Here is a 100,630-nt window from a genome sequence, read left to right as displayed (position 1 = left end):
GGCATCTGATGCGATGCTCGCCACATCGGCATGGCCTCGAACACTCCCTCTCGTTCGGCCCTTCGCCTGCGGGACGGCTTCGCAGCCTTCCCACCGACTACTACGGCCTCGGCTGACTTCTCGCTCCGGCTCGACACCGTCGCCCTTTCGGGCACAAGGCGAGATCTCCCCAGGTAAGAACGCACTCCTTCACTGCACGGCCGCCGGATCTACGCCGCTTCCCCTTGATCACGAGAGCTTCGCGGTTTCTGGCCCGCTCGCCCTGGTCGGCAACGCCTTCTATCCGGTTCTTGTCCATCGGCCCGCAGCTTCGTTCCACGCTTCCTCCCCACAATCGGTCGCCCTCATGCAGTTGCGCTTCACTTCGCTCGTTGTGATCAACTCACGATGGGACTTTCACCCATAAGAGTGCACCCATGCTGGGCGCACCAAAGAAAAGCCCGGCCTCGCGAAGGAGGCCGGGCTCTGTCGTTTGCGACTAGCGCGCAGATCAGCCGCGGGTGCGCGAGCGGATCATGAAGCTGTCGTAGGTGTATTCGGCGACCTGCCACCAGAGATATTCGTCGGAGCGGTAGGCCTGCATGGCGTCGATCGACTTCTTGAAGTCGGGGTTCTTGGCCGAGATCTCGGCCCACAATTCGTTGGTCGCCTTGAGGCAGGCTTCCAGCACCTCGTTGGTGAAGGGTCGAAGCTGGGTGCCGCCGGCGACCAGACGCTTCAGCGCCCCCGGGTTCTGCATGTCGTAGCGCGCGGCCATCCAGCTGTTGGCGTTGGCCATCGCGTTGGTCAGGATCGCCTGGTAGTTCTTCGGCAGCTGGTTCCACTTTTCCAGATTGACGAAGGAATGCACCGTCGGGCCGCCCTCCCAGAAGCCGGGATAATAGTAGTACTTGGCGACCTTGGCGAAGCCGAGCTTCTCGTCATCGTAGGGGCCGACCCACTCGGCCGCGTCGATGGTGCCCTTTTCCAGCGCCGGATAGATGTCGCCACCGCCGAGCTGCTGTGGCACCACGCCGACCTTCTGGAGCACCTGGCCGGCGATGCCGCCGATGCGCATCTTGAGGCCCGAGAGATCGGCGACCGTCTTGATCTCCTTGCGGAACCAGCCGCCCATCTGCGTGCCGGTGTTGCCGCAGGGGAACCCGATCACGTTCGACTTCTTGAAGAACTCGTTGGCGAGCTCGTTGCCGCCGCCCTGGTAGAGCCAGGAATTCTGCTGACGCGCATTGAGGCCGAACGGCACCGACGCAAAGATCGAGAAGGTCGGATCCTTGCCGACATAGTAGTAGGAGACGGTGTGGCACATCTCGACCGTGCCGTTCGAGGTTGCGTCGAGCGCCTGGAGGGCTGGGACGACTTCGCCCGCGGCGAACACCTGGATCTGGAATTTGTTGTCGGTCATTTCGGCGACGTACTTCGCCACCTGCTCGCCGCCGCCATAGATGGTGTCGAGCGACTTCGGGAAGCTCGACGTCAGGCGCCACTTCACCTCGGGCGAGGACTGCGCGATCGCCGGCGAGGCCACCGCGGTCGCCGCCGCGCCTGCTGCCGACACTTTCAAGAAATCACGACGCTTCATCTTCAGGTCTCTCCTTGCTGGGGCGTTTCCCCTAGACTTCCTCTTTGCCGCCGCTCATTCCGGCGGGCGCGTTCTAGGCCGCGTCGAACCGAAGGGGGCTTGACTGCCGGGGGCCTTTAACACGGAAGTCCCGCTTGCGGAACGCGACATTGGCATGACAGTGCTCGACGAAAGTCGCATGTCTGCCCATGCGCCCGGCTCAGAGTGCGGCAATGACGCCCTTGAGCTGATCGCGGACCTGCCCCGCAATGGCGCGATAGATCGCCGCATGAGGCCCGCCCGGCTCGCTGTCGACCACGGGGTTACCAGCATCCGAGGTGGCGCGAATCGCCATGTGCAGGGGGATCTCGCCCAGGAACGGCACGCCGAGCTTCTCGGCCTCGTGCCGCGCTCCGCCATGGCCGAAGATGTCAGACTTCGTGCCGCAGTGCGGGCACTGGAAATAGCTCATGTTCTCGACGATGCCGAGCACGGGCACGTTGACCTTCCTGAACATCGCAAGCCCCCGCCGTGCATCGATCAGGGACAGATCCTGCGGAGTCGAGATGATGACGGCGCCCTTCAGCGGCACGTTCTGCGCCAGCGTGAGCTGGGCATCGCCGGTGCCGGGCGGCATGTCGACGACCAGCACGTCGAGCTCGCCCCATTCGACGTCACGCAACATCTGCGTCACCGCCGACATCACCATCGGGCCGCGCCAGATCATCGCGGTCTCTTCCTCGACCAGGAAGCCGATCGACATGATGGCGAGGCCGTAGCGCCTGAGCGGAATCATCTTGCGCGCGTCGTTCAGTGCCGGCTTTTCGCGCAGGCCGGTCAAGCGCGGCACCGAGGGGCCGTAGATGTCGGCATCGAGCAGCCCGACCCTGAGGCCGAGGTCGCGCAGGCCCAGCGCCAGATTGAGCGCGGTGGTCGACTTGCCGACGCCGCCCTTGCCCGAGGCCACCGCGATCACGGCAGCGACGCCCGGAATCTCGGATTGCCGCGCCATCGGCGAGGCGCCGCCCTGCGGCGGCTTGTGGGCATGCACCGGCTGCACGCCCGGCGTGCCGCGGCTCGGAGTTGGCGGCGGGGGCGGCGCGGCGCCGGCCTTGCGTTCGGCGGTCAGCGCCACCATCGCGGTGGTGACCCCCGGAATGGCGCGCACGGCGGCTTCAGCCTCGGCACGGACCGATTCCCAGGCCCGGGCCTCGGCGGCATCGACGTTGATCGAGAAGAAAACCTTGCCGTCGGACGCGCTGATCGCGCTCAGCACATTGGCATTGGTGAGCGCGACCCCGCGCGGCGATTTGATCCGGCTAAGGCTGTCCAAAACCTGTTGCTGCGTCACGCTCAAAGCGCATCTCCTGAATTCAAGATCTGCCCCATTAGAGCGGAAACGCCCAAAAGGCTACTGCCTGCCGATATCGTCAGCCATCTCGGCAGGCGCGGCCCCCTGCTCCTTGGCCGCCTCGTAATTGAGCTCGATCATCACCCCGTTGGGGTCGTGGACGAAGATCTGCCAGAGCTCGCCGCCGGGCACCTGGCGCGAGTCGAATTTCATGCCCTTGGCAGCGAGGCGCTGCTTCATGCCTTCAAAGCCACGGCTGGCGAAGGCGACATGGTGGACAACTCCGGAGTCCGGTTTTTGCGGCTCCGAGGTCGGTGAAATATCGACGAGATGCACCACCGGCTTGCCCTCGCTGTACATCCAGGCCCCCGGGAAAGCGAAATTCGGCCGGGCGCCTTTTTCCAGGCCCAGCACGTCCTCGTAGAAGCGGACCGTCTCGGCCAGCTTGCGGGTCCGGATGTTGAAATGATCGAGCACGCCAACGCTCACGCCCATGCTTTCGCTCCCTTTTTTGAAGTCCTTGGTCGTCCCGACATCCTAGCACAGGAGGCCGCCAAACGAAGCCGTTGCCCTCCCGGCGCAACGGTTTATGGTGCGCCTCCGATCCGCCTCGCAGCGGAACTTGAAGACCCCCGCTGGCGTCCCGCGCCCGGCAAGAACCGTAAAACCCAAACTACCGACAAGGTACCACACATGGCTAAAGTCGCTTTCCTCGGTCTCGGCGTGATGGGCTTCCCCATGGCCGGACACCTCGTCAAAAAAGGGGGCCATGAGGTCACCGTCTACAACCGCACCGCGGCCAAGGCGAAGGAGTGGGCGGACAAGTTCGGTGGCAACACAGCACCGACCCCGAAGGCCGCCGCCGAGGGGCAGGATTTCGTGATGTGCTGCGTTGGCAACGACAATGATTTGCGCGCGGTCACGATCGGCGCCGACGGCGCGTTTGCCGGCATGAAGAAGGGCGCGACCTTCGTCGATCACACCACCGCCTCGGCCGAGGTCGCCCGTGAGCTCGATGCGGCCGCGACCAAGACCGGTTTCAAGTTCATCGACGCGCCGGTCTCCGGCGGCCAGGCCGGCGCCGAGAACGGCGCGCTGACGGTGATGTGCGGCGGCGCGGCGGATGCCTATGCCGGCGCCGAGCCGGTCATCGCCGCCTATGCACGGATGTGCAAATTGCTAGGGCCTGCGGGCTCCGGCCAACTGACGAAAATGGTCAACCAGATCTGCATCGCCGGGCTCGTCCAGGGCCTCTCCGAGGGCATCCACTTTGCCAAGAAATCCGGTCTCGATGTCGCTTCGGTGATCGAGGTGATCTCCAAGGGTGCGGCACAGTCCTGGCAGATGGAGAACCGCTACAAGACCATGAACGAGGATAAGTACGATTTCGGTTTTGCGGTGGAATGGATGCGCAAGGATCTCTCGATCTGCATCGCCGAGGCCCGCCGCAACGGGGCCAACCTGCCGGTGACCGCGCTGGTCGACCAGTTCTATGCCGAGGTCGAGAAGATGGGCGGCAAGCGCTGGGACACGTCCAGCCTGCTCGCGCGCCTCGCACGCTGACATCTGAAGGATTGAAGCTGCCTTGCTGACCGCGATCGCCGCAATCTTCGTCCTGGCCTATGCGGCGATCGCGCTCGAGCATCCGCTCGGCGTTAACAAGAGCGCTTCGGCGCTGATCGGCGCTGGGCTGCTCTGGACCATCTACGCGATTTTGACGGGCGACCACGCGCTGATCGGCCGTCAGCTCGACGAATCCGTCGCCTCCACCGCGCAGATCGTGTTCTTTCTGATCGGCGCGATGACCATCGTCGAGGTGATCGATGCCCATGACGGCTTCGAAGTCATCACCTCCCGCATCGGCACGACCAGCCAGGTCAAGCTGATATGGCTGGTCGGATTCGTGGCGTTCTTCCTGAGCGCGATCCTCGACAATCTGACGACCACCATCGTCATGATCTCGCTGACTCAGCGGCTGATCGCGCGGCGCGAGGACCGGCTGCTGTTCGCATCCCTCATTGTCATCGCCGCCAACGCCGGCGGCGCATGGACCGTGATCGGCGACGTCACCACGACCATGCTGTGGATCGGCGGCCAGATCAGCCCGCTCAACATCATGAGCGCCGTGTTCCTGCCGTCGCTGCTCAACCTGCTGGTGCCGCTCGCATTCGTCAGCTTTTCGCTCAGGGGCAAGACCATCGCGCCGCCGATGAAGGACGACGGATTGCAGAGGGTCGCTCCGTTCGAGCGGAACGTGATGTTCTATCTCGGGCTCGGCGTGCTGATCGCGGTGCCCGTCTTCAAGACGGTCACACACCTGCCGCCCTTCATGGGCGTGCTGCTCGGGCTCGGCCTCGTGTGGCTGGTGGGCGAGATCGTTCATCGCGACAAGGACGAGCACGTGCGCAGTCCCCTGTCGCTCGCCAACGCGCTGACGCGGATCGACATGGGCTCGATTGTGTTCTTCCTCGGCATCCTGCTCGCGGTCGCCTGCCTCGAACATGCCGGCCTGCTGTCCATGCTGGCCAGATGGCTGGATGCGACCATCGGCCGCCAGGATATCATCGTCGTCGTGCTCGGCCTTCTCAGCGCCGTCATCGACAACGTGCCGCTGGTCGCCGCGACCATGGGCATGTACGACATCGCGCATTATCCGCCCGACAGCTTCCTCTGGGAGTTCATCGCCTATTGCGCGGGGACCGGCGGATCGATCCTGATCATCGGTTCGGCCGCTGGCGTTGCCGCCATGGGGCTCGAGCGCATCGAGTTCCTCTGGTACGCCCGTCGCATCGCAGTTCCGGCGCTCGCCGGATATCTGGCGGGGGCCGTGGTCTACGTGGCGCAGCAAGCGCTGCTGCAGTGAGCGGCGTGGACCGGATGCAAATTAACGCCCGGTTAACGTAATTCTTTAGCTCCTTAAGTCACCTCTTAAGGATTTCTTGCCAGAGATAGACAATGCAGAAAGCCCGTCTCGCGCGGGCAGGAATTGTTGTTGTTGTTCGATGAGTAAAGCCGCTGAAAAGCCCGAGGTTGTGCAGCTTCCGGCCGAGCCGGTGAGCGCGCCATCGGCGAGCAGTCGCCGAGCGGCGGCGCAGCGAGTGCGCGAGGCGCGCGACAAGTTAACGTCGACCAGCGGAACCCGGCCCGCCTTCGATGCAGAGTTGCTCCGTCAATATGCCCAGACAAGACTGTCGGCCTCCTATGTCGTGATGCTGCTGGTGGTGGCGACCGGCGTGCTGTTCGGGCTTTGGATGCAGCCGATCCCGGCCGCGGCCTGGACCGCAGGCATGCTCTGCATCCATGTCGCGATGACCCGCAGCTGCCGGCGTTTCCTGAGCGAGACGTCATCACCCACAGCGACGCGCGTATGGCGGACGCGCTTCGTCGTGCTCGACCTGCTCTATGGCCTGTGCTGGATGGCAATCTTGATCCATCCCGTGCTCGACACGGTCACGGAAACGCTGATGATGTTCCTGATGCTGCTGGTGATCGCAGTATCGAGCATGCTGGCGGCCAATCTGCCGATCGCAGCCCTTGCCGCCACCGCGCCGGTCGCGGTTGCGATGGCGCTCAGCTTTGCGATGACCGGCTCGCTGGACAATTACATCCTGGCGGCGCTGGCTCTCTCGGCCGAAGGCTATTTCGTATTGCTGGCGCACCAGCTGCACTCTTCGACCTTCGCCACGCTGGAGGCGCGCGCCGAGAAGGACGCACTCATCGGCGAACTCGAACAGGCCAAGGCGATCTCGGACGAGGCACGTCACCGGGCCGAAGCCGCCAACGTCGCCAAGTCGCGCTTCCTGGCGCAGATGAGCCACGAGCTGCGCACGCCACTCAACGCGATCCTCGGCTTCTCCGAGGTGATGAAGAGCGAGATTTTTGGTGCGCATGCGGTGCCCGTCTACAAGGAGTACTCCGGCGACATCCACAATTCCGGCGTACATCTGCTCAACCTCATCAACGAGATCCTGGATCTGTCGCGGATCGAAGCCGGCCGCTACGAGCTGAACGAGGAAGCGGTGTCGCTTGTCGGCATCGTCGCCGACTGCCATCATCTGATGAAGCTGCGCGCCTCCAGCCGCGGCATCACCATCCACGAAGTGTTCGAGCAGGGCATGCCGCGCCTGTGGGCCGACGAACGTGCAATCCGTCAGGTCGTGCTCAATCTGCTGTCCAACTCGATCAAGTTCACCCCGCAGGGCGGCGAGATCTGGCTCAAGGCCGGCTGGACCGCGTCGGGCGGGCAATATCTTTCCGTGAAGGATACCGGCTCCGGAATTCCCGAGGACGAGATCCACGTCGTGCTAGCCTCGTTCGGCCAGGGCTCCAACTCGATCAAATCGGCCGAGCAGGGTGCGGGCCTCGGCCTGCCCATCGCAAAGAACCTGATCGACCTGCATGGCGGCACGTTCACGCTGAAATCGAAGCTGCGGATCGGCACCGAGGTGATCGTCACCTTCCCGCCAGAACGCGTGATGAGCGCGCTGGCGCCGCTGTCGGAGGATGCGCCGCCGCTCCAGCCGGAGAGTTCCGCGATGCCCGACGAGAAGCGCCGGCCGCGCCACAAGCCAATCATGAGCGCAGGCACGGGCTCTTAAACAGATGCTTGCAGAAATGCCCGACGAACCCTCACTATGCCAAAATGAGCAAAGACACGCCGTGCGTCGCCGTCTGCATGATCGACCCCAAAACCAAGCTGTGCTTCGGCTGCGGCCGCACGCTGCCCGAGATCGCGCGCTGGCACGCCATGGACAGTGCGGAGCGGCTCACAGTGATGGCGATGCTGCCGGCACGCATGTCGGCAGCCGGATTGCAGCCGATCGCGGGATTGTCGAAGCGCGCCTGACCAGCGTGCGCGCGCGTGGAGGCGTGCGATGATTCGCTTCCTGCTCGTTCTCGTCATGCTCGCCTGCACCGCTGGTGCCGTCGTCGCCTATGGCGATCCCGACCAGATCGTACGCGCCAGCCACAGGGTCTCGCACATGTTCCGCGGACAGGCTGCATCACCCGCGCCCGCGGTGCAGATTCAGCGCGGCCAGGCCGGCGAGTTCGCGCTGCGCGCCAAGATCAACGGCGTTGTCGCACCGATGGTGATCGATACCGGCGCGACCTCGGTCGTCCTGACCTGGGAAACCGCGAGAGCGATCGGGCTGCCGCTGGAGATGCTCGAGTATGATGTCGACCTCGAGACCGCGGGCGGTCACACCAAGGCGGCCCGACTCACGCTCGACCGTCTCGCCGTCGGCCACCTCGTCGAGAAATCGGTGCCGGCGCTGGTCGTGCAGCGCGGACAGATGAAAACCAACCTGCTCGGCATGAGTTTCCTTGATCGCCTGGAGAGCTGGGGCGTGCGTTCCGACAAACTGATGCTCACCGGCTATCCGGAGCTTCAGGGCGGCCACCGCCGCTCGCGCACAGCGGTCGACTAGGAGCAAACGGACCCCGAATGCCTGTGACTAGGCAGCCGCCTCGGCCGGCGCGCATGTAGCAACGCGTGCGATCGCATCGCGCAGCACGCCTGTGTCTGCGCCCGGCTTCGTCCCTTGCTCGGCGAGATGGCGGCGGAAGGCGCGCGCGCCGGGCACGGCGTGGAACGCGCCGACGAAATGCCGTGTGATGGCGTGTAGCCGCGTTCCGCGCGCGAGCTGCTGCTCGATATAGGGCATCATCGCCTCGAGCACGTCCTGCATGGTCGCATGCGGCGCCGCCTCGCCGAAGATGTCGGCATCGACCGCGAGCAGCCGCCACGGCTCTTGATAGGCGGCGCGTCCGAGCATCACGCCGTCGACATGGGAAAGATGCGCCCTCGTCTCGTCGATGCCACCGATGCCGCCATTGATGATGACCGGCACATCCGGCATCGCGCGCTTGAGCCGGTAGACGCGGTCGTAGTCGAGCGGCGGGAGGTCGCGGTTCTCCTTCGGCGACAGACCGTTCAGCCAGGCCTTGCGGGCATGCACGATCAGCGCGTCGCAGCCGGACGCGACCACCGCTCGCGCGAGTGCATCGAGTGCCGGTTCCGGATCCTGGTCATCGATGCCGATGCGGCATTTCACCGTGACGGGAACGGCGACCGCGCGCTTCATCGCTTCGACACACGCCGCTACGAGCTGCGGCTCCGCCATCAGGCAGGCGCCAAAGCGGCCATCCTTCACGCGATCGGACGGGCAGCCGACATTGAGATTGATCTCGTCATAGCCGAAGTCCTGCCCGATCCGCGCGGCCTCTGCGAGCTGGCGTGGATCCGAGCCGCCAAGCTGAAGCGCAACCGGGTGCTCGAGCGCGTCGAACCCGAGCAACCGCTCCTGGTCGCCGCGAATGACCGCACCGGTGGTCAGCATCTCCGTATAGAGCAGCGCCCGACGGCTCAGATGACGGTGAAAGACCCGGCAATGCCGGTCGGTCCAATCCATCATGGGTGCAATGCAAAATCGATGCGATAACATATTGATGTTATTTCGCTTTATCATCTGATCCGGAATAGCTGATTTTTGGGCCGACTGAAGTTCAAAGCTGACTATTGGGGCATTTTCCTTTCATTTCAAGTTCTTAAGTCGATCGCCGGTTCGTCCCTTGATGGCGCCGCACTTTCTTCGGTACAGCATTGCAGTACCGAAGGAGTTCATGCAGTACCGCGCTAGTTTCAACCCTCCTTACCAATCCCGTGCAAAGTAACGGGCCGCTCTGGCGACGCCTAGCTAGGATAGAACAAGCGCCATCGTAGATTTGGCGGCGATAGAGCAAGGAAACCTGCAGACGGCGATCCCGAGGTTGGCGTTTGCGCAATCAGAACCGCAGACTTGCGAAAGCTTCGGCCCATATTGGGCTCGAAGAATGATCGTTGCCCTCCGAAGGCAAAGGTCACACGTTCGAATCGTGTCGGGTGCGCCAGATTTTCCTTATCTTCCAGCGGGGTATGTGCGCGCGTACTTGGGCTCGGGCTCTGCCTGATTCCAGCGAGCAAGCATTAATCAGGAGAATCGTCTCCGAGCGCAGAGAACTGACGATGTCGGTCGAAAGGTCGCCGACTTAAGAGCAACGATCGATTCCGTAAATACTGGATCTATCTGGCAGCCGGACGCGTGATACCTCATCCAATCTTCGCTTGAAACAGCTAAGGGGGCACTGGAGCGAACTCAGCTCGAAAGTCCACGATCGGACGAAAGCGATCGATATCGCGGAGACTCGAAAGGGGGCGCGTTTTCGGCGCCGCCTCGCTATCGGCATGATTGCTCGACATGCCGCGTAGCGCGGTCGCTCCTCCCCTCTGCAAATCGGCGCGAAACGACGTCCTTCAAATGTCACGACTTTCAGAAACTTGTCGTTCCGAACGGGGACCGCTTCACTACATGCTCCAGGCTATTCGCTCACACCGTAGAACTTCATCTGGTAGTCGTGGAACAGCCTGCTTCGACCTTCGGCACTCGTGCCCAAATATGGCGAGTCGTTCGTGGAGCGCGTCGACTTCTCGTCGAACGACAGATAGGTGCCGCTGTTGGCTCGGGTGCTCCGGGACCAGGTCGGCAAGGTGTCTCCGTTGGGGTCGCCGGTCTTGACGAAATTGACCCACATCGACGACGCCTGCTCCGCAAGTTCGAAGTCATAGGGACTCCACTGGCGTTGACCTGGATCATTGCGAAGGGAGTTGAAGGTGTACCAGAGGTCCGACGAATGCCATGCGCCATAGAACTCGCGATCACGTCCGGGCGGGGGGCGATCGAAGTAAAACACATACACCCTGCTGGCCGGATTTCTGGCGGTGAGGAGTGGACCCGCAATCCGGTTCTGCTCCAGCACCAGGTCCGCCTGGGCTTTGAGGTGCTGCCGGTAAGCATCGAGCTTAGTGGAGGCCGGGTAGAGCTTTTCAAACGAATACCTGGCATACAACTCTTCACCGAGAAGCTTTTTCCAATAGGCATGGAAGGCAGGAATTTCCATCACCTTGTCCGGCGCGCCGTCCAGGGCGGTCCTCTCGTCGGCGACCGTGCCAATGATGACGTCCACACCATTGAGCGCGCCCTCCTTCAACAGGTCAACCGAATCCCTGGTCAGGACGTTACCGTCGATAACTGCATACATGTTGCTCGTCACGCCGTACATCTCATCGGCCTTTGCCGGGTCTTTGTAAAACTCCTCGATCGGGAGCTTCCTCAGGTCGTCCTGAGTGCTGCCGGGGAAGTATTTCTGAAAGACCGGGCCGGCCGCGGCCATTTTGTCTTCGAGCGTCACATAGTTCGGCTTTCCCGGTTGCGCCATCACCGTGGGGCTACTGTGCATGATCGCGCGATGGAACAGACCCTTGGCCAGCGGCGTGGAAAGAAGAGTTCTGACGTTGCGCGATCCGGCCGACTGGCCGGCGATCGTCACATTGCCCGGGTCGCCGCCGAACGCGCCGATGTTCTTTTTCACCCACTTCAGTGCTTCCACCGCGTCGAGGACCGCAAAGTTTCCTGCTCCTTGGTCTTTCATTCCAGGCAGTGCGAGAAAACCCATGATGTTTAGTCGATAGGCTGCCGAGACAACAATGATGCCCTTGGCTGCCAGCTTTGCCACGTTGAACTCAACCTCGGAATTGTTGCCGTGGCGATTGCCGCCGCCATGGTAGTACAACATCACCGGTAACGAACCGGTGGCAGGTTTCGGGGGAACCCAGATGTTCAGGTAGAGGCAGTCCTCGCTGTCCTTCGGATTCCTGGATGGATCCCAATAATATTCGTTGAAGTAGAAGGTCCCTGGCGGATTCGCGCTGGCGAGCTGGTAGCACCGGTTCGGCCATGCGGTGCTTTCTCTCACCCCCGACCATGACACCACGGGCTGAGGCGCCTTCCAGCGGTTGTCGCCCACCGGCGGCGCGGCGAACGGCACCGCCTTGTAGACGGTGACCCCCGCGACGTCGGTGGGGATGCCTCGGATCTTGCCGCCTTCGACCGAAATAGATGGATCGGAAGTCTGGGCAACGGCAGACGAAAAAATCAGTCCTGCCAATCCCACAACGGAAATCATTTTGTGGAGCCTTATCATCCGCTTCCTTCCCTTCAAAGCTGCCGGCGTCATTCGGCCCCCGCTTGGGTGTAAGTGCGACATTCGGCACATCAACAATCGTCTAGACAACCTTGATCGACATGTCCGGCAGGCCCTCGAGCTTGCACAGCAGCACGTCGCCCTTCACAACGGGGCCGACATTCTCCGGCGTACCGGAATAGATGATGTCGCCGGCCCTCAGTTCGAAGGCTTCCGAGAGCTTTGCGATCTGCTCGGAAACGCTCCAGATCATCTTGCTGAGATCCGAGCTCTGCCGCACGGTCCCGTTCACTGCCAGCGAGATGGCGCCCTTCTCGAAATGGCCCGTCTTGCTGGCGGGATGAATCGGCCCGATCACCGCGGCATAGTCGAAGCTCTTGCCGATCTCCCAGGGCTTCTTCTCCGCGGCCATGCCGTTCTGGAGGTCGCGCCGGGTCATGTCGAGGCCGAGCGCATAGCCATAGACGTGATCGAGCGCCTTCTCGGCGGGGATGTTGGTGCCGCCGGATTTCAGCGCCGCAACGAGCTCGACCTCGTGATGATAATTCTTCGTCAGGGACGGATAGGGATGATCGGCGATCTCGCCGATCGCGACATTCTGGATCGCGTCGGTCGGCTTCTGAAAGAAGAACGGCGGCTCGCGGTTTGGATCCGAGCCGCGCTCGATCGCGTGCGCCGCGTAGTTGCGCCCAATGCAGTAGATGCGGCGGACCTGAAATACCTGGGTTTCGCCGACGATCGGGATCGTCACCATCGGCACCGGGAAGATCGACTTGGGCCCCGCTTGCGCGGCGGCTGGCGCCGTGTCGGTGATACCTGCCGCTGTGATTGCGGCTGCGGCGGTGAGCACATTGCGTCGTGACGTCTTTTTCATGATACCGTTCCACCAAGGAGTTGGTGCTCTCGTTGAGAGCAGTCATTCGAAAGGCCAAACAATCAATGGGCCAGCGGATCCGGCCGCATCTGCACTTTATAGACTTTGGGTGATGCCTCCTTGCCGCCCTCGCCATGGAAGCTCGCTCGTGTCCCCGTGGTGGTCCACAAGCCGCGACCTTTCCAGCCTGCATTGGGATCGTCGATACGGCCGTCGACATTCTTGGTGAAGAAACCGAGCGGATATGGATTGCGCAGATTCACGAACTGGCCGTTGACGAGAGCCAGCAGCGACTCGCTGCCGTTGGCGCTGGCGATCGGCACATTCGCGCCAAGCCCGAACGTGTTGTAGCGATCCACCCAGACATAGTAGGCGTGATTGGCGCTGCCGCCGGCATCGAGCCCTCTGAATTGCGGTCCCGGCATACGCCAGGATTTCCATCCCTCCGAACACTGCTTGCCTTCCGCGGTAGTCGGACCGTTGAGCGGGCCCTTGCAGAGCTTACGATCGAAGCTTGCGAGATGTCCGCTGGACAACACCGTCCACACCACGCCGTCGAGTCCGATGTCGAGACCGCGCGGACCAAACATGCCCTCCGGCGGCTGGTATACTTCGGCGAGCGCAGTGTTGGCCGGATCAGGCCCCGGCAGCACTCGGACGATGTAGCCAGGCTGGTCGATGCGCGAGAAGCCACGATCCATCGCCTGGCCCCAGACTGTGTCGTCGGCCGGGTTCGGCATGATGCCGTAGAAGGACGCGGCGATGCGCTTGTCCTTGGTTGGATCGAGCGGGTCCTTGTGCTCGACATAAGCGTCACGCTTGCCATTGCCATTGGTGTCGATGATCAGTGGGGTCCAGCCCTGCGATTTCACGGCATCGAGCGTCTCGCGATACTGCTTGGTGTTGAGCCAGCCGACGATGCCGCCGCCGAGGCCCGGACCGCCGGAGCTGGTCCACAGCGTCTGACTGGCATCATCGTCAAAGTAGAGGTGATGGGTCGTGAAGCAGGTGTTGATAAGGTCCCACTTGCCCGTTGCCGGATCGAAGCGTGAAAGCTGCCGCAACGAGGTTGCCTGCGGCGCGACCTTGGCCGACGGCAGGTCCGAGCCTTTGCAATAGTCCGGATTGGCCGGCGGGCGCAGGCGCGCGGTGAACCAGACCTTGCCCAGCTCGTCCATCATGACGTTATGGATGCTGGTATGGCCATCCCAGATCGGCTCGTCGTCCCAATAGGCCGACGGACCGCGCGGGGCATCTGTCGACGACGGCGTATTCGGATCGAGATAGGGATGCTTGATGGTGCCCGCGACATTCTTCACGGGGTCGAGCGTGGGCACGAGATCGGAGCTTTCCTCCGACGATCCGTAGATCAGGCCGTTGGCGTTGACGCGCGGGTTGCGCTTGTCGGTCGATATCGCATCGTGCTGGTAGCGCGTCGGCGCGGCCCAGTCCCACATGGTGTAAACAACATTGCGCTCGATGCCCTTCGGCCGTTCAGGCCTGTCGAACGGCAATTCACCGGCTGCGACGCGATCGGTCCATTTCGAAAAGAGGTCGTAGACCTTCTCTGGCCCCATGCTGGCGAGAACCGTGGCCATATATTCCTGAGCCTGGCCGGCCTGGGTGCGGACCGCCCATGCGGTGTGGGAATCATAACCGTCCGTGAACAGCTTTGGAATTTCGCGGATGCCCCGCGATCCCAGTGCGTGGCAGGACTGGCACATGTTCTTGACCGTATCGACCCATTGCGCCTGCGACTTCATGGTCTCTGGTATCTTGTTGCCCTTGTCGCCGGTGCCCGGAAATTCTTCGGGCTTCGGAATGTCGAGCATCGAATACCAATACATGCCCGGGTAGTTTTGCGCGTCCTGCTTCGACGTGGCCGCAACAGCCTTGAAATCCAGCACCTTGCCGGGACGGGCCTCCTGCTGGGACGTATCCTGAAGGCCATAGCCGCGTACCCAGACCTTGTAATAGGCGGCAGGGAGCTCGGGGATGACGAACCTGCCCTGATCGTCGGTCACAACCACCTTCGCGTACTTGGTCGGCAGGTCCCTGGTCTCGGCGATCACCCAGACGCCGGCTTCGGCGCCCCTGTCGCTGACCACCTGCCCACCGATGTCGTTGGCGGATATCTCGATCGTCGCCGCCGACGCGCCTCCGTGCAGCAACATGGTTGCGCCGATGCATCCGGCGAGGAACTCCTTGCCCGTCATGATTCTTCCCTTCTCTATGGTTTTTTCTGTTTATATTTTCGCAGCACTAGGCCGCAAAAGCCTGTCGTAGTCCCGCAATGTCGTCCAGCCGTTCCAGCTTCTCGATCTGTCCGATCAGTCTCTCCGTCTTGTCCGCTCCCAAGACCGGAAGAATCAGATCCCGCGCCTTCGCACTGACGGCCTCGGTGTTGAGCGGGTTCTCCTTCGTTCCCGGCGGATACTTTGTGAAGTGATCGATCTTCCTGCCATCGGCCAACGTCACCTCGACAACCGCGCCACGCGGCGCGGCCGGATCCATCAGCCCCTTGTCACCTGCCAGCGTGACCTTCGCGCGCTGCTCTAGAATCTTTGGATCGCGCGTCAGGGCAACATCATGGCTATCGTTGAACGACACAGCCCCCTTCACGAGCGCAACCGCCACGAGATGTTGGCAGTTGACGTCCGGCATTACGCTCTCGCCCACGATTCCCATCGCGTCGGTCGGGAGCTTGACAAGAATGCTGCGCACGTTGTCCGGCGTCAGACCATGCTGCTTGCGGAGCGACAGCATCGCATCCAGCGGCGACTGGATGGGATAGCCGACCGAAAAAGTCTTGATCGCGGTCTCCGTGACGTAGAAGCGGCTGCCGAGATCCCTCACCATCTCCTCGGGCTTTGGGTCGGTCGACAGCGCGATGAAGAGATTGTGGGTGCCGTCCAGCACGTCGTCAACACCCGTCAGTCCAGCCTTCACCATGTCGACAGCCATCACACCGTTGCGCGCGCCCATGCCGGCAAAATCGAACGCCTTCTCGATATGGTCCTTGTCCTTCACCCAGCTCCAGAGGCCAGAGACCTGCTGCGAAGAATAGGAGATCGCGTAACGCATTCTCTTCTCGTCGAGGCGCGCCAGCGATGCGGCCGCACCGAGGGCGCCGAATGTCGACGAGGTTCCTTCCGCGCTGCGATGTGAGCCGCGCACGAGATCCGGTCCCAAGGCCATCAGCAGACGACAGGTCAGGTCATAGCCGAGTGTGACGGCGCGAATGAATTCCTGGCCGCTGCGACGATCACGTTCGGCCAAGGCGAGCGCGGCAGGCACCACCGAGCATCCGGGGTGCGCCTTGGTGACAGGCTCGAAATCATCGGTCTCGTCGGCGTGGGCACACATGGCGTTGGCAAGCGCCGCGTTGACCGCGGTTGTCCGGAAGTCGGAGCCGACGACGGAGGCCTGGGCGTCGCCGCCGAGGCTTCGAACGTATGTCAACGCCATCTCGCCGGGCTTCATACGGGAGCCCGAGACCATCGCACCAAACGTATCGAGAATGCGATGCTTGCATTGGAGAACGACCTGCTCGGGAAGTTCCTGATCGCGGGCGGCAACCATGTAGCGGGCAAGCCGCTCGGTGACGCCGGGCCCCGCGGCCCAAGCTCTTCCGCATGTCGCCGTGACGGCCGCGGCCGTGGCCGCAGTTTGCAGGAAACGTCGGCGCGATGGCATGCTTCTCTTCTCCGGAGTCAAGCTGAGACTGACATTTTAGCGATTTCCGCTGCGTTCGGCAGACCTTCGACATTCCAGCAGGCATCCATGACGCGCCGGATCATCGCGGCAGGGATGATGCCGTCCGCGAGGTCGGAAAACTTCGTCTCAAGCTGTTTGTCGGTCATCGGCACCTCAACGCTGCCGATCGCATGCCCGATATAGCGGTTCAGCTTGCGCCCGTCCTTGAGCACGACGGTCAGATCAACCTGTTCCGGCTTGATACCGGCCGTGATCACCGGGCCCACCTTGCCGCGCAGCGCGACGATGGTCGGATCGGTCACGGCGCATCGCTGAACTGTTTCTCGCCGCCGGCGCCTTCGACGATCGCAGCCGCAACCGCATGGTAGATGCTGAACTTGCCTTCTAGCCCCTGCCGTGGCGTCTTCTTGCCGGTAAGCTCCAGCACCAGCGGATGAACCTTCACGTCGACCCGTTCGATCTGGTCGGCGGTCAGCTTGTTCTCGTTGCGGAGCTGGATTGCCGCATCGATCGCCGGATGCAACACGATCCCGCAGGCGAATGGCTTGTAGGTGTTGAGTGCGGCCTCATAGCGCTTGCCGAGATCGCCCAGGATCTCGTTGTAGTCCTGCTTGGTGCTGATCGTATTGGCCCAGCCACGCTTGGCCTCGATCATCGCGTCGGAAGAGGTGAAGTTCTTCGACGCCAGAATGGCCGCGAAGATGCCGCTGGAAGCTGCGCGACCCGGGTTGAAACTCTTATTCATCGAGCCGAAGGACTCCCGCAAACCAACCGGTTGGGACGCGGCCAGTGCGAGCGCCCAGGTCATCTGCTGCTCGTTCAGCTTCAACAGCTTGCCGACGGCGGCCGCCGAGCCGAATACGCCGGCCGTGCCGGTAATGTGCCAGCCGACATCGTAGTGGTTGGGATAGACGGCATTTCCGATCCTGCACTCGGTCTCGATGCCAAGCACGAGCGCGTTCAAGAATTCCTTGCCGGAGACCGGCTGCATTTCCGACAGGGCAAGGACGGCCGAGGCCACCGGGCCGGCGGGATGGATGATCGTCTTGTGTCGTCGTAGTCGAAGATGTGGCTCGACACGCCGTTGATGAAGGCCGCGTTCATGATGTCGAACCGCTCGCGCCGCCCGAACAGGGAGGCTTGCTGCGGTCCGGAGAACGGCCCGAGCGCCGCGACCGCGATATCGACCGTCTGGTGATGCGAGCCACCGATCGCGACGCCGACCCAGTTCAGAAGCGTGCGGACGCCCTCTTTCCGAACATTGGCGGGCAGATCGTCATAGCTCGCCGTGACGATATAATGTGCCAGCGCGCGAGTAACCTCCTTGGGTGGCGCGGCGGCAGTCGTCGCGGCCGGGGCTTGCGCGAAGGCGGCACCGGTGCCGACGGTCGCGAGCGGAAGCGCGGCCGCGGCCTGAAGCAGGGTTCTGCGATCAGTATGCATGAGAGGCCTCCTTGACCTTGATCGATACGAGTTGCGCGGCGAGACGGACCGCACTTTCCAACGCGCCGGTCTTGGCCACGCCCTGGCCCACGATGTCGAACGCAGTGCCGTGCGACGGCGTGGTGAAGACGGTTTCGAGACCCGCGGTGACGGTGACGCCGCGGTTGAAGCCGCGCAGCTTGGTCGCGATCTGGCCCTGGTCGTGATACATCGCGACCACGCTGTCGAACTCGCCGGCGAAGGCCCGGACATACACAGTATCGGCGGGATACGGTCCGGTGCAGGCGATCCCGGTCTTTGCAGCGGCTTCCACGGTCGGCCGGATCATTTCGATCTCGTCCCGACCGAACAGGCCGCCCTCGCCGGCATGCGGATTGAGCGCGGCCACCGCAATTCGTGGCTTGGCGACACCGGCCTTGCGCATCATCCGGTCGACCAGCTCGATCGCATCGGTGATGCTCGCCGGATTAATGCCGTCCAGCGCATCGCGCAGCGACTGATGCCCGGTGACGCGCGACATCCATTGTCCGTCCAGCACGTTCATCTCGGAAAAATACGTCTTGTGCCCGAGCAGGTACGCAAACATCTTGTGCTCGTCGGGAAACTTCCAGCCGCCGTCGAACATCGCGCGCTTGTTCAGAGGCGCGAAGGTGATCGCATCAACCTCGCCGTCCTTTGCGAAATCGATCGCGCGCGACAGCGTCTCGCCGGTCAACCGGCCGGACTCGGCGCTGGCCTTGCCGATCGGGAATTTGCCGGGATCGGTGTTGCCGAGATCGACGAGCTGCACCGTGCCGCGGCGCCATAAAGCGGCGTCTGGCGAGGCGATCCGCTCGACCTTCAGTTTCACCCCGGCCTGCACGATGCCCATTTCGAGCACGCGGGCGTCGCCGATGACGACGAGGCGCGCGGCGTCAGCGAGCCGGTCGTCGGAGAGAATGCGCGCGATCTGTTCGGGGCCGATGCCGGTGCAATCGCCCGGCGTCAGCGCGACGACCGGCAGTTCATTGGTGTTGATGGTCATTGATCCTTACTTCACCGTCTGGATTTGAGCGGTGGACTGAGCCCAGTCCTCCCGGTTGAATTCCCCATCCCACTTCGCGACGACGATGGCGGCCACGGCGTTACCGATGGTGTTGGTGATCGCGCGCGCCAGCGACATGAAGCGGTCGATTCCGAGCAGCAGCGCCAGCCCCTCCGCCGGCAGCCCCGCGGCGACCACGGTCGCGGCCAGCGCAGCGAACGCGCCGCCGGTGACGCCGGCCGCGCCCTTGCTGGTGAACAGCATCACCACGAACAGGCTCAGCTGCTGTGCGGCGGTCAGTTCGATGCCGTAGACTTGGGCGACGAAGATGGTGGAGAGCGGCAGCGTCAGCGCGACGCCATCGAGATTGAAAGAATAGCCAGAGGGAATGACAAGGCCGGCGACCGCACGTCCCACGCCCGCCTTCGGCAGCTTCTCCATCATGCCGGGGATCGCGGTTTCGGACGACGAGGTGCCGAGCACGACCAGAAGCTCAGTGCGCAGCAGGCGCAACAGGTCCATCAGGCGGATGCTGACCAGGCGACAGATCGTGCCGAGGATGACGAAGATGAAGAACGCCATCATCGCCCAGGCGGTGCCGACCAGTAGCGCCAGCGCGTAAAGCGTGGCGGCGCCGAACTTCGCCACCGTGAAGGCCATGGCGCCGAAGGCACCGATCGGGGCCAGCGCCACCACGACGTGGACGACGCTGAACACGAGCTCGGTCACCCGTTCCATGCCGGTCCGCAATGGCGCAGCCCTCTCGCCGAGCAGCAACAGGCCGATACCGCAGAGCAGCGCAAGCACAAGCACCTGGAGCACATCGCCGGCGGCGAATGCGCCGACGAAACTTTCCGGGATCATGTGCTGGATGTAGGCCGACAGCGAGCCGACATGCGCTTGCGAATAGCGGGTGACGGTCTCCGCCTGCTGCGCGGTCGCATGGGCCACGCCTGCGCCGGGCTCGGCCCAGCGCACCACGACGAAGCTGAACAGCAGGCAGAGCGTCGTCACCACTTCGAAATACACGAAGGCCTTGAGGCCGATGCGGCCCACCGCCTTCATGTCACCGACCTGCGCGATGCCGGTGACCACGACCAGGAAGATCAGCGGCGCGATCGTCATCTTGATCAGTGAGATGAAGCCGTCGGCGAGCGGCTTGAACTCGACGGCAATGGCTGGAAACATAGCGCCGAACAGGACGCCGAGCGCGGCGCCGGCGACCACCAGGACATATTGCTCGCGCCAGAACGGCTTGCGGCCGCCTTCGGTAACCGACCTCGAGATAGGCTCAGACAGCGGCGTTGCGGCGACCTGCAATTGCTTTCCTCCAACGGCATCGTCGCGCCATGCGTCGATGGCACTTTGTTCTTTTCTTGCGATCCCGTTTACATTGGACCAGTGACGTTTCAGGCGCTAATGCCGTATCGGAATGATTTGAGGACAAAACGTCATATGGACTTGATTTGGCTGGAGGATTTCCTTGCTGTCGCTGAGGGGGGCGGGTTCTCCCGCGCCGCCGCGCGCCGCCATGTCACCCAGCCGGCGTTAAGCCGTCGCATAAAGGCGCTGGAAGAATGGCTCGGTACACCGTTGTTCGAACGAAGCACTCATATCGTTACGCTGACTCCTGCCGGGCAAAGCTTTCGGCCCGTAGCGGAGGACGTGCTGCGCAGAGTGCTGAATGGCCGGGAAGAGGCATTGGAGGCGGCGCGACTGAAGGCGGAGACTATCCAGTTTGTGGCCACGCACGCGCTCTCGCAAACGTTTTTTCCGGATTGGATACGAAACGTCGATCAATTTGGGACTGATTCGGCTGTACAGCTAGTAGCCTCCAACTTTGCCGGCTGTGAGAAGCTGCTGCTGGAAGCCCAAGCGCATTTTCTGTTGACTCACTATCACCCCACGCTTGTCACACGACTTGATACGGATCGCTTTCAGCGAATCGAGTTGAATACCGACGTGCTGATTCCGATCAGCGCACCTGCATCGAAATTCACCGCGCAGCGCGGCCGTAGACGAAAACCGACACCTCGCTATCAATTACCAGGTTCTAGCAAGATACCGCTACCCTATCTTGCTTACCACCCGGGATCGGGTGTGGGACGAATCGTTAGTTCGTTCCTTGCTGCAAAGGAGCCTGTAGCAGTTCTGGTCCCGAGCTTCTCAGCGCCGGTCATGTTGCTGATCGACATGGCGCGTGAAGGCCGTGGCATCACTTGGGCACCCCACAGTCTCGTTCAGAGCGAAATTCAGAGCGGTCGGCTGATAAGAGCGGGGGGCGAAGAATGGGATATCGCAATCAGCATCTGTCTGTTTCGTTCCCGCGCGCGCTTAACCAACGCGGCTGAAATCTTTTGGAGCGCGATCAAGAAGTTTAAGGGCATCTATAATTAAGAGCGCGTGCTCTGAACGACTGCCTGCGCTCCAGAAGCTGCAGATCGGCTACCAGTTGTAGGCGCTAGGCCTGACCGAAGTCGATAGGGCTAAAAGCCGACGTTATCGGCTCCCTTGAGAAGAAGCATCTCGCGTGCCTCAGCCGGCGTCGCGATCTCCACAGAAAGCCGATCTAGAGCCGCTCGAATTGCTGTTACCTGTTCGGCATTGGATTTCGCAAGCCGTCCCCTGCCTATAAACAAGCTATCCTCTAAGCCCACACGAATATTGCCTCCCATCAAGGCAGCGGACGTTGCAAACGGAAGCTGATGACGACCAGTCGCCATCACCGACCATCGGCACTCATCTCCATAGAGCTTGTCGGCAATGCGCTTGCAATGTGCCAAATTCTCGAGGTCAGCACCCTGCCCGCCGAGGACTCCAAAGATGGTCTGCACGAAGAGCGGCGGCTGGACGAGCTTTCGATCGAGGAAATGAGCAAGCGTGTAGAGATGTCCGGTATCGTAGCACTCGAACTCGAACCGGGTGCCATGGCCCTTTCCGAGACGTTCAAGGATGGCCTCGATGTCGCCAAAGGTGTTGCGAAATATCCAGTTTCGGGAGCTCTCAAGATAGTCTCGCTCCCAGTCGAATTTGAACGCCGCGTACTTCTCGGCGGCCGGATACATTCCAAAATTCATTGACCCCATATTGAGCGAAGCGAGCTCCGGCGCCGCGCGCAAAGCCGCCGCTAGACGCTGGTCCAGTGACATTCCCTGCCCCCCGCCAGTCGTGATGTTAACGACCGCATCAATGGACTGCTTGATCCGAGGCAAGAACTGCATGAACACGTCCGGGTCAGCGGTGGGCCTGCCATCTATCGGGTCTCGCGCATGAAGATGCAGGATCGCCGCGCCGGCTTCGGCCGCTTCGATTGCCGATCGAGCAATTTCATCCGGCGTAATCGGAAGATGTTCACTCATCGTCGGTGTGTGTACCGATCCCGTTACCGCGCAACTGATAATGACCTTTTGCATCGCTGCCATCCTGCGCCAAGCCTAGCGAGCGGTCGTGCGGAGCTGCTGAAGAGCCCCGGCCCACATTTTGAGCTGATCAAGCATCGTGCGCGCGGACGTGGCATTGAGATCATTTGCCTTGAAGGCTGAATCGACGATTTGTGCCGGGACCATCGGGATGGCCACGCCCTCCGGAATTGGGACCATCTTGAGCGCGGAAATGGTCGACTTCACCGCCTGCACGGCGCGCGTGCCGCCGGATAGGCCGCCATAGCTCACGAATCCGGCAGGCGCAAAATTCCACTCGCGATAGACGAAGTTGAGCGCATTGAGCAGCGATGGCGGCGGGCCAAAATTGTACTCCGGCATGACGAAGACCAAGGAATCTGCCGATTTTACACTTTCCGACCAGCGCTTGGTGTGCGCATGCGCATAATTCCCTAGCGCGGGGTGGGCGGGCTCGTCAAAGATCGGCAGGTCGAACGTCGCGAGGTCAACGAGTTCCGGTTCGAACGCGCCATGTTCGACTGCGAAACGGTGAAACCAGTTTGCAACGAACGGACCAATCCGATTTGGCCGCGTACTCGCGATGATAACATTCAGCTTCATTTGGTATCCCCCGTGGTTCGCGAAGCTTCGCTCGTGAACAGTTCGTTGTCCGCGACCCGACATGTGAAATCCGGGCCGCTGTGTATGCCGCTTCGAGCGCGCTACGTTGCCTGCGCGCTACCAGTGCTCACCGACAATATCTTCTCCGGCGCATCGGCGAGATCTCCGCGCCAGGCCACGTGCAAATCCGGCCTCAGCAGAAGCAGGCGGGCGCCGTAGAGCGAGCGCAAGTCCGGCCGCCCATTCACAAGCACCATATCCAGAGGAAGCCGCAGATCGCGGCCGGCTTTCTCAAAAGCCGCGATGTGGGCCGGCTTGGCATCGAGCCCCAGCAAGGTCATCCCGAATCCGATGCGATCATGAACCGACACACCTGGCTGGAGCCATGCGTGCGGCAGCCGCGCGCCAGGTGCCGCGGTCGGCTGATAGAGACGACTGTCCGGATCCGGCAGGGAGCCCGCTTCATCGAAGCAGATCGGGGAGCCAACATACCGGTATCCGAGTTCGATGCCCTTTTGCTCGTGGCTGCGGCGTTGATATTGATCGACCGCCTGTGCAAGCCACTCCCAGGCCTGCAAGCCTTCCTTGGTCTTTTCGACCACCAAGGGAGAGTACAGGCTCCGCCAAGCCGCGCCACCTTCGGCGGCATATGCGGCGGCCTTGCAGTTGCGCACCGCTACGGGCTGCCGTTCGTCGTGATAGCTGTCGAGCAGCCTCGCTCCGCCCCAGCCGCGAAGCACCGCGGCCAGCTTCCAGGCAAGATTGTCCGCCTCGGCAATTCCGGTGTTCATCCCGAAGCCGCCGGTTGGGATATACTGGTGGACCGCATCCCCGACCATGAAGACACGGCCCTTGCTGTATCTGTCAGCGACGACGAGGTGCGGCGTCCATGCGCCTACGTAGAGCAGTTCGACGTCGAGATCGAGCCCCAGCGCCTCCCGCAGTTCGACGCGGGGATCAAGCTTGGAGACGTCTGTATCGGCCGCGATCTGAACGTGCAGAGACCATCGTTTGAGGTCATCCTGGGCCACCAGTGTGGCCTGACGCTTACCGGCCAAATAGTAATGGCGGAACGGCGGCAACCCAGCTTGCTCCAGCAATTTGGGGCAGCGGAAAAAGATCATGAACATCCGCGAAACTGCCGATCTTCCTGACAGGGGAATATCGAGCAGCCTGCGGACCGTGCTGTTGCCGCCGTCGCAGCCGACCAGATAGCTCGCACGCAGTTCTTCCGTTTGACCGTCGAACGTGCGGACGGTTGCGCGAACGTCATCCACCCCCTTCTGCAGCGCTATCAGTTCCTTGCCAAAGTGAACCGATACATGTTCGATGGCTTCAGCCTCCCGGCGCAACAGCGCTTCGAGATTGTATTGCGAGATACGTTCGTAGGGCTCGCGCGGCATGCTGCCGTCGAAACACTGAGCGATCTGCCACTGCATCTCGTTGATGGATGGATACGACAGCACCTTGTAGGGCTCCTCTCGCAGAGACGGCCCGACATAGACGTCGAATCTCGCATCAAGCGGCCAGCCAGTCTGCCGTATCTTGTCAGCTAGGCCCAGTCGTCCAAAGATCTCCATCGTCCGCGGATTCGAAAGATCCATCTTGGGAAGGATACCGCCCTTCTCCGCACGCTCGATCAGCATGCAGCGAATGCCAAGGCGACCGAGCGCGACGGCGAGCGTCAGCCCAACCGGCCCCGCACCAACAATTAGGACTTCGGTGTCTGTTTGCGTGGACGAAGGTGAATCCATTTCTTTTCCACCATTGATGGGTTCTGAGAGCGCGTGGCGTCACCCGCGGCGGGCCTCAGGGGCTGATGACCTCGCCGAATCGGACCCAGCTCTGGCCATCGAACCTGATCATCTGCATCTGTTCGAGCGGGTAATAATCCTTCGGCGATGTGTTGATGGAAATACCTGGCAGCAGCAGAGGCGCATGATAGTTCTTCAGATTGGCCGTCTGGGCCATGACGTTTTCACGGGAGAGGTCGTCTCCGCACTGGCGGAGCACCTGCTCCATCGTGGCCGCAATCGAGTAAACTTGGGCCACCGTTGCAATATCCGCCATCTCCGCGCTGAAATTGCTCTCGAAGAACGATTTGAAGGTTTTCACCTCGGGATCGTCGGCCCATGCGGGATCAGAAGGGTCCTTGATGAAGGTCGTCGAGACCAGTCCCTTGGATTGCTCGAGCCCGGCAACTGCAAGGACGCCCTGGACCGAGGTACCAGCGAGATTGACGACGTGAACGGGATTCCAGCCCATCGCGCTGACGCCGCGAATTGCCAGTGCGGCGAAGCGCGGAGTCGAGATATCAAGCAGCACATTGGCTCCCGATGCCTTCAGCGTCGCCAGCCGCGAGTCGATCGTCGGGTCCGTGACTTCATAAGACGCCTCTTTGACGATGATCGAATCTGCGGCAGCGCCGAGCCGCTCCCGGAAATGCTTGACGTAATCTTTGCCGTAATCGTCATTCTGCAAGAGGATACCGACTTTGGCATCTTTCAGCGTCCTGATGTAGTCGGCATAGATTTCGGCCTCGATCTTGTATGGTGGCGTCCATCCGATCGTCCACGGAAAGTGCTCCGGATCGCCCCATTTGGTCGCGCCGGTGATGACAAACAGCTGCGGGACCTTCTTGGCATTCAGGTATTTTTGGACCGCGGTGTTGGTTGCTGTCCCGACGGACCCAAACACGGCGAGAACCTCTTCGGATTCGACCAACTTGCGGGTCTGCTCCACCGTTTTGGGTGGACTATAGGCGTCGTCGAGCGAGATGAGCTTGATTTTGCGCCCATTAACCCCGCCCTGTTCGTTGAGCTTCCGGAAATAGGCGTCATGCGTCTTGCCGATCACACTCCAGGCGGATACCGGGCCGCTATAGGGAATCGTTTGACCGAGCTTGATCTCGGTATCGCTGACCCCCGGCCCGTATTTCGGTCCAGCCCCGGCGGGGATCGACGCGACCATTGCGATCAGGCCGGCGATGGCCGCGACGGCGAATGGACGTGACTCCCGGTTTGCGGAACGAGCGGGCGGCGCAAGGTACGGCGCTTTCGGCATGAGCATTCCCCCGTGTGGTTGTTTTGGTTTCGCGTTGTTGCGATCAAGTGCGCTCGGAGCGCCGCTGCATTTCCGCCTGCAGCCGTGTTGCGTGTTCCGGGTGCGGCGTGAGAATCTCGGCTTCCGATTCGCCTGCTTCCACGCGCATCGCGAGAACGTCCGGATCGAGCGTCACACCAATCGGATTGAGGTTGAAGGCGCGCGTTGACAGCCACGCGTTGAGCTTTTCAACGTCTGGAAAATTCTCGACGGATAGCTCGATGCTGTTGCCGTCGGGATCGTGATAGTACATCGACGTTGCGACGCCGTGATTGACGCACCAGTGCGGCTTGATTCCGAGCTTGCCGACGGCACGATATACCGCGACGACATCGGCAAGCCGCTCATAGTGAAATGCAATGTGGTGGATGTTCGAGTTTTCCGCTTTCGGCGCCTTCCCTTCCGGGACCTGCAGGATGGCCAGCCGGTCTTGCGCATCATCCCACGTCAGGAAATTGATGACGGGCGTCCGCATCACGACCGACATGCCGATTACGTTGCAGTACCAGTCGATCATCGCATCGACCTGCGCAGTCTTCAGCACGACATGCGCATATTCCTTGGGCCGCGGAACCTGGCGCGGCGGAAGAACGCGCGCGGTTTCGGTCTTCTTCAGCGCTTCCTCGATCATGCATCCACCTTTCTCGTCTATGTGCCGCCGGCATCGACGGCGGTGCGACCGCTACTCCGCGGCCACCGGGTTTGAGAGCGTACCGATTGTAGAAACCGTGACATCCACCCGATCTCCCGGGCGCAGCCAACGCTTCGTGAGCGCACCGATGCCCGCCGGCGATCCCGTGAGGATCACGTCACCAGGCCGCAAATGGAAAATCTTCGAGATGTAGGCGATCAGCTGACTGAAGCTGAAGATGAGATCGTCCATCGTGAGCTTCTGACGAAGTTCGCCATTGATGCGAGTTTCCAGAACAAGCCGGCTTGGATCCGGGACTTCATCCGATGTGACGATCCAAGGGCCGAAACTGCCGCTGGCTACGAAATTCTTGCCCGCGGTGACTTGGTTCGAATGTTGCTGAAAGTCGCGTACGCTACCCTCATTGTAGCAGGCATAGCCGCCGATGTGGGACAGAGCGTCCTGTTCGGAGATATTGCGCCCTTCCTTGCCGATCACGACGGCAATCTCACCTTCATAATCGAGTTGATGGGAAGTTCCCGGAATGATGATCGGCGTGCCGTGCCCGACATGGCTGTCGCTCGTGCGCGTAAACAGCCGCGGATATCTCGGGTAGTCGCCCGGCGTCCGCTTCATCAGCTCGGCGGTTTCCTCGAAATGACTCTTCGTATTGAGGCCGACTCCGACAATGAGCTGGGGGTCGAGAACGGGCGGCAGCAAGCGGACCGAGGCGAGATCGACCCGGGGCCACCGGTCGGCGAGTTCGTCAGCTTGACCGGGAGCAAGATTCAGGAGGCCCCTGATCGACCTGGGACAGCGATCGTCGCCATTGGCGACCAGGACGCCGTCTTGCGTGACGATCCCAAAGCCGGCCCGGCCCTTCAGTTCAAAACTCGCAAGCTTCATGAACAACTCCCTTAATCATATATGATCATATGATTTAGCTGGAGTCAACGCCACCCGGGCCTGTGCGACTGCCGTGACTCTGCTAGGGTGCGGATGCCTCGCCCCGGGGGCGCTTCACGCGGAATAGGAATCCGAAATGCTCGAAGATCCGACGCGCGGACGGCCGGTGCTTCCATTGACCGAGCAGATTTACGCCGCGTTGAAGAACGAAATTCTCGACGGCCTTTGGGTCGGCCGGGAGACCTTTCCCGGCGAAGATGAGGTCGCGAAGCGGTTCGGCGTCAGCGTCATAACCTCGCGGCGGGCGCTCGAGAAATTGACCGCTGAAGGCTTCATTGAACGCGGGCGCGGCCGGAAAGGGCGCGTCATCCGTGCGCCGAACAATGCGTTGGGAACTGCACCCGTCATTTTTCCAATGAGCGCCACGCCGTACAAGTACAAAGCTCTTTGGCGCGGAATCGATATCGCACCCGCCGAGGCATGCGACGCGTTTGGCCTGCCACATGGCTCCGAGCTCTGGCAGGTCAAACGGCTGCGCAGATACCAGGGCCGTCCCCACAGCGTGAGCTATAATGCCCAGCTCCCGGAACTCGGCCGACGCCACGCGCTGAAGGACCTCAATAATCTACCGATGAGCGACATACTCAGAATAGCCGGAGTTGCGCCAGCGGAGATGGTCAGGCGTGCCGGTGTGGCGAACCCTCCAGTCGACGTCGCAACAGCTCTTGGCGTCGCTTTGCATGCGCCGATGCTTACCTACACTTTTACGCTGCTCGACGCCGCAGGAAAGGCACTCGAGTGGGTTCGCATCTACTGCCACCCGAGCGAACCATCTCCTCCTGAGAGAATCGATGTGAGCACCGGGCAACTGATTATTGTCGCGCGCGGAGTTGTTTAAGCGAGGGCTCCTCTTCCCTTCCGCCATGAGACTTGCCATCGATGGAAATTCCCGCCTGCTGAAAAAGTCCTTTGTGGCCGACGAACGCATTTTTTAGGACCGCCGATGCCTTTCGCATTCGGCGACGTGAGGGACCGTATCGTTTTAGGCAATAGCGCCGCTACAGAGCGCTGCAGTGGTAGAGAAGTACAAAATCAACTTTCGCGCGGTTTTCGAGGCTGATCGATTTTCGACGTTTGCAACAGTATCTGGCACAAGCAGCCATTCCATAATCGTTCATTCCGCGAATTGAGCTCTGGCGACGATTGGCCTCAAGCATTTTGTTGAGACGAAAGCCGTAGAGAACCGTCCGCTCAACTTTTCAAATTCGGCTGGCCCAAGCAGCGAACGGTGACAACGACGGGCGCGATATTCGCAGCTCCTCGATAACGAGACAGAGCGCCGCCTTCGTTCGAAGGAGCACAATCGCGAAGATTAGCGTAGTACGCTGCGCTACGCGCGAGTGATCCAATGCACACCAAATTTCGACATCAATCGCCTGCGTACACCTGAAAACCAGATCGGTACTGCATTTGGTACTGCACGTGTGAAGGCGACTTTACTTAACTACTGATAGCGCTTCGTTTTTTGAAATGTCCCGGTCCAATCCATCAAGGGCGCCACAGCAAAGCGTCTGTCTAACATCTTGCTTTCATTCATTTTTGTAGTTCCGATCGGTCCAATCGATTTTTGGGCCGACAATTATTCCATGCGATAGAACTAGCGCATTTTCCTTTCTTTTCAACTGATTGAAGCAATCCCGGCTTCTCCAAATATTTTGTCTTCTTCGATCCGCCCTCGATCCAGTACTGCATCGCCGTACCGGCTGGGCCCGTGCAGTACCACGGCCTTGCGCGCCGCCGGCTACGACTTCGACCACTGCGACTGCGGTGGCATCGCACAAGCAAAAGCCGATCAAGTCAGAAGCAAAGTAGCGCTGCGCTTTGTCGGTGCCTAGGCCGCAACGCTCGGATCGTAATTTCGGCGGCCTCGTCGTATGAAAAGTTACACTCGGAGCGCACGATCGTACGGACCAAACGTCGTAGGTTCAAATCTCCGAGGCGCAACCACCGATACCGACACTCGGTCCAAGTTGCGATCTGAGTGATGCCCTGCGTCCCGAACGCAGTGTCTTCTAAGCTGTTGATTTTCTTGCTGTGACGAGCACTTCCGTCCCGTTTTGTTCTCGTTTGTTTCAGCCAATTCGTTGCGGCGTTCTGGAGCGAGAACGGTGAAGACCGCCGCGACCCCGGCCGCAATGAAGGTTCTGGATGAAACGATGCGGGATCATGAGCCCTCGAACGCTCGCCCCCTCTCGCATTGGCGTCACGATCTCCGAGTTTCCGTACCGATTAAGAGGGCACGCGCAACGCAGCCGGTCGCGCCGAAGGGGGCGGCCCCTACTTCAGGTGCAGTCGCATCAGGATATCGTGATTGTGATTGCCGAAACCGCGGCCGAAGATGTTGACCCCTCCCGGGTGGGCCGCATCGTCGTCGATGCCGACGCGCAGCCGGATCGAGTGGTGCTCGGCAAGTCGCAACTGGGCCAGGGTCACCGACGACAGCTTCTTCGCTCCCATGTAGGTGCCCTTGCAGGAAATGTGCCACTGGATCAGCGCGCCGTATTGTGAGCCTTCAAGCTTCCACCATCGCGGGGTGTGGACGCCGCGGCGGTCGCCGTAGTCGCCCGGTGAGGTCCATGTGCCGACCTTGACGTCGTTCACCCACAGGCTGATGTCCGAAGGCCAGTCGGCATTGGTGCCCGGCACCTCCGACGACAGCTCCAGCGCGAATTCGAGCGCCTCGACCTTGGCGTTCAGCACTTTTGCGTTGTTGGGAAACTTGTATTCGACATGACCGCGCCCGAACCAGATCAGGGCGGCCTGCACCCGGCACGGATCGAGAAACAGGTCGGGCACGTCGAGCACGCCCATGATGCCTTTCGTCGAACACAGCCCGCAGGGTGCCGAGACATTATAGCTGGTGTAAAGCCCGACCGGCATCTCGACCTCGATGATGTCCTTCTGCCGACTGGTCCCCTCGCCATCGAGCCGGATCACGATCTCGTCGAACCGAGCGGTGCAGATCTTCTGCTGGCCCTTGCGGGCACGACCGATCTCGGTGTCGATCAGTTCGGATTCCTCCAGGATCTGGATATTTGTCGCGATGGTCGACTGCGGCAGCCCGAGCGCCTCGCTGATCTGGTTGACGTTGAGCGGACCGCGCCGCCGCAGCAGCCGCAGGATGCGCACCCGCACCGGCGAGGCGAGACCGCGGACGATCTCGAACTGCTGCTCGGGATCGACATTGAGAAAGCTGCGGATACCGTTCGACTTCGGCGCGGCCCTTGCCCGCTCCGGCTTGGGAAGTCTTGTCCGCTTCTTCCGATCCGAATTCCTGTCGAGCATGCTGGACTCCTCGCTGTCCGCGCCGGCAATACCGCACCGGCTCGGGATCCCGATGTCAGTTCGCGGACAAATGAATCACGTTCCACGACGCCGGCTTCAGCCGAGCCCGGATCTGGCAGCCCTCCACGCTCACGCCCTGCAGCGGAGCCGGCTTGACGCGCTCCGCCGCATCCTTGGTGTTGGTCGCCTGGAGGTCGTCATGCCGCAATTCAAGCGCTTCGCCGACCGCGAGTCGGCCAAAACTCCTGGCTTCGAGACTGATATCGATCTCCTGGCTGAGGTCGCGGTTGAGCAGGAACAGCGAGAGGCCGCCGCTCTCGCCGGCGACCGCCGCCAGCTTCAGGTACGGCACATTGCTGACCGGGAAGGTCTGCTCGTCGGTACCGCGCGGATCGTAATAGGCCGAATCGTAGGTCTCTGACTCGACCTGGGCGCGCAGCACCTTGCCGCGACCGAGCCGGCTCATATGCGCGAACGGGAAAAAGATGGTCTGCCGCCACGCCGGTCCGCCGGTCTCGGTCATGATCGGCGCGATCACGTTGACCAATTGGGCGAGGCAGGCGGACTTGATCCGGTCGGCATGGTTGAGCAGCGAGATGCAGGCGCCGCCGAACGCCAAGGCGTCCTCCATGGTATAGATCTCCTCCAGGATCGGTGGCGCCACCGGCCAGCCTTCCTTGACCCGGTCGGCGCGCTTGCGCCGGGTGCGGTACCACACGTTCCATTCGTCAAAGCTCAGCATCATCCGCTTGGTCGAGCGGCGCTTCGCCGCTACCGAATCGGCGATCGCGACAACCTCGTCGATAAACCTGTCCATCAAGTCGGGGGAGGCCAGGAAGGCGGCGGTGTCCTGCTTGTAGTTGTTGAGGTAAGTGTGCAGCGAAATGTATTCGGCGTGATCGAAAGTGTGCTCGATCACAGTGTCTTCCCAATGCCCGAACGTCGGCATGTTGCGCGCTGACGAGCCGCAGGCGGCGAGCTCGATGCTCGGATCGACCCAGCGCATCATCTTGGCGGCTTCCCGCGCCATGGCGCCGTAGGCGGCCGCGGTCTTGTATTCCATCTGCCAAGGACCATCCATCTCGTTGCCCAGGCACCAGAACTTGACGCCGTGCGGCTTCTCCCAGCCATGGGCGCGGCGCAGGTCAGACCAATAGGTGCCGCCGGGATGGTTGCAATATTCGACGAGATTGCGCGCGGCGTCGCCGCCGCGGGTGCCGAGGTTCACCGCCATCATCGGCTCGACGCCCGCGACCTTGCACCAGTCCATGAACTCGTTGGTGCCGAACGTATTCGGCTCGGTGGTAAACCAGGCAAGGTCGAGCCGCGCCGGCCGCTTATCGATCGGGCCGACACCGTCCTCCCAATTGTAGCCGGAAACAAAATTGCCGCCGGGATAGCGCATGATGGTGGGACCGAGCTCCTTCACCAGGTCCAGCACGTCCTTCCGGAATCCCTTCTCGTCGGCGGTCTTGTGGCCGGGCTCGTAGATGCCGCCATAGACGCAACGTCCGAGGTGCTCGACGAAGGCGCCGAACAGGCGCGGATCGGTCTGGCCGATGACGAAATCGCGGTCCATCAGAACATTTGCTTTTCTCACTTTTTCTCCGATGCGATGGCTGGGGTTAGGCTGACGGGGAATTGGTCGGCGCTGTCCCGCCGGCAACTTCGGGCAAGAGGACGGCGGCGCGCAGCTGTTGCGAATAGGGGTGTTGCGGGGCGCTCAGCACGGACCTGGCGTCGCCGCTTTCGACCACCCGGCCCTTCTGCATGATCATGATGCGGTCGCTGATGTAATAGGCGGTGGCGAGATCGTGGGTGACGTAGATGATCGAGATGCCGAGATCATCGCGCAGCGCCCTGAACAGGTTGACGATCGACATGCGCAGCGAGGCATCGACCATCGACACCGGCTCGTCGGCGACGATCAGTTTGGGGCTTGAGAGCAGCGCGCGGGCGATGGCGACGCGCTGCAGTTGCCCGCCGGACATCTCGTGGGGGTAGCGATGACGCACTTCCTTCAGCGACAACCCGACCTTGCGCAATGCCTCGTCGACGGCGGCTTCGAGCGCGTCCTGGCCGACGGCCGCGGAAAATCGCCGCCGGGTCATGAACAGATAGCGGTCGAGCTTTTTCAACGGATTGAACGCCTCGAACGGGTTCTGGAAGATTGGCTGCACCTTGTGCATAAACGCCAGGCGATCCCGGTTGCTGCGGACGGTGGAAAGATCGGTGCCGTCGAACACCAGCGATCCGGCGCTGGGCTGCTCGATGTTCAGGATCATCCGCGACAACGTGGTTTTGCCGCTGCCGGACTCGCCGATGATGGTGAATATCTCCGGCCGTGCCGCCTCGATCCGGAAGCTGACATCATTGACGGCGACGATGCGCCGGCTCGACAACAGCCCGCCGCGGCTGAACACCTTGGTGGCGCGCGACACCTCGAGCAGTGCATTGCTCATGGCGTCTGGTCCCCGTTGACGGCAAAGCAGGCGACGCGATGGCCGGGCTCGATTTCGACCGTGTCGGGCACGCGCTCACTGCAGACCGCCATGGCCAGCGGGCAGCGCGGATGAAACCGGCAGCCGGGCGGCGGGTCGGCGAGGCTGGGCGGCGAACCTTCGAGGCCCTTGCGCTGGATGTCGTCGCCGATCCGAGGCAGGCTCGAGATCAGGTGCCTCGTATAGGGATGGAGCGGCCCGCGGAAGATCTCCGCCGTCGCGGCTTCCTCGACCAGACGGCCCGCATACATGATGCCGAGCCGGTCGGTGAGATGGGCATGCACGCCCATGTCGTGGGTGACGAACAGCACCGAGGAGCCGATCTCACGCTGGATGCCGCGGATCATGCCGAGCACGTCTTTCTGCACCACGACGTCGAGTGCGGTGGTCGGCTCGTCGGCGATGATGAAATCGGGACGGCAGATGGTGGCGAGCGCGATGGTGGCGCGCTGGCGCATGCCGCCGGAGAGTTCATGCGGATAGGCCGCTAGCACCGAGGCGTCGAGCTTGACCCTCGCCAAGTGATCGATTACGGCCTGCTCGAACTGGCGGTCGCTGCAATCCATGTGCGAGCGCGCGAAATCGGCAAAGGTCGCGCGCAGCCGGCGCACGGGGTTGAGCACGTTCATCGAGCCCTGCATGATGTAGGACAGATGTCGCCAGCGTATCCGCGCCACCTCGGCCGGCGGCGCCCGGTGCAGCCCTCCGCAGCCCGGCAGGAATGCGAAATCGACCGTGCCCCCGACCACCTCCAGCGGCGGTTTGATAGCCCCGGCGATGGTCTTGATCAGCGTGGTCTTGCCGGAGCTGGATTCCCCGGCGAGGCCGTAGATCTCGCCGCGCCGCACGTCGAAGCTGATGCCGTCGACCGCCTGGACGTAGCGCTTGACTCCGAAATGATGGGTGCGGAAATGCGCCTTGAGGTCACGCACCACCAGGATCGGCACAGCCGCATCGGGACGAGTCGGCAGGGCGGGCGAGTCCGTCATGAGGCGCCTCCCATCCGGCTCAGGCGGCTGCGCGGATCGATGTATTCATTCATCGACACCGCCAGCAGGAACAGCCCGATGAAGGTCATCATGACGACGGCGGTGGGAAAGGCGATCCACCACCAGATGCCGGCGACCATCGCGGTATGCTGGTTGGCCCAGTAGATCATGCCGCCAATCGTCGGGGTGTTGATGTCGGTGAAGCCGAGCACCGACAGAGTCACTTCAAGCCCGATCGACCACACCATGTTGTTCATCGTGGTCGAGAACACGATCGGCATCACGTACGGCAGATGCTCCTGGACCAGGATCTCGCGAGTGCTCATGCCGGAGAACACGCTGCTCTGGGTGAACTCCCTGGTCTTGAGACTCATCGCCACTGAGCGGATCAGGCGGGCGTCATAGGCCCAGCCAAGGCAGGCCATGATCAGCGCAAGAATCAGCCACGACATCGAGTCACGCATGACAAAATAGAACAGCACCAGGATCGGCAGCAGCGGAATCACGATGAAGGTGTCGTTGATCGACATCAGCACGCGGTCGATCCAACCGCCCTTGTAGCCGCTGACAAGCCCGATCACGAGCGCCAGCACCCGACTGATCAGCGCCACGGTACCTCCGAACAGCAAGGTGTTGCGGATCGCGAAGGTCAGTTGCCAGAACACGTCCTGCCCCCGCGAGGTGGTGCCGAACCAGTACGTCGGAGACGGCGGCACGTCCGGCGGCACCACGTAAACCTGATCGGGCGGATAGGGCGAGAAGCTCGCCAACACCGACAGGATCAAGACAAAACCCACCAGGACGACGCCGATGCGGAATTCGGGGTTGTAGCGCAGCAGGTCACGCGAGATCCGCAGCATCAGTGCACCTTCACCCTGGGATCGAGCAGCGGATACAGAAGATCGATGGCGAGCACGCCGATCGACACGCCGACGATGGAAATGGTGGTGACGCCGAGCACCAAGCCGTAGTCCCCGGCATACACTGCATCGACCAGCAGCGAGCCGATGCCGGGATAGCCGAACACCTTTTCGGTGATGACCGCGCCGTTGAAGATGCCGCCGAGCGAGATCGCCAGCCCGGTGACCTGCGGCACCAGTGCGTTGCGCATCACATAGGAGGTCAGGATGCGGTGGCGGTCGACGCCGCCGAGTTCGGCGTAGACCACATAATCCTCGGTCACCACGTTTGAGACCAGCGAACGCATGCCGAGAAACCAGCTGCCGATGCCTATCAGGATCAGCGACAGAGCTGGCAGGGTGGCATGCATCAGCACGCTGGAGACGAAGTCCCAGGTCCAGGTCTGCGGCAGGTTCATCGCCGAGCCGCCGGCGATCGGCAGCACCGGCCAAAGAAAGCCGAACACAATCAGGAGCAGCAGCGCTAGGATGTAATAGGGGATCGGATGCAGGCCCATCGCGATCACTCCCATCAGCTTCAGGCTGCGGCTCTTCTGGTAGTAGCCGGCGAGCCCGCCGAGCAGGTTGCCGAGCACCCACGTGGTGACGGTGGAGATCACCAACAACCCCGCGGTCCATGGCAGCGCGCGGCCGATCAGCGTCGAGACCGGCGTCGGGAACGCCGACATTGACGGCCCGAAATCCGCCCGCAGGATGCGCCTCCAGAACACCAGATACTGCTCGACCGGCGAGCCGCCGAGCCCGTAGAGCTCGCGCAGTGACGTGCGCATCTGCTCGATGGCACCCGGCGCGGTGTTGCCGTACGAGGTCACCGCCGAGATCGACTGCTCGACGGGATCGATCGGCGTGGCATGGGTGATCACATAAGCGAGATTGATGCCGATGAACACCACCAGCACGAACTGCCCCAGCCGCCGCGCGATGTAGATGAGGTACCCGTTCATGAGTCCATTGCTTGAGCAGTGAGCGGCTTGCGATCCCTCCCCTTGCGCGGAGGGATAACAAAACGGCTCTGCCGGTTTAATGCGCCGGCTTCAGCTTTACGAACATGTAGCGGGAGTTGCCCCAGTTCGGCACCGGGTCGGTGTAGGGATCTTCCGCGGTCGGGTAGCCAGTCCAGTAGGTCTGGTCCATCGCCGTGAACACGTTGTAGGCCATCAGCGGAATGGTCGGCATCTCCCTCACCGCGAGCTTGACGTAATCCTTCCCGAGCTCGATCGATTTCGGATCGTCGAAGCCGACGCTGCGGGTCTGTTCGATGATCTTGTCGAGCTCGGGGTTGGACCAGCGCTGCCAGTTGCGCTGCGGCTGCGACTTGCCGGGCTCGGCGACGAACTGCGAGTGCCAGCTGTCGAGGAAATACGAGAGGTCCTGGTGGCCGCCCCAGGTCTCGACACTCCAGCCGATAAAGCTGTCGAAATCGCCGGCGGCGCGGCGCGTCGGGAGCGTGCCTTGCGCGACGTCAATCTTGGCATCGACGCCGGCCTGTTTCCACTGCTGCACGATCATGGTGCCGGCGCGGGTCATCACTGGCCGCAGATCGCCTTCGACCATCACGCGCACCGTGAACGGCTTGCCGTCCGGTGTCGACCAGGCGCCGCCGCGCTTGGTGAAGCCGGCCTTCTCGAGGAGTTCGGCGGCGGCCTGGGGATCGGTCTTCCACCAGCCCATGCCGAAGGCGCGGGCGATCTCCTTCGGATCCGACGGGATCTGCTCGCCCATCGAGGGCCGCAGCATGTCGGCGATCTGCTTGCCGACGGTCGGATCGTAGGGCTTGATCTTGCGCTTGCCGGTATCGATCTCGAAGCTCTTCAGCCATTCCTCCATCGGCTGATGGTAGGTGGCCGGATGCGTCCCGGTCGGCGGCACGCCGATCGCCGAGATGGTGGCGGCGCCGCGATACGACGCCATCGACACCGCCTTGATGTCGATCAGCAGCGCCAGCGCCCAGCGTACGTCGCGGTTCTTGAACAGCTCGTTCTGGTCATTGAAAATCACCGCCGGCAACGTCGGGTCCGGATGGCCGTAGGGGAACCCCTTAAACCAGGCGCGGGTGGTCTTGCTTTGCTTGGCGAGGGCGAACATCCCTTCTGGGGCGATGTCATGGATGACGTCGAGCTCGTGGTTGAGCTGCGCGATCACGCGCTTGTCCGGCGGGCCGGGATCGACATAGGCGAGATATTTCGGACCAGGCTTGCCGAAGCGTCCCAGCGTGGTGCGCTGCCAGTCGTCACGCAACTGCCAGATGTACCATTTGCCGTCCGGGTCAAAGCTGTGCAGCACATAGGCGCCAAGCGAAATCGGCTTGTTGAAGTCGAACTTGGCCGGATCCGGCACCTTCTCGAACACGTGCTTGGGCAGGATCCAGACCGCCCCCCAGCGCACCGTGAAGTTGGCGTGGAAGCGCGAATTGGGCTTCTTGAGCTTGAACACCACCGTATACGGATCCGGCGCCTCGACCGAGGCGACGTTGCTGGCCATCACCGCGCTGTAGCGCATCCCCGGATTCTTGATCTGCAGCATCACAGTCGCAAGCACGTCGTCGGCGGTGAATTCAACGCCGTCGCTCCAGAAGATGTCCTTGCTCAGCTTCACCGTCATTTCGGTGAAGTCGGCATTATATTGAGGCTTGTCGGCGGCGAGCGCATTCTCCCAGACGCCGTTGATGCCGCTTTCCGGATCGATATACCACAGTGTATCCAGCGCGGCCTGCTGCAGCCCGTTGGATTGCGCGCCGGCATTGATTGCCCAGATGTTGAACCAGCCGGCGTTCTTGATGGTGCCTTCCGGGTTCTCGAGGATCAGCAGTTCTTTTCTGGGAATGTTCTGCGGAATGCCCTGCGCGTGACCGGAACTCACCGGCAGGAAAAGCTGCAGCGCCAATGCGCACACCGCCGGCACCAACGCACGAATGCGGTTCATCGTTTTCTCCCTCATCGTGCAAGTCTTCAGGGCTTGCGCTTGTTATGCGCACGATCCTAAAGGCGAGAAAACTAGTGAACAACCAAAATCGTGATCCATATCCGAAGTTCGGGTTTAATGCTCAGGCGGCGTGACACGTTGGCTTCGCCGAGGGGAAGGTTTTCCGCCAATCTTTTGCCAATCTGGAGCTTCTGTTCGAACTTGCTTTCCGACTGCACACGACCATAGCGGCGTCTGGAGAACAGACATTGGAAACCGAGCTCAGCCGTTCAGCGTCTTTGCGACCCACTCGGTCGTGATGCGGCCGGCCTCCTTCTGGTCGATGGAGGCGTTGTAGGCGCAAGGCTTGGTGATCTCGGCGTCATAGCCGATGATCATCCTATCGCAGACGCTCTTGACGGCGGCGTTTAGTGCTGTCGGCGAGATCGGATAAAAAACGATGGTGGGCGCCCTGCTGCACCACTGCGTTGATCTGCTGTATCTGACGTTGCGCATTGGAGACGAGAACGTGTGCGTGTTTCTCCATCATCCAACGCGACGTCTGTCTGCGGATGCTGCCACGGTGAGCGCTCGGCTGAGATCCAAATGCCCAGTACTTAGCGGCCCCCCGGTACTGTCAGACACTTGTCGAGTCTTGGCTCAGGCTCGGCTGTACCACAGCCGTGGCCGATGCAGCTGACGCGGGACGGTCGCACAGCCCGAATCGTCCGCGCTCTAACCGCACACAATCGGCTGTGCCTTCCGCACAGCTGCGCCTGCCAAGCATAGCCAGATTGCAATCGATCTCCGCCGCGAGAAGGTGAATGGCATACGCCACCCTGCCTCTCCCGCGACGGCGGCGGCATATGCGAAGGGCCGGCCGATGAAAACCGGGCGAGCGCCGAGAGCGCCTTGAGAACCTCCGACCCGCGGCGAACGCCGCTGTCGATCATAACGGGCATCGTTGTTGAGGCGATGATGTCCGAGAGGATGCGCAGGCTGGCAACAGCGCCGTCAGCTGCTGCACACGGAGCCGGACGGAGCACGACCAACATCCGCAACGTGAAGTCAAAGCACTGGATGCGGTGGCTGGGTCGGATAACCGCTGCGTGCTGCCGTTCAACTCGTTCAGCGAGTTCAACAAACCGAAGGCGGCGACATCTGGTTCGCGCTGGACGAAAGCCGGCCGCTCGCCTGCTTCGCCGGCATCTGGACCAACTGGACGCCTGTGCGGAACGTCAAGAAGGTGAGACCACCAACGACCTCTACACGTTCCTGACATCGCCGGGTCTGTCAGATCCGGTAGTGGCGGACGCCCGCGATCAGGTCGCGCCGTATCGTGCTGTTCGGGGCATTGGCGTCGCCTGCCGCTAGTGCACGGCGGCGTACAGGATCCTGTCCTGGGTCGCCTCCGCGGCACCGAACTCGGCGACAATACGCCCCGTTCGGGCCACCAGGATGCGATCGGAAACCGCGAGGACCTCGGGCTGTCCCTTGGCCGGGCAGAAGCGCGGGTTGGACGGCCCCTGACACCCGTGTCGGTTGCCGGTGTGGCACGCCGCACCACCAGGCGCGCCGTCGTGGGCGGTGCGGCTGTCGGCGCAGCGGCGGTCGGCACAGCCTGTGTCCGCGTTCTCGTCAACGGAAGCTATGTCTGCCGTTGATACCCGCTGTTGGCGGTCTGAACACCGCATCCTGCGGGGATGATGTTCCTGCAGTGCAGGATGTGCCGTCTGTGCGAGCGTAGGCCTTTTGTATTCCCGGTGAACGGCACGTGAGCCCTCTGCGAGGACCGCGGCTAGGTCGCATCACGATCCGGCTCTCCGCCGCCGCCATACGCATTCAAAGCCGATACTGGCTCGCGGAAGGGAGCCCCGCTGGGACCGTACAGCATTTGGTACAGCATGGCGGCCGAGGACCGCGCTCAAGTGCTGATTGCGCTTTGCTTTTTGAGATGGTCTCGTCGTATGAAAAGTTACACTTGGGGCGCACGATCGTACGGACCAAACGTCGTAGGTTCAAATCTCCGACCTGCAACCATCTCAAATTGCTATTTGAGGCAGCGGCCTAGCGGGCGGATCGTGGGCAAAAAATGAGAACCGAGAGGCCAATGACGAACATTGTTTGTGGATCTGGGTGGAGACAGTGTAGTCAGTCCCCGTTAAAGCAAGAGGAATTTACGACCTTGCCGGACCTAAACCTACCGGTTGAGCTACGGCGGAAAGAGGGCTTCGCCTCCGATAAAAGCCTGCTCCGCCAATGGCCCGTCATGGTCGCGATCGTAGTCATGAAGGAGCCATAGCGCGGCTTTTGCGAGGCAACCTAACGCCGAGTAAGGCAAGATGCTGGCGGCCGCAGTGATTTGTCGCTGTGCTGGTCCGTGTTCTGCTGCAACGTCGCTTCATCGAAGTGATGCGCGCGCCCTGCTTTGCGTGCAGCGACGGGCCGATATCCTTCTTTACGCTGCAACTGCCCAACGAACTTAGGAGCGCGAAATCGCTTCCTTATCGAAGCTCCGCAGTGCCGGCGGTACTGCATTTGGTACGGCACGGTCGATCGTGACCGAGCTTAAGTGCTGATGGCGCTTTGCTTTTCAAGATGCCCCGGTCCAATCCATCATGGGGGCAATGCAAAATCGATGCGCTAACATGTTGATGTTATTTCGCTTTATTGTCTGATCTGGAATAGCTGATTTTTCGGCCGACTGAAGTTCAAGGCTGACTATTGGGGCATTTCCCTTTCATTCAAGTTCTTAAGTCGATCGCCGGTTCGTCCCTCGATGGCGCCGCACCTTCTTCGGTACAGCATTGCAGTACCGGATAAGCTCATGAGTACCGCGGTGCTAGACGCTACCTACGACTCTCCGCAGCGATCCCATTGGCGTCGAACAAGCGGCTGGAAAGCTGATCAAAGCCAGAGGCAAAATAACGCTGCGCTTTGCCGGTGCCTAGGCCCGCAATGCTCCAATCGTAGTTTTGGTCGCCATGTCGTATGAAAAGTTGCGCGCGGCGGAATACGCGATTGTGCGGAACGAACACGTCGAAGGTTCAAATCGAGGACACGCAACCACGGATACCGACATTCGCTGATGGTGGGTATTTGAAGAGTGGACGCGGCGATTGACGTTGAACGTTACCAAACGTACCGCACTACGCCCTTGCCGGCGTGGCTGCGTGTGACGCGGGAGAATTCGCCTTCATAGGTGGCCGCGATCGAGATGCCGTTGCTGAACGTTATTTCGGAAGAGGCTGTGGCCAGCGCAGAATCGGACGCCTGAGCAGCCCCATTCACGACAAAGCTGGCGCCCGGGAGCGACTGGAACGTCGCGGCAACCGTTCGATCCATATTGTAGTCATGCGCCCAGGCCGCACGTCCGCGCATCGTCAGGGTGGCCTCGCCGAGGGCCCAGGATTTATCGCTGCGCAGGCCGAGTTCGCTGCGCGCCGCCGTCACGTTCTTTGAAGCGTAGCTGAGTACAAATACATTGGCACCCGACACGACGCTTTCGGCATAGGCCGGAAGATCGAAATTCGTTACCTGCCCGGCGACATAAGGCGTGAGCCCTACGCCGCCCAGCAACGGCACAACGCTGCGGTTGCCGGCCTCTGCCCGCGCCGAGAACGCATTGGCATTGAAATGAGCTCGTAGCCGATCGATGCCAGCCATCGTAACGGTTCGGTCCGTCGTGATGTCCTGCCAGCCATAGGCGATAGCAGCGGTGGCATAGACCGAACCAACGCTATGACGCACGAAGGCGCCGGCCTGGAACAGATCCGATCGACCGGAGCCGAGACCATTCGACAGGCTGAAATTGGTGCCGCCACCCGCAAGCGCGAAGCCGGCCACGGTCTGCGGTGACAGCCAGTAATCGGCCCCGACGGCCACACCACCGACGCGGCTGCTGGCCGTGTTCGATCCCAAATCGGCATTGCCCTCGGTGGTCTGTCCGCCGCCGAAACCCGCTGCCCACACATTCCAGCGCGCTTCAAACGTCGCCGCGCGCGGGACAACCTTGGTGATGATGCCATAGGCGTCACGCTCGGAGCCGGAGCGCTTGCCATCGGTCGAAGCATAGGCGTTGAACGCAACAGTCTCGCCGAATGGCGTGGCGCCGAGCGACGTGCCGCCGCGATTGCCGCTGAAGGGATCGGTGATCACGCCCATGAACTGCGTCATTGCCTGGATCGTGGTTTGCGGCACGGCTGTTGCCAGTTCGCCTGAAACCTGTGTCAGGCCCTCTGGCGACAGCGCACCAAACGCCAGCGGAATACCGCCATTGGCGTCGAAGTACTTGTTTAGTCCGTTGGCGACATTCTGTTGATTCACGTTCAGGCCGGCCATGCTCAACGTCAGATCGAGATAGACGTTCTGAGCGTCATAGCGGAGGCTCGATGCGAAAGCGGAAGGCAAGTCGCTGTCGACCTGTCCCGCAAAGGTGCCATTGATGCCGCCCGCCGCATTCACGATCGTATATTGCTTCGACACATAGGAGCCTCGGTCAAAAGTCGCCCTTACCGTCGCTCCGTTCAGCGTGGCGATGCCGGTCACATTGGTCCGGTCCGCGCTGGGTCCCGAGACTTCAACCATGTAGCTCGACGCCGCAGCGAACGAGAGATTGCCCTGTACGGTCAGAAGCCCGATCGAATTGCCGGGCGCGAGCATGCCACCGGCATTGATCTGGGTGGTGCCGACGATGCCGTTGCCGCCAAGCGTTGCGCCGGCGTGCACCGTGACCAGCGACGATGACGCTATCGAGCCGTTTACGCCGAGCTTGCCAGCCATCACATCGGTGGCGCCGCTGTAGCTGCTGTTGGCATCAAGGCGCGTTGTGCCCGGACCGTTCTGCGCAAACGATCCGGTGCCCGAGATGGCACCATCCAGCACGACCTCATCTGCGCGGTTGACGATCAAGGCACCGTTGTTGACAACGTTGCCGATGATCGAGCCCGCTGTGCCACCGTTGCCGAGTTGCAGTGTTCCTGCGGATATCGTGGTGCCGCCGGAGTAGGTGTTGTTCACAGTCAGAGTCGTCGTACCGGTGCCCGCTTGCGTCAGCGATCCCGTCCCGGCGACCAAGCCAGCGAAGATGGTGGTATCCGAGCGATTGAAGGCCAGCGTCCCGTTGTTCAACACATTGCCGGTGATCGAGCCTGAAGTGCTGCCATTGCCGAGTTGCAACGTACCGGCCTCGACGAACGTGTTGCCGGTATAAGTATTCGCACCGGTCAGGATCGTCGTGCCTGCACCAATCTGCGCGACGGCTCCGGTGCCTGAGATCGTGCCGCCAAAAGCGTAAGCGTCGGAGCGATTGAATGCGAAGGTGCCATGATTGACGACATCACCGGCGATCGAGCCTGCGGTGCCGCCGTTGCCGAGTTGCAGCGTGCCCCCGGCAATGTTCGTGCCGCCGCCGTAATTGTTCGCACCGGTCAAAGCCAGCGTGCCGCCGCCGTCCTTCGTCAGCGCGCCGGCGCCGGAGATCGCGCCGGACGCTGTGAGGGTCGTGCCGCCATAAGTGTAGATCGTACCGGCGTCGCCGATCGTCATGGCGCCGCTGGTGGTGATATCCGCGAACGTCGCCAGGGCACCGCCGCCGGACAGGCTGATCGGGGACCCCGCTGAACCCAGATTGTCGCTGGAAACGATGGCGAGTGTACCGCCAGCAATGACCGTGCCACCGCCATAAGTATTGGAGCCCGTGAGCAGGAGCCAGCCGGTGCCTAATTTCATCAGGCCACCAGTGCCGGAGATTGTGCCCCCGAAATAAGTGTCAGCAGTTTGGACGACAGTCAGCCAAGCGCTGCCAAGCGCGACTTCTCCACCGCTGCCCGACAGCGAGCTCATCGTCAGATTGATGCCATTGAGATCTAGCCTGCCGCCGGTGAGGACATAATCCGTGGCGGACGGCAACGAGCCTGTAAATTGCTGCCGAAGAGTACCCGCCGTAATCAGCGTGCCGCCGGACCAGCTGTTGCTGCCCGACAATGCGAGCGTTCCGTCGCCATTCTTGATCAAGCCACCCGCACCCGAAATATTCCCCGATGCACTGAGCGTCGTGCCGGCGTTAACATTGAACTCGCCGGTGTCGAGCAGCGATACACTGCGCGTGGACGCGATGTTCGCTGTGGTGTGGAGCATGCCGTTGTCGAAGGCAAGCGCGCCGCTCGCCGCCCCGAGATTCGAATCCGACGAAATCTGCAACGTGCCGCCGCTGATGGTCGTGCCGCCGGTGTAAGTATTGGTGCCGCCAAGGATCAGCGTTCCGTCGGCGGTCTTGTTGAATCCGCCGGCGCCGATCATCGGCGCATCGATCGTCGCGGACTCGCCAGAAAGCACACGTAGCTCGGCGATTCCATCCAGACCATTGAGGCCACGCAATCGCAGCGTACCGGGCGTCCCCGTGTCGGAGGCGATGGTGTAGGCGCCGCTGACGAATTGCAGGCCGACAAGTGATTGCTCACCTTGTACCGAGACGGTGCCACCTGGCCCGAGGAAGACGCCATAGCTCGCGCCCCAGCCGGCCGGCACCGTGCCACCCGGGTCGAGCCAGTTGAGGTTGCCGGAATTCCACACGCCGCTGCCGCTGCCGCCGCCGCTGCCCGTGGTGCCGCCGCCCCATAGTTGAAGAACATTCGTCCCGTTGGAGCCGACCACGAGATCGACGACATTGGCCCTGCTGACATCTACTGAATAGGCGACCGGGAACGGGCCGGGATCGGGCGGCGTCGCACCGATCGTCATGCCTGTCCCGGACAGCGTACCGGCATAGGTCATCATGCGATAATAGCCGATGCCCGGCTCGCCAGTATTGGTGATGTTGAGCGTCGCGTTGTTCAGCGCCAAGTTGCCGTTGACAGCAACCTTCGCAGACGTGGTGGATGACGCGCCGGACGATGAATGGCCGAGGTTGAAGTCGAACGCGCTCCCGGCCTGCAGCATCAGATCGCCGTTCACCGTGAGAGGCTTCACATCGGCCGGCGCCAGCGTTCCTCCGGCGTTGATCGTCGTGGCACCGACCGAGCCGCTGCCTTGCAAACGACCGCCTGCATTGACGGCCAGTGTACCGCCGAGATTTCCGTTCACCGAAAGCGCGCTGTTGGAAACATGCGTGCCGCCGGTAAAGCCGCTGCTGTTACCGGTGAGGATCGTCGTGCCGGCCAGGAAGTTGATGGCGCCTGAGCCGGAGATCGTGGGCGCGAAGGTGTAATTGCTGCTGGTATGGTTGAAATTCAAGCTTCCGGAGCTGGATCCGAACACGACATTGTTCTTGAGTGTGCCGGGCGCCACCGCTGCGGCGTTTGCCGCAGCGCCGATGTTCAGCGCCCCGGAAACGCCGGGATCGGTGGAATTTCCGATGATGAAGCTGCCGCTGTCGCCAAACCGCCCGGCGCTGGCGCCATCGGCAACCGTCAGGCTGTTGTTATTGCTAAAGCTATAAATACCGATCGACGGCACCGCATTCAGGCTCGAGCCAGCCCCTGTCACGACGACCGAACCGGCATCACTGACACCGATTTGCATCTGCCGGCTTTCGACAACGCCGCCATTCGCGATCGTCAACACGCCGCTGACATAGGCAGACCCGTTGACGCTCAAACGCGATCCGGCGCCGCTGACGTCAGCGGCATTTCCCGCGCCGGCGATCGTATCGGCGTCCGAACCGATGGTCAGATTCCCGGCGACCTTCACGCTGCCGCCGTTCAGGATCGTGAGCGTATCGTTTCCGTATCCGCTCACCGACAGCGATCCGGCGGTCCACACCGAGCCTGCGCCCGTCACCAGGCCGCGCGCCTGGGAACCGGCGGCAGAACCGATCACAACATTTTCGCTTGTCAGTTGCGCACCCGATGTTAGCGCCAGCGTGCCGCCATTGATGTTGGTGTCGCCCGTGAAGGACGTTGGTGTGCCTGACAGAGTCCAGGTGCTCGCGCCCGTTTTGCCGAAGATCGAGAAGCCCTGATATTGGCTGCCCAGCCCTGACAGATCGAAGCTGGCGTTCTGATCGCCGCCAAGCGCGAATGTATTGGGATTGTTCGGATCGAGACTCGCAACGACATTGCCGACGATATTGGAGCCCGCGCGCAACTCGAGCGTGTTGAAGCCGCCTAGAAACGTAATGGGGGCAGCGCGCGATCCATCGGCGTTGAGACCGCCCATGATGGTGCCTGCATTGACAACATGGGCAGAGCCGGAGGTAGCTATGCCGACACCGGCGCTTCCAGCGTGCCCCGGATCGCCCGGATTAGAACCGTAACCGGACCTGGGATGCCCACCACCGTCACCGGCGGCGCCGCCCTCACCTGGATTTCCACCGACAATTCTACCGAGGACATCAATGTTCAATTGTCCACCGGCCGCGAGATGGACACCAGCGCCGCCGTTGCCGCCATTCCCGCCAGCTCCGGCGGCCGATGTATAGCCCTCGATGGGGCCGTAGTTGATGGCATTGCCGCCGACGCCGCCATTGCCGCCATTGCCGCCACTGACAACGCCTGTGACTACGACAACCCCGCCATTGGCAAAGATTCCCGCACCGCCGCTGCCACCGTTCCCGCCGCCGCCGCCAAAACCTGCGATCGATTCACCCCTCGAACCGTTGCCGCCGTTGCCGCCGTTGCCGCCGTTGCCGCCCAAGACGCTGGCGTCAACTCCGACAGATATCGATCCACCATTTGCCAATGACAGAGCGGCGCCGCCCTGTCCGCCACCGCCGCCGTCCCCACCATTGCCATCTGCTCGGGGGATGCTCGGAAGGTGTGCGGCGCCGATGGTGGGAGCACCCATTCCACCATTGCCCGCGAGGCCGCCATCACCACCATCACCGCCGTAGACGGTACTCTGTGTGTTGACCGCAATAGAACCGCCCTTCGTCGCCGTAACCGCAACGCCGCCGCCGCCACCACCGCCGCCGCCACCGCCACTGCCAGCCGGGCCCGGAGTCGGGACCGCTCCTAAAACGAAGAAAAGTAGGCCGTTGTGGCCGTCGCCTCCATGACCAGCGGCACCGCCCACTCCACCATTTCCGCCGCGTAGGGTCTGGTTTGATCCGGTCGCGTAATTTTCCTGCAGGACGACTGTTTCCCCGCCGCCACCGCCACCGCCGCTCCCTCCGTCATGGCCGGCGCCCGCGTAGGGTACAACCGGGATGCCGTTGGCTCCAGTATCGCCGACGCCACCCGAACAACCATCGATGACAACTCCGCCGCCGCAATTTGACGGGCCATGTTCGCCACCCTCTCCGCCGCCCTCGGCATGCTTGCCGCTGCCGCCTTTTCCTCCGTCGCCGGATATAGCGTTTGCGGCATTCGTCCCACCGCCGCCACCACCGCCGCCACCGTATGAAATCGCTCCCGCTGCGCCCGAGCCGACCTTGTCGCTGCTTGCTCCATGGCGGCCACCAGCCCCACCCGCACCCGAACCGGCTTGTTGCGCCCAAGCCGGCGTAGCCGAAACGTTCATCACGCAGAGTGCGATCGGCATCGCCAAATTCACCAGCACACGGGCCATCGCGGTCGATCCGCGCATCGCGCTCGTATGATAGCCCAGCATCCGCGCGGCTCGACCCTGTGCTGATGCCATCATCTGCCGCTCACGGTCCCGCCGGCACGAGTTCGGCCGCGAGTTCACGCACCCCGGTGCGCAAACCCTCGAACATCGCGAAGTTGACACGGCTGGCCGCGACGAAGATGCCGAGCTTGCGGTTGGGCGACAGCGCCACGTAGGTCATGAAGCCGCCGATGCCGCCGCTCTTGCCCAGTAGCAACGGCACGCGGTCTTTCGCCGGACTGACGATCCAGCCGAGGCCCATGCCCTGCGAACTCGTGACCTCGACGCCGACCCCGCGCTTCAGGCCGTCATGCGGCCGCCACATCGTGTGCACGAGGGCAAGTGCGGCCTTCGACTTGTCGTCGCCCGCCAGATGCCAGCGCATCCAGCGCACCATGTCATCCGCCGTCGAATAGACACCGGCGCTGGGGCCCATGATGTCGGGCGCTTCCCAGTTCGGATCGGGATTGTTGAACGGATCGAGGCCGGTCATGAGGCGCGGCTTCTGCTCCTCGGACAGCCGGAGTGTGGTGTCGTTCAGGCCGAGCGGCGCGATGACCTTTTCGCGCAGCAGATCAGCATAAGGTTTGTTGCCTGCCTTGGCCAAAGCTTCGCCGAGCAGCCCGAAGCCGTAATTGGAATACATCGCCGTGGTGCCGGGCGCATAGGCCGGTGCGTTCTCCGTGAGCCATTTCCAATAGCAGTCGCGCCTGAAAGCGAGAAACGGATTGCCGCCATCGTCCTTGACCTGGGGATCGCGAAGTTCGCGCGGCAGCCCGGCCGAATGGGTCGCGAGGTCCAGCAGGGTAATAGGTTGATTGCCGAACGATTTGAGCGACACGCCCGACGGGGCATAACGGGATAGCTGGTCAGTGAGACCGACCTGGCCTTCCGCCGCCATCGCGGCCAGCAGATCGGTGGCAAATACTTTCGAGACCGATCCCAGCCGCATGATCGACTTGCCGTTCGGCTCGACCTTGTTACCCGGCGCCGTTTCGCCATAACCCTCGATATGGGAGTCATCGCCATGCACGACGGCGATGATCAGGCCGGGGGCCCCCGAATTCAGGAACATCGCGATGCCCGCCATCGATGCCGCGTCGCGCAAGGCAAGGTCGTCCGCGAACGTGCGAACTGCCGAACCGATCGACAGCGCAAGCACCGCAGCCCCAATGCACGCCCCCTTGAGTCCCCGCATCCTTCTCCGCGCCTTGTGGTGAAAGTCTTCGAAAGCCTTGAAGTAAAAGTGTTATCGTAAACGTCTTGCCGCTGTGTGAACGTATCTTTCACGATCGAGCCGGAAGGATGAATCCTCCGCGAGTCCACGGCAACGGTAGATCGCCGAATCGACATGTGCGTCCGATCAACGTCATCGCGCGGCCACGGCAACGTCGTTTGGTAAGGAGTTGTTAACTTGTGAGCGCCGGCGACAATGGGCACGCAGACGAACCGCTCGACGTCCTGACGATCAGATGCCGAGGCGCACGCGCAATTCCGCGCGACCGGAACGCGACACGGGCCAGTTGCCGGCCAAGTTGCGCAACCGCAACTGCCAGGCGCCGCTGGCGCGGCGCTCGAGATCACAAACGTATTTCTGGTTGACGATTGCCGAGCGGTGGATGCGCAGAAACGATGCCCGCGGCGTCAGCGCCATCCATTGCACCAGCGGACGCTGGTCCAGCATGGTCGACCCATCCGCAAGCCAGACTTCGGTGTAGTCACCGGACGACCGCAGGCCGACGATCGTTTCCAGTGCAGTCCCGCGAACACCGCCCAGCTTGCGCAAATAGACAAGCGCGGAGAAGCGGCCCTGCTTCTGCTGAAGGGCGGCATCGGCGGAGCCATGACCATAGCGCGCCGCCGCGATCAGGTCTGCGCAATGAAACAGGCCTTTCATTTCCGACTCGGACCAGCGGTGCGTCACCCGCACCGTATCGAAGCCGATGCACGCGCGCAGGCGGCCGGCATGAAACATCAGCACACAAAGCACGCTCTTATCGTCCTGGCGCAGCAACTCGGCTCGCAACGTCTTGGCCTTTGCCGGCAACGCGTCAGCCCGGTTGATCATCACGACCTTGTTCGCAACCAGAAACTGCTGCAGCCAGCCGATTATCGTCACCGGCGCATCCTGCAGATCCTCCACAAAGGACGGCGTACCAGGACGGCTCCACTCATGGGTGTTGCGGAAACGCAGCGGCGCGTCGTCGTACTCGAACATCCAGGCGCGGTCGGCCGCAGCCGCCTCGCCGACTGTCTTCATGATGGAGGAGATGGCAGCTTCCACCGGCTGCTGGAGCAAGGCGAGCGCCGCGGCGTGGGCCCAATCGAGACTGGGTGCAGCTTCGCAAGCCGCACGCGAAAGCACTTCACTTGCCGGGAGCGCATCGCAGGCAGGCATTCGATCAGCAGTCTTGTTTCGATCAACAGACTGGCCAGGCACCTGCAGCCTCAAAACATTCGGCCTTTGATGCCGTTATCGAACGGACCGATATTCCATGCGATTCCCACATGCATCATGCCCGAAAACAGCTGCAACGAGCAACCGGCCTGACCGGTTGCCCTCCAAAGCACTCAGCGCATTGTTCCGGCAGCATGCATAGTGAGCCGACAGGGGTCCAACGCCTGGGTTTTCGCATGTCCAGAATCGTGTGCGATGCATTTGCGCCGTCGAATGGATATCCGGAAGCAGTCATGGCCGTTGGGATAACGTTGCGCGACCAGGTCTTCTTGGATCTTGACCTCACCCCGTCTGCGACAAAAGCATAGCCATGGCGGAGCCCCCTTTCGTCGCCTTTTGGCACCTTTACGAACGGCTCCTCTGCGCCATGAGCAGCCATTCGACGGGGATTCGTGATGATCTTGCTCCTGAATTGCGCTGGACCTTTCTAAGACCAAAGAGCGGCCCATTCGTTCGAAGAGGTCCGTTGCGTAGATTGGCGCAATACGCTGCGCTACGAGGCAACCACCAAACGAAAGCGGCAACCCGAAATTGCTCGCCAACTGGCTATTTGAAAATGGTCAGTACTGCATTTGGTACAGCATGGTTCACGGCGACCATGCTTAAGTTCTGATTGGGCTTTGCTTTTTCCGCGCAGTCGGTCCAGTCCATCATGGGTGCAACGCAAAATCGATGCGATAACATATTGATGTTATTTCGCTTTATCGTCTGATCCGGAATAGCTGAGTTTTGGGCCGACAGAAATTCAAGTCGGACTCTTGGGGTATTTTCCTTTCATTTCAAGTTCTTAAGTTGATCGCCTGTTGTCCCTCGATAACGACGCGCCTTCTCCGGTACAGCATTACAGTACCGAATGAGCTCATGCAGTACCGCGCTGGTTCGGGCCGTCTTTACCAATCCCGTTTGCCTCGACCGCAAAGTAACGTGCCGCCTTGATCACGCCTAGGATGGATTACGTGCCGTCGTAGTTTCGGCGGCGATAGAGCATGGAAACCTGCGAGCGGCGATCCGCTGTTTGGCGTTTCCGCTAAAGCGCCCGCGCGAAATTGGCGAAGAACTCGTCCGCCATCTTCTTGGCCGCCCCGTTGATGAGGCGCTGTCCCAACTGCGCGAGCTTTCCGCCTATCTGGGCATCGACGTGATAGCTCAGGAGCGTACCGCCCTCGCATTCGACGAGATCGACCTTGGCACCGCCTCTCGCGAAGCCCGCCACACCACCCTCGCCCTCGCCCGAGATCTTGTACCCGTTCGGGGGATCGAGATCACTCAGGGTAACCTTGCCTCGGAATCGCGCGGACACAGGACCTACCTTCATCTTCGCGACGGCACGAAAACCTTGGTCTTCGGTCGTCTCGAGTTTCTCGCAGCCGGGAATGCAGGCCTTGAGCACGGCCGGATCATTGAGCTTGGCCCACACGGCCTCCCGGGGCGCAGCGAGCTGGATCTCTCCGGTCATCGTCATCGCCATTGGTCTCTCCGTCCAGAACAGGTTTCGAGATTCAAATACGGACCGGAGAGAACACGCGGGCCATGTACGTGGACACGTCGTCCGATATCCGCTCGAGGGAAGCGCCTGCGACGCCGGCCAGGACCTTCGCCAACTCCTTCTTGAATTCGATCTGCATCGAGCGGGCGATCTGGATCCGTTGCGCCTGCGGAGATCCGGCGCCGTGCATGGATTCCGTCAGTAACCGACGGCATTCCTGCCGAGCGTCATGTTCTCCACCAGTCGCAGGATCCGGATCCTGTCCTCGGTCGAAACCTCCGCACGTCCCTTCAGATACTTTTCGATCAAAGGGCCTATCGTTTCGTGCCGCAGTTCACGCTCCGACGGCAAAGTGACCATCAACCCGCCCGCGAGATCTGCGCCAGGCGGCCGATTTCGTAGGGAAAGCGCGTGACATGGTGCTTGCACACGTTCGCGAGCATCTCGTCTGGAAGGTACGCACCAGACTTCATGGCGGTTCCCTGATGGCTCGCGGCGACACCGGTCCCGTAGATCGTCTCGTTCAGGTGAGTCATCTCGACGAGCTTGTCGCGAACGTGCGAGACGCGCTCGACGCCGTTGTAGTCCGCGATGGTCGCCGCCGCGCCGATCAGCACGTCGCCGACGCCCGTCTTGCAGACGTAGCTGCGTCGATGATAGCAGGTGAACCGTTCGACGAGTGTGGCGGCGAATTCGGACTCTCCGTCGAGAAAGATGAGCTCGCTCGGAATGAAGACGTCCTCGAAGACGATCATCGCTTCCTGGCCCGAGAACTGCGCGTTGCCGGCATCGATGTCACCTTCTTCAGCGCTGCGGGTGTCGCAGGATTGCCGGCCGTAGATGTAGGTGATCCCCTCGGCATCGACTGGAATCGCACCGACGATGGCATAATCCTTGTCAGCGGCTTCCAACCTCATCGTCGGCATCACGATCAGCCAGTGCGAGTTTAGGCAGCCGGTCTGGTGCGCCTTCGCTCCGCTGACATAGACGCCTTCGGAAGTGCGGCGCACGACGTGGAGGAACAGGTCCGGGTCGGCCTGCTGCGATGGCGATCTGCCGCGATCGCCCTTCACGTCGGTCATCGCGCCACCGATGACCATGTTTGCACCCTGCATGCGGGCGAGAAAGTGCTTGAACCGCGCGTGGTAGTTGGTTCGGTACTTCTGGTCCAGGTCGTACGTCACCGAATGCAGCGAATTGAGCGCATCCATCCCGACGCAGCGCTGGAAGCAGGTGCCCGTCAACTGCCCGAGACGGCGCTGCATCTTGTTCTGCATGACGAGGTCGCCGGGGCTCGCAGAGATGTGGAGGAAGCGGTTCACGCGAGCCCCAGTGAGCGGCGAGACGGCGGAAGCCAGTCCTGGATCCTCGTCGGCGAGATCGTAGGTCTTCGCGACGGCGTTGATCGAAGGCCTGATGATGGGATGGTCGACCGGCTCCTCGACCAGTTCGCCCATCAGAAAGATCTTCAGCTTGCGACCTCTGAGGCTCTGGATGTACTCGGCGCCGGACCGGATCGGGTTTAGGGACCGGGCCAACCCCGCTGCGTCTCCGGTGCGAAGTTTATGCTGAACGGACTTTCGATGGGTGCCGGCGCGCTTCCGCTCCGCCAATCCAGCCATCCGCACGATGGCCACCATCGCCGTTCTTGCCGCGAATGCCGATTTCTTCCTTGGGCCGATGGCGAATGGGAGACAGTCGACTTCATCGACCCCATCGTGCCTGATGCCGGCGGCGCTCGCCCAGGGCTGCGATATCCGCACCATGCCGCGCACCGAGCGCGAGGAAGAGATGCTCACCTGTCTGTTTCGCGAAAACGCCGAAATCCGCATGCGCTCGGCCGTGACGCGCGATGGCGAGATCGCCGGACGTGAAGCCGTTGTCCTGATGGATTGTGGCGCGTATGGCGGCGAACAGATTTTCCTGACCACGATGACAGCTCACACGCTCGGCGGAAACTATTCCCTCGGCGCGGTGCGGCTTGTCTCGCGCGCAGTCTACACCAACACCGCCCCGAACGGCGCTTTCCGCGCATGCAACGGCGTCTACAATACTTTCGCGCTGGAGCGGCATACCGACGAAATCGCGGCGCGGATCGGCATGGATCCCCTCGCCTTCCGCCGCCGCAACGTGCTTGGCGACAACGATCTCGGCGCCACCGGCCAGACCTTCGAGGGCGACGTGCTTGGCCCGATGCTCGACCGGATGGATACAATGCGGGATGCCGCTGCAACGCCCGAGCGTGCCGACGGCCGGCTCTATGGGCGCGCGACCGTTGTCGGCACATGGTTCGTCTTTGTCGGCCCTTCGGCCGCGACTGTGAACATGAATGCCGATGGTACAGCTACCCTGGTGACGTCGGGAGTCGAGATCGGGTCAGGCTCCATGATGCAAGCACTGCCCCAGATCGTGGCCGGCACGCTCGGCCTCAATCCTGACGACGTGATCGTCCGCTCAGCCGATACGGATGCCGCCGGCTACGATGTCGGGGTCGGAGGCGGCCGAACCACTGTCTCGCTCGGTGCAGCCAGCTTGTCGGCGGCGCAAGAGGTGCGCACGAAACTGCTGAAGGTCGCCTCCGAGATGATCGAGGCCGCGCCCGAGGATCTGGTCATGCGCTCCGGCCGAATTGAAATTGCCGGAGCGCCCGGCTCCGGCCGCCTGATCTCCGAAGTTGCGGCCCGGGCCCAGGCCCAGATCGGCCCGATCTCCGGCACCGGCGCCTTCACAGGAGCCGGTGTGCCTGCGATGCCCGGCTGCGTCGCCGGCCATTTCATCGACGCGATCGATATCCCCGTCTTCGCCGTCCATGATTGCGAGGTCGCCGTCGACACTGAGACAGGACACGTCGAGGTGTTGAACTATCGCGTCGTCCAGGACGTTGGCCGCGCGCTAAACCCGCGCGCGGTCCACGGTCAGATCCAGGGCGGCGTGGTTCAGGGATTGGGTTACGCCTTGCACGAGGAAGTCACGATCGGCAGCAATGGCCGCGTCCGTCAAAACGGCTTCGAGACCTACCGCGTGCCGCTGGCCCTCGATGTCGTGCCGGTCGAGATCAACCTGTACGAAGGTGCGCCGTCGATCGGTCCGCTCGGGACGAAGGGCGCCGGCGAAGTTCCGATCCTGAATGTCGCAGCCGCCGTCGCTTGTGCCATTGCCAACGCAACCGGAAAGCCGATCCAGGAGCTGCCATTGACTCCGCCGCGGGTGCTTGAACTCCTCCTCGAGCAAAAGCCAACTCTCTCCCTGCCCCACATTGCCGACGCCTGGACCGACAATTTGGTGCGCCCGCACGGCGCGAGCGGATCGAATTGAACGACCGAAGGCGACAAGGCCCAGCTTGGATTTTCTGCCCTAAGCCGAGCACGTAAGCGACCTGCCTTATTCGACCTGCGCGCTCCCGTCCCACTTCAAACGGCTTGCTCACATTGGCCATCACAAGATGTTTCTTGATCTCCCGGTGCACACGTCCTGCACACGACGCGTTCTAACCGGCTGAAAAACTTGGACTCTCGCTTGGGTGCCACAGAAAAGCGATGGTCTTGATTTTCCAGAAGCTTATCCTTCCTTGTCAGCCGACTGGAGCAGCAACAGTTACCCCCAGAGCTCGAAGATTGCACGCGTGGGCTAAATAGATTTCTATTTAACCGTTCGGACTGCCCGTTTCATCGGTGTTCCTAGTGAACCTCTCGATGAAACGCGGGAACGCGCTTCGCGTCAATCGAAATGGAAACTCCGACTGAAGAGGAAGAGCAATGCCGGTCAAGCCTAATCCGACGAGAACGATACCTGGTCAAGCTTCGGCGTAGATGGTGCCACGGCTCAATTGCGCGTGAACGACCGACAGAAAAGACGTCCTCAGGAGCATCCGGATAGAGCGCAATCGGTGCGACCACAGCTCCAAGCTGCTCTGGTTTCAGAAGCTCTGCAGTTTGCGTGGCGGATTCCCCCGACTGCAGGCTCGGGGTCGGCGGCTTGTCTGCAGTCTGCGCCGCCGCGGCAATCGGGATTGCGATGTCCGACAAATACTCCAGCGGCCCGCCTCAATTGACCTTCCGTTCATATCCTTCCCAATAGCGTTCGCGCAGTAATCGCTTCAGTATCTTCCCGGATGGATTGCGGGGAAGCTCGTCCACGAATTCGATCGACTTCGGGATCTTGAACCCTGCCAGCCTTTCCCGCGCGAAATGCAGTATGCCCGCCGGATCCGGCGAACGATCCGGCTTCAAGACGATGAGAGCCTTGACCGCTTCACCCCACCGGTCGTCAGGCACACCGATGACGGCAACATCGGCGATATCCGCGTGCCCGTACAGGGCACTTTCGATTTCGGCGGGGTAGACGTTTTCTCCGCCGGAAACGATCATGTCTTTCAACCGATCATGGATATACAAATAGCCGTTTTCATCCAGAAATCCGGCATCACCAGTATGCAGCCATCCGTTCCTGAGAGTCCTCGCGGTGTCGTCTGTCCGATTCCAGTATCCCTTCATATTTTGCGATGAGCGGCATACGACCTCACCCACCTGTCGGGCCGGCAGCGATTTTCCCAAAGCATCGATGATCCGCAGTTCGACGCCTTCGATGGGGCGGCCACACGACCTCAAGAGTTCGCCATCGCCAGCGGCGTGGTCTGCGTCTCCCAAAACGGTGATGACGCCGGTCGTTTCGGTAAGACCGTAGACCTGGAAAAAAACCGTATGCCTGAACACGCGGAGCGACTTTCTGAGAAGTTCGAGCGGTATCGGCGACGCCCCGTAAAGAATTTGCCTCAGCGAGGAGAGATCGAATTTCTCGACGTTACGTTCGGCCAGCATAGCCAATAACATCGCCGGAACGAGGAACGTGACCGTGGCCCGATCTCGCTGTATCGTTTCGAGCGCCACCGATGGAACGAACTCGCGAAGCACAATGGTCTTGAGGCCGGCGACCAGACCCAACACGCCGGTACCAACCCCGGCGATGTGGAACAACGGCATTGCGAGCAGCATGACATCGTCGGACAACCACGCCTTCCAGTCGTTAACCGCTTGTAGAGGAAAATTTGCGTGAGAGAGCTGCACACCCTTCGGATAGCCGGTCGTGCCACTGGTGTATAACTGCAGGCAAATGTCATCCGGGCTGACCGGCAGGCTCGGCTCAGTCAGGGGGTTGACATCACGCCACTTCAGGTAACGCGAGTCGAGCACAATTATTTGGTGAACAGTGTCCAGCTGGTCCTGGATTTCAGTGATGAGTTTTTCGAACGATTCACCGACGAAGAGAATCTCGGTTTTGGCATCGTTGACCGCGAAAACGATCTCGGGAGGTGCCAGCCTTGCATTGATGGGAACCAGGACGGCGCGGGCCTTGGCCGCTCCAAGCAGCACTTGAAAAAAGATATCCGAATTCCTGTCGAGAATGGCAATACGGCTCGCCGGTCGCACGCCTGTCGCCACGAGGCCGTTGGCGACCTGGTTGGATAATTCGTCCAGGGCTCGATAATTTGTCTCGCGCCCTTCGAAGCTCAGTGCGATCGCGTCCGGAGTACTCGCCGCGTAACGTCGCGGAATTTCCGCGATCGTCTGGATCGGCGTTGACGGCAAGGAGCCTTCCGATTCAGTCATTCATCCCTCCCCATTACTATTTTTGGAACAGGATGGCCGCCGAGGTGCTCCGCGCGTATCTAAATTCTGAACTACCGTTATTCAGCGCAGAATGACCCCTGCACGCTCATGCATCTTACTGCGACGTACTTGAACACGAGCGATCGGAACACTTGAAACGCCCTCAAGGCTTGCGCTTGGTCGCTCTCGAATTTCGGGGGGTGACTGCGAGCCATTCCCTGGAAGCGGCGAATTCTGCTTCCAGAAATCGCCGGACCTCTCGAGTCAATTTTCTCAGGTCGCTCTCGCGCCTGCGGAGCAGCCATACGTTCATCGTAACAGTCTCTTGCGGCAATACCTGGACCAGGCCCTCGGCCTGCGCGAACGGTACAGCAAGAAGTGCAAGCCCGAGCCCGCAACCGGCGGCGGCAAAGTGGTTAGCTACCGGATTGACTCGAACAACGCTGCGGATGCCGGCCGCTTCCGAGAAATACTCCAAAAGGTGCCTCTGATTGGGCCGGACATTGCGGAACGAGACAAAATCGGCCGTATGGCCGATGATGTCGTGATCCTTCAGGTCAGGCAATGACCGTGGCGCGGAGCGTCCGGCGAGGTACTGCTCGGAAGCGAATATCCCCATCGGAACGTCGGCAACGCGCTTTCCAATGAGGTCGTCCTCGCCGGGGTCTCCCATCCGGATGACGTAATCCAAGTCGCTCGTTGCCACGCTTTGCTGGTTCACCGTAGAAACGATTTCCAGATAGATCCGGCTATTGCGACGCCGGAGTTCCTTAACGCGAGGCAGAAGCCAGTGCTTGGTCATTCCTTCAGTTGCCGATATCCTGACCACGGACGATCTCTGTCCGACCCGCGAGCGCAGATCGCGTTGAAACGACTCGAATGCGAGCATCATATCGCCGGCCGAGCGTTGCAGGTCTTCGCCTTCCTGCGTGAGCTTTACGCCAGACGGCGCGCGAAAGAACAACGGCGCCGCCACGTAGCGCTCCAGCTCCTTAAGACGCCTGCTCAACGTCGGCTGGCTCATACCCAGCTCGTGCGCGGCACGATTGACGCTTCCGGTCCTCGCCACCACGGAAAACAAGCGAAACAAATCCCAGTTCGCTTCGGTCACGCTCTCTCGTCCTTTGCACCAGCGCCTTGCGTGCTTGGCCGCCAGCGCAGGCGGAGCCGCTGGAGCCGGAAACACGAGCGAAAACCCCAGGGAGCGCGGCTGTTATTCAGTATTGCGGTCCCCATTCAACAAAATTGTCATAGCCTTCTTCGCAGCAGCGCGGAATATGCCCGGTATTCAATAGTCGAAACAGCGGACACCAGCGATGACAACGGTCACACTCGCAGCGATCAGGGATTTCATAGGCCAGGATCTTGGCAGATCGGATTGGGTGACCGTCGACCAGTCCATGATCGACCAGTTCGCGGCATGCACTGGAGATAGACAATGGATCCACGTTGACACAGATCGTGCGAGCAAGGAAAGTGCCACCGGGGGCACCATTGCCCACGGCTTCCTGAGCCTGTCGTTGATCGCATCACTAGGCATGGGCTTGGGGCTCGCTCCGGTAGACGCATCTACCGTCATTAACTATGGCCTGGATAAGGTCAGGTTCTTGACGCCGGTAAAATCGGGTAGTCGCGTTCGACTTCAGCTTTCCATGACCAGCGTTGATCCGAAAGACAACGGGCGTTTGCTGATCAAGGGCAACGCGGTCCTTGAGATCGAGAACAGCCAAACACCGGCCCTGGTAGCCGAGACGCTGACCTTGGTCGTGCCCTAGCCCGAGATCACCGAGGTCAGGCCGCCATCGACGGCAAGGATCTGGCCGGTGATGTGCTTGCCGGCCTCGCTGGCGAAGAGAACCGCAGCGCCTTTCAGATCGTCCTCGTCGCCGATGCGGCGCAGCGGTGCGCCCGCGGCGAGCTTTTCGACACCGACAGCCTCGATCGTGCCCTTCGTCATCCTCGACGGGAAAAAGCCGGGCGCCAGAGCATTGGCCGTAATTCCGTAGCGCCCCCAACTCCCCGCCAGCGCTCGCGTGAAATTAACCACTGCGCCCTTGCTCGTATTGTAGGCGACCATCTGCATATCCCCGGAACTTCCGAATAGGCCCGCGATTGAAGCAAGGTTGATAATGCGGCCATATTTGTTGGGGATCATCGAGTGCTTCGCGACCTGTTGGCTGAGCAGGAACAGCGAGCGGATATTCAGGTTCATCACCTTATCCCATGCTTCGATCGGGTGATCCTCGGTCGGCGCGCCCCAGGTTGCGCCTGCGTTGTTCACCAGAATATGCACCCGTCCGAGCTTCTTGATCGCTTCGTCGGCAAGCCGCTTGACGTCTTCGTCCCTGGAATTGTCAGCGGCAATCCACTCCGTATCGATGCCGAGACCGGCAAGATGCGCCTGGGCCTTTTCAAGGTCTGGCGCCTTGCGAGACGAAATCAACACCCGAGCTCCTTGCTCGCCTAGCGCCTCGGCGATCTGCAGCCCAAGGCCACGGGAGCCGCCTGTAATCAGGGCATTTTTGCCGGTGAGATCGAATGCCTTCTTGATGCTTCCCATAGTCAAATCCTCAAGCTTGTGGGCAAGGTTCTGCTGCGCGGTCCGCGGGATCACTATTTTCCGCGAAACACTGCCGAGCGACGTTCCACGAACGACTGGATGCCTTCTTTCATGTCTTCGCTGCTGAAAACGCGATCCTTGATCTTTGGGATGTAATCGATCGCAGCTTTTTCACCGGCCTCGATGTATTTGAGCGCTGCTTCCTTGGTCACCTGAATCCCGATCGGAGCGTTCGCGGCGATCAGATTTGCAATCTCCATCGCGCGACCTATCTGCTGGCCGGGAGCCACGACCTCCTGAACAAATCCGACCTTGTAGGCGCGCGCTGCGTTGAACTCGTCGCACAAAAACAGGTGGTACATCGCATCTCCCCATCCGGCCCGGGTCAAATACCGGAAATGGGCACCACCAAGGGGCGCGATCCCGCGCTTGGATTCCATCTGGCAGAACCGGGCGTCGTCGGCCGCCACGACGATGTCGCCAGCCAGCATCATTTCGATACCGATGGTGAAACAGATCCCCTGCACTGCTGTCACGATCGGCTTACGGCAGCGGTTTTTCAACCCGAACGCATCGATGTTGCCGGGCTTGATCTCGGTATTCTCGGCCTTGGGTCCGAAGAACTTCGGCATATCAAGGCCCGCTGTGAAGTCCGGACCCTCGGCGCAGAGCACTCCGACCCAGTAGTCCTCGGTGCGGTCCAGAAGCGTCATCGCATCCGACATCTGCGCCATCATCTGCGGACTGAAGGAGTTCTTCTTCGCCATGTTGTCGATGACGATCTTGAAGACATGCCCGTGCACTTCGGTCCGAATCTGGCCGACTTGGGTTTTCGTCTCGTTCATTTGCTCGTCTCCCGAATTGCGTCCTGGCGACTGCGCAACGACACGCAGGCTCCTCCCGTCGACTGGCGTGCGCCGATCGCTCTTCTCCGACCAGCTTGGAATAGTTGCCGAAACAACGGCTACAAAAGATTTGAATAACTCCTATTCAGGGGAGTGCCGGGGCCTCAAAATCTTTTATCGCGCAGCTTTAGCTCAGCGCCGCGAACGCGGTCCGTTCGAAAGCCATCAGCTCTTCCGTCCGGCCGTCACGTACCTTCAGCAGCCACTGCGGGTCCTGAAGCAGCGCCCGTCCCACCGCGACAAGATCAAACTCCTCGCGTTCGAGGCGGCGGATCAACTCGTCGAGCGACGCCGGACGGGAGCTTTCTCCGCCGTATGCGGCGATGAATTCGCCGGTCAGACCGACTGACCCGACCGAAATCGTCGGTACTCCGGTCACCTTCTTGGCCCATCCGGCGAAATTCAGATCGGAGCCACCGAACTCCGGCTCCCAGAACCGGCGTTGCGAACAATGCAGAATGTCGACTCCCGCGTCGACCAGAGGTTTGAGCCAGGCTTCCAATGCGCGCGGCGTATCGGCCAGCTTTACTTCGTAATCCTGCTGCTTCCATTGGCTGATCCGGAGCAATATCGGAAAATCTGTTCCGACCGACTTGCGCACCGCGTGGACGATGTCGGCGGCAAACCGGGCCCGGCCGGGCAGATTCTTGCCTCCATAGGCATCCTCGCGCCGATTGGTACCCTCCCAGAAAAACTGATCGATCAGATAGCCGTGCGCCCCATGCAATTCGACGGCGTCGAATCCCAAGCGCTTCGCCGCAAGCGCTGCATCGGCGAAAGCGCGAATGGCGTCTGCGATGTCCTCTTCACTCATCGGTTCGCCGAGCTTCTTCTCCGGTCGCGACAGCCCGGACGGACTATCGTAGGCACCGGGAGGGGACCAATTCTGAGCGCGCGTGCGAACGGCTCCGACATGCCATAGCTGCGGAGCCATCAGGCCGCCCGCGGCGTGCACCTCGTCGACCACACTCCGCCACCCCGCCAGCTCCTTCTCGCCATGAAACCGGGGAACGTCCGGATCGTTCAGGGATGCCGGTCGATCCACGCCCGTACCTTCCGATATGATGAACCCGACTGCTCCTTCGGCGCGGCGGCGGTAGTACCGCGCGACGTCTTCGGTCGGAATTCCACCGGGAGAGAACGACCGCGTCATCGGGGCCATCACGACCCGATTCGGCAGGTTCAGCCCTTTGAGCTTGAAAGGCCGGAAAAGCACATCGGTGACCATCTGCACTCCGTGAGTTAGAATTTCGCACGAACGTTCGACGCAAACTCAGCAAGCCGCGCCGTCCACTCTGCCTTCAACAGGTAAGCTCATTTTTGGGCCGCAGTGAGCACGTCCCCGAACTGCTCCCACGAGCTTCCGGTCCAGCGCTGGAGCTGAAGCTGCGTGTACGCCATGCTATTTTCGGGACCTGTGTTGATCGTAATGCCCGGTATCACCGTCGGCAGCGACAGCCCGAGTATGCTCCGCGATTGCTTGACGATGTTCTCGCGCGAGAGATCGTTGCCGCACTGCTTGAGCAACTGCTCCAGAATCTGTCCCTGCTGCGTCCCGAATACATAATTGGCATCGCCGATATCGGCGCCGGGAAGGTATTTGGCGAAATGGTCACGGTACCATTTGATGCCCGGGTCGTCGGCCCACTTCTTGTCATTCGGATCCTTGGTGATCGTCGCGGCGACGATGCCGACGGCCTTCTCTGGCCCCGCCGGGACAATGGTCGAAGAGACAGAACTCGAAACGAAGTTGATCAGGAAGAGAGGCTTCCAACCGATCTCGTCGGCTTTCTTGATCGCCTGTGCTGCGAATTTTGGCGTGCCCGCGACCAAAAAAGCTTCGGAACCGGACGCCTTCAGCGATACAACATGGGAATCAATGGTCGGCTCGGTCACCTCGTAAGAGGACACGATGACTTTCTTGTCGAAATCGTCCTTCAGGTAGCCCTTGAATGCATTGACGAAGTCCTTACCCAAATCATCGTTCTGATACAGGATCGCTATCTTCGCGTCCGGACGGGTCTGAGAGATGTACTTCGCGTAGATTCGTCCCTCCGTATCGTAGCTCGGCAACCCCGTCGTGGTCATGGGAAATTCAGCAAAATTGGTGAACTTGGTGACTCCGCTGACCACGAAAAGATGAGGCACTTTCTTGGCGTTGACGTACTTTATGGTGGCACTGATGCCGGGGGTACCCAGCGGACCGAACAGGAAGGCGACCTCGTCGCTTTCGATGAGCTTACGGGTCTGCTCGACCGTCTTGGGCGGACTGTAAGCATCGTCGTAGGCGATGAGGTTTATCTTTCGTCCGTTGATGCCGCCCCGATCGTTTATCGAACTGACGTATGCAATCAGGCCCTTTCCGGTATTACTGAGCGGCGAAGCGGGGCCACTGAACGGAAAGGTTGCCCCTATCTTCACCTCGGACTCGGTAACCCCGGGGGTCTCCGCACGCACGGGCGCGCCGCTTACCGATGTCGCAAGCGCGGCTGCCATAATGGTCTTCCTGAACATTGATCGCTCCCTCCGGCGACGAATGCGTCGCTCACTATTCTTCCTCGAACGGCTCTATTTCGATGTCGAACGCGTTTTCCCGGAATGCGTCAGCCAGCAGCCGCCGGATCGGGCGTCTTGGCGCTCGCCCGCGCGACCGCGATCTCGCGCAATTTGTGTTTGAGTATCTTGCCGGTGGAGGCCGAAGGCAGAGCCTCGAGGACGACCACCTCGGTCGGACGCTTGTATGACGTGAGCTGTTGGGCGGCATACGACTTCAGATCTTCGGTGCTGACGCGGGCACCAGGCAGCAGCTGCACGAACGCGACGACCTCCTCGTTGCCATCGACCGTTCGTCCCACCACGGCCGATTGCACGACCTGATCATGCGCATTCAGAACCGCCTCTACCTCGGCGGGATACACGTTGAAGCCGGAGCGGATGATGAGTTCTTTGGTGCGGCCGGCGATGTAGAGATGGCCCTCGCCGTTCACCCGGGCGAGATCCCCTGTGTTGAACCATCCCTGGCCATCGATCGCCGCCGCCGTCAACTGCGGAGCGCGATAGTAGCCGAGCATCACGTTAGGGCCCCGAACGTGAAGTTCGCCCACTTCGCCGGGCGCCACCGTTCGGCCTTGCCCGTCGACGATCCGGTGCTCGATACCGGGAAGAAAGGGGCCAACCGACTCGTCGAAAACAGGATGATCTGATCGGACGCCCGAGAGGCCCGGCGAACATTCGGTGATGCCATAATTGTTCAAGAGCGGGATGCCGAACTCGTCCTCGATGCGCTTCTTGAGATCGAGGTCGAGCGGAGCGCCGGCGACGCTCATGAGCCGCAACTTGCCCCGTTCGAGCCGCTGGATGCCCTTGACCGCCTTGTGTTCGAGCAGCCGCTGATACGTGGCCGGCACACCGAACAGGCTGGTAATTCCCTCCTCGGCGATGGCATGAGCCAGCGCAGCGGGATCGGCCTTGGCGACGACGTGCAGGGTGCTGCCGTGCATCAGCGTTGAAATCAGCAGGATCGAATAGCCGACGATGTGGGACATCGGCAGCACGCCGTAGATGCGGTCGGTCGGACGATCTTGGCGAAGCAGTCCCGAAACCCTCCCGGTAACGAGAAGGTTGCGATGGCTCAACATGACCCCTTTCGGAGCGCCGGTGGTGCCCGAAGTGTAGAGAAGGCCCGCGACCTGGCGGGCGCCATCCTTCTCGACGGGCTCAGCTTGCGCGTCCTCGTTGAGAGGACCGACGCCGATTCCACCAAACTGCCCGACAGCGCCGATTTTTGCACCGACGCGTTTGGCGTGATCGGCCGCTTCCTTCGAGAGGGCCGAGTTGAACAGCGCACGCCTGGCGCCGCTGTGCGTCCCGATCAAATCGATCTCTCTCGCCGACAGGCGCGGATTCGCCGCGATGCCCCATGCATCGAGCTTGCTCGCAGCGAACAGCATCGCCCCCAGAGCCACGCTGTTCTCGCTCGCGATTATCACGCGATCGCCAGGCCTGATCCCCAAGTCGGAAAGATCCTTCGCCGCGGCATCGACGGCTTCCGAAAACTGCCGGTAGCTCCACGAACGCCCGCCTTCCACGAAGGCCGGATGATCCGGGGTGTCCCGCACGAAGGGCGCATACACCTCCTGCACTCTGGAAGGCAGGCCGTCCAGCAATTCGGCCGCGGTGAACTCGTCCACGCTACGCATGCCATTCCTCCCTAGTGCCTCCTTTTCGGAAGCGCTGCGCGGCCGCCTTCAAACGGGCAGGTCCGTCCTTTCAGTCCATCAGCAGATCAAGTAAATCGTTCTAAAATAGAACTGTCAAGTTTGACGATTGTCTTTGCTATCAGACGAGACGATACCACCGTCACTTTTCCTTCAATTCCTATTTGGAATTCTATGGATGCAGGACGTTGGAGAAATCAGTCAGATAAGGCGTGAGGAAGCGCAGTGCTCGTTGACATGCACAGTCGCGGTCCGGCGCTCGCTGAGGTTTGCTGATCCTGCCTGACGGTCCGGACCGCCGTATTCGGGCAATTGCGCGACTTTTCGTTGGACTCACTCCACCGCTTCAGCCGATTGCAGTACTGGATAGTCGGTGTAACCGGCCGCGCCGCCACCTGCGAACGTCGCGCGATTGTAGGGATTGAGTGCAGCGCCGAGTTGGAGACGGCGCGGCAAATCCGGGTTGGCGATGAAGTGCCTGCCGAAAGCAACAGCGTCGCCCTGGCCAGCGCGGATCGCAGCATCGGCCGACGGACCGATGAAGCCGCCCGCGAGAATCAATGTTCCGGACCAGAACCGACGCAAATCATTGATCGCGAGCGGCGCGCCAGCTTCACCGGCATCGGTGTCGCGAGCTTCAATCATGTGAACGTACGCGATATTGAGAGGAGCCAGCCGGCTCAGGATATGGCTGTAGAGTCCGATCGGGTCCGCGTCACCGACGTCGTTAAATGTACCGAAAGGCGACAACCGCACGCCGACGCGATCAGCGCCCCAGACATCGACCAGCGCGGTCATCACATCCATCAGCAGACGGGACCGATTTTCGACCGAACCGCCATAAGCGTCCCGGCGGTGATTGGCCTTACTGTGAAGAAACTGCTCGATCAGGTAGCCGTTTGCGCCGTGGAGCTCGACGCCGTCAAATCCTGCGGCCAGCGCGTTGCGCGCGCCTTCACGGTAAGCCTCGATTATTCCCGGAATCTCTCCGATCTCAAGTGCGCGGGGGGTCTCGAATGGCACCATCTGGAACGACGGCGTGAACGACTTTCCGGCAGGTGAAATCGCCGATGGAGCCACCGGCAGCGCGCCGTCCGGCTGGAAGCTGGTATGGGACACGCGACCGACGTGCCAAAGCTGCATGAAAATGACGCCGCCCTTGGCGTGCACTGCATTCGTGATCTTCTTCCATCCTGCGATCTGTTCCGCCGAGTGAATGCCGGGCGTCGCCGGATAGCCTTGCCCGGAAGGCGTGACCTGTGAGGCCTCGGTAACGATCAGACCGCCAGCCGACGCGCGCTGTGAATAATACTCAGCTCCGAGTTCCGTTGGCAAATTGCCGGGGACCGCCGCACGCATGCGCGTGAGGGGCGCCATCACCACACGATGGGAGAGTGTGTAGCGGCCAAGCTTGAGAGGAGCGAAGAGGTGCGCTGAACTCATTGGATATCCTTTGGGTGCGAACGGTTACGCCTGCCACTGGCGGGCGACTCTCATAGCGTTGAGATTGAAATCATTTGGAGAAGGTGGGCCATGCCGCGCAATCGTCGATAGGCACAGCGGAAATCACGCATTGACATCGACGACGGTGCGGCCTTGGACTTTGCCGGCGAACATTCGTCGCACCACATCGGGGACCTCTGTGAGGCCGACGACCTGCGTGGTCCGTGCCAGTTTTGCCAGATCGAGATCGCGTGCCAGGCGCGACCAGGCCTCGATCCGCACCTCCTGCGGGGCATTGACCGAGTCGATCCCGGCAAGAGTGGCATTGCGCAAGATGAACGGCAGGACCGTTCCGGGAAGATCCATGCCTTGAGCCAGGCCGCAGGCCGTGACCACGCCGCGATACTGCGTCTGCGCCAATACGTTCACCAAGGTATGGCTGCCGACGGAATCGACTGCGCGATCCTGTTCGTTCATTTCGGCCACGCTGGTCGAAATCTTCTCACCTGTCTTTGCTGCCAGCAGCGCCTTGAACGTCATCGCAATATCCTCGGGTGCGTGTTTGCTGTCGACGGACCTAGGCGCGCGCCTCCCCTGGCTCAAGAAGGCACAATTAAAGCGGGTACTATCAATTATGAGGGTATCGGACGCCGCAGGGACTGCTCGTGCGAGCAATACCTTCGCCCTGGCACACCGAATGCCTGAAACGCATATTGTAGTACGGTCATCATGTGATATGGTCGACTTGGTCAAGCCCGTCTGTGGGGTCGATAAACACGTCAGGCTTAGCGAGGTAATCCGGTGCGCCCCAGGAGGTTTGATGCCAAAAGCGGATGCGCAGTTGGAGTGACGCTTTCCGTGATCGGAGGTCTCTGGAAGCCGCTGATCCTGTTTCATCTCTTCGCCGGCAAGAAGCGGTTCATGGAGCTGTCCCGAGCGATCCCCAATGCCACGCAGAGAATGTTGACCCTTCAGCTGCGCGAACTGGAGGTCGATGGCGTCATCCTGCGGCATGTGTATCCGCAGATTCCGCCGAAGGTGGAATATGAAATCTCTCCCTTCGGCCAAAGCCTCAGCCCTATACTCCTCTCGCTCCGGAAGTGGGGGCAACACTACGGAGATTCGATCGAGGGCACGGCTCTGCAGCACCCAACACCTGACGCGCAGCGGTCAAACGCTTGCTCTCACACGTGAAAGCGTAGCCAAGGCAAGCATTACTCAGCCGTCATCGCGCTCCTGGAATGATAATCACCATTTCTCCGCCCATGGCCGCAGCACGACCTCGAACGCCCAGGTCGACCGATGCTGACGGTGCAGTTGCAGATACGTTTTCGCGATATGGTCAGGGTCGGCCATATTGTCGTCGACAGTCGTCCCCGCCAGCCGGTGCGCGCGGGTCCCATCTTCCTGAGTCCAGCCGATCGCGGCGTCGATCGGCACATTCGCTACGTGGATACCCTGCGGCATCAGTTCTCTGGCCATGCTTTGCGCGAGTCCGGACTTGGCATGACATGCCATTGCAAACGCGCCACTTGATGGGAAGCCTTTGAGCGCCGCGCTAGCGTTCGTGAAGATGATCGTTCCTCTCGCGCCGTTGGCGTCGGGTTCGTTTCCGAGCATCAGCCGAGCTGCCTGTTGACCGACCAGAAAGGCGCTGAACGCTGAGTTTCGAAGTGTCTCGAGCACCATGACCGGGTCGGCCTCGATAACGTTCTTGCGAAAAATGCCGGGAACCCGGCCATCGATGTTATGAACGACGAGCCTTGGCGTGCCGGCGTCCCGAACGACGTTCCCGAACAGCTGTGCCACCGCCCCCGGCTCACTTGCATCGCAGGCGTATCGACGCACGCCATGCGTCTTCTCCAGGGTTCCAAGGACCGGTTTTTCGGGATTCCTGGCTGCGACGCAGACACTCATGCCGTTCTCCGCGAACAACCGAGCGCAGCTCGAGCTGATGCCCGGACCGCCGCCGACAACGAGTGCGACGTCCCGTACGGAAGGTTGGGTGTCGCGGTTGGATTGGGTCATGTTGTTTCCTCGAATGTGTTTGGTGGACGGCTGGCGTCGTGGCGTCGCAACTCAGGAAGCGTCGCTACGGGACCTATTGTTTCACTGCAACGACAACCTTGCCCTTGGCGCGCCCGGTCTCAACATAGGCAAGGCCGTCCCCGGTCTTTTCAAACGGGAAAACTTTGTCCACGACCGGACGGATCACGCCGGATCCGATCAGGGACGTGATTTCACTCAGCTGCTGCCCATGAGCACGCATGAACAGGAACGCATAGCGCACACCAAGGCTTTTGGCTTTCTTCCGCGCACGACGGCTCAGCAGGCGCATCACCAGTTTCAGGAATAGGTTCAACCCCAGGTCCTTGGCGAAATCGGCATCCGGCGGCCCTGAAATCGAAACGAGGAAGCCACCGGGCTTGAGCACGCGCAGGGATTTCTCGAGCGTCTTGGCGTCCTGGCTGTGCAGGACCAGATCGTAGCCCGACAAGACCTTCTCGAAATCCTGCGTCTTGTAGTCGATGACCACGTCCGCACCGAGGCTTCTGACCAGCTCGACGTTTCTCGTGCTCGTCGTGGTCGCAACTGTCGCCCCGAGATGCTTCGCGAGTTGTATGGCAAAAGTCCCGACACCGCCGGAGCCGGCCTGAATGAAGACCTTCTGTCCAGGCTTCAGCTTGGCCACCTCGACCAGCGCCTGCCAGGCGGTCAGCCCCACCAGCGGGATGGAGGCGGCTTCTTCCATGCTGATGTTCTTGGGCTTTAGCGCCACGTCAGCTTCATTCATGGCAATGAATTCCGCGAACGTTCCGACCCGATGATCACGCGGCCGTGCATAGACCTCGTCACCCAGCTTGAACCGGCTGACTTTGCTGCCAACCTTGGTGACAATCCCGGCAACATCGTGCCCCAGAACGAAAGGCGGACGATACGGTAGTATGAGCTTGAATTCTCCGTCCCTGAGCTTGGAGTCCAGAAGGTTCACACCAGTTGCATGAATTTGAATGAGGACATCATCGCCGCGCAACTCAGGTTCTGGCACGTCGGCCAGGCGCAGAGCACCTTTCTTTTTGTATTTGTCGACAACGAATGCCTTCATTGCTTCTTCTCCGATTTGAAATCCGGTGGCGGGATCAAGCGCCGATGAAGGACAGGGCCTTCGGTACGAAATCGGCGTAGTACTGAAAAATCCCGCCATGCCCGGCATCTTCGTAGATAACGAGTTGCGCGCCCGAGATACGGCGCGCCATATCGATGCTGTTGGCAGTCGGCACCATGATATCATCGTCGCCATTCGCGATCAGTACCGGGATCCGAATGCTTCCGAGATCCTGAGGCGCTTGGAGACCCCAGTGCTTGATCGCCTTGAGTTGTCGCAAGAAGGCTTCCGGTGTGGGTCCTTTGTCCCGGTCTGCCTTGCGCTCCTTCAGCCGCTCAAGAAAGGCTTTTGCGGCTCGGCGACCGTTGTCTGTGGACGTGAAGAACAGGTAGAGTTTTGGGTCTCGCAGTGTCAGCAAGCCCTTGATCATCAGTGGCCAGGACACTGGTCCCACCTTGTCGATACCAGTGCCGCCCGCCGGGCCCGTGCCGGTCAGAATGAGTTTTCGCACCAGGTCCGGCGCCTTCAGCGTGATATCCTGCGCCACGAATCCGCCGAGAGAAAAGCCAAGCAGATCGACCTTTTGGAAGCCTAGCGCACGGATCAGAGCAATCGTATCCCGCGCCATTTCATCAACGGTAACAGGCGCTTTCCCGCCTGACACGCCGATACCTCGGTAATTGGTCGCGATCACACGATGGCTGGTGGCGAGCCCATCGACAATCCGCGGGTCGAAATTGTCGAGAACCGCGCCCCAATGGTTGAGAAGGATCAGCGGCACGTCGGTGCGGGGACCGATATCGCGATAGGCAAAAGTCGTTGCTGCAGCACTGATCGAAAGATTCGGCGCATCGACATAGCGCACGACCGATCCGTTGTGACTGACATAACTGGTCATCGCTAACTCCATTGTCCGGCTCGGACCGGAAATCCTAAGATGCAGGGATATTCGGTCGGATGGCGCAGCTCCCTGCTCGCGCGCCACGATGCCGGCTACGCTGGCGAGTGACGTATCGGACGGAACAAGCCGGGACCGACATCAAGAATGTGCCCTGTCCCTACCCGGTGGCAGGAGCCTTGCCGATGCCAGCCCGACGCGCCGGCGAGAAACGCCGTCTTCTGGCGCGCCCTGGCCTTCCTCATCTGCATCTTTTTACCTCTTGACGAAACAAGGTCTCCTTCAGCGGGGCGGGAGGGGTCCTCGTCTCATTTTTTTGATGACGATCGTCATCTTAACTGATAGATGACGATCGTCATGAATAATGTCAAGCGGAGTTTTTGCGAATCTGAGACCGCTCGGCCGCGGCCAGTAGGGGACCGCCAGAAGAAAGTCCGCAAACCATGAGGGTGTCACGAGAAAAGGCGCAAGAGAACCGCGAGCAGATTATCGAGACCGCGGCGCGCCTGCTGCGTGAGCATGGTTTCGACGGCATCGGCGTCGCCGACATCATGAAAGCAGCCGGGCTGACCCATGGCGGCTTCTATCGCAACTTCGCTTCAAAGGACGACCTGGCGGTCAAGGCCAGCGAACATGCGATGGCGGACACGATAGCGTTGCTGAAGAATGGGCTGGCTCAACAGCAGCCTCAAGATCCGTTGCGGGCGGTGATCGAAAGCTATGTATCGTCGGCCCATCGCGACGATCCAGGTTCCGGATGCATTCTGCCGGCGTTGGCCGCGGACGCCGCGCGCCGCGATGATCCCGCTCTGCGCGCCGTCTTCATTACGGCGATCCAATACTACCTCGACCAGATTGCGAAACTGTCGTCCGCGAGCCCAAGGGCTGCAGGCAGCAGACATCCCGCAGCAATCCTGTCGGAGATGGTAGGCGCTGTCATATTGTCTCGGGTGATTGCGAACGACCCTCTGGCGGAATCGCTGGTTGCTGCCGTGGTGGCGGATATTGCCGGACCCATCCCTTAGACGCGCATCGGATGAAGAGTGACGCAGCGCGCCAGCGGCCCGTGTTTCCCATCGGAGGAGCGTCACCAGTTTTCGCGGAACGGCCGAAGTTCCGTGAGGAATGACCAAGCCGATCGGTCCTGCCCGTAGAGATGGTACAGTTCGTCGGCGATGGCGGAGGGTTTGATGAAGAATTCATCCGGCCTGTCGCTCATTCGCGCGCGCATTCGGGGCGTGTCGATCACGGCGTCGATGAGAAGATAAGCGACGTGCACGCCGAGAGGTCCCATGTCACGTGCGATCGACTCGGTCAAGATGCGCTGCGCCGCCTTTGTCGGAGCGAAGCCTGCGAAATTGGCTTTGCCCCGGATCGAAGACGTGTTTCCCGTCACCAGGATCGCACCGTTCCCCCGATCAATCATGTCGGGAGCCACTTCGCGCGCGAGATACAACAAGCCCATCACGTTGACATCGAAATTGCCCTTCAGCATCTTCGGTTCGATTTCGCGAAAGCTTCCCCACCCCCCGCCTACTGCGTTGTGGACGAGAACTTCAGCTGAGCCGAAGCGGCGCTTCACATCAGTGACTACGGTCCGCACCTGGCTCTCGTCCGAGACGTCGCAGGTCATCGCGTGGACATCGGGAAGCTCTTGGGCAAGGCGATTGATGAGTTCCACGGAACGGGCAAGCGCGATGATGCGGAATCCGCCGGCAGAGAAGCGCTTGACGATGGCGGCTCCGGTGCCCGGCCCAACCCCGGTCACGATCGCGATTGGTTTCTCGGTCATTTGCACTCCCTTCACGCTATTGTCCGGCTGCTCTCAAATGAATTCGCTCGGACTGCGACTGATAGGCGGCCGCCTCCTGCGCGGACACCAGGGCCAAACGAACTGCAACGTTCTTGTGGTAGGGCGTACCCGCGATGGGATCACGGTTGCCGCTCTCGGTGAGCAGATTGATGCGTGGCCCGTTGATCAGACGCTCTCCGTCCGACGTGGGGTATGCCTGACCGTAGCCGTGCGGCAGCGCCAGCTGGCCATTTCGCATGGCGTCATCGACCTTGCAGCGGACGATGAGCCTCCCGACTACCGACTCGACGGCAACCCAGTCACCATCCCTCGCACCCAACTCAGACAGATCGATCGAATTGATCAACATGGCGCCGTCCGGATCCTCGCGACGCCATGCGGGATCGCGAAAGATCTGATTGGCATTGAACATGCGGCGCCCCCCAGCCGCCAACATAAACGGGAACTCCTTTGGCCCTACCGCGGCCTTGGAATCGAGACGCGCCAGCCATTCCAGCATCTGCGGGACGATCAGCCGGACCTTGCGATCCGAATGGCTGATCAATGACCAGACCTCGTCATAGTCGTGCTGGGTAATCGCCGTGCCCTGCCGGCTGGCCACGATCGTGTCGAACAGGAGATCGCCGAGCTGATGGTCCGCCACCTCATCCGATGCGCCGATCGCACGTCGCACCGCTTGCGGCGATCGCTTTGCGCAAGCCAGGGCCGCGCCCCACAAGGGGGCCGCGGCTGCCGTGCCATCCGGAAGCGTCTGCCCCAGCGTATGGTAGAGCACCAGGGCAGCGACTGGGCCGGCGGATGGGTTTTCTGCAATGAAAGCGCGAAAGGCGACGGCGAACTCGGCGCGGGAACGTTGCGCCGCGTCCCGCAGGGGCGCGAGCACATTGTCACCTGGTAGAAGTCCCAAAGCGATGGCAAGCCGCGTGTAGATCTCGGGCTCCGGCAAGGTGCCGTCGAGCGGCGGCAAGACACCGGCACGAACGTGAAAATAGTTCGTCGGAAATTCGAAGTTGAATAGAGTAAATTCTGTTTTCTCAAATTGCGAAGACGCCGGGAGAACGTAATGCGCGAGCCGCGCGGTTTCGGTCATCGCAACGTCGACCACGACGCATAGTTCAAGCGAGCGCAGCGCGCGTTCCACCGCCTCGGTGTTTGCCGCCGTGTTGGCTGGATTGGAACTGTCGATCCAGGCGCAACGCAACCGGTCGGGATGGTCCTTGAGCACTGCTTCGGGGAAAATGTTAGGCGGCAGCAGGCCCCCAATAATCGCGTCACCGGTCGGCGCGAAAGTCTGGTTCGGAGAATTGCCCCATAGCGGTTGGAGCCAGCTATGCAATTGGTTGGTGCCTTTACGGCCGAAATTGCCGGAAAGCATGATCATGAGCTTTTCGAGATAGGAGTTGAGCGTCGAGTTGATGCCTTGTTGGATGCCAAGCTCGACCCGCACCACCATGGCCTTCGCCGCTGCGATCATCGCGGCGCAACGCTCGACATCCGCGATCGAGATATCGGCGGCTGCCGCCCATTCTTCGACGGGGATGTCTAGTAGCGCCTGCCTCACTTCTGCGAAGCCGATCGTATGCTCCTGAATGAACGCGTGGTCGATCTGATCGGACCGGACAAGCGTGGCCAGTAGCGCGCCCAGGAGAAACGTGTCGGCACCGGGACGAACCGCGAGATGCAGATCCGCCATTTCGGCAGTTTCGGTTCGCCGTGGGTCAATGACGATCAGCTTCCGCGCCGGATCCTTTCGGATTTGATTGAGATGGTCGCGCGCATTGGGGAAGCCGTGCGCGATCCAGGGATTTGCACCGATGACCAGCAAGAGATCGCAATGATGGACGTCCTCGGCGGTGTGACACGTCTGGCTACCGAACATATGGCCATTGACCCAGAAGTCGCCGGTTTTCTCCTGCGAAAGGGCGTTGAAGACGCTACGCGAACCCAGCGCACGCAATAGTCCACTGGCGTAGGCGCCGCCCGCATGGTTGCCCTGCCCGCCGCCGCCGTAAAGGGCAATACTCTTTCCGCTATGCTTGTCGACGATGTCTCGCAAGCGCTCCGCAATTTCCGAGATCGCCACGTCCCACTCGATTTCGTCGAAGCCGCCGTCCGCGCGCCGACGTAGCGGCTTCGTGAGCCGATCCTTGTGATGCGCATAATATGGAATCCGGGTCGCCTTGTTGCAGAGATAGCCTTGTGATTTCGGGCTCGATCGGTCGCCTCGCACCTTCTCGATGCGCTCGTCATTCACCAAGACTTCGATCCCGCAATTGATGTAACACAGGTTGCACGCCGTCTTGAGCCACTTGCCAGCCATCATGGTGACCTCCACTAGCTTTATGCCTTTTTGCAGCGCATCGCTTTTATGGTTCTTCGCTGGGGCTTCCGAATCCGGCCTCCGGCGGTCCTACGTCCGGCATCGAGGATGCAGTTGGAAAGTTTCCCCGCGCCGACGGCACGCGACAGTACGATCGATCCAACCATGGTTGCGATAGCGCCCGTCGCGATTTGGCGTGCCTGTCGAGGCGGCGGCTCACCGGGAAGCAGATCGACAAGGACATCGATCATCATCTCCAGTTTGGAAGCCAGGGCCTGCTGCTCACTCGGGCTAGATCGAGCTACGTCGACGGCCAGGGCCGGAAGCGCGCAACCGTGTTTAGGATTGTCGCGATGCCTAGGACTAAGGTAATCGGCGATCAATGCCTCGAAGCGCTCGCCATTGGCCTTGTCGTTGGTCAGTTTTCTCCACCGCTCAGTGGTTTGGTCCATTGCAAAGGCAATCGCCTCGCTAACAAGCGCGGCTCGCGAAGCGAAATGGTTATAGAAGCCGCCATGCGTCAAATCCGCAAGCTTCATCAACTCGACCACACTGAGCCCTTCGGCGCCCTTTTGGCGCAAACCGTAGGAAGCGTTTTCAACGATCCGATCGTGGGTTTGACGCCTGTGGTTTTCTAGGTATCGCATCGCCACTCCGTGCAAGGCGCTAAGGTGATCGGCTGCACAATCTGTCCCCATCCCTCGCAGCAATTCTGGAACCGCGCTTCCTTGAAGATCGCGGCAACATTTCATTGCAATACTGGCTACATTATATGATTATCATCATATAACAACACCTATCAGCAGGAGAGTTCGCCATGGCCGTTGCTTCCGACCCCGTCGTCATCGTTTCCGCCGTCCGCACGCCGCTGGGCCGCTTCATGGGCAAGCTGTCGCCTCTCAGCGCCCACAAGCTCGGCTCTCACGTGATCGGCGCGGCGGTCGAAAGGGCCAAGCTTGCGCCCGAACGGATCGACGAGGTTTTCATGGGCAACGTATTGCCAGCCGGCCAGGGCCAGGCGCCGGCCCGGCAGGCGGCCCGCGGCGCCAAATTGCCGGATGCTACCGGAGCCACCACCGTCAACAAGGTCTGCGGTTCCGGCATGAAGGCAACCATGCTGGCGCACGATATCATCAATGCCGGCTCTGCCGAGATTGTATTGTCCGGCGGCATGGAGAGCATGAGCAATGCGCCCTACCTGCTGGCCAAGGCTCGCGGCGGCTACCGCGCTGGCCATGACCGCGTCATCGATCACATGATGATGGACGGTCTGGAAGATGCTTACGAGACCGGCCGCTCGATGGGCGATTTCGGCGAGGCCACCGCGGAATCCTATCAGTTCACCCGCAAGGACCAGGACGCCTACGCCATGGAAACGCTAACCCGCGCCCGCAAGGCGGTCGAGGGCGGCGCGTTCAGGGCCGAGATCGCGCCGATCACGTTGAGCGAAAAAGCCGGGCCGCGGATCATCGCGAACGACGAACATCCGCTGAAAGTGGACCCCGCCAAGATTCCCGGGTTGAAAGCAGCTTTCCGCGCCAACGGCACCATTACGCCGGCCGCCTCCTCCGCCAATGCCGACGGGGCCGCGGCGCTCATCCTCGCAAAGCGCTCCCTCGCCGATCGTGAAGGCCTGCCCGTGCTGGCCGAGATCAAGGGCCACGCCACCCATAGCCAGGAACCAGAATGGTTCACTACGGCGCCGATCCCGGCGATTCGCAAGTTGTTGGACAAGGCCGGCTGGAGCGTTGGCGATGTTGACCTGTTCGAGATCAATGAGGCCTTTGCCGTGGTGGCGATGGCGGCGCAGAAGGATCTGGGCATCCCCAGGGAGAAGCTGAACGTCAATGGCGGTGCCTGCGCGCTCGGTCATCCGATCGGTGCCACCGGCGCGCGCCTGATCGTGACTTTGTTGCATGCACTCGAAGCCCAGAACCTCAAACGCGGCGTCGCGGCATTATGCATCGGTGGCGGTGAAGCCACCGCCATCGCGATCGAGCGCGTCGTCCGCTGATAGCCCGGACGATCCGGAAAATGAGGCTCGGCGAGCGGTGCGCACTGCGTCGCTCGTCTTCTTGCTACCTGCCTAACCCAACAACGCGAAAGTTCCCATGACTGACCAGTGCGAAACGATCAAGGCCGCGAAGCCGGATGTTCCCGTCTCCAGCGTCCTGCCGATCACGATCCTTTCCGTCCTGGCCGCCATGGGAACGCTCGCGACCAACATCTTGCTGCCGTCGCTGCCCCAAATAGCGATCTCATTGAATGTCACGAGCGCGGCGGTCACCTCCGCGATCACTGTCTTTCTTGCGGTGTTCGGGTTGGGCCAGCTCCTGGTTGGACCGCTTTCGGATCGCTACGGAAGACGCTGGCCGGTCCTGATCGGATTTGCCGTGTTCTTCGGCGGCAGCATCTGGTGCGGCTTGGCAAACGACCTACCCAATCTTTTGGTCGGCCGGGCAGTCCAGGCTGTGGGCGCGTGCGCCACGTCAGTGCTGTCCCGTGCCATCGCCCGCGACATGTTCAGTGGGGCCGCATTGGCACGCGCGTTGGCCCTGATCATGATCGCAATGTCCGCAGCCCCCGGCTTCTCGCCGCTGCTCGGCGGTGCACTCGATCACAGCTTTGGCTGGCGCTCCGAGTTCGCCCTCGTTGCGGCCTTTGCCGCAGTTGGCGCCATTGCCTACGGCATCATCCTCGGCGAAACCCACCATTCGACCCGCACTCCGCTCAACCCGCTCGCCATCGCCAGGACGTATGGTGGCCTGCTTGGCGATCGTCGTTTTGTTATCCCCGCTGCAACCGCGAGCCTGATCATAGGCGGCTTGTTCTCTATGTTTTCGGCTGCACCACGCTTATTCATTGAAGCGCTGCACTTCACGCCGATCCAGCTCGGCCTTTTCTTCGCCGGCACCGTCTTTATCGTGTTCGCGGCCGGTATGCTGGCGACAAAACTGGCGCCACGCTACGGGCTCGATGGCCCGATCAGGGCGGGACTGTGGGCGACGGCGGCCAGCAGCGTTGCGATCCTGTTCATCTCGATCACCAGCCCCACTTTCCTGCCGTTTCTGGGCGCGATGAGCGTATTTCTCCTCGGCATGGGCGTTGTCAGTCCACTGGCTACCGCGCGGACGCTTTCTCCATTCGGGGAGAAAGCCGGCGCCGCCTCGGCGCTGCTGGGTTTCTGGCAGATGATGAACGCCGCAATCGGCGTATGGCTTGCTGCCACGGTGTCACACGAAGCGATGTTGGCACTTGGCATCGTGTTGAGCGCTTTTTCACTGCTGGCGCTTGGCTTGTACGCCCGAAGGCAGGAGTCTTGATCGGCCTTTGCTTCCGCACGAGCCGAGCGCACCGCATCGATTGGCCTCGCACGCAGCAGTACGAGGTGGCCGCCAAACAAGCGCGGACACACGAAATCACTCGCTCGGAGAACTCATCAACATCACTAGTACAGCATTTGGTACTGCACGGCCGACCACGGTCCCGCGCAGGAGGGGCAACGGCTTCGAGACAGGCTAGCGGATCTCGTTCACGTAATGATGATGCGCAGTCGTGGCGCGATGCTCGCTCAGGATCGCAAGCGCACCGGCTTGATCGTACGCCTCCTCGCGGATCACCAGAACGGCGTTCGGCGAAGCTAGCGCAAGCAGACGCCGGTCCTCCTTGTCGGCGAGCTCTGCCAGAAGTTTCTCGCGTACCGCGGCGATGCGAATGCCATAGGCGTCGAGCAGATGGAGATAGAGCAGCGCTGGCACGTTCGCCGCCTTGCGCGGGAAATCAGGCACGCGGCGCGCAATCAGCCGGATTCGCGAATGCATCACCGGCTCGCGGCCAACACGTCGAATGCGGTGAAGACAGAGCAGCGGCTCACCAGCGGCTTCCGCGAAGAGCACCGCCTCCTCGGCATCTGCCGGCCGCAGCTCCACGGACAAGGCTTCGGGCACGGAACGCTGGAGGCTGCCGTCTTCGCCGTGAAGTCGGAAATACTGGAAGAAAAAGCGCAGACTGTGTTGCGGCGCGCGGCCGGTCACGACCGTCCCGGTCTTGCGCCGGCGCACCAGCATGCCGTCGGCCGTCAGGTCTGCAAGCGCCCGGCGAATGGTGCCGACCGCAACCCCGTATCGCGCAGCAAGCGCAACTTCACCGGGAAGCACAGTGCCCGGGGACAGCTCGCCCACCAAGATCGCCTCGGCGATCTGCCGCTTGACGTACTCGTACAACGGAACCGGCAGGCTTGACGGGCCGTTCGCCGCTGCTTTTGCCTGTTTAGCGGTCACATCTGCCTCATTCTTTGGAATTGACAGCAATCGGCTTCGCCTATTTCTTTATAGAATATAGAAATGAGCCGCCGCAAATGGTTTCTCCACTGCCAGGCCTTGGTCAGGCCAGCCCGACGCTGGCTGACGGTTTCGCCGAGATCGAGCGCACAGCCGAACGTGCGATCGACGATCTTGCGCGGATGGTGGCAATCGACACGACTTTCCCGCCCGGCGCGGGATACGAAGCGTTTGCCGGTTTGATGGAGAGCGCTGTTGCGACGCTCGGCCTGGACTGCCAACGCGTTGACGTCCCCGAACATTTGTGGCGCGTGGCGGGCGGCCCGGCGCAAGGACGCAGAACCAATCTCGTCGCGCGCCGCCGCTCGGACAAGCCGGTGCTCGGGCTGTATTTTCATGTCGACACCGTGCCGGCAGCGCCCGGGTGGGAAACCGATCCGCTGAGACTAACACGCGACGGCGATCGCCTGATCGGCCTCGGCGCCGCCGACATGAAGGGCACCATCGCGGCCGTGCTGCTCGCGCTCCGCGTCGCCGACACGATCGGCCTTCCACTCGGCTACGACCCGATGCTGCTGCTTTGCTCTGACGAAGAAGGCGGACTCTATCCCGGCGTGCGCTATCTGGCGGAGCAAGGTTTGCTCGAAGGCCACATTCTCAACTTCAATGGTGCCGCGGCGCCGCGCATCTGGGCCGGCTGCTTTGGTCTCTTCACGCTTCTGGTGCGCGTCCGCGGCAAGACAGTTCACGCAAGCGAAGCCAGGACCGCTGGCTCAAGCGCCAACGCGATCGAGGTCGCACTGCCCGTCCTCAATGCGCTCGCAGCATTGAAACCAGAAATCGCTGCGCGAACGTCCGCCCTGCCCGCGCCGCCGCATGCGACGCATCCGCTCTCAGCCCAGCTTGATATTTCCGCGGCCCATGGCGGCCAGTGCGGCGGCCAGATTCCATCGCTCTTTGAAGTTCTCGTCTGTCGGCGCTATGCGCCGGAGGAAGACTTTCGGGCGGCGCGTGCCGAAATCGAGAACGTCGTGCTTGCGGCGGCCCCCGGAGCTGACGTCGACGTGGTTCTCACCGGCCACCTTATGCCGACGTCCGATCCGACAGGCCCGCACTGGCCGCGCTGGCAGGAGGCGCTGTCGGCCGGGTTCGGATACGTACCTGACGATTTCGCCAAATGGGGCGCGACGAGCTGTTCTGATTTCGGCTGGGTGCAACAGACCGGAATGCAGGAGATCCTGCTAACCGGCCTCGTCCGGCCGGAAAGCTGCGTTCACGCGCCCGGCGAATTCACCACGCGCACCGACATCGTCGCGCTGGCGAAATCGGTCCTTGCCTATCTGTCCGCCGAATTCCGTCCCGCTCTGTCTCCCGAAACACTCGCCGCCCGCTAACTCAAGGAGCACACATCCATGCTGTCCGTCAGTCGCCGTCTTTTCCTTGCGGGAACCGCGATCGGCCTCGCCGGCCTGCCCAGGATCGCCTTCGCCGAAACACCGAAGCGCGGCGGCGCGCTGCGAATGTCGCTCGACCAGGCTGCATCGGTCATTCATCCGATGCAAGCCCGCGTGAACCCGGAATACCTCGTCACTGAGCTGCTCTACTCCAACCTCACCCGGCTGAAGCCGGACATGACCGTCGAGCCTGACCTTGCGATCTCGTGGGAGCCGAACGCCACACTGACAGAATGGATCTTCAAGCTGCGCCCGGGCGTGACGTTTCACGACGGTTCGCCGCTGACCGCCGACGATGTCGTCGCCACCATCAGCGCCATCCTCGATCCGAAGACCGCGTCCCCCGGCCGGACCAATGTCGGCCCGATCAAGGATGTCGCCACGGTCGATTCGCTGACCGTCAAGTTCACATTGACAGGCTCCTATGCCGACCTGCCCGTGGCACTCACCTATCTCAACGCGCGCATCGTTCCGGCCAAGGTCGTCGCCGGCGACCTCGCGAGCCTTTCGACCAAGGCCAACGGCACCGGCCCATTCAAGCTGGCATCCTATGAGCCCGATCGCCGGATCGTCGTCGAACGTAACCCTGCCTATTATGATCCGGCGCGGCCTTACCTCGACCGCATCGAACTGCTGGTCTATCCGGACCGCACCGCCGAGGCGTCCGCAATGATCTCCGGTGAGATCGATTTGCTGCTCACGACCACGCCGGGTGAATACGAGCGCCTCGTCAAGGCCGATGGCGTCAAGGCCCTGCGCACCCCATCCGGCCAATTCCTGAACATCAATCTCGGATGCGACCAGAAGCCGTTCAACGACGTGCGCGTTCGCCAGGCCCTGGCATTGGCGGTCGATCGCGAAGCAACCGTGGGTTTCGTCGCCGGCGGTTATGGCACGCCGGGCAACGACACGCCGCTGAGCTCCGCCTACCACTTCTACAAGGACCTTCCGCTGAAGAAGCCCGATATCGCCAAGGCGAAAAAGCTGCTGGCCGACGCAGGCTATCCCAGCGGCATCGATTTGACGCTGGTCGCATCCGACAAACCGTCGACCCGCACGCAGCTCGGCGTCGCCGTCCGCGAGATGGCGGCCGCAGCCGGCTTCCGCATCAACGTGCAGACCATGCCGCATGCCACCTACCTCGACCAGGTCTGGAAGAAAGGCAATTTCTACGTCGGCTTCTACAACATGCAGCCGACTGCCGACGCCATCTTCAACCTGCTCTACACGTCGAACGCGGCCTGGAATGAGACCCACTGGAACAACGCGGACTTCGACACCGTCATCAATGCAGCCCGCGTCGAGGCCGATGACGCGAAGCGCACGGCACTCTATGCCAAGGCACAGGACATGATGAACGCCGAGGTCCCCTCGGTGATTTCGGCATTCTTCGACCTGCTCGCGGCACAACGCTCCTACGTCGACGGCTACGTGCTGCACCCGCGCGGATCGGTATTCCGCCTCGACATGGTCTCGCTCGGCGCCGGCGTGCCGAAGCGCGCCTGACCCCGGAGGCGCTCGGTGACGCTGGCTTGGTTCGCACGCCGTTTGATGCTGATGCTCTACACCGTCATCGTGGTCTCGATGCTGGTGTTCGCCATCACGCAGATTCTGCCGGCGGACGCCGCCCAGTCGCTGCTCGGGGAAAACGCGACGCCCGAAGTGCTGGCCGCGCTCAGGGCAAAGCTCGGGCTCGGCGATCCGGCCTGGGTGCAATATGCGCGCTGGACTCGCCATGTCTTCACCGGCGATTTCGGCACCTCGATGCGCACGAGCCTGCCGGTCGGCCCGGAAATGCTGGCGGCGCTGTCGCGCTCACTGCTGCTTGCCGTGTCAGCGATCCTGGTCACGCTGGCTGTTGCCGTGCCACTCGGCGTGGTCGCGGCGCTGCGGCAAGGAAGGCTCACCGACACGAGTGTCAGCCTCATTGCCTATCTCGGGGTCTCGCTGCCGGAATTCGTCACCGCAACGCTGCTTGCCCTTCTGCTGGCCGATACGTTGCATTGGCTGCCGGCGACCGGCTACGTCTCCCCACTGGAGGATTTCGGCGGAGGCCTCCGTCACCTGGCGCTGCCGGTGCTCACCGTCTCGGTGATCCTCGTCGCGCACGTCATGCGCATGATGCGCTCCGAGACGCTCGATGTGCTGAAATCGGACTATATCCGCGCCGCGCGCTTGAAGGGCCTGCCGGAACGCACCGTGCTGTTTCGCCACGCCTTGCGCAACGCGCTGCTGCCGGTCGTCACAATCATCGCGCTCGACGTCGGTTATTTGCTCGGCGGCATCATCGTGATCGAGGAGATCTTCGCCATTCCCGGCATCGGGCGGGCGCTGATGGTCGCCATCACCACGCGCGATCTGCCGTCGATCCAGGCGGGCGCGTTGATCATGGCCGCGACCTATGCCGTCACCAACACGTTCGCCGACATGGCCTATGCGTTTCTCGACCGTCGGATCCGCTATGACTGAGCTGTTCATCCGCTTGATGCGAAAGCCACAGGGTTTTGTCGGCGTCGTGCTCCTGGCGCTGATCGCGGCCGCTTGCCTGTTCGGGCCCGCATTGGCGCCCTATGCGCCGGAGAAGATCGATTTTCTCGGCCGGTTTCGCGCGCCCGGCTGGCAGAACTGGCTCGGCGCTGATCAATTCGGCCGCGACATCCTGAGCCGCCTGATGGTCGGCGCGCGTTCGACCGTGCCGCTCGCTTTCATCGCCACCTTCGTCGGCAGCGCAGCCGGAGCGATCATCGGGGTTGGCTCGGCCTATCTCGGCGGACGAACCGACGAGGCCATCATGCGCACCAACGACGCCGTGATGGCGATCCCAGGCCTTCTGATGGCCCTGTTGCTGGTCTCAACGCTCGGCAGCGGCGCCGGCAATGCCGTCATTGCCATCGCGGTGGCCTTTGCGCCGGGCATGGCGCGGGTGACCCGCTCGGCCGCGCTCAACGTACGCAATCAGGACTATGTCAAAGCCGCCATCGCGCGTGGTGAGGGAGCGCCCTGGATCATCTTCCGCGAGATGTTGCCGAACGTCATGGCGCCGATCGTGATCGAATCCACCATCCGGGTGTCCTTCGCCGTTATGCTGTTCGCAACGCTGAGCTTTCTCGGCGTCGGCGCCCAGCCGCCCGCATCCGAATGGGGACTCATGGTGGCGGACGCGCGCCAGTACATGCATCAGGCACCATGGGGATTGATCGCGCCCTCGGCTGCGATCGCACTCACCGCCATTGCCTTCAACCTGGTCGGCGATGGTCTTCGCGACGCCTTCAATCCGAAGGACGAGCGGTGACCTCCATACTTTCGATCCAGGATTATACGCTCGACTACATCACGACCGCCGGACCGGTGCGCGTACTGCACGACATCTCGCTGCAGATCGCGCCGGGCGAGGTGCTGGGCCTCGTCGGGGAATCCGGGTCAGGCAAGAGCTCGCTTGCCTGGGCACTGATGCGCCATCTACCCGACAACGCTCGCGAAGTCGCAGGCTCGCTGCAGCTGGGCGATGTCGACCTTCAGCGCCTGAGCCCGCGCGAGCTGACCAAGATCCGAGGACGCCGTCTCGGGATGGTGTTTCAGGATCCTTCGACATCGCTCAATCCGACGCTCACCATCGGAACGCAAATCACCGAAGCGTTGATACGGCATCGCAGCCTCAAGCCGCGCGACGCCAATTCGCTCGCGATCGAGCTGCTCGGTCACGTCGATCTCAACAATCCCGCTGCGGTGATGCGGCGTTATCCGCACGAAATCTCCGGTGGAGAAAAACAGCGCGTCGTCATTGCCACCGCCTTTGGCTGCCGACCCGACGTCATTCTCTTCGACGAGCCGACCACGGCACTCGACGTCATCACCGGCGCGCGCATCCTCGAATTGTTCGCGCGACTACGCCGGGAGACGGGCGTTGCCGCGCTCTATATTTCCCACGATCTCGCACTTGTGATGCGCGTCGCCGACCGGGTCGCGGTCTTGGAGCGCGGACGCCTGGTCGAACAGGCGCCGGCGGCCGACATCTTCCGCGCGCCGCGCCATGCCAAAACGCGCGTACTTGTGGACGCCGTGCCCAGACCGGAATGCCGCCTTGTCCATGACAAGCCGCGTGCCCAGGTCCTTCTTGCAGCCTCCGAGATCGAAGTCCAATATGGCAGCGGCAGGCTGTTTCGCGACGCGCCGCCGCCGGCCACAAGAAAGATCGGGCTTGAAGTTCGTGGCGGCGAGATCCTCGGTCTCGTCGGCGAGTCCGGCTCCGGCAAGTCTTCGATGGCGCGCGCGCTGACCGGGCTTGCACGCTTCTCAGGCACAATCTTTTTCGACAAGCACGAAATCCACGGCATGCGCGACATGAACGCCGCTTACCGCCGCGACGTGCAGATCATTTTTCAGCATCCGGATTCGTCGCTCAATCCGCGTCACAGGATCGACGAGATCCTGTCGCGTCCTCTCAAGCTTTACGGCGGTCCGCTTGCGGATATTCCCCGCCTGCTCGACCAGGTGCGCCTGCCTGCATCCTACGCCAACCGTTGGCCACATCAGCTTTCGGGCGGCGAGAAGCAACGCATCGCCATCGCGCGAGCCTTCGCGGCGCGACCTAAACTTGTGATCTGCGACGAGATCACCGCACCGCTCGACGTGTCCGTGCAGGCCCAGATCATCGAACTGTTGTTGACGCTGCGGGAGGAGACTGGAACCGCCTTTCTTTTCATCACCCACGATCTCAACCTCATCCGTCAGATCGCTCACCGCATCGCGGTGATGCGCCGGGGTGAACTCGTCGACCTTCTGCCCGTCGAAGATTTTGATGCGGACCACGTTCATCCCTACACCCGCGAACTGATGGCTGCTTCCCCCGTGCCGGTCGGCTGACGACAAGGATTTCCTTCCATGGATCACAACGCCAAAGCAATTCTCGCCGGGATCGACGTGCCCGCCGCCCTCGATCTCCTGTCACGCATGGTGCAGCACAAGAGTTACTCCAGGTCGGACGGCGAGAAGCAACTCGCAGCCTTCATGGTCGGCCGCATGCGCGAGATCGGCCTCGAGACCGAGCTCGCAGCCTTCGGCAGTGAGGGGCGGGTCAACGCCGTTGGTCGCTGGAGGGGCAGCGGCGGTGGCAAGAGCCTGATGTTCAACGGCCATCTCGACACCAACCCGGTGACCGAGGGCTGGACCGTCGACCCCTGGGCAGGCAAGGTCGACGACGCCTTCATCTACGGCATTGGCGTTTCCAACATGAAGGCTGGCGACGCCGCCTACTTCTGCGCGGTCAAGACGCTGATCGACGCCGGCGTCAAACTCAGCGGCGACGTCATCCTCACCTATGTGGTCGGCGAGCTGCAAGGCGGCGTCGGCACCTACTCGCTGGTCGAGCAAGGACTTCGCGCCGACTATTTCATCAACTCCGAGCCGACTGATCTGAAGGCCATGACGATGCACGCCGCGGCCTTCATGTTCATCGTCGAGTTGACCGGCAATACTCGTCATCTGTCCAAGCGCGAAGAGGCAGTCGATGCGATCACGGCCGCGTGCCACCTCATTCCGCGCCTCAATGCGATGAAATTCTCGGGCGCGCTTTCGCCGGAACATGAGCGGATCAATCGCGTCCATGTCGGCGTGGTCCACGGCGCACTCGGCCGCGAGTTGCACGAATGGCGCACGCCCCAGGTCGCGGATTTCGTGCGGATCAAGGGCTCGGGCCGCTACGCGCCGGGCCAGTCCGAAGCCGGGGCCTTGGCCGACATGCGTCGCGAGCTCGACGCGCTTGAAGCACGGTTTCCCGGCCTCAAGGCTGAGATCATGTCGGAGGACCGCTCCGGCGTTCCAACCATGCCGCCATTCGAAGTATCACGCACGAGCCCGATCGTCGAGGCCGTCAACCGCGCCTATCGCGCAGTACGCGGAGAAGAGCAGCCGACGGGCGCCGTTGCCCCGAGCTGCTTCTACGGGACAGATGCTGGTCATCTGCATTATTTCGGCAGAATGCAAGGCATCGTCTGCGGTCCCGGCGGCCGCTACAACACCATGCCCGACGAACGGGTCGACATCGTCGACTTCATCGACATGATCCGCATCTACATGCTCGCCATTCTGGAGATTTGCGGATAGCGGGCGCGCGAACGGGGACCTGCCAATTATCTCTGGCGTGACGATCAGAATTCGAGAAAAAATAACTGACGCCGGCCTGCCCGCGCAGCACGTCGCCCCGGGCGAGCTGGAGCGCTAAACTGACCGCTTTGGCATAGACAGTGGGATTGGAAGATTCGATGACAGACATCACGTTGGACAAAGGCAACAAGCTCGGTCTATGGGGCTGCGGATGCCGAACCCGTACTGTTCCTTCACGGCATGTCGATGAGTCGCGATAGCTGCAGGTCCTTGAAATGGATGTTGCCGACGAGGCGTCGGTCAACTCGGCGATCGACCATGTCATCAAGCAGCACGGAAAAATCGATGCGTTGATCAACAACGCAGGCACCATGTTCGTCGGAGTCACGTAAGCCTACACGGTCGCAGATATCGAACGGCAATTTGCGGTCAATTTCTTCGGTGCCGTGCGAGCCGACCGTGCCGTTCTGCCGCATATGCGTGCCGCCGGGAGCGGACTTCTCGTCCATGTCACATCGTTGATGGGCCGAGTGATCTTTCCTTTCTTCGGTGTCTATTCTGCGAGCAAGTTTGCGCTCGAGGCGCTTGCCGAATCCTATCGCTACGAGCTGTCAAGCTTCGGCGTCGACTCGGTGATCGTCGAACCAGGGCCACTCCCAAGCAACCTGCTCCCATCCAGTCCGGAGCCGTCCGACGAAGGCGTGCTGGCATCATACGGTGCGGTCGCGGCGATCCCGGGCCAAATCAAAGACAGCTCAAGCCAGGCACACGATTCGTCCAATCCGCCACGACCCCAGCTGGTTGCCGATGCCATCGCGCGGATGGTCGAAGCCACGGAACGGCGCCCGTTGCGGACGGTCGTCATGCCCGAGGGCATGGATCTCGGAGTAGAACGACTGAACGAGGCCGTCACCTCGATCCAAAACGACATGCTCAGTGCTCTCGGCATGTCGAACATGATTTGAAACACTGAGTGTCAATCGGCTTGCGAAATTTTGGACGCTGATCCCGGGCTTAAGGGGGGCAGGCCGAATGACACTCACAACCTCTTTCGACCGCCCAACAGCGGCTGGGCACTTGACCCTCGTCACGTCCAGGAGTCACTCATTTTAGGTCCGCGGCACTCCCCGGCCTGCGGCCCGTCAAGGTCCGGCGATAAAGTTTGCCTCCAAGTGTCCGCGGCAATTCGGCCGTGAACTCGATCTCGGGCGGGAGCGAATATGGCGGCAAATGCCCTCTGACATGTTGCGCAATTTCTTCGGCAACAGCGGGCGACGATTTCAGACCCGACTTCAGGACAAGAATGCCTTGATGACCTCGCCTCGCAATCGGTCCGGTTTTCCGACGATCGCCGCCTCGGCCACAGCGGGATGTGAAATGAGGGCAGCCTCGATCTGGCTTGGCACGATCAGATAGTCGCTACTGCTGATCGCATCCACCTTCGTTCCGAGATAGTAGACGTTGCCCTCTGTATCCATTCGGCCGAGATCGCCCGTGAGATAGTAGCGGCGTCCAAACCGATAACGAACCGAAGCGCCCTCGGACTCGCTATAATATCGTTCGAACCAGTGCAGAGGCGACTTTTCCGTATCGATGGCGATTTCACCGCCTTCATCACTTGGGCATTCGCGGCCTGTCGCGTCCAGGATGACCACCCTGAAACCCAATCTATCTTTTAGGGCGTGCCGCGCGCCAAGAGCGACGATGATCGCAAATCGCCTCGCAACCCAAAGCTGACCAATCAGCCGGGCCCGCTGCGCGCGGACAACTGCCAATCGATGATTGTCGGCAGGATCGACCGGCGCCCCTCGTTTTCGAGAGGGCTGAGCAAGGTCCATTTCGCGTCCTTCTGTGCCATGTAGTTATACTGGCTGTCGCCTGTGGGAGCCAGCGCCGACGGAAATATCCGCGGAACGAAGGAGGACACGCATGAAGCTGACGCAAGCTCTGAGCTCCGCGATTCAACAACGCGGGTGTCACATCGGCACAATACATGCCGGCAGATCGCGAACGTGGCGCGAGATCGGACGGCGGGTAGCAGGCGCCGCAGCGGGACTGCGCCGTGCTGGCGTCAGGCAGGGAGATCGTGTCGCAATTCTCGCTTTCAATAGCGATCGGTACATTGAAGCTATTTATTGCGTTGCATGGGCAGGAGCAGTTGTGGTCCCACTCAACACCCGGTGGGCATTTGCAGAGAACGTCTATGTTTTGAAAGACTCCGAGCCTACCGTTCTGCTGGTCGACAGCGAATTCGCGTCGATGGCTGACCAACTGGCACGAGCTTGCCAACTGCTTAAGCTGATCTATCTCGACGACGGGTTGGCTCCCGACGGAATGGTGCATTTTGAAGAATTGGCAAATGATGACCCACTTCAAGATATGGCCGGCCAGGACCGCGACCTGGTGGGCATCTTTTATACGGGTGGCACCACTGGGTTTCCAAAGGGCGTCATGCTCTCCCACGCCAACATCATCTATCAATCACTGGTCTGGATGTCGTCGTTCTATTTCGGGGAGGACGTCCGTTATCTCCACTCGGCCGGACTGTTTCATCTTGCGGGGACTTCGCCAATGATTGCGCTGACGATGGCCGGAGGCACCCATGTGACGCTTCCGCGGTTCGATCCCGAAATTGCAATGAGGGCGATTGCTGACCACAAGATCGTCTCATGCTTGCTCGTGCCGACCATGCTCAACATGATGCTGAATCACCCTTCCTTTGGTTCGTACGATCTGAGTAGCTTGACAGATTGCCAGTACGGCGCGTCTCCAATTCCGGACGCCCTGCTGGTCAGATTGATACACGCCCTTCCCGGGTGGCGCTTCAATCAGGGTTACGGGATGACGGAGAATGCCTCGCTTGCGACCGTACTGCCGTGGAAATATCACGCGCTTGATGGACCCCTCGCCGAAAAGCGGAAGTCGGCCGGACGAGCTGCCCCTGGGGTCGAGATCCAGATCGTCGATGACGACGCGCGAGAGGTACAGCGCGGCACAGTCGGAGAAATTGTCATTCGAGGCGGCGGAATGATGCTCGGATATTGGCGAAAGCCAGAGGAAACCTCGCGCATTCTGCGCGATGGATGGTTGCATACCGGCGACGCCGCCCGGATGGATGACGATGGATTCATCTACATCGTCGATCGCCTCAAGGATATGATCGTCACTGGTGGAGAGAATGTATACTCCGGTGAGGTCGAGAACGCGATCTTTCAGCATGACGGCGTCAGGGAGTGCGCTGTGATCGCCGTTCCCGATGCCCAGTGGGGCGAAGCCGTTCACGCCCTGGTCGTACCGAAGGACGGATGGGCTCTGGATGATGAGATGATCATCATGCACTGCCGCAAGCTGATTGCCGGCTACAAATGCCCTCGCTCCGTCGAGATCAGGACGGAGCCGCTGCCGGTGTCCGGGGCCGGCAAGATCATGAAGGCCGCTTTGCGCCAGGAAAAGTGGCGGGGGTACACCCGAAGCGTTAACTGAAACCCTTCGAGTGATCAGCTGCGGGGGGCGCGAGCTTCGCGCCCTCCCGCAGCCAACATCTCCTATCTGCTCCCGGCCGGCGGCTCTTCCGAAGAATCGCCAGACAGTATCCATGTCTTGCCGTCGAAACGCGCAAAACGCATCGACTTGATCGCGGTCTAGTCATCGGGCGCAGTCTGAATAGTGATGCCGGGGAGCAGCATGGACGCCTTCAGTCCGCGCAGATTGGTCGCCTGTTTCAGCAGGTTTTCCCTGGTGAGATTGTCGCCGCAGCGGCGCAAAATCTCCATGGCGATCTCGACCGCCGTGTAGCCACTCGCAGCCGAAATATCGTCCGGATTCGTTGCTGGGAAATTTTCCTTCATGAAGGTCAGATAGCGCTTCATGCCCTCATCGTTGGCAAATCCCGGATCTCCCGGCACCTTGTAGACCGATGTTGTGATGACACCGGTCGACGCCTCGATCCCCGCTGGGACAAGCACACCGCTGATTGAATTTGCGAGCGACGTCACGAAGATCAGCGGTTTCCAGCCTATTTCATGAATCTTGCGGATCGCCTGGGCGGCGAACTTGTTCTGAGCAGCCAGAAAAACCACATCAGCGCCGCTCGCCTTGAGGTCGACCAGTTGCGAGTCGACGGTGGGGTCGGTCACCTGATAGCTCACCTCTTTCAAGATGCTTGTTGACGATTTCGCTCCCAGGCCATGGTGCAGGCCTTTCAGAAAGTCCTTGCCGATGTCGTCTGCTTGATAGATGACCCCGATTTTGGCATCGGGCCTCTCCTTTAGCAGATATCGCGCGAAGCTTTCTCCTTCTGTCGAATAGAACGGGCTGAACGGAGTCGTCCAAGGAAAGTCCTTCGGATTGTTCCAACGCGACGCGCCGCTGTGGACGAGCAGCTGCGGCACCTTGCGCAGGTTGAGATACATCTGCATTGCCGCGCTGGTCGGGGTACCGAACGAGTTGACGATCGCCAGAACCTGGTCGTCCTCGACCAGCTGCCTGATGACCTCGACCGTTTTCGGGGGGCTGTAGCCCTCGTCACGCTGCAAAAGCACAACCTTACGGCCATTGATGCCGCCGTTGTCGTTGACGGCCTTCACAAACGATGCCTGGACGCGTTGCGTAATGGAGTAGCTGGAAGCGGGTCCGCTGAAGGCAGCATTCTGGCCTAGCCTGATTTCAGAATCGCTTGCGCCGGGATCATATAACTTCTCGGCTTGGGCCTGCCCCAACGCCAGACACAGGCAAAGGCCGACAGTGCTGATAAGCTTCATTGCGTGCTCCTTGCGCTTCTCTCCGGGACTTCCCGTAACTTCGTTGGACCTATCTTCCGCGCCATGGCGTGGCCTTTGCCGCACAGCTCAGCTGACACATCAAGCGACCTCATAGTCAGAAAGCACTGGCTTGCTCATGTCGCGCTCGAAGACGTCGTAACCCCAGGGATAGGATGCGATGTTGCCATGCGCATCGATGTACCAGCTTCGGCATCCGGACGCCCAAATTGAGGTTTTGGCGCGCTCCTTCAGCGCGTTGAAGTAGGCCAGCGTGGCATCGCGGCGCGGTGCAACAGCCCGCGCCTGTGAGCTCAGCAGCTCGACGAGCTGCAGCACGTAACTGATCTGTCGCTCTGCGGTCATGAGGAAGGAGAAATTTCCAATCGGGCTGTATGGGCCGCCAATCATGAACCAGTTCGGGAAGCCGGGCGTCGTGACTGCGCGATAGGTGATGTTTCCGTCGGCCCAGGCTTCCTCAAGTGTATGTCCGCCGGCGCCTCGCACGATCGCGCGCCCGAACGGACGGTGCGTTTCGAACCCGGTCGCGAGCACCAAGACGTCTAGCTCATGCAGGCGTCCGCCCTGGCTGACGAGGCCGCGCGGTTCGGCGTGCAGGATAGGATCGTCGACGAGTTCCGCATTTGGCCGCTGAATGGCTGGATAGAATAGGCCGGACACGATGAGGCGCTTGCAGCCGACCCGATAGTTCGGCGTGAGCCGCGACCGCAAGTCGGGAGCGGCGACAGTGTTCAGATTGTTGAGGCAGGCCAGGCGCATCTCCTCATAGACTTCAGGGTTTTCTCCGGCCAGCGCGGCGCAGAAAGCGCCGTTGAACAGCTTGGCCAGCCTCAAATATTCCTGGGCCATCAACGAGGGATCGGTTCGAAACGCCTGCTTGCGCTCTTCCGACGTCGGCGAGTTTATTTCGGGGAAGATCCACTGCGCGGTCCGCTGAAACAGCGAGACCTTTGCAACCCCATCCACAATTGCCGGCAGTATTTGCACAGCGGTCGAACCCGTCCCAATGATGCCGACTCGCTTTCCTTCGAGAGCCACACTGTGATCCCAGCGCGCGGAGTGAAAGGACACACCTTCGAAATCCGCCAATCTGGCGATCCGCGGGTAGGACGGATGATGCAGCACGCCGACTGCCGAGATCACCGCGTCAAACTCGCCTTGATCACCTTGGTTAGTTTGAAGGCGCCAGCCCGAACCGGTCCAACTTGCTTCGGTCATTTCGTGGTTGAACCTGATCAACGAACGTACGCCGAACCGATCGGCAATCCCGCTCACATAGGCCTGGATCTCTGATCCCGGAGCGTATTTGTGACTCCAGTCTGGATTTGGCGCGAAGGAGTAGCGGTACAGATGTGATGGTACGTCACAGGTCAATCCCGGATAGTTATTATCGCGCCACGTGCCACCGACCTCGGCCGCTTTCTCGAATACAACGACGTGGTCGGTCCCAATCTCCCGCAAGCGGATCGCGGCGGCGATTCCCGACGCGCCGGCTCCGATCACCGCAATCCTTAGATGCCTGTTGCTTTCCATGATGGCGATATCCGGTCCTCGATTTTAGCGGGTCATTGCAAGGCGCTCGACTAATCGTTGGCACAAATGATGTCGCCTTCAGGCGACCAGCGCTGTGAGCGTAAGCGTTGGATTTGCAGACATTTCACAAGCCGGTGTTGAGTGGGGCTCGACGATAAACTGATACCGTGCGAAACCAGTGGCGGGCGGTAGTCATGCATCGAATTGGCTACGGCCATGATGTTGTCGCGAGTGAGAGTATCGCCGGCCTGCTTAAGGACGTGCACAACCGTCTGACAGACCGACCAGCCCCAGGCATTGAGTGGCTCCGTCTTGTTGCCTTTCGGATAGTACGTGCTTATCCATGTGAGCCACTCTTTGACGTCGGGCATGCTGGTCTCTGCCAGATCGGCAACGTCGATTAGAAAGCTCGAGGAAAAGAGCTTCTCGTCGCCGGTGATTTCAGCGGCCTTCAGCACGATGGCAGGGGAATTGGCCAGATACGGTACAAAGGTCGCGGGGCCCCAATTGATTCCACGCATCGCCGTGATTGCCTGGGCAACAAATTTCCCGGTGGCAGCCAAATAGACGGCGTCGGCCCCCGAAGCCTTGAGCTGTATGATTTCCGATGTAACCGTCGGCTGGGTTGCCTCGTATGGCTGCGCGCTGACCAGCTTGTCCTGGTTTCCGGATCCTAACCCCTCTTTCAGGCCCGCCAGGAAATCGCGACCAAAGTCATCGTTCTGAAACAGGATGCCGATCTTGCTGCTGCCAAGCTTCTCGACCATGTAACGGCCGAAGATCGCGCCCTCCTGGGCAGCCGTGGGCTGCCATCCCATCATCAAGGGAAATTGTGCAGCGTCCGAAATCTTGCTTGCAGACGAGGCAACGAAGAGATGCGGGATCTTCTTCCGCGCGAGGTATGGAGCCGTCGCAAGGCTGGTGGGAGTCCCGACTCCACCGACAAGAAAGAGCACGCCGTCCGACTCGACCAGCTTGCGTGTTTGCTCCACCGTCTTTGCCGGATTGTAGGCGTCATCATAGGAGATGAACTCGATCTTGCGGCCGTTAACTCCACCGTCCGCATTGATCTTGTCGAAGCAGCGGCTAAGGGCCTCTTTGTAGGGTAGGTAGATCGCAACTGGACCGGATGCCGCCGTTACATTTCCAATCTTGATCAATGTATCCGTCGCGCCCTCATCGTAGACGCCTGCTCGCGCGGGCCCAGCCACAGTAGTGATCACACTCAGCAATACCGCCATTAGATGCTTTTTGAACAAGGCTTCCACCTTCCATTGACGTTGTTGAGAGCTAGTTCCTGTCGCCAAGCGTCGCATGACGTGCGATGAACGATGCAGCGCTGTGGAGCGCGTCACGTCCCGCTTTCAGCTTGGGCCAGTACAGCTGCCAAACGTGAAACATGCCCTCCCAGACCTGCAGTTCGAGTGGAACGCCTGCTGCCGCGAGCTTCTGTGCAAACGCACAGATGTCACCTAGAAAGACTTCATTCTGGCCTGCCTGAATGTGTGTCGGTGGCAGGCCAGCGACGTTGCCCTGCAAGGGAGAGACGAGCGGGAAGTCTTGCCGCGTTGTTCCAGCATAGAGATCAGCGAAGAAGTCGGCCGTCGCGCTCGACACCAACAGATCCCGAGCAGCCAGGGTCTGGAACGTCACGGAAGTGGACTTCAGATTGACCCAAGGGCTCAGCCCCACGACGCATTGCGGCGATGGCAGCCCGCAATCGCGCAGCACCATCAGTAGGGCAAACGAAAGGCCACCTCCGGCAGAGTCACCCGCGACGGCAGCTATCTGGCCATACCGGCTCAGCAGAGCCTTATACGCCGCGGTCGCGTCGTCGAGGGCCGCAGGATAGGGAGCCTCTGGTGCAAGCCGATACTGAAGGCTGAACACGGTTCCTCTGATGTCCAGGGCGAGACGCTCAGTCAGATGCCTGTGCGATCGAGGCGAGCCAACGGCATAACCACCGCCGTGCAAGTAAAGTACAACCGGCCCGTCACCGACGCGCGTACGTTCGGCAGACACGCCACCCAGCTCTACCTGATCGATCGGTGTTGCAGTGCCACTAGGAAATAGCTCGGCAAACTTCTCAAGCCGCGTGCGCTGCTTGGCAAGCGGCGTGCTCTCGGCTCGCGGCTGGCTCGCAAATTGCTGTAGGAGCGCCGCTAGTCCGGGCTCGTCCATTCCTGGTCCTCCGACCGCGCGCTGTCGAGTCCGCGCGGAACTGTGCTAGCCTTAGCCCAGGTAACGGGTGAAATACCCTCTCGAAAGCCGTAGGGGTGGAAAAGCTCGGGATGGAAACTGCAGACGTTCAAGAGCTGCGCGAATGCCTGGATCGACTCAGGCGTTCCCAGACGTTTGAGGAAGCGACAGACGAATTGGTCAAGGCTGGACTAGTCCTGGGTGCGAGCAAGACTGCGTGGGCGCCCGATCTGTCGCGTCCGTATTTCGATGCCGAAATGGACGCGTTTCACCGGCGCCAAGGATGGCCTGACGACATTATGCGCATCTGGTGGGACGAACACGCCACCCTGAAGATGCCCTTTTATATCCGCTGCCGGTTTGAGCACTTGCCATTTGCGACCGATCTAATGGCGGCAGACCGGACGTCCTCGATCTCGCCCGAACAGCGACGCGCGGCTACAATAGTACTGGGCATGGGCATCACGGACCTGATCACAGTACCGATCCATCTGCCAAAGGGGCAAGTCGCGATGGTGACATGGGCGGGAAATTTTGAACGACGCGCCGCGCATTTGCTCGACAAAACGTCCCCGGAACTCGTCGCCATTGGGCATTTCTTCATGGACGTCTTCCTGCGGCGGTTCGGCCGGCGCGGCACGACAGAATCCGAATTGGCCCGGTTGACGCCGCGTGAATGGGAATGCTTGCGTCTTACGGCGCAGGGCTATCGAGAGCGCGAGGTTGCAAACCTCACGGGCGTATCCGCGACCACTGTGCGGTTTCACCTGGACAACGTGGCCAAGAAGCTTGGCGCATCCACCCGCACGCAAGCCGTGGCACTTGCCGCGCAGATGGGCATGCTGGGGCCCATCGGGAATTGACACCGTCCGATCCTCTCGAAAACGAGAGTACTGGATCGGAGGTTACGAATTATAGGATCGTTCGGTTCGTCAACCGCCTCAGCTTGGCCGGGGCGCCCTTCTCGGCTGTTCAAATGGTGCGACGAAAAGCACAATTAGCCCTGTTCTCTTTGGCTGTCGTGCTCAAATAGGCTTCAAGATCAGAGCGGAAAATCATGACCGAACAAAAGGCGCTTCGTTATGAAACTGGAACGGCCATCGTCGCCGGAGGATCGGGCGGCATTGGTCGCGCAATATGCAAGCGTCTCGCTCTGAGCGGCTCAAATATCGTCCTAACGTACAACTGCAATAGAGACAGTGCGGAGACAACCGCCAAGGAATTGCAGGCACTCGGCCGACGTTCCCTCGCGCTTCGGATCGATCTGCGGGACGCGGCCTCAGTCGCTGAAGCAGTGAAGATTGCAGCTAAGGAATTCGGAAATGTGCACACCGCCATCTACGCCGCGGGCCCCTATATCAATATGCGTCATGTAAGCAGACTGGAGCCTGAACTGTTCGAGAAGACGGTCTCGACGGATGTTTTTGGCGCTTACAATTTCCTGCATACGCTGATACCGGAGCTACGGCGCGCCAAGGGGGTGATGGTTGCCCTTGGTACGCCAGCCATTCGCCGCACGATGCCGAAGGACGTCATGTCTTTTGCGCCGAAGGCAGCAATCGAAGCAATCGTGCGGGCGATAGCCGCGGAAGAAGGTCGATATGGCGTCAGGGCCAACCTGGTCGGTGTCGGCGTTATCACTGATGGAATGTACCAACAATTGCTCGCGACCGGTGACTTCGACGAGGCTTTCCTTAAGGCAACAGAGCAGGTCCTGGCGCTTCGTAGACTCGGACGCGCTGACGACATCGCAAACGCTGTCGATTTCCTGGTGTCCGACGCTGCCGCCTACATAACAGGCCAAAGCCTTATGGTGGATGGTGGCTATGCGCTTTAGGCCCGCATTCCCCATCCCGGGCTGACCTTCCAAATCGACGTCTGTTCTAGCCGGCCACGTGGTCAAGATAGCCCGAGCTGAGCAACTAAAACCTTCAACCTTGAAGCAGACGTCGCAGCCCAAGTCTCACGGTTCGCCCCGCGAAGGTCAAGAACATCGGTAAATCGCCCGCGCTAGATTTTTGACCGCTCTCTTTCGCCCTGCGCCTTCTGAAGGCGCCATTACTTCGTACCCTTGAATGCCGCGCGATAGCTCGCCACTAGGGGTCCTTCTTTTCTGCTCAGCCTGCCAAGGTGTTCTTCATAGTCAACTGCGGCTGCCCAGCAGAAGTCATAATGAGCGCTCAACAACTTCGTTGCGACAACAGCCGCAGAACGCAGATGATTTGCAACAACGTTTTGGTCGAGAACACTCCATCGAAGAGCGTCATGATGCCGCCTTCTAGCGCTGGTGACCGAGCCCGATTCCAAGCTTGAGCGCCTTTTGGCGGAGTGAGCCTTCGGAGCGCTTTGTGAGCTTCGCAATTTTTGCAACCGGAGTCTTCGCTTTCGAATGAGCACGCAGCTCCTTCACGTCAGCCTTTGTGTATTCGCGACGCACAGGTTTCCTCTTCGTAGCCGTCTTCTTTGCCTTCTTCGCCACTTTTTTCTCCTCGATTCGAGAGTGGGCGTACTAGCACAGCCGCATTGAGGCGCAACTCTCCATCAGTTGACTCCACAGGCTGGTCCGATGCGTGAACTCGCCCGTGATGTCAGTGTTTTGCCGGCGATTTGATGCCGGAGAGATTCGGTCCCTGCCCGAGGTTCAGGCACGCATTGATGCACTGCTGGCTGTCCAGCTCCCGCCTGATGCGCTCAGCCGTGATCGGAGAAATCGACCCGCGCCGCATCTCGCCCGGCAGCTAGTACTCGGAATCGAGAGTTCGTGAGGAGGACCGCGTCATGCTAACCGACTCTAACGATTCGGGATTTCGCATCGTTGTTGACTCACTCATCTTGGATACCGGGTACTAGTCTAGTCGATAGCAGGACCGGCAATTCGAGGCAATCAACCCTGGAGCCAACCTCGTCGACGCTCTGGCGCGAAAGGCTATTCTCGCCGATGGCCTGCGCCTCGACTACCCCAACATCACCGGCTATTCGCTCGGCTGCTATCCGCTCCAACCGCCGCGCACTAGACTAGAGCGAACAGGTCCGCAAGCCGGAGATAGTGTCCGTTCCTAGGAAAGCCATAGCGGTGTCCATTTCCCTGAGGATCATGCGCAGGACGGCTTCCGCGCCCACTTCTCCCCCCGCGGCAAGACCCCAAAGCGGCAAGCGACCGAGAAGAACGGCGTCAGCGCCCAAGGCAAGGTATTTCAAGGCGTCCGTGCCGCGCCTCACCCCGCTGTCGGCCAGAATCGTGAGGCGTCCCTTTACCGCGTCAACAATCATCGGAACGCACTCTGCCGGGGCTGGCAGGCAGTCGAGATTCCGTCCGCCGTGGGCAGAGACCACGATTGCATCGGCGCCGATCTCGGTTGCGATTTCGGCATCCATCGGAGCCAGGATCCCCTTAATGATAAGCTTCCCGGCCCAGATATCGCGCAACCAGCGCATATCGTCCCAGTTCAGGCGATGCTCCAGCCGGACGGCGTCTGCGATGCTCGTCCGGGCGATCGTCGTGCGGAATTCATCCGGATAGTGGCCGTAGGTCGGCATGCCCTCGCTCGCGAGATAGCGCATGAGCACGCCCGCAAGCCAGCGCGGATGCAGCGCGACGTCCATCAGGCTCCGCAACGTCGGCACAAAAGGAATGCCGAAGCCGTTGCGGCTGTTGTATTCCCGATTCGGCGCCACGGGTGTATCGACGGTGACGATCAGAGTTTCGCAGCCGCTGGCGCGGGCGCGCTCCAGAAGTCGCGCGGTCAGGACACGATCACGCCAGACATAGAGCTGAAACCAGAGCATGGCATCCGGCGCACCGCGCCGGATGGCGTCGACGGTCGTCACCGACTGCGTCGAGATGCACACTGGAATTCCGACGCACGAGGCCGCACGCGCAAGCTTCGTTTCGCCATCATGCGCGACGAGACCGGCCAAGGCCGTCGGTGCCACGACCAGGGGCGCCCCGAGGCGCTGTCCCAGCAGGGTTGTTTCGAGTGATCGCTTGTCGTGGCCAGTCAGCACCGAGGGCATCAACGTGATGCCATCGAGCGAAGCGCGCAGGCGCCTAAGCGCCGTCTCGTCTTCCGTGCCGCGATCGATGTATTCGAACAGGCCACGCGGCAAGATTTTGCGCGCACGACCGCGATAGTCATCGGCGTTGAGCAGCTTCTGCATCAGGCGGCGTAGCGGTTGATTTTTGATTTCGAGATCGATGTCGCGGCGACGTGGACATGCTGCACGAGCTCGGCCTCGGCACGCTCCTTCGTCCAGCGCGTCGTAGGCACCGAGATGTTGACCGCCGCGACAGGTCGTCCGTGCTCGTCGATGATCGGCGCGGACACAGAAATATCGCCCATCACGCTTTCGTTCACGACGACCGCATAGCCACGCGTGGCGGCGAGGCGAACGCGCTCCAGAAGCTTGTCCGGATCTGTCGTCGTGAACGGCGTGAGCGGCTCGAGCGGGGTTCGCTTGAGAAGATCCAGGCGGTCCTGTTCCGGCATTGCCGACAGGATAGACGTACCTGAAGACGTAAAATAGGCCGGCAGCCGGCTACCAATCACGAAATCGATGTTGATGAGATGTCGGCCCGGGAACCGCGCGACGAAGACGACCTCGTGGCCGTCGAGCTCATGCAGATTGGTCGTCTCGCCGAGGGAGCGGCTGATGTCGAGCAGATAGGGCGAGGCCTTGTCGATGAGATCGTTGGCCTTGAGATAGCTGTGCGAGAACTGAAGTACCTTGGAGGTCAGGCCGTAATTGCGTGTATCCTCGATGCGCCTGAGATAGCCGAGCGTTTCGAGCGTGTAGACTAGGCGCTGGGTGGCACTGCGATCGAGATTGGCGGCGCGCGCGATGTCGGCAAGTGTCAAATAGCGCCGCGGACCGTCGAAGACGTGCAAGACTTGAAACGCTTTCTCCGTCGAGCCGACGAAGAGGGATGAGCGCGCCGGCCCCGCGCCCCTAGTTGCGCGCTTCTCCGCACCAGCCTTCGGTGGGCTCTTGATCTTTCCGGCCTTCTTTGTGCCGTCCTCGCCGCTATTTGCCATGTTGCCGTCCTCTCGTCACCCAACGCTTTCCGAGATCGCCAACTGCTTACCGAGCTCGGCGCGGAATGCCGCGACCAGCGCGGACGCGGGCTGGACCAGCGGCGCCAGCATGCGCGGCGCATCGACGCCGATCATGTCCATCACCGCCTTCATCGGTCCCGGGTTGGTCTCGGCGAATGCCATGTTCATGAACGGAATCAGGCGGCGGTGCAGGCTGAGCGCTTCTGCGGTGCGGCCCGCGATCGCCGTCTCGAAAATCTGCCGCCACGCGCGCGGCAAGAGGCAAGCAGTCACGATGATGCCGCCCTTGGCGCCCGCCGCGAGGTGAAGCGGAAACAGGCTATCCTCGCCGCTCAAGACCGCAAAGCTGTCGTCGACACCGGCCACAACCTGCATGAAATGGTACATGTCCAGGTTGCAGGCCTTCATTCCGATGATGTTGGGATGCCTGGAGAGCTCATGCAGGATTTTTGGCTCGATCGCAATCCGGGTGCGGTAGGGGATCTCGTAAATCAGGAGAGGCACCGGCGACGCATCGGCATAGCGCAGGAAATAGTCGCGGATGCCGGCCTGAGTCGGATTGGTATAATATGGCGTAAGGACCAGGAG

At 61.2% G+C, this 100,630-nt stretch carries 74 protein-coding genes and 4 pseudogenes (1 of these 78 running past the window's edge); 24 read left to right on the top strand and 54 right to left on the bottom strand.

Annotated elements, in window-relative coordinates; all coding sequences use genetic code 11:
* Positions 1–490: 490 nt before the first annotated feature.
* The 3 genes from IVA82_RS11425 to IVA82_RS11415 form a co-directional block, all read right to left on the bottom strand.
* Positions 491–1,579 (bottom strand): TRAP transporter substrate-binding protein, encoded by a 1,089-nt coding sequence (locus IVA82_RS11425; RefSeq protein ID WP_247391486.1) that lies wholly within the window; start codon positions 1,577–1,579, stop codon positions 491–493.
* Between the two features lie 199 nt (positions 1,580–1,778).
* Positions 1,779–2,915, bottom strand: a complete 1,137-nt coding sequence (locus IVA82_RS11420; RefSeq protein ID WP_247391485.1) for an Mrp/NBP35 family ATP-binding protein — start codon at positions 2,913–2,915, stop codon at positions 1,779–1,781.
* 54 nt (positions 2,916–2,969) lie between these two features.
* Complete coding sequence (locus IVA82_RS11415) at positions 2,970–3,404, bottom strand: VOC family protein (protein WP_247391483.1); 435 nt, start codon at positions 3,402–3,404, stop codon at positions 2,970–2,972.
* Between the two features lie 198 nt (positions 3,405–3,602).
* Here IVA82_RS11415 and IVA82_RS11410 point away from each other — a divergent pair, with 198 nt between their 5' ends.
* The 5 genes from IVA82_RS11410 (at position 3,603) to IVA82_RS11390 (ending at position 8,338) form a co-directional block, all read left to right on the top strand.
* Positions 3,603–4,472 (top strand): NAD(P)-dependent oxidoreductase, encoded by an 870-nt coding sequence (locus IVA82_RS11410; RefSeq protein ID WP_247391480.1) that lies wholly within the window; start codon positions 3,603–3,605, stop codon positions 4,470–4,472.
* 22 nt (positions 4,473–4,494) lie between these two features.
* Positions 4,495–5,772 (top strand): sodium:proton antiporter NhaD, encoded by a 1,278-nt coding sequence (nhaD, locus tag IVA82_RS11405; RefSeq protein WP_247391478.1) that lies wholly within the window; start codon positions 4,495–4,497, stop codon positions 5,770–5,772.
* A gap of 139 nt (positions 5,773–5,911) precedes the next feature.
* Positions 5,912–7,507, top strand: a complete 1,596-nt coding sequence (locus IVA82_RS11400; protein WP_148739543.1) for a HAMP domain-containing sensor histidine kinase — start codon at positions 5,912–5,914, stop codon at positions 7,505–7,507.
* Between the two features lie 44 nt (positions 7,508–7,551).
* Positions 7,552–7,755: a DUF1289 domain-containing protein gene (locus IVA82_RS11395; RefSeq protein ID WP_247391477.1), complete on the top strand. Its 204-nt coding sequence runs from the start codon at positions 7,552–7,554 to the stop codon at positions 7,753–7,755.
* Between the two features lie 28 nt (positions 7,756–7,783).
* Positions 7,784–8,338, top strand: a complete 555-nt coding sequence (locus IVA82_RS11390) for a TIGR02281 family clan AA aspartic protease (protein ID WP_247391475.1) — start codon at positions 7,784–7,786, stop codon at positions 8,336–8,338.
* 27 nt (positions 8,339–8,365) lie between these two features.
* On the opposite strand, the gene dusA is transcribed toward IVA82_RS11390, so the two are convergent.
* The 8 genes and pseudogenes from dusA to IVA82_RS11350 form a co-directional block, all read right to left on the bottom strand.
* Positions 8,366–9,379, bottom strand: coding sequence for a tRNA dihydrouridine(20/20a) synthase DusA (dusA, locus tag IVA82_RS11385; RefSeq protein ID WP_256469644.1), 1,014 nt, complete (start codon positions 9,377–9,379; stop codon positions 8,366–8,368).
* Between the two features lie 889 nt (positions 9,380–10,268).
* A complete protein-coding gene (locus IVA82_RS11380; protein ID WP_247493301.1) occupies positions 10,269–11,912 on the bottom strand; it encodes a carboxylesterase family protein in 1,644 nt (547 codons plus the stop codon).
* Between the two features lie 100 nt (positions 11,913–12,012).
* The gene (locus tag IVA82_RS11375; protein WP_247391469.1) at positions 12,013–12,804 is read right to left on the bottom strand and encodes a fumarylacetoacetate hydrolase family protein; all 792 of its coding nucleotides are present in this window, start codon (positions 12,802–12,804) and stop codon (positions 12,013–12,015) included.
* A 62-nt stretch (positions 12,805–12,866) separates the two neighbouring features.
* Positions 12,867–15,020: a carboxypeptidase-like regulatory domain-containing protein gene (locus IVA82_RS11370; RefSeq protein ID WP_247391467.1), complete on the bottom strand. Its 2,154-nt coding sequence runs from the start codon at positions 15,018–15,020 to the stop codon at positions 12,867–12,869.
* Positions 15,021–15,066: 46 nt separating this feature from the next.
* Entirely contained in the window at positions 15,067–16,500 is a 1,434-nt protein-coding gene (locus IVA82_RS11365) for an MmgE/PrpD family protein (protein WP_247391465.1), read from the bottom strand.
* A 17-nt stretch (positions 16,501–16,517) separates the two neighbouring features.
* Positions 16,518–17,964, bottom strand: a pseudogene (locus tag IVA82_RS11360) (MmgE/PrpD family protein).
* On the bottom strand, positions 17,954–18,988 hold the full coding sequence (locus IVA82_RS11355; RefSeq protein ID WP_247391463.1) for a 4-hydroxythreonine-4-phosphate dehydrogenase PdxA: 1,035 nt from the start codon (positions 18,986–18,988) through the stop codon (positions 17,954–17,956). The pseudogene IVA82_RS11360 and the gene IVA82_RS11355 overlap by 11 nt, the downstream one beginning before the upstream one ends.
* Before the next feature lie 6 nt (positions 18,989–18,994).
* Positions 18,995–20,308: a cation:dicarboxylase symporter family transporter gene (locus IVA82_RS11350; RefSeq protein WP_247391461.1), complete on the bottom strand. Its 1,314-nt coding sequence runs from the start codon at positions 20,306–20,308 to the stop codon at positions 18,995–18,997.
* Between IVA82_RS11350 and IVA82_RS11345 the strand changes: the two genes are divergently transcribed.
* Positions 20,309–21,385: a LysR family transcriptional regulator gene (locus tag IVA82_RS11345; RefSeq protein WP_247391459.1), complete on the top strand. Its 1,077-nt coding sequence runs from the start codon at positions 20,309–20,311 to the stop codon at positions 21,383–21,385.
* Positions 21,386–21,474: 89 nt separating this feature from the next.
* Here IVA82_RS11345 and IVA82_RS11340 read toward each other — a convergent pair whose 3' ends face one another.
* The 6 genes from IVA82_RS11340 to IVA82_RS11315 form a co-directional block, all read right to left on the bottom strand.
* Positions 21,475–22,410, bottom strand: a complete 936-nt coding sequence (locus IVA82_RS11340; RefSeq protein ID WP_247391458.1) for a 3-keto-5-aminohexanoate cleavage protein — start codon at positions 22,408–22,410, stop codon at positions 21,475–21,477.
* Positions 22,411–22,422: 12 nt separating this feature from the next.
* Entirely contained in the window at positions 22,423–22,989 is a 567-nt protein-coding gene (locus IVA82_RS11335) for an NAD(P)H-dependent oxidoreductase (protein ID WP_247391457.1), read from the bottom strand.
* Positions 22,990–23,090: 101 nt separating this feature from the next.
* Positions 23,091–24,743 carry an FAD-dependent monooxygenase gene (locus IVA82_RS11330; protein ID WP_247391456.1) on the bottom strand — a complete coding sequence of 551 codons (1,653 nt, stop codon included), beginning with the start codon at positions 24,741–24,743 and terminating at the stop codon, positions 23,091–23,093.
* 55 nt (positions 24,744–24,798) lie between these two features.
* Positions 24,799–26,052 (bottom strand): ABC transporter substrate-binding protein, encoded by a 1,254-nt coding sequence (locus IVA82_RS11325; protein WP_247391455.1) that lies wholly within the window; start codon positions 26,050–26,052, stop codon positions 24,799–24,801.
* 43 nt (positions 26,053–26,095) lie between these two features.
* Positions 26,096–26,722 carry a VOC family protein gene (locus tag IVA82_RS11320; RefSeq protein ID WP_247391454.1) on the bottom strand — a complete coding sequence of 209 codons (627 nt, stop codon included), beginning with the start codon at positions 26,720–26,722 and terminating at the stop codon, positions 26,096–26,098.
* 51 nt (positions 26,723–26,773) lie between these two features.
* Positions 26,774–27,442 (bottom strand): fumarylacetoacetate hydrolase family protein, encoded by a 669-nt coding sequence (locus IVA82_RS11315; protein ID WP_247391500.1) that lies wholly within the window; start codon positions 27,440–27,442, stop codon positions 26,774–26,776.
* Between the two features lie 322 nt (positions 27,443–27,764).
* Here IVA82_RS11315 and IVA82_RS11305 point away from each other — a divergent pair, with 322 nt between their 5' ends.
* Positions 27,765–28,526, top strand: a complete 762-nt coding sequence (locus IVA82_RS11305) for a GntR family transcriptional regulator (protein ID WP_247391453.1) — start codon at positions 27,765–27,767, stop codon at positions 28,524–28,526.
* A gap of 1,439 nt (positions 28,527–29,965) precedes the next feature.
* On the opposite strand, the gene IVA82_RS11300 is transcribed toward IVA82_RS11305, so the two are convergent.
* The 7 genes from IVA82_RS11300 to IVA82_RS11270 all read right to left on the bottom strand — a co-directional run bounded on the left by IVA82_RS11300 (position 29,966) and on the right by IVA82_RS11270 (position 38,305).
* Positions 29,966–30,973, bottom strand: coding sequence for a helix-turn-helix domain-containing protein (locus IVA82_RS11300; RefSeq protein WP_247391452.1), 1,008 nt, complete (start codon positions 30,971–30,973; stop codon positions 29,966–29,968).
* Between the two features lie 55 nt (positions 30,974–31,028).
* Complete coding sequence (locus IVA82_RS11295; RefSeq protein ID WP_247391498.1) at positions 31,029–32,552, bottom strand: alpha-N-arabinofuranosidase; 1,524 nt, start codon at positions 32,550–32,552, stop codon at positions 31,029–31,031.
* A 46-nt stretch (positions 32,553–32,598) separates the two neighbouring features.
* On the bottom strand, positions 32,599–33,435 hold the full coding sequence (locus IVA82_RS11290) for an ABC transporter ATP-binding protein (protein ID WP_247391451.1): 837 nt from the start codon (positions 33,433–33,435) through the stop codon (positions 32,599–32,601).
* Positions 33,432–34,463: an ABC transporter ATP-binding protein gene (locus IVA82_RS11285; RefSeq protein WP_247391449.1), complete on the bottom strand. Its 1,032-nt coding sequence runs from the start codon at positions 34,461–34,463 to the stop codon at positions 33,432–33,434. Before IVA82_RS11285 ends, IVA82_RS11290 begins: the two co-directional genes overlap by 4 nt.
* Positions 34,460–35,323 (bottom strand): ABC transporter permease, encoded by an 864-nt coding sequence (locus IVA82_RS11280; protein WP_247391447.1) that lies wholly within the window; start codon positions 35,321–35,323, stop codon positions 34,460–34,462. Before IVA82_RS11280 ends, IVA82_RS11285 begins: the two co-directional genes overlap by 4 nt.
* A complete protein-coding gene (locus tag IVA82_RS11275) occupies positions 35,323–36,327 on the bottom strand; it encodes an ABC transporter permease (protein WP_247391445.1) in 1,005 nt (334 codons plus the stop codon). Before IVA82_RS11275 ends, IVA82_RS11280 begins: the two co-directional genes overlap by 1 nt.
* A gap of 76 nt (positions 36,328–36,403) precedes the next feature.
* Positions 36,404–38,305, bottom strand: a complete 1,902-nt coding sequence (locus IVA82_RS11270) for an ABC transporter substrate-binding protein (RefSeq protein ID WP_247391444.1) — start codon at positions 38,303–38,305, stop codon at positions 36,404–36,406.
* Positions 38,306–39,328: 1,023 nt separating this feature from the next.
* Here IVA82_RS11270 and IVA82_RS11265 point away from each other — a divergent pair.
* Positions 39,329–39,568 (top strand): annotated as a pseudogene (locus IVA82_RS11265) (SOS response-associated peptidase); the annotation flags it as partial.
* Between the two features lie 1,848 nt (positions 39,569–41,416).
* Here the strand turns inward: IVA82_RS11265 and IVA82_RS11260 are convergent.
* The 5 genes and pseudogenes from IVA82_RS11260 to IVA82_RS11230 form a co-directional block, all read right to left on the bottom strand.
* Entirely contained in the window at positions 41,417–47,866 is a 6,450-nt protein-coding gene (locus IVA82_RS11260) for an autotransporter-associated beta strand repeat-containing protein (protein WP_256469642.1), read from the bottom strand.
* Positions 47,867–47,873: 7 nt separating this feature from the next.
* A complete protein-coding gene (gene ampH, locus IVA82_RS11245; RefSeq protein WP_247391437.1) occupies positions 47,874–49,028 on the bottom strand; it encodes a D-alanyl-D-alanine-carboxypeptidase/endopeptidase AmpH in 1,155 nt (384 codons plus the stop codon).
* A 270-nt stretch (positions 49,029–49,298) separates the two neighbouring features.
* Positions 49,299–50,129 (bottom strand): LytTR family DNA-binding domain-containing protein, encoded by an 831-nt coding sequence (locus IVA82_RS11240; protein WP_247391435.1) that lies wholly within the window; start codon positions 50,127–50,129, stop codon positions 49,299–49,301.
* A 1,186-nt stretch (positions 50,130–51,315) separates the two neighbouring features.
* Positions 51,316–51,756, bottom strand: coding sequence for a carbon monoxide dehydrogenase subunit G (locus IVA82_RS11235; protein WP_247391434.1), 441 nt, complete (start codon positions 51,754–51,756; stop codon positions 51,316–51,318).
* A 31-nt stretch (positions 51,757–51,787) separates the two neighbouring features.
* Positions 51,788–53,396 (bottom strand): annotated as a pseudogene (locus tag IVA82_RS11230) (4-hydroxyphenylacetate 3-hydroxylase N-terminal domain-containing protein).
* Positions 53,397–53,403: 7 nt separating this feature from the next.
* Between IVA82_RS11230 and IVA82_RS11225 the strand changes: the two are divergent.
* The gene (locus tag IVA82_RS11225; RefSeq protein WP_249815215.1) at positions 53,404–55,089 is read left to right on the top strand and encodes a molybdopterin cofactor-binding domain-containing protein; all 1,686 of its coding nucleotides are present in this window, start codon (positions 53,404–53,406) and stop codon (positions 55,087–55,089) included.
* Between the two features lie 728 nt (positions 55,090–55,817).
* On the opposite strand, the gene IVA82_RS11215 is transcribed toward IVA82_RS11225, so the two are convergent.
* Both IVA82_RS11215 and IVA82_RS11210 read right to left on the bottom strand, forming a co-directional pair.
* Positions 55,818–57,380 carry a fatty acid--CoA ligase gene (locus IVA82_RS11215; protein WP_247391430.1) on the bottom strand — a complete coding sequence of 521 codons (1,563 nt, stop codon included), beginning with the start codon at positions 57,378–57,380 and terminating at the stop codon, positions 55,818–55,820.
* A 163-nt stretch (positions 57,381–57,543) separates the two neighbouring features.
* Entirely contained in the window at positions 57,544–58,491 is a 948-nt protein-coding gene (locus IVA82_RS11210) for a LysR family transcriptional regulator (protein ID WP_247391428.1), read from the bottom strand.
* A gap of 205 nt (positions 58,492–58,696) precedes the next feature.
* Between IVA82_RS11210 and IVA82_RS11205 the strand changes: the two genes are divergently transcribed.
* Complete coding sequence (locus tag IVA82_RS11205) at positions 58,697–59,155, top strand: MaoC family dehydratase (RefSeq protein WP_247391426.1); 459 nt, start codon at positions 58,697–58,699, stop codon at positions 59,153–59,155.
* On the opposite strand, the gene IVA82_RS11200 is transcribed toward IVA82_RS11205, so the two are convergent.
* From IVA82_RS11200 to IVA82_RS11170, 7 genes are all read right to left on the bottom strand, one after another.
* Positions 59,152–59,940, bottom strand: a complete 789-nt coding sequence (locus IVA82_RS11200) for an SDR family oxidoreductase (protein ID WP_247391425.1) — start codon at positions 59,938–59,940, stop codon at positions 59,152–59,154. The genes IVA82_RS11205 and IVA82_RS11200 overlap by 4 nt on opposite strands.
* Before the next feature lie 53 nt (positions 59,941–59,993).
* Positions 59,994–60,785, bottom strand: coding sequence for a crotonase/enoyl-CoA hydratase family protein (locus IVA82_RS11195; protein ID WP_247391423.1), 792 nt, complete (start codon positions 60,783–60,785; stop codon positions 59,994–59,996).
* Positions 60,786–60,972: 187 nt separating this feature from the next.
* Positions 60,973–62,073, bottom strand: coding sequence for an NADH:flavin oxidoreductase (locus IVA82_RS11190; RefSeq protein WP_247391497.1), 1,101 nt, complete (start codon positions 62,071–62,073; stop codon positions 60,973–60,975).
* Between the two features lie 86 nt (positions 62,074–62,159).
* Positions 62,160–63,359: an ABC transporter substrate-binding protein gene (locus IVA82_RS11185; RefSeq protein WP_247391421.1), complete on the bottom strand. Its 1,200-nt coding sequence runs from the start codon at positions 63,357–63,359 to the stop codon at positions 62,160–62,162.
* An 89-nt stretch (positions 63,360–63,448) separates the two neighbouring features.
* Positions 63,449–65,044, bottom strand: a complete 1,596-nt coding sequence (locus IVA82_RS11180; protein ID WP_247391419.1) for an AMP-binding protein — start codon at positions 65,042–65,044, stop codon at positions 63,449–63,451.
* A 351-nt stretch (positions 65,045–65,395) separates the two neighbouring features.
* The gene (locus IVA82_RS11175; RefSeq protein WP_247391417.1) at positions 65,396–66,505 is read right to left on the bottom strand and encodes an alkene reductase; all 1,110 of its coding nucleotides are present in this window, start codon (positions 66,503–66,505) and stop codon (positions 65,396–65,398) included.
* A 123-nt stretch (positions 66,506–66,628) separates the two neighbouring features.
* Positions 66,629–67,045: a hypothetical protein gene (locus tag IVA82_RS11170; RefSeq protein WP_276578103.1), complete on the bottom strand. Its 417-nt coding sequence runs from the start codon at positions 67,043–67,045 to the stop codon at positions 66,629–66,631.
* A 306-nt stretch (positions 67,046–67,351) separates the two neighbouring features.
* On the opposite strand from IVA82_RS11170, the gene IVA82_RS11165 reads away from it, so the two are divergent.
* Positions 67,352–67,699: a winged helix-turn-helix transcriptional regulator gene (locus IVA82_RS11165; protein WP_346658823.1), complete on the top strand. Its 348-nt coding sequence runs from the start codon at positions 67,352–67,354 to the stop codon at positions 67,697–67,699.
* A gap of 54 nt (positions 67,700–67,753) precedes the next feature.
* Here IVA82_RS11165 and IVA82_RS11160 read toward each other — a convergent pair whose 3' ends face one another.
* From IVA82_RS11160 to IVA82_RS11150, 3 genes are all read right to left on the bottom strand, one after another.
* Positions 67,754–68,533, bottom strand: coding sequence for an SDR family oxidoreductase (locus tag IVA82_RS11160; RefSeq protein WP_247391414.1), 780 nt, complete (start codon positions 68,531–68,533; stop codon positions 67,754–67,756).
* A gap of 73 nt (positions 68,534–68,606) precedes the next feature.
* Entirely contained in the window at positions 68,607–69,611 is a 1,005-nt protein-coding gene (locus IVA82_RS11155; RefSeq protein ID WP_247391412.1) for an NADP-dependent oxidoreductase, read from the bottom strand.
* Positions 69,612–69,645: 34 nt separating this feature from the next.
* Positions 69,646–70,509 carry an alpha/beta hydrolase gene (locus IVA82_RS11150; protein WP_247391409.1) on the bottom strand — a complete coding sequence of 288 codons (864 nt, stop codon included), beginning with the start codon at positions 70,507–70,509 and terminating at the stop codon, positions 69,646–69,648.
* A gap of 449 nt (positions 70,510–70,958) precedes the next feature.
* Here IVA82_RS11150 and IVA82_RS11145 point away from each other — a divergent pair, with 449 nt between their 5' ends.
* Positions 70,959–71,534 carry a TetR/AcrR family transcriptional regulator gene (locus tag IVA82_RS11145; protein ID WP_247391407.1) on the top strand — a complete coding sequence of 192 codons (576 nt, stop codon included), beginning with the start codon at positions 70,959–70,961 and terminating at the stop codon, positions 71,532–71,534.
* A gap of 62 nt (positions 71,535–71,596) precedes the next feature.
* Here IVA82_RS11145 and IVA82_RS11140 read toward each other — a convergent pair whose 3' ends face one another.
* Genes IVA82_RS11140 through IVA82_RS11130 form a run of 3 tightly spaced genes read right to left on the bottom strand, consistent with a single transcriptional unit; the run spans position 71,597 to position 75,289 of the window.
* Positions 71,597–72,301, bottom strand: coding sequence for an SDR family NAD(P)-dependent oxidoreductase (locus IVA82_RS11140; protein ID WP_247391405.1), 705 nt, complete (start codon positions 72,299–72,301; stop codon positions 71,597–71,599).
* Positions 72,302–72,317: 16 nt separating this feature from the next.
* Positions 72,318–74,642 (bottom strand): molybdopterin-dependent oxidoreductase, encoded by a 2,325-nt coding sequence (locus IVA82_RS11135; RefSeq protein WP_247493303.1) that lies wholly within the window; start codon positions 74,640–74,642, stop codon positions 72,318–72,320.
* A 20-nt stretch (positions 74,643–74,662) separates the two neighbouring features.
* The gene (locus tag IVA82_RS11130) at positions 74,663–75,289 is read right to left on the bottom strand and encodes a TetR/AcrR family transcriptional regulator (RefSeq protein ID WP_247391401.1); all 627 of its coding nucleotides are present in this window, start codon (positions 75,287–75,289) and stop codon (positions 74,663–74,665) included.
* Between the two features lie 170 nt (positions 75,290–75,459).
* Here IVA82_RS11130 and IVA82_RS11125 point away from each other — a divergent pair, with 170 nt between their 5' ends.
* Entirely contained in the window at positions 75,460–76,656 is a 1,197-nt protein-coding gene (locus IVA82_RS11125; protein WP_247391393.1) for an acetyl-CoA C-acyltransferase, read from the top strand.
* Positions 76,657–76,753: 97 nt separating this feature from the next.
* Positions 76,754–77,965 (top strand): multidrug effflux MFS transporter, encoded by a 1,212-nt coding sequence (locus IVA82_RS11120; RefSeq protein ID WP_247391391.1) that lies wholly within the window; start codon positions 76,754–76,756, stop codon positions 77,963–77,965.
* Positions 77,966–78,160: 195 nt separating this feature from the next.
* On the opposite strand, the gene IVA82_RS11115 is transcribed toward IVA82_RS11120, so the two are convergent.
* A complete protein-coding gene (locus tag IVA82_RS11115) occupies positions 78,161–78,922 on the bottom strand; it encodes a GntR family transcriptional regulator (RefSeq protein WP_247391389.1) in 762 nt (253 codons plus the stop codon).
* 77 nt (positions 78,923–78,999) lie between these two features.
* On the opposite strand from IVA82_RS11115, the gene IVA82_RS11110 reads away from it, so the two are divergent.
* The 7 genes and pseudogenes from IVA82_RS11110 to IVA82_RS11080 all read left to right on the top strand — a co-directional run bounded on the left by IVA82_RS11110 (position 79,000) and on the right by IVA82_RS11080 (position 87,443).
* Positions 79,000–80,316 (top strand): M20/M25/M40 family metallo-hydrolase, encoded by a 1,317-nt coding sequence (locus IVA82_RS11110; RefSeq protein ID WP_247391387.1) that lies wholly within the window; start codon positions 79,000–79,002, stop codon positions 80,314–80,316.
* Between the two features lie 18 nt (positions 80,317–80,334).
* The gene (locus IVA82_RS11105; protein WP_247391385.1) at positions 80,335–81,882 is read left to right on the top strand and encodes an ABC transporter substrate-binding protein; all 1,548 of its coding nucleotides are present in this window, start codon (positions 80,335–80,337) and stop codon (positions 81,880–81,882) included.
* A 15-nt stretch (positions 81,883–81,897) separates the two neighbouring features.
* Positions 81,898–82,845 (top strand): ABC transporter permease, encoded by a 948-nt coding sequence (locus IVA82_RS11100; protein WP_247391384.1) that lies wholly within the window; start codon positions 81,898–81,900, stop codon positions 82,843–82,845.
* Positions 82,838–83,668 carry an ABC transporter permease gene (locus IVA82_RS11095; protein ID WP_247391382.1) on the top strand — a complete coding sequence of 277 codons (831 nt, stop codon included), beginning with the start codon at positions 82,838–82,840 and terminating at the stop codon, positions 83,666–83,668. Before IVA82_RS11100 ends, IVA82_RS11095 begins: the two co-directional genes overlap by 8 nt.
* The gene (locus IVA82_RS11090) at positions 83,665–85,239 is read left to right on the top strand and encodes an ABC transporter ATP-binding protein (RefSeq protein WP_247391380.1); all 1,575 of its coding nucleotides are present in this window, start codon (positions 83,665–83,667) and stop codon (positions 85,237–85,239) included. The genes IVA82_RS11095 and IVA82_RS11090 overlap by 4 nt, the downstream gene beginning before the upstream one ends.
* Before the next feature lie 18 nt (positions 85,240–85,257).
* The gene (locus IVA82_RS11085; protein WP_247391378.1) at positions 85,258–86,478 is read left to right on the top strand and encodes a M20/M25/M40 family metallo-hydrolase; all 1,221 of its coding nucleotides are present in this window, start codon (positions 85,258–85,260) and stop codon (positions 86,476–86,478) included.
* 275 nt (positions 86,479–86,753) lie between these two features.
* A pseudogene (locus tag IVA82_RS11080) lies at positions 86,754–87,443 on the top strand (SDR family NAD(P)-dependent oxidoreductase).
* A gap of 327 nt (positions 87,444–87,770) precedes the next feature.
* Here IVA82_RS11080 and IVA82_RS11075 read toward each other — a convergent pair.
* Entirely contained in the window at positions 87,771–88,316 is a 546-nt protein-coding gene (locus IVA82_RS11075) for an AMP-binding protein (protein WP_247391375.1), read from the bottom strand.
* Positions 88,317–88,407: 91 nt separating this feature from the next.
* Between IVA82_RS11075 and IVA82_RS11070 the strand changes: the two genes are divergently transcribed.
* Positions 88,408–89,961 carry a long-chain-fatty-acid--CoA ligase gene (locus IVA82_RS11070; protein WP_247391373.1) on the top strand — a complete coding sequence of 518 codons (1,554 nt, stop codon included), beginning with the start codon at positions 88,408–88,410 and terminating at the stop codon, positions 89,959–89,961.
* 158 nt (positions 89,962–90,119) lie between these two features.
* Here the strand turns inward: IVA82_RS11070 and IVA82_RS11065 are convergent, their stop codons facing one another.
* The 4 genes from IVA82_RS11065 to IVA82_RS11050 all read right to left on the bottom strand — a co-directional run bounded on the left by IVA82_RS11065 (position 90,120) and on the right by IVA82_RS11050 (position 94,970).
* Complete coding sequence (locus tag IVA82_RS11065; protein WP_247391371.1) at positions 90,120–91,238, bottom strand: ABC transporter substrate-binding protein; 1,119 nt, start codon at positions 91,236–91,238, stop codon at positions 90,120–90,122.
* A 99-nt stretch (positions 91,239–91,337) separates the two neighbouring features.
* Entirely contained in the window at positions 91,338–92,789 is a 1,452-nt protein-coding gene (locus IVA82_RS11060) for an NAD(P)/FAD-dependent oxidoreductase (protein WP_247391369.1), read from the bottom strand.
* Between the two features lie 50 nt (positions 92,790–92,839).
* A complete protein-coding gene (locus IVA82_RS11055) occupies positions 92,840–94,048 on the bottom strand; it encodes an ABC transporter substrate-binding protein (protein ID WP_247391368.1) in 1,209 nt (402 codons plus the stop codon).
* Between the two features lie 31 nt (positions 94,049–94,079).
* The gene (locus tag IVA82_RS11050) at positions 94,080–94,970 is read right to left on the bottom strand and encodes an alpha/beta hydrolase (protein WP_247391366.1); all 891 of its coding nucleotides are present in this window, start codon (positions 94,968–94,970) and stop codon (positions 94,080–94,082) included.
* A gap of 110 nt (positions 94,971–95,080) precedes the next feature.
* Here IVA82_RS11050 and IVA82_RS11045 point away from each other — a divergent pair, with 110 nt between their 5' ends.
* Together IVA82_RS11045 and IVA82_RS11040 are read left to right on the top strand one after the other, a co-directional pair.
* The gene (locus IVA82_RS11045; RefSeq protein WP_247391364.1) at positions 95,081–95,851 is read left to right on the top strand and encodes a LuxR C-terminal-related transcriptional regulator; all 771 of its coding nucleotides are present in this window, start codon (positions 95,081–95,083) and stop codon (positions 95,849–95,851) included.
* A 194-nt stretch (positions 95,852–96,045) separates the two neighbouring features.
* Positions 96,046–96,825: an SDR family oxidoreductase gene (locus tag IVA82_RS11040; protein ID WP_247391362.1), complete on the top strand. Its 780-nt coding sequence runs from the start codon at positions 96,046–96,048 to the stop codon at positions 96,823–96,825.
* A gap of 441 nt (positions 96,826–97,266) precedes the next feature.
* Here IVA82_RS11040 and IVA82_RS11035 read toward each other — a convergent pair whose 3' ends face one another.
* The 4 genes from IVA82_RS11035 to dapA form a co-directional block, all read right to left on the bottom strand.
* Complete coding sequence (locus tag IVA82_RS11035; protein WP_247391360.1) at positions 97,267–97,467, bottom strand: hypothetical protein; 201 nt, start codon at positions 97,465–97,467, stop codon at positions 97,267–97,269.
* 536 nt (positions 97,468–98,003) lie between these two features.
* The gene (locus IVA82_RS11030) at positions 98,004–99,146 is read right to left on the bottom strand and encodes an alpha-hydroxy acid oxidase (RefSeq protein WP_247391358.1); all 1,143 of its coding nucleotides are present in this window, start codon (positions 99,144–99,146) and stop codon (positions 98,004–98,006) included.
* The gene (locus IVA82_RS11025; RefSeq protein ID WP_247391356.1) at positions 99,146–100,021 is read right to left on the bottom strand and encodes an IclR family transcriptional regulator; all 876 of its coding nucleotides are present in this window, start codon (positions 100,019–100,021) and stop codon (positions 99,146–99,148) included. Before IVA82_RS11025 ends, IVA82_RS11030 begins: the two co-directional genes overlap by 1 nt.
* Positions 100,022–100,036: 15 nt before the next feature.
* Positions 100,037–100,630, bottom strand: partial view of a 4-hydroxy-tetrahydrodipicolinate synthase gene (gene dapA, locus IVA82_RS11020; protein ID WP_247391354.1) — the 3' portion only. 312 nt of this gene lie beyond the right edge of the window; the window shows 594 of its 906 coding nt (coding positions 313–906); its start codon lies beyond the right edge, outside the window; its stop codon occupies positions 100,037–100,039.

Source organism: Bradyrhizobium sp. 142 (assembly GCF_023074015.1).
Taxonomy (GTDB): domain Bacteria; phylum Pseudomonadota; class Alphaproteobacteria; order Rhizobiales; family Xanthobacteraceae; genus Bradyrhizobium.
The sequence above is the reverse complement of the archived record's forward strand: the minus strand, read 5'-3'. Positions and strand labels throughout refer to the sequence as shown.

What these genes read in the sequence shown, in the direction of transcription:
- IVA82_RS11330 (WP_247391456.1), bottom strand. Translation starts at nt 24,743, where the DNA reads ATGGATTCACCTTCGTCCACGCAAACAGACACCGAAGTCCTAATTGTT.
- IVA82_RS11175 (WP_247391417.1), bottom strand. Translation starts at nt 66,505, where the DNA reads ATGAGTTCAGCGCACCTCTTCGCTCCTCTCAAGCTTGGCCGCTACACA.
- IVA82_RS11040 (WP_247391362.1), top strand. Translation starts at nt 96,046, where the DNA reads ATGACCGAACAAAAGGCGCTTCGTTATGAAACTGGAACGGCCATCGTC.
- IVA82_RS11375 (WP_247391469.1), bottom strand. Translation starts at nt 12,804, where the DNA reads ATGAAAAAGACGTCACGACGCAATGTGCTCACCGCCGCAGCCGCAATC.
- IVA82_RS11305 (WP_247391453.1), top strand. Translation starts at nt 27,765, where the DNA reads ATGCTCGAAGATCCGACGCGCGGACGGCCGGTGCTTCCATTGACCGAG.
- IVA82_RS11340 (WP_247391458.1), bottom strand. Translation starts at nt 22,410, where the DNA reads ATGGCAGCGATGCAAAAGGTCATTATCAGTTGCGCGGTAACGGGATCG.
- IVA82_RS11075 (WP_247391375.1), bottom strand. Translation starts at nt 88,316, where the DNA reads ATGGACCTTGCTCAGCCCTCTCGAAAACGAGGGGCGCCGGTCGATCCT.
- IVA82_RS11030 (WP_247391358.1), bottom strand. Translation starts at nt 99,146, where the DNA reads ATGCAGAAGCTGCTCAACGCCGATGACTATCGCGGTCGTGCGCGCAAA.
- IVA82_RS11045 (WP_247391364.1), top strand. Translation starts at nt 95,081, where the DNA reads ATGGAAACTGCAGACGTTCAAGAGCTGCGCGAATGCCTGGATCGACTC.
- IVA82_RS11170 (WP_276578103.1), bottom strand. Translation starts at nt 67,045, where the DNA reads ATGACGTTCAAGGCGCTGCTGGCAGCAAAGACAGGTGAGAAGATTTCG.
- IVA82_RS11195 (WP_247391423.1), bottom strand. Translation starts at nt 60,785, where the DNA reads ATGAACGAGACGAAAACCCAAGTCGGCCAGATTCGGACCGAAGTGCAC.
- IVA82_RS11235 (WP_247391434.1), bottom strand. Translation starts at nt 51,756, where the DNA reads ATGGCGATGACGATGACCGGAGAGATCCAGCTCGCTGCGCCCCGGGAG.
- IVA82_RS11185 (WP_247391421.1), bottom strand. Translation starts at nt 63,359, where the DNA reads ATGTTCAGGAAGACCATTATGGCAGCCGCGCTTGCGACATCGGTAAGC.
- IVA82_RS11280 (WP_247391447.1), bottom strand. Translation starts at nt 35,323, where the DNA reads ATGCTGCGGATCTCGCGTGACCTGCTGCGCTACAACCCCGAATTCCGC.
- IVA82_RS11085 (WP_247391378.1), top strand. Translation starts at nt 85,258, where the DNA reads ATGGATCACAACGCCAAAGCAATTCTCGCCGGGATCGACGTGCCCGCC.
- IVA82_RS11025 (WP_247391356.1), bottom strand. Translation starts at nt 100,021, where the DNA reads ATGGCAAATAGCGGCGAGGACGGCACAAAGAAGGCCGGAAAGATCAAG.
- IVA82_RS11105 (WP_247391385.1), top strand. Translation starts at nt 80,335, where the DNA reads ATGCTGTCCGTCAGTCGCCGTCTTTTCCTTGCGGGAACCGCGATCGGC.
- ampH (WP_247391437.1), bottom strand. Translation starts at nt 49,028, where the DNA reads ATGCGGGGACTCAAGGGGGCGTGCATTGGGGCTGCGGTGCTTGCGCTG.
- IVA82_RS11140 (WP_247391405.1), bottom strand. Translation starts at nt 72,301, where the DNA reads ATGACCGAGAAACCAATCGCGATCGTGACCGGGGTTGGGCCGGGCACC.
- IVA82_RS11095 (WP_247391382.1), top strand. Translation starts at nt 82,838, where the DNA reads ATGACTGAGCTGTTCATCCGCTTGATGCGAAAGCCACAGGGTTTTGTC.
- IVA82_RS11425 (WP_247391486.1), bottom strand. Translation starts at nt 1,579, where the DNA reads ATGAAGCGTCGTGATTTCTTGAAAGTGTCGGCAGCAGGCGCGGCGGCG.
- IVA82_RS11070 (WP_247391373.1), top strand. Translation starts at nt 88,408, where the DNA reads ATGAAGCTGACGCAAGCTCTGAGCTCCGCGATTCAACAACGCGGGTGT.
- IVA82_RS11150 (WP_247391409.1), bottom strand. Translation starts at nt 70,509, where the DNA reads ATGACCAGTTATGTCAGTCACAACGGATCGGTCGTGCGCTATGTCGAT.
- IVA82_RS11260 (WP_256469642.1), bottom strand. Translation starts at nt 47,866, where the DNA reads ATGATGGCATCAGCACAGGGTCGAGCCGCGCGGATGCTGGGCTATCAT.
- IVA82_RS11380 (WP_247493301.1), bottom strand. Translation starts at nt 11,912, where the DNA reads ATGATTTCCGTTGTGGGATTGGCAGGACTGATTTTTTCGTCTGCCGTT.
- IVA82_RS11270 (WP_247391444.1), bottom strand. Translation starts at nt 38,305, where the DNA reads ATGAACCGCATTCGTGCGTTGGTGCCGGCGGTGTGCGCATTGGCGCTG.
- IVA82_RS11390 (WP_247391475.1), top strand. Translation starts at nt 7,784, where the DNA reads ATGATTCGCTTCCTGCTCGTTCTCGTCATGCTCGCCTGCACCGCTGGT.
- dusA (WP_256469644.1), bottom strand. Translation starts at nt 9,379, where the DNA reads ATGATAAAGCGAAATAACATCAATATGTTATCGCATCGATTTTGCATT.
- IVA82_RS11200 (WP_247391425.1), bottom strand. Translation starts at nt 59,940, where the DNA reads ATGGGAAGCATCAAGAAGGCATTCGATCTCACCGGCAAAAATGCCCTG.
- IVA82_RS11415 (WP_247391483.1), bottom strand. Translation starts at nt 3,404, where the DNA reads ATGGGCGTGAGCGTTGGCGTGCTCGATCATTTCAACATCCGGACCCGC.
- IVA82_RS11180 (WP_247391419.1), bottom strand. Translation starts at nt 65,044, where the DNA reads ATGCGTAGCGTGGACGAGTTCACCGCGGCCGAATTGCTGGACGGCCTG.
- IVA82_RS11370 (WP_247391467.1), bottom strand. Translation starts at nt 15,020, where the DNA reads ATGACGGGCAAGGAGTTCCTCGCCGGATGCATCGGCGCAACCATGTTG.
- IVA82_RS11410 (WP_247391480.1), top strand. Translation starts at nt 3,603, where the DNA reads ATGGCTAAAGTCGCTTTCCTCGGTCTCGGCGTGATGGGCTTCCCCATG.
- IVA82_RS11295 (WP_247391498.1), bottom strand. Translation starts at nt 32,552, where the DNA reads ATGGACCGCGATTTCGTCATCGGCCAGACCGATCCGCGCCTGTTCGGC.
- IVA82_RS11290 (WP_247391451.1), bottom strand. Translation starts at nt 33,435, where the DNA reads ATGAGCAATGCACTGCTCGAGGTGTCGCGCGCCACCAAGGTGTTCAGC.
- IVA82_RS11160 (WP_247391414.1), bottom strand. Translation starts at nt 68,533, where the DNA reads ATGACCCAATCCAACCGCGACACCCAACCTTCCGTACGGGACGTCGCA.
- IVA82_RS11400 (WP_148739543.1), top strand. Translation starts at nt 5,912, where the DNA reads ATGAGTAAAGCCGCTGAAAAGCCCGAGGTTGTGCAGCTTCCGGCCGAG.
- IVA82_RS11365 (WP_247391465.1), bottom strand. Translation starts at nt 16,500, where the DNA reads ATGCCATCGCGCCGACGTTTCCTGCAAACTGCGGCCACGGCCGCGGCC.
- IVA82_RS11135 (WP_247493303.1), bottom strand. Translation starts at nt 74,642, where the DNA reads ATGGCTGGCAAGTGGCTCAAGACGGCGTGCAACCTGTGTTACATCAAT.
- IVA82_RS11225 (WP_249815215.1), top strand. Translation starts at nt 53,404, where the DNA reads ATGGCCACCATCGCCGTTCTTGCCGCGAATGCCGATTTCTTCCTTGGG.
- IVA82_RS11395 (WP_247391477.1), top strand. Translation starts at nt 7,552, where the DNA reads ATGAGCAAAGACACGCCGTGCGTCGCCGTCTGCATGATCGACCCCAAA.
- IVA82_RS11325 (WP_247391455.1), bottom strand. Translation starts at nt 26,052, where the DNA reads ATGCCGAAAGCGCCGTACCTTGCGCCGCCCGCTCGTTCCGCAAACCGG.
- IVA82_RS11320 (WP_247391454.1), bottom strand. Translation starts at nt 26,722, where the DNA reads ATGATCGAGGAAGCGCTGAAGAAGACCGAAACCGCGCGCGTTCTTCCG.
- IVA82_RS11125 (WP_247391393.1), top strand. Translation starts at nt 75,460, where the DNA reads ATGGCCGTTGCTTCCGACCCCGTCGTCATCGTTTCCGCCGTCCGCACG.
- IVA82_RS11155 (WP_247391412.1), bottom strand. Translation starts at nt 69,611, where the DNA reads ATGAAGGCATTCGTTGTCGACAAATACAAAAAGAAAGGTGCTCTGCGC.
- IVA82_RS11205 (WP_247391426.1), top strand. Translation starts at nt 58,697, where the DNA reads ATGACAACGGTCACACTCGCAGCGATCAGGGATTTCATAGGCCAGGAT.
- IVA82_RS11275 (WP_247391445.1), bottom strand. Translation starts at nt 36,327, where the DNA reads ATGAACGGGTACCTCATCTACATCGCGCGGCGGCTGGGGCAGTTCGTG.
- IVA82_RS11285 (WP_247391449.1), bottom strand. Translation starts at nt 34,463, where the DNA reads ATGACGGACTCGCCCGCCCTGCCGACTCGTCCCGATGCGGCTGTGCCG.
- IVA82_RS11300 (WP_247391452.1), bottom strand. Translation starts at nt 30,973, where the DNA reads ATGCTCGACAGGAATTCGGATCGGAAGAAGCGGACAAGACTTCCCAAG.
- IVA82_RS11355 (WP_247391463.1), bottom strand. Translation starts at nt 18,988, where the DNA reads ATGACCATCAACACCAATGAACTGCCGGTCGTCGCGCTGACGCCGGGC.
- IVA82_RS11050 (WP_247391366.1), bottom strand. Translation starts at nt 94,970, where the DNA reads ATGGACGAGCCCGGACTAGCGGCGCTCCTACAGCAATTTGCGAGCCAG.
- IVA82_RS11060 (WP_247391369.1), bottom strand. Translation starts at nt 92,789, where the DNA reads ATGGAAAGCAACAGGCATCTAAGGATTGCGGTGATCGGAGCCGGCGCG.
- IVA82_RS11335 (WP_247391457.1), bottom strand. Translation starts at nt 22,989, where the DNA reads ATGAAGCTGAATGTTATCATCGCGAGTACGCGGCCAAATCGGATTGGT.
- IVA82_RS11190 (WP_247391497.1), bottom strand. Translation starts at nt 62,073, where the DNA reads ATGGTCACCGATGTGCTTTTCCGGCCTTTCAAGCTCAAAGGGCTGAAC.
- IVA82_RS11120 (WP_247391391.1), top strand. Translation starts at nt 76,754, where the DNA reads ATGACTGACCAGTGCGAAACGATCAAGGCCGCGAAGCCGGATGTTCCC.
- IVA82_RS11215 (WP_247391430.1), bottom strand. Translation starts at nt 57,380, where the DNA reads ATGACTGAATCGGAAGGCTCCTTGCCGTCAACGCCGATCCAGACGATC.
- IVA82_RS11110 (WP_247391387.1), top strand. Translation starts at nt 79,000, where the DNA reads ATGGTTTCTCCACTGCCAGGCCTTGGTCAGGCCAGCCCGACGCTGGCT.
- IVA82_RS11065 (WP_247391371.1), bottom strand. Translation starts at nt 91,238, where the DNA reads ATGAAGCTTATCAGCACTGTCGGCCTTTGCCTGTGTCTGGCGTTGGGG.
- IVA82_RS11130 (WP_247391401.1), bottom strand. Translation starts at nt 75,289, where the DNA reads ATGCGATACCTAGAAAACCACAGGCGTCAAACCCACGATCGGATCGTT.